Genomic DNA, 112,498 nt, shown 5'->3' with positions numbered 1-112,498 from the left:
ATTCACGATACCAGCTCGGTGGTGGGCGCCGCCAGCCACTACGGCAGCGAGGCCCTGCAGATTGCCACCACCGTGAAGCTGGCCCGCGCCCTCTGGATTATCCCGGTGAGCCTGGGCACGGCCTACCTGTTCAAGACGCCCGGCGCAAAGGTCAAGCTGCCCTACTTCATCCTGGGCTTTATCGGAGCCATGCTGCTCAACAGCTACGTGGCGGCCGTGCAGCCGCTGGCGCCGGTAGCCGTGTATCTGGCTAAAATCGGGCTGACCGTGACGCTGTTTCTCATTGGAGCGGGCTTGTCGGCCCCGGTGCTGCGCTCGGTGGGCGTGCGGCCGTTTGTGCAGGGCGTGCTGCTGTGGGCCGTTATCTGCACCGCCTCACTCTGGCTGATTCTGCACTCGGTGGCTTAGGAGCTGCCGTTCCGCACCAGCAAAGCGGGTCGGCTCCACCAGCTGGAGCCGACCCGCTTCACGTTGTTAGAAGTCAGTAAGCTTTATGTGTCGTCGGCTTTCCGGCGGTTTGGTTGACCGCGGCCCCGGCGCGCTTTTCGGCCTTGTCTTCCGACACGCCGCGCTGCTGGTAGCTTTCCTCCATGGGCCCGGCTTGCCGCTTTTGCTTGTCAGTATAAGCCGGTTTATTTCCCTGGAGCATCGTGCCAGAGTGGTTTGGGCGGCACAATAAGGCGTGAGCAGGGTGGTCTGCGAGGCCACGACTTTGGTGTAATGGCGAGCGGCACAAGGGGCAGTTGCGGCGCCCTGCCTATCTTCGCCCACTCAACGCCGTTCCTGCCCGCCGCCATGCGCCAACTCGCCGATATTCCCCATCCGGATGCCAAAATCACGCTCTTCTCGTGGAATGGCAAGTACCTCATCAAGCTGGAAAAGGGGCAGCTGGAGCAAACCTACAAGGTGAGCGAGATGGACGTGACCAGCGAGGCCGACGTGCGCGAGCTGCTCGATGCCGAGTTTGTGGCCGCTGCCGTGCTGCGCTTTACCCAGATGCGGCAGGACCTGCAGGCCGCTTTCGACCGGCATGATCTGTGAGTTGGGGCCGGTGCAGCCCGTGCAAGGGTGATTTTTCTGTTTTTCGTCAATTCTGATCTTATGAAGCTGTTCGTTGCTTTTGCCATTATCCTCAGTGCTTTTCTCGGCTCCGCTACCGTCGCGCAGGCCCAGCTCTACGACGTGCGTACCACCAGCGTCAACTTTGAGCGCAAGGAGCGCGCCGCGGTGAAGGTGCAGGTGGAAGGCACCGCCGCCTGGACCCGCGACTTCTGGCAGTCGTGGCTGAAGGACACCTACAACATCCGCCTGAAGGGTGGGGGCGTGCTGGGCGTGGGCAAAAGCGACATGCTGGTGGCCAAGCAAACCCCGGCTTCGAGCGTATCGGGCAAGCTCATCGACCTGTACTCCACCGTCACCTCGCCCACCGATACCACCTCGGAGCTGTCGGTGTGGGCCGCTTTCGGCGCCGATGCCTTCCTGACGCCCGACAAGAACGCCACCGAGTTTGCCGCCCTGCGCAACATCACCCAGAGCTTTGCCAGCGCCGCCCGCCTGCAAGCGTACCGGGAGCAGATTGCCGACGCCGAAAAGCAGCTCAAGGAGGCGGAAAAGGAAAAAGACAAGCTCGACAAGGAGCGCACCAGCCTGCAGTCGAGTACGACCAGCAACCTGGCCCGCATCGAGGCCCTGAAGCAGCAGAACATCAGCAACACGCTCAAGGCCCGCGAAGACTCGGTGAAGCTCGTCGGCAATGCCCAGCAGCTGGACCTGCGCAAGCTTCAGCTCCAGCGCAAGCGTGACCGGATGACGGCCCTGGAACGTAAATAAGGCCCCGGCTTACGCAAAAAGCTTCCGCAGCTCCCATGGAAAAAGATCCTTCGCCGCTCGATACCCTGCGCCAGCTCAAAGAGTGGCTGGACGCGGGCACCATTACGCCCGCCGAGTTTGAGACCCTCAAGCGCAAGCTGCTGTTCAGTGAGCCCACCGCCGCCGGCCCGGCGGCCCCGGTAAACAGGCCAGAGCCGACGGCAACCAGTGGCCCGGTGGAAGAGCCGATGCTGCCGCCCATCGTGCCCCATACCACCCCGCCGCTGCCGCCCGTGGCGCCCCCCAGCGCGCCCGCGCCGCCAGCCGAAACCTTCAGCCGCCCCTTCGAGTCGGGCCGGCCCGGGGCCTCGCCCAGCGCGGAGGACGGGTACGATACCGAGACGCGGGAGCCGGAGGAAGACGAGGTCGACATGCCCTACGTGGCCCCGGCCCGCAATCCGCTGTCGACCATTCTTATTGTGGGCGGGATTCTGGCTCTGCTGGCGTTGGTGGCCTATCTGATGCTGGGCAACCGTGAGTCGGAGCACCTGAGCAGCATCAGCCAGACCGAAGCCGACAGCCAGCGCCCCGCCCCGGAAACCGGCCCTCAGGCCGAGCAGATTGACCTGCCGCCCGCCGCGGCCCCCGAAACGGTGCGCGTAGCGCCGGCCGTAGCCCCGGTAGCTGCCCCCGCCGCCGATTCAGTCCGCGTTCCGGCGCCGGCCGCAACGCCCCCGGCCCCCGAAGCTCCCACCGACTACAGTGCCGTGCGCGCCCGCGTTGAGGGGGGGCTGGCGGCTTACTACGAAGATCTGAAAGCGGCCCCGTTCAGTGCCGCCTCGTATTTTGCGCCCAGCGTCGAGCGGTTTTATACCCTGCAGAACACCACCCCGGCCGCAATTGAGGCGGAGCTGGCCCGCAGCCATTTTCCGGAGTTCCTGGAGGCTGAAACCGTGATTGAGCCCGGCAGCCTGAAGATCAGTGAGCCGGTAGACGACGGCTCCCGGGTGGTGACCTTCCTGGAGCGGAGCCGGGCCCTGCGCCAGTCGTTGCAGAAGCGCCAGCAAACCCGCGCCCAGGTTCGCATCCGGCTCGACCGGAACTTCAAAATCAAGTACCTGCGCCAGGAGCGCCTGCTGGAAAATACCTTCACCGATTGACCCCGCCCCGCGACGGACCAGTGGCTATGTCTTATTCCTACGCCGTGCGGTATAGGCTGCTGCTAACGGCGCTGCTGGCGCTGGGAGCCGCTTCCTGCACCAAGGCTCTGAAGCCGGGCCGGCAGTTTGCCACGTATCAGGCCGCCTCGGCCCCCGACTATGCGCGGCCGGCCAACTGGGCCGCGCTGCCCGGCCGCGCGGATGCCGCCGACGAGGTGCCGCGCCACACCGGCCTGCGCGACCAGCAGCAAACGGCGGCCGCCGATGTATTCTACGTGCATCCTACCACCATGCTCAAGCGCAGCGCCTGGAACGCCGACCTCGCCGACCAGGCCCTGAACCGCTTCACCGACGTCAGCACCATCAGCCAGCAGGCCAGCGTGTTCAACTCGGCCGGCCGCATCTACGCCCCGCGCTACCGGCAGGCCACGCTGTACGCCTTTTTCGACGAGCAGGAAGCTGACGGCCGCGAGGCGCTGGAGCTGGCTTACCGCGACGTGAAAGCCGCATTTGAGTACTATCTGGCGCACTACAACCAGGGCCGGCCCATCATTCTGGCCGGGCACAGCCAGGGCACCTATCAGGCCACACGCCTGCTCCACGAGTTTTTCGAAAACGACCCGAAGCTGCGCCGGCAGCTGGTGGTGGCCTACCTCATCGGGTTTAAAGTCAAGCCCAACGAGTACCAGACCATCCGCCCCTGCGCCGACTCTACCCAGACCGGCTGCTTCGTAGTCTGGAACTCCGTGGCCTGGGGCAATGATTACGCCCCATTCGACGGCGGCGTGGCTACCAACCCGCTGACCTGGACGCTCGATACCGTCGCGGCACCCAGCTCCCTGAACCGCGGCGGCGTGCCCTACCTGGCCTTCAACCGGATCGACACGGCCGTGGTAGACGCTAAAGTGCACCAAGGCCTGCTCTGGGTGCACCCGCCCAAGCTCGTCGGCTACCCGCGCTTTCTGCTGCCCGGTCAGCCGCACCTGCGCCATTCCTTCCACATTGCCGACTACAGCCTGTTCTATATGAACCTGCGCCAGAATGCCGAGGCGCGTGTGCGGACCTACATCAGCAAACAAGGCAAACGCCCGTAATCTGCATCCATGAAAAATCTTCCCTGGCCTCGTATTCTTATCGGGCTGCTGTTTTTACTGTTGCTGGCCGCGCTGGCCAAAAACCTGGTGCAGGGTTTGGATAGGCGAAAGACCAGAGAGGCTCCCACCCATAAAGTGCGTGTAGAGGGAAAGGAATCCTGAGCCGGGAGGGGCTGAGGCAGTCGTCAGCCAATAACGAAAAAGCCCCGCCGGCAGAACGCCAGCGGGGCTTTTCATTATTCTAAACCAAAAGCTTAGGCACCGATAGCAACGCGCTTGAAGTCGGTTACCGTCATGCCTTTCGACGTCTTGTCGAGCAGCTGGGCGATGGTCAGCGAGTTGTCCTTCACGAACTCCTGGTTGAGCAGGGTATTCTCCTTGTAGAACTTGTTGAGCTTGCCCTGGGCAATTTTCTCCAGCATGGCCTCGGGCTTGCCTTCAGCCCGCGCCTGCTCTTTGCCGATTTCGATTTCGCGCTCGGCCACGGCCGAATCCACGCCGTCTTTGTCCACGGCAACGGGCTTCATGGCTACGATCTGCATGGCTACGTCGCGGCCAACAACGGCCGTGTCAGCGCCACCCACGTTCTTCAGGCCCACGAGTACGCCCTTCTTGTTGTCGGAGTGGATGTAGGAAGCAACTTTCTCGGCCGTCAGCGTGGCGTAAGTTACGTCCAGCTTCTCGCCGATTTTGCCCATCAGGTCGGTGATGTGCTCCTGTACGGTCAGGCCGTCGTCTTCTTTGGCAGCCAGCACTTCTTCCTTGGTGGTAGCGTTGGTCCGCACGGCGGCGTCCAGAATGCGCTGCACCAGCTCACGGAAGTTAGCCACTTTGGCTACCGACTCGGTTTCGCAGGCCAGGGCAATCAGTTTGCCATTGGTGCCGTCCTCGCTCACGTTCACGGCTACAAAGCCTTCCGACGTTTCGTTTTCAGCACGCTTGTCGGCAATCTTCTGACCCTGCTTACGCAACAGGTCCCGGGCCACTTCGAAGTCGCCTTCGGCTTCGGTCAGCGCTTTTTTGCAATCCATCATGCCCGCGCCAGTCATGGTGCGGAGCTTGTTCACGTCTGCGGCAGTAATTGCGGCCATTTTCTGAAAAGTTAGTAGCTAGAAGCTAGGAGTTAGAATCAATTGAGGGGAGGGTAGAAAGAAGTTAGGAGCCAGGAACCAGAATCGAATGGGCATTTTGCCATCATCACAACTCCTAGCTCCTGACTCCTAGCTTCTAGCTCCTTAAAGACTATTCGTCAGCAGCTTGTTTTTCCTTGATGCCTTCTTCTTCCGACTGCTTCTTGTCGGCTTCGTCCTTGTCAACTTTGCGCTCGGACAAGCCTTCTTCGATAGCCTTGCTGATGACACCCACAATCAGCTGAATCGACTTCGAGGCGTCGTCGTTCGCCGGGATCGGGAAATCAACCAGCTCGGGGTTGGAGTTGGTGTCGCACATAGCGAATACCGGAATGCCCAGTTTCTGAGCTTCTTTTACGGCAATGTGCTCACGCTTCACGTCGATTACGAACAGGGCAGCGGGCAGGCGGCTCAGGTCGGCAATGCCGCCCAGTACGCGCTCCAGCTTCTCCCGCTCGCGCGACAGCATCAGACGCTCACGCTTGGCAAGTGCTGCGTACGCCGTGTTTTCCTTCACCATCTTGTCGATGGTGCTCATTTTCTTCAGCGACTTGCGAACCGTGGCGAAGTTGGTGAGCATGCCACCCAGCCACCGGTCGGTGACGAAGGGCATTTTCAACCGCTTGGCTTCTTCCGTCACAATCTCCTGTGCCTGCTTCTTGGTGGCAACGAACAGCACTTTCCGACCGCTCTTGGCGATGTTGCGGATAGCCTGCGAAGCCTGCTCGAGCGAAACGAGGGTTTTGTTCAGGTCAATGATGTGGATGCCGTTCTTCTCCATGAAGATGTACGGCGCCATTTTCGGATCCCACTTGCGCGTAAGGTGACCAAAATGGGACCCTGCGTCGAGCAGATCTTTATAGGTGGTGGACTGAGCCATGATGTATTTCCTCTGGGATTAGCGTTTCGAGAACTGGAACGAGCGACGTGCCTTGCGCTTGCCGAACTTCTTGCGTTCAACCATGCGGGGGTCACGCGTCATAAAGCCTTCTTTCTTCAGGGCGGGGCGCGTTTCGGCGTCCTGCTCGACCAAAGCTTTCGAAATTGCCAGCCGGATGGCTTCGGCCTGCGCCGAGATGCCACCACCGTGCACGTTCACTTTGATGTCGTACTGCCCGAGTTTCTCGAGGGTAGCGAAAGGTTGGTTCACGATGTTCTCCAGGAGTTCATTGCCGAAATAGGCTTTCATTTCCCGGTTGTTGATAGTGATATTCCCTTGCCCGGCCTGCATGTAAATGCGGGCCACCGAGGTTTTTCTTCTACCAGAGGTGTTGAGGATGTCCATTAATGAAAAAATTGAGGAAAAAAAGGAAGCCGATTAGGCTTACAGGTTCGTCAAATCAACAGCTTTCGGCTGCTGGGCGGCGTGGGGGTGCTCGGCACCTTCGTACACGAACAGGCTGCGGAACTGCTCCCGACCAAGACGGTTGTGGGGCAGCATACCACGTACGGCGTGCTCGATAACGCGGGTCGAGGATTTCTCCATCACTTCGCGCATCGATTTACGCTTCTGGCCACCGGGGTAGCCGGAGTGCGATACGTAGATTTTCTCGGTCATCTTTTTACCCGTGACGCGCAGTTTGTCGGCGTTGATAATGATAACCGAATCGCCGCAATCCGAGTTGGGCGTGAACGAGGGCTTGTGCTTGCCGCGGAGGATATTGGCAACCTGGCTGGACACGCGGCCCAGAGTATTGTCACCAGCATCAATCACGACCCAGCCCTTGTTGGCGTTGGCTTTGTTGACGGATACCGTCTTGAAGCTCAGATGATCCATTGGGGAGTTGAGTAAGCGTTTGAAAATGAGATAGAACCCGGCGAGGGTTCGGGAAAAACGGACACAAAGTTACCCTTTTGACGGGTAAAAGCAAACCCGGATTCAATAATTGTTTCTAAAAGAGTGCCTTACTGACTCGCAACGACATAGAGCGCCACGGCGCCAAGGCCAGCCGGAACGTCGTTCCGAGCGAAGCCGAGGAATCTTGCGGGCCGCCGTTTGAGTAGTAAGCCAACGACACCGCGCCGGACTCCCCGGCAAGCTCGGAATGACGTGCTATCAGGAACAAGTTTGCCTAGCTGTACTGCCGCAGCGTATCGACCAGCACCCGGAAGTCCTTGGGATAGGGGGCTTCCACGGTGATTTCCTCGCCGTTGAGGCCGGCAAAAATCAGCTTGGCGGCGTGCAGGGCAAAGCGCTTGATGAAGGGCTGCTCTTCCTCGCCTTCCTTCACGTTGAACTTCTTCTTCAGCGTCGACAGAAAGAAGTCCTCCCCGCCGTACACCACGTCGCCCACGATGGGGGCCTGCAGGTACATCAGGTGCAGGCGGATCTGGTGCATGCGGCCGGTGATGGGCACGCACTGCACCAGCGTGTGGCGGGCAAACTGCTCGAGGGTGGTAAAGTAGGTTTCGGCCGCCTTGCCCTTATAGGCCAGGCGGGCCTTGCCTTTGGTGGTGGTTTCGATGCTGCGGTCGACCAGGTGGTTGTCGAGACGGTGGGTGCCCCAGGCCACGGCGTGGTAGAGCTTTTTCACCTCGCGGTTTTCAAACTGCATCGAGAGGTGGCGGTAGGCTTCGGGGTTTTTGGCCAGCGCCAGCGCGCCGGAGGTTTCCTTGTCGAGGCGGTGGCAGGCCTGGGCGTCGTCGGCGTACTGCCGGGCCATGCGCAGAATGTTGGGCGCGTTGCCGAACCGCTCGTCGAGCGTAGCCAGAAACGGGGGCTTGTTGATGACGATGAAATCGTCGTCTTCAAACAGAATAAGGTCTTGGAAATCGGGGAGCTTCATAGAGGCCGCAAAGGTACGGCGAAGACTTAAGAAGCGTCGGCCTCCAGCTGCGCGTCGGTAGCCAGCGGCGGGCGGGGCGGGCGGGGCTTGGGCAGCTTAAACTCCAGCGTGGTGCCCAGACCGGCCTCGCTGTGTACCCGGATGGTCGATTTGTGCGCCTCCACAATGTGCTTGCTGATGGCCAGCCCGAGGCCCGAGCCGCCGGAGTCGCGGGAACGGCTTCGGTCTACGCGGTAAAATCGCTCGAAAATGCGGCTCTGGTGCTGCTTCGGAATACCGGCGCCGTCGTCGCGCACCGATATCTTCACGCCTTTGCTGCTTTCCAGCAGGCTGACGATGACGTGCCCGCCTTCCTTGCCATACTTTACCGCGTTGTCGATCAGGTTGATCAGGACCTGCCGGATGCGGTTACGGTCGGCCAGCACGCGCAGTCCTTCCGGGGCCAGGGAAGGCGGAAACAGCTCCAGCGTGACGTGACGCTGCCCGGCCTTCTGCTCCAGCTGCTCAAATATCTCGTGCACCAGCTGCGCCACATCAAACGCCTGGCGCCGCATGCGCACCACTCCCTTCTCCAGCTGCGAGATGGTAACCAGATCCTGCACCAGCGCGTCCAGCGCATCGAGGCTGGTGGCGGCTTTGGTGAGAAACTTGTGGCGCAGCAGCTCGTCGTCCACGTCGCCATCGAGCACGGTATGCAGGAAGCCCTGGGCGGCAAAAATCGGGGTTTTCAGCTCGTGCGACACGTCGGCCAGGAACTCGCGGCGCAGGACCTGCAGGCGCTTGAGCTCGTCGATTTCCTGCTGCTTGCGCTCGGCCATCTGCACGATTTCGTCGCGCATGCGCTTGAGCGGCTCGGGGCGGAACAGGAACTTGTTTGAGAGCCTGCGGAACTCCTTGCGCTTCACGTTTTCCAGGCCGGCGTAGATATTGTTGATTTCCCGAAAAATCAGGGCCTCAAAAGCCAGATAAACCAGCAGAAAGCACGCCGCCACCGTAATGCCCGCCGCCAGCGCCCCCTGCTCGAAGGCCATGGTCGGGACCAGCCAGGCCAGGGTGGTCAGCACGCCCGCGACCAGCAAGGCAATCAAGATGGCAATGGTGCGGGAGGATAGGTCCATGAGGGAATGAACTGGTTGCGGGAGGAGCGCACCGGAGGAAAGGAATGGCCGGCTGCCCGGGCCAAATTTACCGCTTCAAAAGAAAGCCGGCCCTAACCTGGGGCCGGCTTTTCAGCTGGTCAACAGCAGCGCGTGGCCGGGCTTTCAGTCGCTATTAAACTTGTAGCCGACGCCCTTGATGGTCTGGATGTGGTGGTCGCCAACTTTCTCGCGCACTTTGCGCACGTGCACATCCACGGTGCGGGCCAGCACGAAGACATCATTGCCCCAGATGTTCTGCAGCAGCTCGTCGCGGCCGAAAACCTTGTGCGGCGCAGAAGCCAGAAAGGCCAGCAGCTCAAACTCCTTTTTGGGCAGGGAAATCTTACGGCCATCCTGGTACACGGCGAAGCCGGTGCGGTCGATGGTCAGGCCATTGATTTCGATGGTTTCGGACACGGCCTGCGGGTCTTTGTCGCGGCGCACAAAGGCGGCCAGGCGGCTGAGCAGCGCGCGGGGCTTGATGGGCTTGGCAATGAAGTCGTCGGCCCCGGCCTCGAAAGCGGCCACTTCCGAGAACTCCTCGGCCCGGGCCGTCAAAAAGATGATGTAGGTGTCCTTGAACTTGGGCAGCTCACGCAGCTGCCGGCAGGTGTCGATGCCGTCGAGGTGGGGCATCATCACGTCGAGCAGCACAATGTCGGGGGCGAAGCCGGGCGCTACTTCCAGAGCCTTGCGGCCATCGGGGGCGCTGGCTACCTCGTAGCCTTCCTTGCGCAGGTTATATTCCAGCAGCTCCACGATGTCCGGATCATCATCCACGACCAGAATCTTGTAAGGGTGTGAGGAGGCGTTTGGGTGCACGGGACGTGGGGTTTGGGGGTAGAAGAAGATGCGGGATGACAAAAATACCGCTTGTCGGACGGCCGGGCGTGTTACCTTTTTGTGAACTGCCGGGGCAGCGGGCAAGCGGGCTACTGCTGAGCTGGGTGGCCGCGCTGGCAGCGGGCGGGCTTTGGCCAGTGGCGGAGCAGGAAGGAGTTCGGGCATTGGAAAGGGCATAAAAAAAGCGACCCGGAAGGAGTCGCTTTTCAAGGAAAATCAGTTTTGAGCCACCAGATTCAACCGGTTTTTAAGTCCCTGGTATTTGTACATATCCACTTTCACGGCCCCCACAAACAGTTCGGCCTGGATAAGGACCGGCACCTTGTTCCGGTCGTCGGAGAGGTACACGGATATGGCATTCTCACCGCGGAAGAGCTTGTTGGCCGGCATCTTCGGAACCAGCTTGATGGCGCGGATGTCGCCGGCCTTGGTCTCCACGGTTTCCCGGCCTTTGTAGATTACATCCATCGTGAAAACCTGGTTGTCGAAGAAGCCCTGGACCCGGATGACGTCGCCGATACGGCGGTTGTCGTAGTTCAGGGTACGCAGGAAATAGAAGCCGCTGACCATGTCCTGCACGTTATCCGGCACTTTGAAGGTTTCGTGGCGCACATTGTCCTTGTCCTTCTTGCGGGTTTCCACCTGCGCCACGTCCTTCACGTGGTCGAAGTCGATGGTTTCCTTTTTGCGGTAGTTGTTCTCCTCGATGTTGCGAAAGAACTTCTGCGGCAGAATGCTGGTAGTGTCGATGTAGGTGCGCCAGGTGTCGCGCACCCGCATAAAGAAGTCGAACGAGCCGGTGGTCCGACCCGTGACGGTGGCCTTGTAGCAGGGCCGGTCATTGACGCGCTGCAGGTCTTTGGAAACCTCGATGGTAGCATCAGCGGCGTTGATCAGGCCGTAGTGCACCCGGTAGTAGAGTACCTCGCCCCGCTCGAAGCTGGAGTTGGGCACGTTGCGGACGGCGTCGCCCGGCCCGAAGGCAAACAAAGCGGCCAGGGGCAGCAGCAAAATCGAAGACAGGAGCCAGCGGCGCTTCATAAAAACTAGCAAAAAAAGATCCGGCCGTTGCCTATTCAAACGAGGTGCCAGCAAAGATATCGGTAACCCCGCACACTAGCAGCGTACCAGCTCAAAAGGAACGAAAAAGCTGGGGCCGGGTTCCGGGGCGGGTTTTGAGTGCGGGGCATAAAGGACAAAAAAAGCCTCCCCGGTTTCCCGGGGAGGCTTTTCAATGAGCGGAACGCAGCCCCGTCTATTCGTCGTCGTCCTCGTCGGTCGACTCATCCGTCGGAATGGCAGCTAGGGCCACTGCGGGCTCACCTTTCACCATGTCGCGGATCTGCTTCTCGATTTTGTCGGCCAGCTCGTGGTTGTCGAGCAGGATGGTTTTTACGCCCTCGCGGCCCTGGCCCAGGCGGTTGCCGTCGTAGGAGAACCAGGAGCCCGATTTGGCAATAATGCCCATGTCAACGCCCAGGTCCAGGATTTCGCCCACTTTGCTGATGCCCTCGCCGTAGATGATGTCAAACTCGACCACCTTGAAGGGCGGCGCCAGCTTGTTCTTCACCACTTTCACCTTGGTGCGGTTGCCGGTCACGTTGTCCTTATCTTCCTTGATCTGGCCGATGCGACGGATGTCGAGGCGAACCGAAGCATAGAACTTCAGGGCGTTGCCACCGGTCGTGGTTTCGGGATTGCCGAACATCACGCCGATTTTCTCGCGCAACTGGTTGATAAAGATGCAGCAGCAGCCGGTCTTGTTGATAGTGCCGGTGAGCTTGCGCAGGGCCTGGCTCATCAGACGCGCCTGCAGGCCCATCTTCGAGTCGCCCATGTCGCCTTCCAGCTCGCCTTTCGGCACCAGGGCGGCTACGGAGTCAATGACGATGATGTCGATGGCCCCCGACGAAATCAGGTGGTCGGCTATTTCCAGGGCCTGCTCGCCGTTGTCGGGCTGGGCAATGAGCAGGTTGGTGGTGTCGATACCCAGCTTTTCGGCGTAGGCGCGGTCGAAGGCGTGCTCGGCGTCGATGAAGGCCGCGATGCCGCCTTTTTTCTGGGCTTCGGCAATGCAGTGTAGGGTCAGCGTGGTTTTACCGCTCGATTCCGGCCCGTAAATCTCGACCACCCGGCCGCGGGGCAGCCCGCCAATGCCGAGGGCAATATCCAGGCCCAGCGAGCCGGTGCTGATGGCCGGAATGTCGACCACCTTGTTGTCGCTGAGCTTCATGACGGTGCCTTTGCCATAAGCCTTGTCGAGCTTATCCATCGTGAGCTGAAGCGCTTTCAGCTTTTCGGCCTGCGGGTTTGCAGAAGTTTTCTCGGCTTTGTCTGTGGTAGCAGCCATTCGAAGAGGGTTGGGGATAAATGCTTAGGTTTGGTGAATGTAGGCGTTTTTGGCCGCCTAACCAACCAGAAAAAGCCCTTTTACGCCAGCGGCGGCAGGTGGTTTCTGGTCGGCAATGGGTAACGCAGGCGGGCTATATTTTGTGCCCGCAATGCTAAAAAAATTTGCTGAATTTCGGAGTATAGAATAATGCTAAAATTTTTGTCAAAACCGCCGCTGCGGTTCTTCCTGATTCTGGCCGGGTTAGCGTGGCAAACCGGCATCGGGACGGCCTGGGCGCAGCTGGATAACTCGGCTTTTCTGCGCCCCCTGCCCGTCGGACCCCAGTACGAGCGGCAGCTCCGGCTCGATGTGCAGGTGTTTCAGTTCAACAAGGACAACGAGTACTTCAACAAGATTGAGGAGGGCCGCACCTACTTCGGAGCCCACCTGCTGCCCCGGCTGGTGTACTTCCCCACCGCCAACCTGCGGGTGGAGGCGGGCGTATTTCTGTGGAAAAACTACGGCACGCTCCGGCTGCGGGAAGTGCAGCCCCTGCTCACCATCAAGTACCAGAACGGCCCGCACAGCATCCTGTTTGGCAACATTGAGGGCAACCTGCACCACGGCTACATCGAGCCCCTGTTCGACTTCGAGCGGGTGATGACCAACCGGCTGGAGGAGGGCGCGCAGTATAAGCTGCAGAAAAAGCGGCTGAGTCTCGATGCCTGGGTGGACTGGCAGCGGCAGCAGTACCCGTTCAGCAGCTTTCAGGAGGAAGTGGCCGGTGGCCTCACGACCGAGGCCACGGTGGCCGGCGACTCGGCCGGCTGGTGGCTGCGGGTGCCCTTTCAGTTTACGGGCACGCACCGGGGCGGGCAGATTGACACGGTAGACGCGCCCCTGCAAACCCTGTTCAACGTAGCCAGCGGCCTGCGGCTGCGCAAGCCGCTGACGTCGCGGTTTTTTCACGCTGTGCATTTCGACGGCTACGTTACTTATTTCGACGACTACTCCTTCACCGACGTGCTGGCGTTCCGCCGGGGCACGGGGCTGTATCTGAATGCGGGCGTCGATACCCGTCTTTCGAACGTGCAGGTGGCGTACTGGCGCGGCAACGGCTACATTTCGCCGCTGGGCGGGCCGCTCTACCGCTCCATTTCCAACACCGTCAATAACCCCCAGTACCTCGACAAAGACCGGCAGCTGCTCATTGCGCGGTTTTTGAAAGACTACCGCCTGCCGGGCAACCTGATCATGACCACGCGCTTCGAGCCGCTCTACGACCTCAACAACGGGCTCTTCGACTTCTCGTTTGCCTTGTACTTCAACTTCAGCCAGAGCTTTCTGCTGACCACCATCCGGCAGGGCGTGGAATAAGCCGGCCGGCTGGCTCAGGTGGTAGGCGCGGGGCGGTACAGGGCGTAATGCAGGATTTCGGCCGAACCAGTCCCGCGCAGCGGCCACAGCCGGGGCCGTACGGGCAGCGGCTGGAATCCGGCGTGCCCGGCCACGGCGCAGCTGCGGGGGTTGTCGGCGCGGCAGCGGATGTCGAGGCGGTGGGCCTGCACGCTGGAGTAGAAGCCGAAGCCGGTGGCCGCGGTCAGGGCCTCGCGCGCGAAGCCCTGACCCTCGGCCTCGGGCGCCAGGTAATAGCCGATTTCGGCGGTGACGGTGGCCGCCCAGGTGGGCTTCAGGCTGATGTCGCCCAGGTAGGCGCCGGTTTCGCGGTGCCAGATGCCCAGCACGTAGAGGCGGTTGATGCGCCAGTCGTGGCCAAAGACGCTCAGTACGCGGCGGGCATCAGCGGGGGTCTGCACGGCGGCCACGCGGGCGGGAAAGGCCGTGGCCAGGCGCGGCCGGTTGGCGTCAATGAGGGCAAAGAAAGCCGGCTCGTCGGCGGGCTCGTAGGGGCGCAGCAGCAGGCGCGCCGTATGAATCGGGGTCGGAGAGGGCGAGGAAGCAGTAGTCGTCATACAGGCAGAGCCGGAGCAGAGGTACCTACGCGCAAATCAGGCGGCCGGACAACCACGCCGGGCCGCCACAAAAAAGCGCCACCCGTTCTCGGATGGCGCAGCCCGGTACCGGGAGTAGTCGGCTACTTGTTCAGCACCAGGCCCTTGATGTGCGGATGCTGGTACTGCATGGGGCTGCCCAGCGCCTGCTGGGTGCGCATCACGTTCACCAGCCGGGCGGTTTCGTTGAAAAACTCCAGGCGGCGAATCAGCATCTCCTTGGTCAGCACGCGGCCTTCGGGGGTGCGCATCGAAGCACGCTTGTCTTCCAGAATGCGGCGCATGATGGCTTCGGTTTCCGCGCCGTGCTGCTGGTACTGCTGCTCGAACTCGGCCAGCCGGTCCAGCCCTTCCGTGGTGAGCCGGTACTGGCCGCCGGCCTGGTTGAGGACCTCGCAGAGAACGTATAGTTCCAGCGGCAGCGTGGTTTGCAGGGGCGTGGTTCGCAGGTCCAGACCCACACGCACGGCGTCGAGAATCATCTCCACGTTGCGCTCAAATTGCTGATAGTACGACTGGGCTTCCATGTGGCTAGGGGCTTGGGGTCTTGGGGACTTAGGGTCTTGGATTTTTAGCGGTAACCTTTATGGCTAACTCTGCAGTTACGGCCATTGGAGCTAAAGTCTGGCGGAACGAACACCAAGACCCTAAGCCCCCAAGACCCTACAACAACTCTTTGATGATTTGCTCAACGCTGATGCCTTCGGCTTCGGCCTTGAAGTTGCGCACCAGCCGGTGGCGCAGAATGGGTACCGCTACGGCCTTCACGTCTTCGATATCGGGCGAGTACTTGCCGTTGAGCAGGGCATTGCACTTAGCGCCCACAATCAGGTGCTGGGAAGCCCGCGGGCCGGCGCCCCACTCCAGCAGCTGGGTGGCACGGCCGGCGGCCCGGTCGGTATTGGGGCGGGTTTTGTGCACCAGGCTCACGGCGTACTCCACCACGTTGTCGGCTACGGGCACGCGGCGCACCAAGTGCTGGTAGGCCTGAATGTCGTCGGCGTGCAGAATCTTGCTGACGGTAGCTTTGGTATCGGAGGTGGTGTTTTTCACGATCTGCAGCTCGGCCTCGTAGCTGGGGTAGCCCAGCTCGATGTTGAACATGAAGCGGTCCAGCTGGGCCTCGGGCAGCGGGTAGGTGCCTTCCTGCTCAATCGGGTTCTGGGTGGCCAGCACGAAGAACGGCCGCTCCAGCGGGTAGCGCTTGCCGGCTACCGTCACGGAGTATTCCTGCATGCTTTCGAGCAGGGCCGCCTGGGTTTTGGGCGGCGTGCGGTTGATCTCGTCGGCCAGCACGATGTTGGCAAACACGGGGCCTTTCACAAACTGGAAGTCGCGCTGCTGGGTCAGGGTTTCGGAGCCCACAATGTCGGAGGGCATCAAATCCGGGGTGAACTGGATGCGGTTGAACGACAGGTCGAGCGAGTCGGCAATGGTCTGGATGAGCAGGGTTTTGGCCAGCCCGGGCACGCCGACCAGCAGGCAGTGACCCTGCGAAAATACCGCCGTCAGCACCAGGCGCACCACGTCATCCTGCCCGATAATTACTTTGCCGATTTCCTTGCGCAGGGTTTGGTAAGAGGCGGCCAGCGCGTCGGCGGCTTCTTTATCAGAAGAGAATGTGCGCATCTAGGAGGGTAAGGGAGGAAGTAAGGAATCTGGGACTAAGGACAGGCAGACCGGCGAAAAGGTTGTCTTCCCGGGCCCGTTCAGCAGCCGGGCCGGCCAGATTAGTTTACTGCATCCAGCAGCTTGCAGTCGGCGTAGCGCGGGTCGACTTCGATATACACGCTGCCGCGGTTTTTGAGAAACCACTCGTCCAGCGCCTTATTTTTCTTTTCGTTCAGGGCGGCTTGGGCTATCTTCTGGTAGTCGTCCTTCAGGTTGGCCTGGTGGGGCGGCGTGTTCGACTTCAGCCAGATGATGCGCATGGCGTCCTTGCCGTCGTCGGTGCGGTAGGGCAGGGGCGGGGTGATGTGGCCCACCTTCATGGTGTCGATGGTGAAGAAGATGGCCGGGTCAATCTTGTCGAGGGGCAGGTAGGAGCTGCCGTCCTGGCGGTTAGGAATCAGGCCGCCGTTGCTGCCGGTGTTTTTGTCGTCCGACTGGTCCTTGGCGGCTTTGGCGAAGGTGGTGCTGTCGGCCAGGATGCGGGTGCGCAGCTTGGCCAGCTGCAGGGCGGCCTCGTTCACGTCGCTGTTGCCGGTGGCGGCCTTGAGCAGGATGTGGCGGGTGCTGTAGGAGTCGCCTTTGCGCTCAATGAGCTGGATCAGGTGAAAGCCGAACTGCGACTCCACCACCGGCGACATCTGCCCGGGCTCCAGCTTGAGGGCCGCCGCCTCGTACTGGGGCACCAGCTCCTTGCGCTTGAAAAAGCCCAGGTAGCCGCCTTCCACGGCCGAGCCGGGGTCTTCGGAAAACTGCTTGGCCAGGGTGGCAAAATCTTCGCCGGCCTGGATGCGGCCCCGAATATCGTTGAGCTTGGTAATGGCGTCCTGCTTGGCTTTGGGATTGATCTGGGCCAGCTTCACGATCTGGCCCACTTCCACCTCGGTCGAGTAGTAGGGCAGGCTGTCTTTGGGGGCGCGGTTGAAGTACTGGCGCACCTCGCGAGGCGTCACGGTGACTTTGCCGGCAATGCTTTCCTGCATCTTCTGCTGCACGAGCTGCTCCTTGATCTGGGGGCGCAAGTCGTCCTTGAGCTGCTTGATGGGCTTGTTGTAGTATTCCTCCAGCTTCTTCTCCGAGCCGATCTGCTGCACGAAGTAGGCCATGCGCCGGTCCAGCTCATTGCGTACCTGGGAGTCCTCTACCACCACTGAGTCGGTTTCGGCTTTGGCCAGCATCAGCTTGTTGAGCACTATGCTCTGCAGGATTTTGCAGCGCAGGTCGGGCGGCAGGGGCTTGCCTTCGGCCTGGGCCAGCTGCTGGGCATACACGGCTTCCAGATCGGAGCTGAGCACAATCTGGTTGTCGATTTTAACGATGATGGCGTCGACCATGGTGCGGCCGGTGGGCCGGCCAATGCCCAGCTGGGCGAAGCTGGAACTAACGGTGCCAGCCAGCAGCACCACGGCCAGCAGCGCTACGCGGGCCGACAAACGAACGAATGGAGTCATGGAATCAAAAAGAGTAACGCCCGGGCTCGTCAGGAGGATGCCCGGGCCGGTCGGCTGAAGAAACGCAGAAAGCCGCCCGTAAATTTCAGCATAAATCCTTTCTCCGGCAAAAACCACCGGTTATTGCCCGGCCCGGGCGGCCAACAGCAGGAGGCGTGCCAGCCGCGCGGCGTTGCATGGCGCCCCGGATAAAAGAAAAGCCCCGGTGCTGACCGGGGCTTTTCACGTTGTCAGGAGCCGGAAAAGGTCCGTTACTTGGTCACCAGCTTGTCGACTTCCGGCTGGTTTATTTTCACGGGGTATTGGTCGCGCAGCTGGGCAATCCACTGCTTTTCCAGGTAGTTCTGGTAGTCAGAGGTAGCCTGGCCGCGGGCTTCGGCCAGCGTTTTGGGGCCGGCGGGCAGCACCTTGTCGATGGTCACGTTGTAGTAGCGGCCGTCCTTGGGTACGTCGTACGAGCCGGGGCCGCGGGTCAGCAGCTCATCCACCACTTTGTTGTCGCCCTTCTGGAAGCTGCGCTGGGTGATTTGCACCGCCAGCGGATTCTGCTCGTTCAGCATCTCTTCCAGCGCCACCGTGTTGGTGCCCGTCACGCTCAGCAGGGCCGAGTAGTCGGAAGCGGTGGTCAGGGTTTTGGCGGCGGTGCTCAGGCGGCGGGCCGGCACGCCCTTGGTGGTGAGGTAGAGCACCACGTTGCTGGCGCGCTTGCGGGCCAGCGTGGCGCTTTCGCCTTTCTTGGCGCGGCCGGTTACCACCAACTGCAAGGTCGAGTCGGCCTGCAGCTGGCTGGCCAGCCGGTCGAGGCCGCTCCAGGCGCCTTTCAGAATGTCGGCGGTGCCGGGGCGGAAGGCCACAGTGGCGGGCACGCCGTTTTTGACTACGTAGCGGCCGCCTTTCAGCTGCTGCTGGGCCTTGGTCAGAAGCTGGGGCGTGGCGGCGCTAATCACGGTGCCCTGCACCCGCGAGTCCCACTGGTACTTGGCCTGGTTGTCGGCGAAGAACTTCTGCAGGCCGGTGGTGTCCTCAATGGCTTTCGACCACACCTTCTCGTCCATCAGCTGGAACAGCAGAATACCGTCGCGGTACTCTTTCACCAGCATGCGGTAGTCCTCGTACTTGTTTTCGAGGTTGGCTTTTTCGTAGTCGGTCAGCTGCTGGTCGGCGTACTGGTCGTAGAGCTGCTGCATGCTGTAGCGGGCTTCCGAGCCGGGCCGGGCCCGCTGGTTCTGCTGCACGTAGGCCAGGAAATCCTTGGTCAGGTAGGGCTTGCCTTTAATGGTGAACAGCGGCGCGGTGGCCAGCTTGTCCTTCTCGGCGGGCACGTACTTGAAGCGGCCGCTCACCAGCGACGTATCGGCTTTGGCAAACACGTAGTCCTTGCCGGCCTTGTTCTCGGTGAAGCTGTTTTCGACGCGGATACGCTTGAGGAAAGCGGTGCGGTTGAGCTCGGAGCGGGAGTCCTTGGAAACCTTGCTTTTCAGCGACGGCTCCATGTCCTCGAACTTAGCTACCGGCTGCTTCTCTATGAGCTTGATGATGTGCCAGCCGTAAGGCGTCTGGACCGGGGCGGCGAGGTCGCCGGAGTTCTGCAGCTTGAAGGCCGACTCCTCGAAGGAAGGAATCATGCGGCCCGTGCCGAAGGGCGGCAGCTCGCCGCCATTGGCGGCGGAGCCGGCATCCTCCGAAAACTGCGCCACCAGCTTGTCCCAGTTTTCCTGGCGCTTGAGGCGGGCGTACAGCTCATCAATCTTCTTTTTGGCCGTCACCGAGTCGGCTTTGGGCATGCCGGGCGTGGCCCGGATCATGAGGTGGGCCACTTTGATCTCGCCCTGGGCCTGGCGCCGGTCGTTCACCTTGATGACGTGGTAGCCGAAGCGGGTGCGCACGGGCGCTGACACCTCGCCCACCTTGGTTTTATAAGCCGCCGACTCGAACGGATACACCATCTGCATGGCGGTGAAGTAGCCCAGCTTGCCGCCGTTTTCGCGGGCCGAGGGGTCTTCCGACGTTTCGCGGGCTACTTTGTCAAAGTCCTCGCCGCCGGTTACGCGCTGGCGCAGGGCCATGATCTTCTGGTAGGCCGCCAGTGTGTCCTTAGGCTCAGCCTCGGGGGTGATGCGAACCAGGATGTGGGAGGCATTCACCTCCTGGCTCAGCCGGTCGTAGGCCTCGCGCACCAGCTGGTCGGTGACGCTCTTCTCCGTCAGGTAGGGTTGGGCCAGCTGGCCCTGGTAGCCTTCCAGCTCGCGCTTAAAGGCCTGGGTGGTGTCCAGCCCGCGCTGCTCGGCCTCGAGCACCTTGAGCTTGAAGTTGGTGTACAGGTCGAGGTACTCGTTTACGCTGGCCTTGGTCCCGTATTCGGGGGCGGTGCTGTTGTTTTTGCGGTACACATAGGCGAACTCCGAGGCCGGGACTTCGCGGGTGCCGAGCGTTTCCACAACGGGCTGTTTGGCGGCGGTGACGGGTTTGGTAGTCTGGCACCCGGCCAGCAATGCAACGGCAACCGGGCCGGCGTACAGAATGCGTTTGTGCATACAGGGAATAAGAAACTACTAAAGCGAAGTGGCAGAAGGCGGGGCGAACGAACCGGAACGCTGCCTGACGCAATTTTACGGATTTTTTTTGGGCCGTCGGCGTCTTTGCCGGTGCCGGCCCGATACAAAAAAAGCACTTCGGGACCGAAGTGCTTTCCCCGCCTGAGCCTCAACGTGCTCAGGCTATCTTTTTGTACAAGCGGCACACATTATGGGTTCCCGTGGTAGAAAACTCCACCCGGTCCATGATGCGGTTGACCAGCGTCATGCCTACGCCGCCCTTCTTGCCGACGCGGATATGCTCCTGCAGATCGGGCTCCTTGTAGGACGAGGGCACGTAGGACGAGTTGCTGTCGTCTTCGATTTCGATGCCAAACACCTGGTTGTTGACGTTCAGCCGCAGATCCAGGTGCTGGGACTCGTCTTCGCCGTTGGCATGAATGATCAGGTTGGCCACTACTTCATCCACGGCCAGCACAATCTGATTGAGGTGCAAATCGGATAAGCTGTACGCTGCCAGGTAGGCGCTGACGAAGTCGCGCACTACCTTCAGATTGCTGCGGTTACAACTAATGCGGATTGCGTTTTTCATCCCTCGCGTTATCCTTCGGTAGCCTAAAAAGCAGTTGCCTCGGCCTGCGACGGCACAATGGTCATCAGCGCATCCAGTCCCAGAATCTCGAACACGTTATGCACTTTTTCCTGCATGTTGAAGAATACCAGCTTCACGTCGGCGTCCTGAAACTGCTGCAGGTGGGAGATGAAAACGCCCAGGCCCGCGGAGGAAATATAGTTGAGCTTCTGGCAGTCGATGAGGACTTTTTTGTAGTGCAGCACCTCCGGCTTGGTGAGCTCCGTGTCGAGCAGAACGGATGAGCTGGCGTCCAGTTCACCGTCCAGGCTGAGGGTAAGGATATTATCGGCGGACTCTTGAGTTATTTTCATGCCTCCTCTGTACGTTAACTTAGGGTGTCGGGTTGGGCCGCTTTGAACTTGATGACTAACAGGGTCTGGTCGTCGTGCATGGGCTGCCCGGCGCTGAACTCGTCAAGGTCATTAAGAATCTGCTGCTTGATTTCCTCGGCTTCGAGGTAATAGTTGCGCTCCAGCATCTGCTTGAGGCGCTCTTCGCCGTATTCTTCCTGGTCGTTGCCCCGAGCTTCCACAATGCCGTCGGTGTAGATGACCATCACGTCGCCGGGGTTGTAGTCGTAGAACTGGTTCTTGATGTGCTTCTCGTAGGAGTCGTTGCGGATGATGCCCAGGCCCAGGCCCGCCGTGTGGAAGTACGACACTTCCTCCTTGATGGAGTGATAGTACAGCGTGTGGCAGTGGCCGGCGCGGGCAAAGATGAAGCCGCCGTGCTCGTAGTCGATGATGTAGAGGGCCGCGGTAATAAACGAGGAGCGTTCCAGGCAGTGGGTCAGGGCGCGGTTGGCCATGGCCATAAACTTGCTGGGCACCGGAAACTTCTCCCGGTCGTCCTTGGCCAGCGGGTTTTCCTGCATCAGCGCGTGGAAAATTCCCTTCATCTGGGCCATGTGGAAGGCGGCCGTGATACCCTTGCCCGACACGTCGCCGATGAGGATGGCCAGGCGCTTGCCGGGCAGGTGCAGGAAGTCGTAGAAGTCGCCGCCCACTTCTTTGGCCGCCCGGGCGTGGGAGCCTATTTCAAACCAGTTGTCGATGGGCAGGTTTTTCGGAATCAGGCTGTCCTGCACCGAGGAGGCAATCTTGAGCTCTTCCTGCACCCGCTCGTTCTGCAGCGAGTTGGCCAGCAGCTGCAGGTTCTCGATGCTGAGCACCGTCTGGGTAGTGAAGGTTTGCAGGATGCCCAGGTTTTCACGGTCGAAGCCCTGGCGATGCTCCTTGAGCATATACAACGAGCCATACTGCCGCTTGGCCGAGCGCAGCGGCATCACAATCAGGGAGCCTAGCTGCAGGTCGAGGCCGCGGAAGCCGCTGGTGTTGGGCAGGTCGTTGTTGAGGTACTCGATGTGGCCCAGGTTGTAGTCGGCGAGCAGGGTGCGGATGTCGTCGATGCGCTCTTCCTCGATGCTGAAGCGTTTGCCCTGCAGCGGGCTCCGGCTTTCGTTGTCCACGTCGAGCCAGGCGGCATCGGCTTCCACGGTCTGCACGGCGGCGTCAAAGAGCATGTCGTACACTTCCTGCTCGGTCTGGCCTTTCTGAATCAGCTGGGTCAGACGCTGCAAACTCAGGATTTCCTCGCGCTTCTGCTCGAAAATACCCGCCGTGGGCAGGTTGAACAAGGTCACCAATAACCCCATCAGGGCAAAGAAGGCGGCGAAGAAGGCGGTGAGCAGTAGGAAGTTGTGCTGGGGCGCGGGAGCCACGAGCTTGGGGTAGTCGGCAACACGCAGAAAATACGCCACGAAGATGGTCATGCACAGCAGCAGGGCAAATTGCAGCAGCACCGCTTCCCACTTCTGCCGCCGGTTGAGGTAGGCAATCCACTTCTGGTAGCTGGTCAGATACACGCCAAACAAAGCCAGGCCGCCGATAACCGGGTACGCCAGGACACCGGGCGGCGTCCAGCCCAGCAGGCTGAACAGCAGGGTGACGCCCAGCAGCAGTTCAAACCACCGCCAGCTGCGGCGGATGCCTGGCGCCGAGCGGAACAGCACCAAAGCGCGCCAGGCATACGTCGTATAGGCCAGAAAGACGATGAACAGGCCCACGTTAATGGTGTAGATAACCGAGAAGAGCGTGCGGTCGGCAGTGGGAGTACCCGACTGCAGAAGCAGCTCGAACAGGTACAGGGCCACGCAGGCCGTGGCCAGCAGACCGGGCCCCAGCATCACCCGGCGCAGCAGGGCCACAAAATCGGTGCCGCGCAGCGGGTCGGGCTGCCCACGCTGGTAGAGAAACACGCTGGCCACAAAAACAGCCTGCGCTACCAGCGTAACCCAGGTGGGCGGAACCCCGAAACGGGCTGCCAACGCGGCATTGGCATGCAGCAGCGTACTGATCAGCAGTACCAACCAGCTCAGCGCGGCGAGAGGCAGGATAGCGGGCTTCAGTTTGGGGAGAAAGGGCATGAACGAAATATCAGGCAAGGGGCAGCGCGCCGTCGGGGCGGAATCAGTCGGCTAAGATAGGCGGTGAAGGCCAAAGAAGCGCGGTGGGAGTAGCAATTCCTCGGCTGGCTGGGGTAGGGCGCTAAGAATGAAGCAGAAGCGGTAAAACCAGGCGCCGCTAAAATAAGACACTGGTGGGTCGGAGGCGGCGCCTGCGCGCACAAAGCCTCCAACCCACCAGTGTCCTGCGGCCCGGCTTGGCGGCTAGCGGCTGCTGTAGTTCGGCGACTCGCTGGTAATCTGTACGTCGTGGGGGTGGCTTTCGCGCAGGCCGGCATTGGTGATGCGCACCATACGGGCCTGTTGCAGCACCTCGATGGTAGCCGCGCCCACGTAGCCCATGCCCGCCCGCAGGCCGCCGGCCAGCTGGTAGAGCACTTCGCCGGCCCCGCCCTTGAACGGCACGCGGCCCACGATGCCCTCGGGCACCAGCTTCTTCACGTCGTCCTCGGCATCCTGGAAGTAGCGGTCCTTGGAGCCTTCCTCCATGGCTTCCACCGAGCCCATGCCGCGGTACGACTTGAACTTGCGGCCCTCGTAGATGATAATGTCGCCGGGGGCTTCCTCGGTGCCGGCCAGCAGCGAGCCAATCATGATGCTGGAGGCGCCGGCTGCCAGGGCCTTCACCGCGTCGCCGCTGAACTTCACGCCGCCGTCGGCAATAAGGGGCACGCCGGTGCCGGCTAAGCCGCGGGCTGCTTCCAGCACGGCCGAGAGCTGGGGCACGCCGATGCCGGCAATGATGCGGGTGGTGCAGATGGAGCCGGGGCCCACGCCCACTTTCACGGCATCAGCCCCGGCATCGGCCAGGGCGCGGGCCCCTTCAGCGGTAGCCACGTTGCCGGCAATAACTTCGAGGGTCGGAAACTGCTGCTTGATGCTGCGTACCGCGTCGAGCACGCCCTTGGAGTGGCCGTGGGCGGTGTCCACGCTCACCACATCCACGCCGGCTTCCACGAGGGCCGCCACGCGCTCCAGCAAATCGGCCGTCACGCCCACGGCAGCCCCCACGCGCAGGCGGCCAAATTCGTCCTTCGACGCGTTGGGCGTGCGGCGCCGCTTGCGAATATCCTTGTAGGTGATCAGGCCGGTGAGGCGGCCGTCCTGGTCGATGACGGGCAGCTTCTCGACTTTAAATTCCTGCAGAATGTCTTCGGCCCGGGCCAGGTCGGTGCCGGTTTCGGTGGTCACCAGCTTGCCCTTGGTCATCACCTCGGCTACGGACCGGGTCATGTCCTTTTCGAAGCGCAGGTCGCGGTTGGTCAGAATGCCCTTGAGCACGCGCCGAGCGTCGATAATGGGAATGCCGCCGATTTTGTGCTTGCGCATCAGCTGCTTGGCGTCGCCGAGGGTGGCGTGCTCTTCCAGGGTAAACGGGTCGAGGATCATGCCGCTCTCCGAGCGTTTCACCCGGCGCACCTGTTCGGCCTGAGCCTTGATGCTCATGTTTTTATGGATGATGCCGAGGCCGCCTTCCTGGGCCATGGTAATGGCCAGCTCCGACTCGGTCACGGTATCCATGGCCGCCGACACGAAGGGCAGGTTCAGGCGGATGTTGCGGGTAAGCTGGGCGCTGGTGTCCGCGTCGCGGGGCAAGACCTCGGAATAGGCTGGCAGCAGCAGCACATCGTCGTAGGTGAGGGCCTCGAAGGCAATTTTGGGGAGGGCGTCGGCAGCCATGGCAACAAGATGATTACGTTTCACTTATTGCCGGGCAAAGCTACGACGAAAACCCGGGCCCGCGCTCAGCGCCGTATTATCATTTGGTATAATCAGCTCTGGAGCCCGAAAAAGAACCGCCCGCCCGCAGTAGAGGCAGTGCAGGCTGCACCGGGGGCGGCCAGGATGGGAACTATGCCGCCCCGGCTTTTGGCGGCTGGCCGCCGCGTGGGCTGGTGGGTTGCGGCGGTTTGAGCAGCAAGTTTTAAACCCGCCCGGCGTTTCTGCAGTTGAATAGCCCGGACCTTGCCTGGCCTTACCCGGGCCCGGCGGGTCCGTACTGCTTTTTCCAACCCCGCGGCGAACCCGGGTCCGCCGCTCCGTTTCTGCTTATGACCACTACTTCCAAAAACTGGTTTATTACCGGCGTCAGCACCGGTTTCGGCGCTGCGCTGGCCGATTTGCTGCTCGCCAAAGGCGACAAGGTCGCCGCCACCTTCCGCCAGCCCGAGCAGGCTGCGGAATTCACCAAAAAAGCTGGCGCCAACGGCCGCGGCCTCCTGTGTGAGGTTACGGACGAGGGGCAGGTGAAAAAAGCCATTGCCGACGCCATTCAGGCCCTGGGCCACATCGACGTGGTGGTGAATAACGCGGGCTACGGCTCCCTGGGCAGCATCGAGGAAATCGACGCCGCCGAGGTGCAGCGCCAGTTCGACGTGAACGTGTTCGGGCCGCTGCACGTGCTGCGGGCCGTGCTGCCCCACCTGCGCGAGCGGAAAAGTGGCCATGTGCTCAACATCAGCAGCATCGGCGGCCTGAAAACCTTTCCCGGCGTGGGCGTCTACAATGCCTCGAAGTTCGCGCTGGAAGCCATTGGCGAAAGCCTGGCCCAGCAGGTGGCGCCGCTCGGCATCAAAGTCACCAACATCGAGCCCAGCGGCTTCCGCACCGAGTGGGCCGGCAGCTCGGCTACCTTCGCCGACACCAAGATTGAGGATTACCGCAGCACCGTGGGCGAAAATCTGAAGGGCATCCAGAGCTACAGCGGCCGCCAGCCCGGCGACCCGGCCCGGGCCGCCCAGATCATGTTCGACCTCGTACGGCAGGAAAACCCGCCCCTGCATCTGCCGCTGGGCAAAGCCGCCGTGAAAGGCGCCCGCGACAAGTTTGCCGGCCTGATGCAAGAGCTGGAAGCCGTGGCCGCAACCGGCGACGCTGCCGACTTCCCGGCCGGGGAGTAGCCCTGCTGCCTCTCATCAAAACGCCGGGGGCGGATACCACACGGTATCCGCCCCCGGCGTTTTGATGAGAGGCCCGTCGGGTAGGCCTGCGCGCTGGGTGCAGGCTGCGTCCTGGGAGTAGCTACCGGCCCGCGGCCTCGGGGAGTGGCCGCAGATCGGGGTTGAACGTGAGGCTCAGCTGGGCGACGTGGCGCTGGGGTGCCACACCGTCGATGAACAGCTGGTGTAGGTAGCCCGCCTCCAGAGCCGTGGCTTTCGTAAACTGGTAGCCCAGGGCCAGGTAAGCGCGGTTCTGGCTGAACATGCTGCCGGTTGCGTTGCGGCCGAAGTCGAACAGCAATTCATCGGAAGCGGCCACGTATGGCGTGCCGGGCTGAAGGACGGCGCCCCGCAGGGGCAGCACGCCCCGCAGCTGGTACCGCAGGCGGTTCAGATATACTGCGCGGTCTTCCCCCGGCCGCACCAGGCGGCGCTGCTCCAGGCGGTAGCGGTGCTGCATCCGGACCAGGCCTTTGACGTCCTGCAGCACCAGCTGCTCGTAGAGGCGGTGCTCGGGGGCGTGGATGGCCGCCGGGGAGTCGTCGGTGCTGAACTGCGCCACGTAGGAGTAGCCCGCCGTCAGCGTCACCTGGGAAGTAGCGTGGTAGTTGATGCCCACGCGGGCCTGATTGTGCCGCAGCACGGCAACCGTGCGGGAGCGGCGAATCTGGGCATCGGCGTGTACGCCCCACTTCTCGCTCAGGCGGGCGTCGGTAGAATACAGCAGCCACACATTCTCCACCGGCAACTCACGGTTTTTATCCGCCAGCTGCTGCGCCGCGGCGCCATGGCCAGCCAGCAGGCTGCCCACGCAGCTTCCCAACCCTAGCATACAGCGGCAGATACTGGTCATAGCCAATATTACTAAATCATTACCAGGATTACCAAATTGTTAACAAATATTCTGATGGCCCGGAAGTAAAACACGGGTCTGCTCATCAGGCCGTTACGCTGCCTTTGGCGGCGGTATGGGGGCGCTGAAGGAAACTCTGGCTGACCCGGGTGGAAGCAGTAGGCGGAGTTAGGCTTACTTGCGTGGCTTTATGCCGCGGGTGGGTAGGGCTTCGAGTGGGTTGTCGGGCCAGAAGTGCTTGGGGTAGCGGCCGCGCAGATCCTTGCGCACGGCGAAGTAGCCAGTAGTCCAGAAGCTGCGCAAGTCGCGGGTAACCTGCACCGGCCGGCGGGCCGGGGAAAGCAGATGAATAGTCAGCGGCACGCGCCCTCCTCCCACTTGGGGCGTATCAAGCAGGCCGAAAATTTCCTGCAGCCGCACGGCCAGCACGGGGGCTGCCGGGTCGTGGTAAAGGAGCGTAATGCGCGAGCCGCTGGGAACTTCCAGGTAAGCAGGGGCCAGCCGGTCAAGTTCCTGGCGTTGGGGCCAGCCGCCGGGCAGCCAGCTAAGCAGGGCCTCCCCCAGATCCACGCGGTTTACGTCGGCTAGGCTGCGCACTCCCTCCAGATACGGCCCGAGCCAGGCTTCAAGCTGCGCCACCAGCGCTGAATCAGCCACGTCCGGCCAGGCATCGGGGCTCAGCTGGTGCAGAAACGCCAGCCGTTCCCGTAGCTGCTGGGCTTCAGCGCTCCAGGCCAGCCGGCCGATGCCGGTGGCGCGGATGCCTTCCAGCAGCGCCAGGGCCACGGCCGCCGGGGCGGGTTGGGCCAGCGGCGTTTCTGCCAGCATCAGCGCATTCAGCTGCCGCACGCGGCGGGCCACCACCCGCCCGCTGGCCGCATCCCAGCGCACTTCTTCCCGGGTTTCAATCAGGTTGGGGAAGTACTTCTCCAGGTCGGCCTGCTCCACGGGAGCGGCCAGCGCGGCCCGGGGCGTCGCGGGCGGTCCGTCGAGGTGGGCGACGGCAAAGAAAACGTCCTGACGGCTGAAATACTCCGCAGGGAGTGTGGCGCGCTGGCCGGTCACGAGGCGGACCCGCTCCGGGGTTTCGCGCTGGGCCAGCCGGTCGGGGTAAGCCAGGGCCGCCAGCACGCCCGCGGCGTCTACCTCCAGAGCATTGTCGCGCACGCCGGCGCGGGTGCGCAGCACGGCCGCGGCCTCGCGCACCCGGCGCAGGGCCCCGGCATCGGGCAGCAGCCCCGGGAAGGGTGCGCGGCCGGTGGCCAGGGCCTCCAGGCGCAGGCGCAGATCCGGTGGGGCGGGCGTACCGTCGGCGGAGCGCAGAATGTCGCGCTCGGTGAGCAGGGCGGCTAAGGCACAGGCGGTGGCGCCGTGGCCGGCCGCCTTTCCGCGCAGCACCAAATGGCCCAGGCGGGGCACCAGTCCTAGCCCGGCCAGGGCCCGGCCGTGGGGCGTGGGCTGGCCGGCAGGAGTCAGGGCACCCAGCCGCACCAGCAGGTCACGCGCCTGGGCCAGGGCGGCGGCGGGCGGCGCATCGAGCCAGCGCAGGGAGGCCGGGTCGGTAGTGCCCCACAGGGCCAGCTCCAGCGCCAGGCCGCTCAGGTCGGCCGTCAGGATTTCGGGCGGCAGATGGGCCGGCCGCATGCTGTGCTCGGCTTCGGTCCAGAGCCGGTAGCAGGTGCCCGGGCCCAGGCGCCCGGCCCGGCCCCGGCGCTGGTCGGCGGCGGCTTGGCTGACGGGCACCGTGCCCAGGGTAGTAAGGCCGGTGCGGGGCTCAAACTGCGGCACCCGGGCGTAGCCGCCGTCGATGACCACCTGCACGCCTTCGATGGTGAGGCTGGTTTCGGCAATGCTGGTAGCCAGCACCACCTTGCGGCGGCCGGCGGGAGCGGGGCGCAGGGCGGCATCCTGCTGCTCGGCCGGCAGCTCCCCGTGCAGCACATGAATATCAACGGTAGGGGGCAACACGCCGGTGAGCTGGTCGGCGGTGCGGCGCTGGTCGGCCAGTCCCGGCAGGAACACGAGCAGGTCGCCGGCCGGGTGCGTGACCAGGCTTTCGCGGATAACGGCGGGCGTGAGCGTCGCCAGCCGCTCGTGGGGGCGGCGGCCGGCGGCGGCTACCCGGGCCGGAGAAAGGTAGTGGGTGCTCACGGCGTGCCGCAGGCCGGCGCTACGCACCACGGGTGCCCCCAGCCAGGCCCCCAGCCGCTCGGCTTCGAGCGTGGCACTCATAATGAGCAGGCGCAGGTCGGGCCGGAGTACGGCCTGGGCATCGAGGGCCAGCGCCAGCCCCAGGTCGGCCTGCAGGCTGCGCTCATGAAACTCGTCGAACAGTACGGCGGCCACGCCTTCCAGGGCCGGGTCGTCCTGCAGCATGCGGGTCAGAATGACCTCGGTGGCTACTTCGATGCGGGTATGGCTGGAAATCCGGCTTTCCAGCCGCACCCGGTAGCCTACCGTGTGACCCACCGGCTCACCCAGGATACTGGCCATGCGGGCTGCCGCGGCCCGGGCGGCCAGCCGCCGGGGTTCCAGCACAATGATGCGCCCGGCCGGGAGCCGCCACGCCGCTTCCAGCAAAGCCAGGGGCACCACGGTGGTTTTGCCCGCCCCAGGTGGGGCCTGCAGCACGGCGCAGGTCGTAGCGTCGAGCGTGCGCAGCAGCTCGGGCAGGGCGGCGCAGATGGGCAGGTTGGGGAGGTGCATCAGTGAATCAGGAAACGGGCGCAGGCTTGGACTTACCTGCTGCCTGGCGTGGGCAATGGATAGGGCGGGCTTGGAGGAACCAGGCGGCTGCTCCGGCCCTGGTAGCCGACCGTCGCTTCGCCCGGCTGGTGTTTAATACACCGCCACCGTGGGGTCCACGCGCACCGACCAGGCGTGGATGCCGCCGCGCAGGTTGAGCAGGTTGGTCAGGCCGTGGCGATGCTGCAGGTAGGCCAGCGCCTGGGCCGAGCGTACTCCGTGGTGGCAGATGAGCACCACGGGCCGGTCGGTGGCCAGGTCCTCCACGTGGGCCGGCACCTCGCCGAGCGGAATCAGCTGGCTGCCCTCAATGCGGCAATAGGCGTATTCCTCGGGCTCCCGCACGTCAATCAGCTGCAGGATTTCGCCCTGCTGGCGGCGGCGGTGCAGGTCTTCGGGGGTAAGGTCGGGGAGCATAAGCGGCGGAGAACAAAATGACGGGGCGTAAAATTAGCCACTGACTGGTTAGCTTTGGCCCCGCCCGCCGTTTACCGCCGGCGCAGCCCGCCGTTTTCTCCTCTTTCGCTCTTGCTACACTCCCTCTACGAGTTCTGGACTTCGGCCGCGGGCGGTACCCCGCTGGAATGGGTGGCCGTCGTCACCGGCTTTGCCTGCGTGTGGCTGGCGGCCCGCGAGTCGCTCTGGAATTTCCCCACGGCCATCGTGAGCTGCGGCCTGTACATTTTCGTGTATTACGGGCAGCAGCTGTACGCCGACTGCCTGCTGCAGATCTTTTTCATTGCCATGGGCCTCTATGGCTGGTACGGCTGGCAGTACGGCGGAGCGCGCCATTCGGCCCTGGGCGTGACCCGCACCCGGCCCTGGGAGTGGGCGGTAGTAGCGGTGGGCGTGGCGCTGTTTACGGCGGGCTTTGGCTACTACCTCAGGCACTACACCAACGACTCGCTGCCGTACTGGGACAGCTTCACCACCGCCGGCAGCCTGGCCGCGCAGTACCTGCTCACCCGCAAGCGCCTCGAAAACTGGCTGCTCTGGATAGTGGTCGACGTGGTGTACGTGCCCATTCTCTGGCACAAGCACCTGTATCCGAGCAGCGGCCTGTACGCGCTGTACCTCGTGCTGGCCGTGTACGGCTACATCGAGTGGCGCCGGGCGGCCCGGGCCGCCGTTTCCTCCACCGCCTTGCCCGTCGCCTGATGCTGCGCATTGCCCTCACCGGACCCGAATCGACGGGCAAAACCACGCTGAGCCGCCTGCTGGCCGAACACTACGCCACGACCTGGGCGCCAGAGTATGCCCGCGCCTACCTGGAGCCCCGCAGCGGCCACTACACCCTGGCCGACCTCGAGGTTATTGCCCGCGGGCAGCTGGCCGCCGAAGAGGCCGCCGCAGCCCGGGCCCACCGCGTCGTGTTCTTCGATACGGATTTTCTGGTGCTGAAAATATGGTCCGAGCACGCTTTTGGGCACTGCCCGGAATGGATTCTGCGCCAGATCGAGCAGCAGCAGTACGACCTGGTGCTGCTGCTCGATGTGGACCTGGCCTGGGAGCCCGACCCGCTGCGGGAGCACCCGAACCTGCGGCAGCATTTTTACAGCCTCTACCACTCCGAGCTCAGCAGCCACGTATCCAACTTTGCCGAAATCAGCGGTCCGCCCGCCCGCCGCTTCGAGCAGGCCTGCTACCTGATCGACGAGCTGCTGGCCGCCGCTGACCGCCCGACTCTCGTTGGGGCCCGGCCGAATCCGGCGCCGGACAGCCCGCAGCCGTAGTCTCTATCGGCCCAGTTTCCCGGGCCCTGAGTTCTTGTCTATGACCTACCACCTCGAAAATGACCAGTGCCGCGTAGCCGTGCAAAGCCACGGCGCCGAGCTGAGCAGCCTGGTCCGCAAAGATCTGCCCGGCCCGGGCGCGCTGGAATACCTCTGGTCGGCCGACCCCGCGGTGTGGGCCCGCCATGCCCCGGTGCTGTTTCCCATCGTGGGGCGGCTGGCCGATAACGGCTACCGGCACCAGGGCCGGCCCTACCAGCTGCCCCAGCACGGCTTTGCCCGCGACCGGGAATTCAGCCTGGTGCGGCAGACGGCCACGGAACTGGCCTTCGAGCTGCGCGCCGACGCGGCCAGCCGGGCCATGTATCCGTTCGAGTTTATCCTGACCATCACCTATGGTCTGCGCGCGGCCGAGCTGACGGTGCGATGGGACGTGCAGAACCCGGCGGCAGCCGACGAGCTGCTGTTCAGCATTGGCGCCCACCCGGCTTTCCGCTGCCCCCTGCTGCCGGACGAGCAGTTTGCCGACTACTTTTTCCACTTCGACCACCCCGTGACGCTGCCGCGCTACCTGCTGCAGGACGGCCTGCTCACCGGCCTGACCGCCCCCTTGCTTACCGAGCAAACCGAGCTGCCGCTGACCTACGAGTTGTTTGCCCAGGATGCCCTGGTGCTAAAGAACTTCGACTTCACGCGCCTCACCCTGCGCAGCCGCCGCTCGGCCCGCGCCGTGCGCCTGCGCTTCGACGGCTTTCCCTACCTCGGCCTCTGGACCAAGGGCCGCGGCGCCCTGTTCGTGTGCATCGAGCCCTGGCAGGGCATTGCCGGCTCCGTCGGGGGGCCGCAGGAGCTGGCCGACAAGGAAGGCATTCTGACCCTGGCGCCCGGCGGGCAGTACTCAGCTCACTATACCATTGCCGTCGAGTAGGCGCGGCTCCCGCGGCCCCGGGCTGGAAATCCGGGCCATCAATTTTGCCGACACGTATCCGTTGCGGCCCGCCGTGCTCTGAGCCGGTAAGCTGCCGGACCAGGTGAAAACGGTGGTAAAAGCCTAGGACAGCATGGGCTCAGTCGGCCGAATGGGCACCCGCGGGCGGTTGTAGTCCGGCTCCCAGTCGTTGATGGGGCGGGTAATACCGGGCGGCAGGTCGAGGTCGGGCAGGCCGTCGTCGAGGGGCTCGCCGCCTTCGTCGTCACCGTCGGGGAAGGGCGGGCGCTGGTAGCGGCGCCGGGGCATTACCATGAAATAAGCGAGGATGGCGAAGACCACCAGAGCGTAGACAAGGCTGATCATGGCGAGAGCAGTGAAAGGCGACGGAAACGGGACGAGTCGGCGGGCTCGCATCAGATAACGGTACTGTTGCGGGAGTTGTTTAGGGTTTGGCAACTTTTCGGCGACGCTAACTCCCTGCCTAAGATACGTGATTATCAGGCTAAAGTAAACCCCGGCCGCCGGGCTGATTTGGAACTGCGAAAGCTGCGGTCTAGCTTTGGGGCATAGTTTAGGGGTGCCCCACCATCGGCGACGATGCCGTGGGGCTGAGATCATACCCATTGAACCTGATCCGGGTAATGCCGGCGAAGGGAACAAACGATCCGCGAACGTGAAAACCTTTTGCGCCGACCCCTGGCGTAGGGCCCGTTCCACTTTTTCTTTTTTACCCGTTGAAAAATTTCCTGTTTTTGGGGGCGGCGCTGCTGGCGCTGCCCTGCTCGTCGGCGTGGGCGCAAGGTCCCGTGTCCGGCACGGTTACGGATGCCCGCACCGGCCTGGTGCTGCCCGGCGCCACCGTATTGCTCGATGGCGCGGCCAGTGCCGCCACCGATGCCGCGGGCACTTTCTCTATTCCGGCTGTGCCGGCCGGAGCGCACGAGCTGCGGGTTACCTTCCTGGGCTACGAGCCGCTGGTGCAGCCGGTACGGGGCCAGGTGGCTGCGCAGCGGCTGGCCAGTCCGCTCCGGCCCGGTGGTGTGCTCACCGGTGAGGCGCTGGTGACGGCCAGCCGCGCCAACGACCGCACGGCTACGGCCTACACCAACGTCAGCAAGGAGCAACTTCAGGCCCGCAACTTCGGCCAGGACCTGCCCTACCTGCTCGACCAGACGCCCTCGGTGGTGGTGACTTCCGATGCCGGGGCCGGCGTGGGCTACACCGACATCCGCATCCGGGGCACCAGCAACACGGGCATCAACATGACCATCAACGGCGTGCCGCTCAACGACGCGGAGTCGCACGGCTCGTTTCTGATCAACCTGCCCGACCTGGCCTCGTCCATCAACAGCCTGCAGGTGCAGCGCGGGGTGGGCACCAGCCAGAACGGCGGGGCGGCCTTCGGGGCCAGCATCAACATCAGCACCCTGGAAAACCGCCGCGAAGCCTACGGTGAAACCCAGAACTCGGTGGGCTCCTTCGGCACCTGGAAAAACAACGTTTCCTTCGGCACCGGGCTGCTGAACGGGCACTTCACCGTAGATGGCCGTTTGTCGCGCATCAAGTCGGACGGCTACATGAACCGGGCGGCGTCGGACCTGAAGTCGTACTACTTCGCCGCCGGCTACCAGCAGAAAAGCACTCTGCTCAAGTTTATCACCTTCTCGGGGCGGGAGAAAACCTACCAGGCCTGGAACGGCGTGCCCGAGCCCGCCCTGACCGGCGACCGGACCCTGGCGCAGCAGTTTGCCGACAACTACGCCCTCAGCGACGCAGATGCCGAGCGGGTGCTGCGCGAAGGCCGACGCTACAGCTTCTACACCTACGACAACCAGACCGACAACTACCAGCAGAACCACTACCAGCTGCACCTCACCCAGGGCCTGGGCGCCGACTGGAACCTGGGCGCGGCGCTGCATCTGACCCGGGGCTTCGGCTACTACGAAAACTACCAGGCTGCTCAGGCCCTGACCGATTACGGCCTGGCCGACGTCATCATCGGCGTCGATACCATCACGGCTACCAACCTCATCAACCGGAAGTGGCTGGACAACTATTTCTACGGCGGCACTTTTGCCCTGAACTACCAGCCCCGGGCTAACGACGCGTTTCAGGCCACGGTGGGCGGCGCCTGGAACCAGTTTGTCAACGACCACTACGGCGAGGTTATCTGGGCTCAGTACGCTTCCAACGGCCCGATCCGCCAGCGCTACTACTTCAACGACGCCCGCAAAACCGACTACCACGCCTACGCCCGCGCCACCTGGCAGGTAGCACCCCGGCTGGGCGTGTACGCCGACGCGCAGGTGCGCCACATTGCCTACAACCTCGACGGGCTGGAAGAAGGCCTGGTCGACGTGCGCACCCGGGCCCGCTACACCTTCTTCAACCCCAAAGCCGGCGTTACTTTCTCGCCAACGGCGGGGCAGCAGCTCTACGCCAGCTACGCCGTGGGCCAGCGCGAGCCGGTCCGCGCCGACTTTACCGACCGCCCCGCCGGCCAGCCCCTGCCCCGGGCCGAGCGGCTCGACGACATTGAGGTGGGTTACCGCTTCGCCCAGCCCGAGGCGACGGTGCTGGGCCCGCACACGGCCCTGCGCCTGGAAGCCAACTATTTCTACATGCGCTACCGCAACCAGCTGGTGGCCACGGGCCAGCTCGACGCCGTGGGCACGCCGCTGCGCACCAACGTGGGCCGCAGCTACCGCACCGGACTGGAGTTGACGGGCTCGGCGTCGGCCAACGACAAAGTGAGCCTGAGCAGCACGCTGACCCTGAGCCGCAACCGCGTGCTGGACTACCGCCAGATTCTGTTCGACAGCAACTTTGCCCCCGTGGTGTCCGCCGAAACCCGACCGTCCGCTATTTCCTATTCGCCGGCGGTGGTATCGGCGCACACGCTGGAAGGACAGCCATTGAAGGGACTGCGGGTGGCGCTGCTCTACAAAACCGTGAGCCGGCAGTACCTGGATAACTCGGCCAGCGAAGACCGTCGCCTCCGGCCCTACCAGGTGCTGGACCTGCGGTTACGCTACACCATCCGGCCGGCTTGGGTGAAGGAAATCGAGCTGGGGCTGTTGGTTAATAATGTGCTCAACCGCGAGTACGTGGCCAACGGCTATACCTACGGCAACCTCGACGCCGCCGGCCAGCAGCTGAACTACAACTTCTACTACCCCCAGGCCACCCGCAACTTCCTGGCTTCGGTGGGCATGAAGTTTTAATAGCGGCCTGGCGAAGCCGGAGCGGCCGTAATCCGTCCGGAGCAACGAAGAAGCCTGCTAAACCACAAAGCCCCGGCGTATTCCAACGTCGGGGCTTTGTGCGAAAAAGCCGGTCTGTTTCCGGGGCCGGATTGCGGCGGCCCCATGTATCTGGCCACGGCTGCCGTCAGATAATCAGCCGCACGCCGCCCAGCTCCGATATCTGGTAGGGAAACCGGTCGCCGGGGGAGCCAATGAACATGAAGTTTTTCGGGATGCACCACTTGGTCGAGAGCTCCTCAATCAGCGCCGGGCCGAAGTGGCCTTGCATAGTCACAAACTCCACCTCAATCTGCTCGTAGGCCCGGTCCAGCACGTTGATGTCGGTGAGCAGCTCGGCCGACACGGTTTCGCCTTCCTTGAGCAGCGTCACGATCTTGAGGCGGTTGGTAGACTCGTTTTCCACCACGTAGGCCATCACCTTGTTCAGGTTCGAGACGTTGTCGCCCTTGGTGAAGAACACGAATTCCTGCTTGTGCAGCTCCCGCAGCTTGCGCTTGACGAGCCGCCGGCCGAAGCGCGAAAACCGGGTGTGCTCGGTAATCGAATCCACGGCGGCCAGCGTCAGGTTCAGAATGGACGTCCGGTTCAGCATCACGTACACCACCAGCATAGCGGGCAGGAAGTACTGCAGAAACACAATCAGGTAGTCGGGGTGAAGCTTGATGTTGCCGTACAGCGCCAGCAGGATGCTCAGCAGCGCTACCGTCACGGTGATAACCCCGGCGTACACCGGCCGCGGCAGGTTCGGCCGCTTGCTCTTGAGCAGGAAGTTGCCCAGGGCAAAAAATGCCATAACCGCCAGAAACGAAATGGTATACACCCCCGCCAGCGGCCCCAGCTGCCCGCGGGTAATCAGCAGCACCGACACGCAGAGCAGGAAAAAGGTGATGAGGATGACGTAGTTGCTCTTGGCCTTGTTTTCCCGCAGGAAAAACTGGGGCAGGATCCGGTCCAGGGTCATGCGCTTCATCAGCCCGCTTACGCCCACGAAGGAAGTCAGCACGGCCCCGCTGAGCACGGCCACGGCATCTACCGAAATCAGGATGCCCAGCCACCGGCCGCCGGTGGTGGTGCCCAGGTAGGCCAGCAGGGTTTCGGTGTGCGGGCCTACTTCGGTCAGGGGCAGCGCGGCCACCACCAGAAAGGCAATGACGGGGTTGAAAAAGCTCACCACCACCCACATGTTGCGCAGGGTTTTGCCGAATACGCCCGGGGCCTGCTCCTCCACGAAGTTGGCCGAGCTTTCGAAGCCCGAGATGCCCAGCATGGCCGCGCTGAACCCCAGAAACAGGGCCGTCAGCAGGCTGCCGCCCGGCAGGGGCCGCGCAAAGTTTACCGACAGCGTCTCCAGGCCGTGGGTGGCCAGAAACCAGATGGTGACCCCCACCAGCAGGGTGAGCGAAACCAGGTGCACCAGAAAGATGCCCACCGCCACCTTCGCCGACTCCGAGATGCCCAGAATGGTGAGGGCCAGAAACAGCCCCAGCAGCCCCAGCGTGGCCCCGATGATGGGCAGCCCGGCCCAGAGCGTGTGCAGGTAGTGCATGGCCTCGGAAGCCGAAATAACCGCCGTGGCCATGTACGACAGGATGGTGAGGCAGGCGGCCAGCGCGGCGTTGCGCTTGCTGGTGGTGTTGAGCAGCACGTTGTAGGCTCCGCCGTTGAGGGGCAGCGCCCCCACTACTTCTCCGTAAATCGAGCGGAACAAAAACAGCACCGCCCCCACCATCAGCAGGGCCACCCAGGCGTATTGCCCGGCGTAGGCAATGGCCAGGGCCGATACATACAGGCACGATGAGGAAATGTCGTTGCCGCAGATAGCGGTGGCTTCCAGCTCGTTTAGTTTCTTTTCGTGGCTCATGGGTGGGAGGGCGGAGAGTGGCAAAAGTTGCTGCCTGTACGCAAGTAACAAGGGTTTTGAATATCTGAGCGGCTAAAAATTTGTTCTGGGTGGTCACCCGGCCGTTGGAACCCCGGGAGCAGCAGAGCCGGAAAATGCGCTGCCGCCGGTCCGAACCATCGGTGGCGGCTGCCTGTTCCGCAAACGGAAACTCCTATCTTTGAGCCTGATTCCCCACCCAACAACCTCCTTATGTCATCCCAAGCTGACGTCCTCTCGCCGCAAGCCAAAGCGGCCAGTCACCACGGCTCCCTGAACGCGGCCGGCTTTACCGATTACTTCGACCTCGACGGTCTGCTCAGCGAGGAGCACAAGCTCATCCGCCAGAGCATCCGCGACTTCGTCAAGAAGGAAATCAATCCGAACATTGAGAAGTGGGCCCAGGACGCGCATTTCCCGTCCGAGATTGTGCGCAAGTTCGGCGACGTGGGCGCTTTCGGCCCCACCATCCCCACCGAGTACGGCGGCGGCGGGCTCGACTACATCAGCTACGGCCTGATCATGCAGGAAATTGAGCGCGGCGACTCCGGCATGCGCTCCACGGCCTCGGTGCAGGGCTCGTTGGTGATGTTCCCGATCTACGCCTACGGCTCGGAGGAGCAGCGCAACAAGTTCCTGCCCAAGCTGGCCTCCGGCGAGTGGCTGGGCTGCTTCGGCCTCACCGAGCCCGACCACGGCTCGAACCCCGGCGGCATGACCACCAACATCAGGGACATGGGCGACTACTACCTGCTGAACGGGGCCAAGCTCTGGATCAGCAACTCGCCCGAGTGCCAGGTAGCCGTGGTGTGGGCCAAGGATGAGAATGGCCGCATCAAGGGCGTAATTGTGGAGCGCGGCATGGAAGGCTTCACGACCCCCGAAATCCACAACAAGTGGAGCCTGCGCGCCAGCACTACCGGCGAGCTGGTGTTCCAGGACGTGAAAATCCCGAAAGAAAACATCCTGCCCAACATCGACGGCCTGAAAGGTCCGCTCAGCTGCCTCGACTCGGCCCGCTTCGGCATCGCCTGGGGCGCCATCGGCGCGGCCATCGACTGCTACGAGTCGGCGCTGCAGTACTCGCTGGAGCGGGAGCAGTTCGGCAAGCCCATCGGCGGCTTCCAGCTCCAGCAGAAGAAGCTGGCCGAGATGCTCACCGAAATCACCAAGGCCCAGCTAATGGCCTGGCGCCTCGGGGTGCTCAAAAATGAAGGCAAAGCTACCTCGGCCCAGATTTCGATGGCCAAGCGCAACTCGGTGGACATGGCCCTGCACGTAGCCCGCGAAGCCCGCCAGATTCACGGCGGCATGGGCATCACCGGCGAGTACCCCATCATGCGCCACATGATGAACCTCGAATCGGTGATTACCTACGAAGGCACCCACGACATCCACCTGCTGATTACGGGTGCCGATATCACGGGTATCCAGGCGTTCAAGTAAGCCGCATTGCGTATCTTCAAACGGCCGCCCTGCATGCAGGGCGGCCGTTTTGAGTTTTCAGGAAGTACCGCGGCTGGCGGCCCCAGCCCACGCCGCCTGGCTAACACACATGAGCGGCTACTGAATACAAAAAAGGGCTACCCCACGTCGGGGTAGCCCTTTTTGTGTTCAGTAGCCACCTACTTCTCCAGCGTGTAGATGTTCTGGCTGAAGATGGTGTTGCCGGTTTGCGAGATGACCGTGGGGGCACTGCCAACCAGGTGCCAGCCGGCGCGGCTGTACTCGTTGATAACGCCCAGAGCGGCTTTGTGCACGATGGTCGTGTTGGCCGCCATGCGCTTGGCACTGCCCCGGCTGAAGTCGATTTCCTTTTCCTTCTGGGTGCCGTCGGGGGCCACGGTGATGATGGAGGCCTGGGCGTCGAGGCCGAACGACATGTTGCTGATGACCATCATGGTGCCGCTGGGCTCAGCGGGCTTAGGGTAAAACGACCAGGTACCAACGGCGGTCAGCAGTAAGGCAGCGGCGAGGAGCTTTTTTTTCATGGAATCCGGGGTACAAGATAAAAGGTAAGAAGGAGCAATTTAGAGGAAAATAACGGGCCCTCAACTGCCCTGAGCCGGCGAGCTGGTGGCTGCTGGGGCGCCATTACCGCGTTACTTCCAGCAGCCAGTCTTCGCCGGCCCGGGTGAGGAAGTGGTAGCGCCGGCCACCTTGGTACTCGTCGGCGGCCAGGCCCAGCTGCCGCAGCTCGGGAAAGGCATTATACACCGTGAGCCGGGTGGTGAAGGCCGCCGCGGCCAGGTCGCGCGTAATCAGCCGCGGCTGCAGCATCAGGGCGTAGCAGACACGGGCGTGGGTAAGGGCGCGGCGGGCCCGCATAGCCGGGTGGGCCGCCCGCAGCGCCCGGGCAATGTGGGCTTCGAGCGAATCCTGGTCGTAGCCGTGGGGCGGGGGCGGCACCGGCTCGTCGCGGGTTGCCACGCGGTGGGCAAACCGGGCCAGGGCGTCAGTGCCCTCGGTAGCAGGGGTAGTAACTGCGGGCGTATCCATGAGCAGCAACAGAGCAAAGAGAAAGTAGCGGGAGACGTCCTGCCGCACCGCCGCCCGAGTATCGGGAGCGGGCCGGCAGGTATAGGTAAAAGTGTTTCAAGTATAAGCAATGCTCCTCAAAGTACAGGCACTTGCCCTCGGAGTATAACTAGTAGTCCGTTAGGTATATGCTATAGCCTCTTGGGTATAGACAGATGGTTTTAGAGTATAGGAAATGGTCCTCAGAGTATAAGCAGTGGTCCGGGAGGTATAGCTTGTGGGGTTCGGGGTATAGGCGCTGGGCTGCCGGGCCGGGCTAGAGCAGCTCGGCGAGCTGGCGGATTTCGGTCACGGCCTGGTCCAGCAGGGGATGCCCGGGGTCGAAATGGTCTTGTACCAGCTGGCTGTAGGCGCGCAGGTCCGCGGGGGCAGTGGTATTGACCTGGTCGAGCTGGTCCTGGTCGTAAGTAGGCACGAAGGGCTGAGGCGGGTCGGGAGCCAGGATGCGGGACTGGACCCAATCGGCCCAGGTGCCCTCGGGCGTAATATCGACTACCTGCGCCAGCAGGGCGACCTGGGCGGCCTGGTAGAGCGTCAGCAGCTCTGCTTCGGAGAGGCTGATGCCGGCCCCGGCGGGCAGCTCGATGAGGCGCTTATACAGGGGCAGGCGCACGCTGGCCTGCACAAAGCTCAAGCTGGTAAGACCGCGCACCAGGGGGTGGTCGGAGATGTGCGGCAGGTGCTCGATCAGGCTGACAGCCAGCAGCAGGAGCTGGGCCAGGTGCGGCGACACCGTGCTGACCGGTGCGGGGGGCTCCGTATCGGGTTCGGGGCGGGCCGCAATGCCAGGGCGGACGGTGGCCCCGAGCCGGGCAAACAAGCCCTGCAGGGCCAGGTCCTGCAGGCGCAGCTCCTCGGCCAGGTCGTCAGCGGTGCTGGTCAGGCGCCTGGCCAGCTGCACCCCGGCGCCCATGCATTCGTAGTACTGGTGGTACTTCCTCTCCAGGGCGAGCGATTCCGGGGCCAGATCCTCCTCCTCATCGGTGGCTTGCAGGGAGGCGGCCACCACGGTCCAGATGGGGGGGCATTCCAAGGCGTAGCGGGCCACCAGCAGGTAGCAGTGCATGGCCGGCAGGTTGTTTTTTAGCTCATCCAGCAGCTGGGACACCGTGCGCACGGCGCGGCACCGCTGCTGCTCGATGGCGTCAAACCCGAAGCTTTCCACCAGCTCCCGGGGCAGCGGGTCGTGGGGGTTCAGCATGAGCAAGGAAGTCGTGACGAGGGCCAGACTCAGGCCCAGGGGAATGGCGTCGGCCAGGTAGCGGGCCTCGGCGCGTTGTTCGTCGCCGTCGGCGGAAAGGGGAATAGCGGGCATATCGGGTAGGAATAAATGAGGGGAGAAGGATCGGCCATCAGGCCAGGCTCTGGAAGGAATACTGGGCGTCAGTCCAGAAGGCGTCCAGGGCCGTCAGGCGGGGCTTGAAGAAGGAAATCAGGGCCGGCCAGTCGTCGCGGCTGAACAGATTGACCGGCGTGAGCTCCTGAAAAATGCGGCTCAAAGGCTGCCCGTGGGCGTCGGTGGCGGCGGCTTCCCAGCGCCAGGGCTGCCCGGTGGTTTCGTGCAGCAGGGTTTTCAGGGCCTCAAACTGCTCAAAGTAAAGGGCCCGGACGGCCGCGTCCGGGTGGGTCAGCTCGATGCCGATGGTGGCGTGGCGCACATCGGCGTGCAGGCGGAAGGACACGTGCTTGACGCCGGTTTTGTAGTTGATCCAGTTGGTCGGCAGCCCTTCGGCGGAAGGGACGGGGGCCATATACTGGCCAAAGGTGGTCCAGAAGGCCTGCCGCAGCTGCGCAACTTCGGCTTTGCTATACATGAGAAAAGAGGAGGGTAAAGACCCGAAAATACGATGGTCATCGGCATTCCGCGCAAAAACTACGCGGCAGCCGGCGGCGTCGCCGGCGGCTGCCGCGGTAACCTGCCTGCAGTCCTGTACATTGGTGCCATGAAACCTGCTCCCGCTTCGTCTGCCACTGCTCTGGTGCTCCTGGAATGCCTCGTGGCCGGCACCACCCACCGCGAAAATCTCAAACAGCACGAGCCCGGCCTCTACCTCGGTCAGATGTTGCGTCTGGTCCGCGAGGCCGACAGCAAGTACGACGACTGGGCCGTGAAAGTGCTGACCACGGCCGCCGAAGGCGACGTGTGGCTGGGCTACCTGCCCGACGTGCGCAACGAAACCAGTGCCCGCCTGCTCGATGCCGGTTATGGGCTCACGGCCCGCATCACCCACAAAGCCTGGGAAGACGAGTGGCTGCAGCTCGAAATTGAAGTGCTGCTGCCCGACGGCCGCGCCTAAAGCCGCGCAACGCCCGGATGCCTACAGCGCATCGGCCAGCGCCAGTACCTGCTGGCGGGCTGCCGCAATTTCGGGCGCCTCGGGAAAGGTCTGCTGCACCCACTGCGTGAAGCTGCTTACCATTTCGCCCACGGCCTGCCGGCTGCTGGCTGGGGCAGCGGACTCGGCTTCGGCGGTTGGCTGGGGCAAGGCTTCTTCCAGCCCCAGCGTGCCCAGCACCTCCGACACGAATACCATTCCGCAGACCTGCATAGCCTGGTAGAGCTGCACCAGCTCCGGCATCGTCAGGGAAAAAGCCTCGGTGGGCTGCAGCTGGCCCAGCCGCGCAATCATTGGTTCCAGCGCGGCCGGCTGCAAGGGCGCCAGGGCGGCTACGGCCCGCATGAAGGGCTGGGCTCCCGCTTCGGGCAGCGAATGTACGAGCAGCAGCGCCAGCCGCATCATCTGCAGCTGTGGGTCGGTGAAGCGGATAGTGGCGGCCGTAGGTGCGGGTGGCGGATTGGCGGCCACGTACCGGGCAACGACCTCTTCCACCCGCAGCCGGTGCAGGCCCAGGGAGGGCTCGGAAGGCAGCTGCTGCTCCAGGGCCCCCAGAAACGTGCCGCTCAGCTCCAGGCAGTACTGCTTCAGCGTAGCCAGCTGGGTATTGTCGATGTGCATCTGCCGGCGCACGTAGGCCAGCACCGGCACCGCCAGCGACGTATCCAGCACCAGGCCGCCCACCAGCAGCAGGTCGTAGAGCCGGCGCGGATTCGCTTCCAGCGCCTCCACCAGCTGGGTCTGGCTGCCGATGATATTCAGTTGGGCCACCTGGGCCGCGTCGAGGCCGGTGAGGGCCGTTAGCTGCCGGGGCAGCTCATCGTGGGGGCGGCTGAGCAGCTCGGCGCAGGCCATGCCATGCAGCGAAAGCGCGTGGGCCAGCTGGTCGTAAAAAGTATCGGGCAGCGAGTGCAGCCAGGCGGCAAAAGGGGCGGAAGCGGACATACGGCGAAGGCAGTTGGGGCGGCAAATTACGCAGGCGCCAGCCCGCTTGGGCAGCCGCGAAGCTGACGAGAGCCGCCTTATGCTAATAGGGTTAGATAAACGGCGGTTGCAGGTCGGATGCGGAGCTTTTTTTGCTAAAAATGGGAGGAATCGGAAGCTGGTTTTGTTACCTTTCAGCTACCAACCTCACGCTCGTTTCTCATGCGCGAAAATTATCTGACTGGTGACAGCGGCCACATGGACGCCACCGAAAAAGACTTTGACAAAGCCCTGCGGCCCCTGTCCTTCTCCGACTTTGCCGGGCAGGACAAGGTCGTCGACAACCTGCGCGTATTCGTGGCCGCCGCCAGGCAGCGCGGTGAGGCTCTCGACCACGTGCTGCTGCACGGCCCACCCGGCCTGGGCAAAACCACCCTCTCGCACATCATTGCCAACGAGCTGGAATCGGGCATCAAGATGACCAGCGGCCCGGTGCTCGACAAGCCCTCCGACCTGGCGGGCCTGCTCACCAATCTGGAGCCCAACGACGTGCTCTTCATCGACGAGATTCACCGCCTCAACCCGGTGGTGGAGGAGTACCTGTACTCGGCCATGGAGGACTACCGCATCGACATCATGCTCGATTCGGGCCCGAATGCGCGGTCGGTGCAGATTTCGCTGAGCCCGTTCACGCTCATTGGCGCCACCACCCGCTCGGGAATGCTCACCTCGCCGCTGCGGGCCCGCTTTGGCATCTCGGCCCGCCTCGAATACTACGATTCGACCCTGCTGACCAGCATTGTGAAGCGCTCTGCCGAAATCCTGGGTACTCCGATTCACGCGGATGCGGCCTTCGAAATTGCCCGCCGCTCCCGCGGTACGCCCCGCATTGCCAACAACCTGCTGCGCCGCACCCGCGACTTCGCCCAGATCAAAGGCACCGGCACCATCACCGTCGACATTGCCCAGTTTGCCCTGAATGCCCTGGACGTCGACCACAACGGCCTCGACGACATGGACAAGCGCATCCTGAACACCATTATCGACAAGTTCAAGGGTGGCCCGGTGGGCATCAGCACCATTGCCACGGCCTGCGGCGAAGAAGCCGAAACCATCGAGGAAGTGTACGAGCCCTTCCTGATCCAGGAAGGCTACCTCAAGCGCACTTCCCGGGGCCGCGAAGCCACCGAGGCCGCCTACAAGCACCTGGGCAAGCTCATGCCCCAGCACCTGCGCGGCAACACTACCGACCTGTTCGGCGCCGAAGGATAAGCTGGTTATTCGCTTCCGGTTTTTGGACCTTTACAACACGAAGCGTGTCTGAACTTCTCAGGCACGCTTTGTTTTTATCCGGAAATAGAGAGCGAAGGGAGTATTGGCTAAAAACCAAAAACGAATAACCGAAAACCAGATGCTGCCGACTGCTGCCTATACTGCTTTCATCAAACGCCGGGCTCTGGAGCTGGGCTTTATGTACTGTGGTGTTTCCAAGGCCGAATTTCTGGAAGAGGAAGCGCCGCGCCTCGAAAACTGGCTCAACCGCAACATGCACGGGCAAATGGCCTACATGGCCAACCATTTCGACAAGCGCCTCGACCCACGCCTGCTGGTAGATGGGGCTAAGTCGGTCATTTCGCTGCTGCTCAACTACTATCCGGCCGAAGAGGACCAGCAGCCGGCCGACGGCACGCTCAAGGTCAGTAAATACGCCTACGGCCGCGACTACCATTTCGTCATCAAAGACAAGCTCAAAACGCTGCTGCAGGACATTCAGCAGGAAATAGGGGAAGTGGGCGGCCGCTGCTTCGTCGACTCGGCGCCGGTGCTGGATAAGGCCTGGGCCAAGAAGAGCGGGCTGGGCTGGGTAGGCAAAAATGCCAACCTGATTACGCCCGGCACCGGCAGCTTCTATTTCATTGCCGAGCTGATCGTGGATCTGGAGCTGGACTACGATGGCCCTATCAAGGACTACTGCGGCACCTGTACCAAATGCATGGATGCCTGCCCGACCGGGGCCATCACCGAACCTTATGTGGTGGACGGCAGCAAGTGCATCAGCTACTTCACCATCGAGCTGAAAGACCAGATTCCGACGGAAATGGCGGGCAAGTTCGGCAACTGGGTGTTCGGCTGCGACATCTGCCAGGATGTATGCCCCTGGAACCGCTTTGCCAAGCCCCACAGCGAGCCCCAATTTAAGCCCAACCCGCAGCTGCCGCACCTGAGTACCACGGACTGGCGGGAAATAACCCACGAGCTTTTCTCGGAGCTATTTCGGCAGTCGGCGGTAAAGCGGACGGGCTACGCGGGACTAACCCGCAACATCAAGTTCGTAACAGAAGAGTAAAGCCGGATCGACCGGTTCTGGTAAAAAATCAGGCAGCCTGGGCAAAAACGCGGTTTAGAACGCGCTGATACACTTTAGCGAACTGCTGATAACACCACGTCTTCAACTCCAGCAACTCCGCTGGCATCAGCATTCGGAGAGCCTTGCGCAGCTCTTTCTCAAAAAGGATCTTGTCGAAGCTGACTTTGAGCAAAATGGTCTTGACGTATTCCAGCATCGGTCAGGGCGGTTAGAAGGGTTGGGTGGGATAGGTAGTACAGTAGACGCAGAGCTTATACGAAAGCTTTAAAAAAAGCTTACGACGGGAGAGTTGGTTTTAAATCCTTTGTTGAAAGATACAAAAATTAGGTCTTAAAATGCAAGCTGAACCACAGCGTCTGCACCAACAGGGGACAACAAAAAAGGAACGGCGTTAGCCGTTCCTTTAGGGTGGTAAAGCTGTTACCTCTGCGTTAATAAATGAACAGATCGGCCAGCTGGCTGGCTACCGCCGCAGTAATAGGCTCATCGAAGGCCTCGCCCAGACTGATTTTGGCTTTCTCCGGCGTGTCGGTCACGATGGGCGTGGTATCGAAAGGGAAAGAGCGAATCGGTACCCCGGGCAGCGTTTGCAGCTGAATTTCCTCCCCGGCATACACGGCATCCGTGACTCCGGCAGTAGTGATGGTATCATCGTTCTTGCTGACCCAGTTGCGCACGTTGGCGTTCTGAGTGGCGCGCCGCATGCCGCGAATGTGGGCCGCATGCCGGGCCTCCACCGCGTGAATCTGTAGTCCGGCCTCCAGCAGGTCGTTGTTGGCGGCAAGAAAATCCAGCTGGCCTTTGTACGCCCGTACGCCCGTATCCTCCAGCAGCTGGGCTACTTTCAGAAAAGTGTCGAAGCTGGTAAAGACCGTGGCGAAGGCGGCGGCTTTCGTGCCGTTCTTGCTGCCCGTGAAGTCGAAGTTGGGCTTGGCCGGCACGGCGGCGCTGGAGTTTTGCAGCTGCCGCTGCAGAAAGGTAACGTGCGCCTGCTCCTGCTCCTGAATCTGCTGAATGACCGGCATGGTGCCCGCCGGGAAAACCAGCGTGCCGTTGCGGCCAGCCGTCAGGGCCAGCGTGTAGAACTCGTTTTCCAGGTATTCGAGCCGCAACGCCAGCGTAAACGTGTCGAGGATAGTCTGGCTGTTTCGGCCGTAGGCCTGCTGCAGCACGGCACCCAGGCCCAAAGGCACCGCAGTAGCCGCCGCCTTGCGGCCCAACCGGCCGAGGCTGCTGAGCATTCCCCGGCGGGCACTGAGCCGCTGATAAGCTTCGGGGTCAACTTCCGCCAGGTTGGCGAGTACTTTGAGGATATTCATAGGGAAGAGGAAGCCAAAAGCCCGCCTTAAGCCGTGGGCAGCTTGGACGTGTCAATGGTGAAAGGAAAAAACGCGGCGGCGGCCGTCAACACCTGGGCCGGCGTCATCGTGACGTTCAGACCCGCATAGTCGCCGGTCGTGACGATGGTAGTGGCATCCGCAACCCCAAAGGAGTTGGGCTGCAGGGCGTCCCGAACGAAAGCGGCATGCCGGGCCTCTACGGAGGCTATTTTGCCTATCAGCGTCAGGTAGCCTCCATTCAGCAGTAGCTTGCCTATTCCGTTGTAGGCCGCCACGCCCAGGTCTTCCAGCTTTTTGGCCGCCGTGAATACGCCCACGCGGCTGGTGAGGGATAGGGAGGTGAAGTCGAACGTGAACGTGGTAATGGCCTGATCGGCCAAGGCAAATTTGAAGAACTCCCGGTGAATCACTTCGTGGTCCCGCAGCGCCGTCAGGGCCTCCTTTTCGCCGGGTAGCAAATCGGTGGGCAGCGCGCCCAGCACTTTCTGATAGAAGGCCGCTTCCAGCTGCTCCAGCAAGTACGCATAGTTGAGTAACCCTACGTCGCCGGCCGCCAGTACGAGTACGTTGGAAGGGGCGGCAACGGGCTCAGGATCATCGGTGCCGCAGCCGGCTAAGAGCAGGGCCGAAGCCGCCGTGGTGGCTCCGGCGATACGGAAAAAGGAACGGCGCCGCATCGTGCGGTCCAGGAAGGAAGTCAGCATAGGGGAATAGTACGAGGCAATACCGCGCCGGCGCGGCGTTGAGGTCAACAAAGGTAACTCCTTCTGATGGGATGCTCTAACGCCCCAATAGGTTGCAGGAAAAAAGCGCCTCCGGGAAGATGCCTTTTCTGGTAGTACCTCAGACCGTCGGTTGGTAGTCGGACTGCAGGTTACTGATGGGTCGCGACCTGCCGCCCAAACAAAAAAAGGACAGCACGAGTGCTGTCCTTTTTCAAATAACCAAAAGCCTTGGCTTAACCGAACAGCGTGCTGCTGGTAATGGTAAAGGTCTTGGCAATAGCCGAAACGGTTGGTACGTCCAGCGGCTCGTCGAAGGCTTCCGAGAAAGCGGCAGCCGGGAAGTTCAGGCTGGCCAGAGCCGTCTGCAGATTCAGGGCCGGCGCAGTGCCGTTGGCACCCTGGTTCACGTTGGCTTCGCTAGGGAAGGTAATACCGGCTGGCGTATACGAAGGCGCAACCCCGGCGCCGTAAATCGGGGCCGTCTGGGCGGGAGAAGCGCCGCCGTTGTCGTCGCCGGAAATCCAGCTCTTGGGCTTACCGGTTGGGCCTTCCAGCGTACCCGATGCAGTCTGCGAGGCAGCATTGTTGTTGAAACCACCCCGGCGCATGGTGCGCAGACGAGCAGCGTGGCGAGCCTCCACCGAGTGGATGTTGAGGGCGGCCGTCAGAACGTCTTTGTTGGAAGCCAGGTAAGGAGCGCCGCCTTTGTAGGCCCGCACGCCGGTGTCTTCCAGAGACTGAGCAACTGCCAGGAACAGGACGGGGTTAGTGAACAAGCCCGCGAAAGGACCCGCACCCGAGCCTTTGCCGCCGGTGAAGTCGAACTCCGACACGGCAGGAGCAGCAATAGCCGCCGCGCCGAGCGCAGAACGCAGGAAGTTCACGTGGTTGTTTTCGTCAGTCCGGATTTTGGTCAGCGACGAGAGGTTGGTGGCGCTGAACATTCCGCGGAAAGTAGTTTGGGCCGGCGTAACGGCCGTAGCGCCGCTACCGTTGTCTGTCACAATGCTTCCGTTGCCCTGCAGGCCGAGGTTGTAGAAGTAGGCTTCCAGATATTCCAGCTTCAGCGCGAAGTTCAGAACGTCGTTCACGGATGGAGCGCCCGTGGCCTGACCGTAAGCTTTGTTGAAGATGGCACCCATGGCCAGGGGCAGCGCCGCCGCGGTCATTTTTTTGCCAAAGCCGGTCAGGTGTTTGAACACGCGACGGCGGGAATCGAAACGCTCGAAAACTTCGGGGTCAGTTTTCTCGATTTCAGAAAGGATATGGAAGAAGTTCATATGGAAGGCGAAGTTTAGATGGGAGGAAGAGCCGCAGACGACCTAGACAAGGCCCGAAACATTCAGCTTAGAGCCTTCCTTGAGGAAGGTATTGGCTACCGCCACAACCTGAGCCGGGGTTTTAGAAATCTCCAGGCCGTTGGTAGCAATGTTCACTATGTCGGAATCAATGAAAGAGCCTTCCGACACCAGGTCCCGGATCAGCGCCGCGTGACGGGCTTCTACCGAGACGATCTTGCCAGCAGCTACCAGGTAATTGAGACCAGCTACGTCGGTGCCGATGAAGCGGCCCGCGCCGTTGTAAGCCGATACGCCCAGGTCTTCGAAAGCCTTGGCGGCATTCAGCACGCCCAGCTTGGTCGAGCCAGCGGCCGTGGTGCGGGCGTTGAAGTCGATACCATCGAAGTTTGGCTCCAGGCTCTTGATGATCGAAGAGCTGGCATCCCGCATCAGGGCAGCCTTGAAGAACTCGCGGTGAATTACCTCGTGGTAGTACAAGTCGTCCAGAATCTGCTTTTCGGCGCTGCCCGCGGCCAGCCCGGTGTAGTAGGTGCCGGTGCGCAGCGTCGTATAGAAACCAGCTTCCAGCTGCTCCAGCGCGTAGGCGTAGTTGAGGACACCAACGCTGCCGGCGCCCACATTGACCATGTTCGGGTTGGATACCGGGTTGTTGTCGTCGTCGTCGTCACCGCAGCCCGAGAGGATCAGTGCGGTAGCACCGGCCGTAGCACCGGCATACATGAAGAACGAGCGACGCTTGATTGGCACGTAAAGCGGTTTCGAGAAATCCGCTTCATCCCCGCCAGAGTTGAGGAGTTTAGACATGGGGAGTAAGTATTAGGGTGAGAAGAAAAGCCATTAGCCTCTGAATATGTCCTGGAAAGGTCATTTGACAGACGACCAATCAGAAGCAGGAGGGTATTTGGAGACCATTTACGGCCGGGTCATAAAAATGGATTGACAAGTCGTCGTTTATTTTGTATAGAAAACAGGGGATATAGGCGTTCTGCTTGCTCTAAAGTGGTATGGCACGGCCCCAGTGGGGTTTTTGCGTAGCTTTGGGGAATGCACAAAATGCCCTTCCTGACCGGCCCAGCGCGTGTTGTTGGCGTGCTGCTCTGCTGCCTGCTCCTGCTGGCGGGCCGCCTGCGGGCCCAATCGGCCAAAGCAGAGGCCGATATTCTGCTCGGCCCCCCGGCCGTTGCCATCACCGACTACTACACCATCAGCTTCCGGTTGCGCGGGGCGGTGCTGGAGAAATACTCGGCCTTCCCGGACGTGGAAGGGTTTAAGAAAAGCGGTAAGGCAAGCACCACGACCACGCGCATCGTGGGAGGGCAGACGTCCACGGAGCTCACCATCACCCAGCGCTACGCTGCCTACGCCGAAGGCGACTACCTGATCAAGCCCTTTGGCATGACCATCAACGGCCTGGCGGTGCGCTCAGCGGGGGGTAAGGTGAAAGTAGGTCCCCAGGTGGCCGCTCCGCCGGTAGCGGGGCCGCTGCAGGGCGTGGGGCTGCTGGATCAGCTTTTTGGTAAGCCCCAGCCCCAGGAATACGTGGAGCAGCGCGACAATGCCTTCCTGGCGCTGGTCCCCGACAAAACCAGCGTCTTCGTAGGCGAGGGCGTCCACGTCGGGCTGTACTTCTACCTCACGCCGGCCGACCAGGGGCTGCTGAACTTCTACGACCTGACCCGGCAGCTACCGCCGCTGCTCAAACAGCTACGGCAGCCCACGGCATGGGAAGAGCCCTTCAACGAGCAGGAGATAGTGCCCGAAACCGTAACGGCCGGCGGCAAGCAGTACCTGCGCTACCGGCTGTACGAGGCCGAACTGTACCCGCTCAACACCCAGGCGCTGACCTTTCCGGCGGTAGCGCTGCAGATGATAAAGTACCGGGTAGCCAAAAAGCCCACCGAGGGCCTCGACAACCGCCTGGAAGGCTACAAAACCTACCTCACCCAGCCCCGCACCATCCGCGTGAAGCCGCTGCCGCCCCACCCGCGGCGCGACCAGGTGCCGGTGGGCGAATACCGGCTGCGCGAAACCATCGACCGCACCACTTTCCGTACGGGGGAGGCGTTCCGCTACGGCTTTGTGGTGGAGGGCGAAGGCAACCTGGCAGCCCTGCCCGCCCCGGCCGTGGCTTCGTCGCCCACGCTGGAGGTGTATGGCCCCGAGGTGGAGCAGAGCCTGACCCGGCAGGGCGGCCGGGTGGGCGGCAGCAAGGCGTTTCGCTACCGGCTGGTGGCCCGGCAGCCCGGCCGGCTGCCGCTCGATACGCTGTTGGCGCTGCTTGTATTCAACCCCGCCACCGCCCGCTACGATACGCTGCGCGCCGAGCTGCACCCGCGCATCGGGGGGCGCACCCAGCTGGTGTCTACCTTCGACTCGCTGCCCGGCGACGCGTTTTATCAGCAAATGCTGAATACGGCCGATAACACGCTGCACCCGCTGGATGAGTACGGGCAGGTACGCCGCTATGCCAACTATATCCTGGTCGCGCTGCTGGGTGTGGCCGCCTTCGGCTGGTGGCGGGGGCGGCCGTGAGAAAGCGAAGTGAGGATTTAGTGAGTTCTTTGCAGCAAATGAGCCACCCAATAGCTTATTTGCTGAGTTTCTAAATTTCTAAAGTACATGAGCAATTCCTTTGGCTCCCTGTTTCGGATTACCACCTTTGGCGAGTCGCACGGCGTGGGTATCGGCGTCATCATCGACGGCTGCCCGGCCGGTATTGCCATGGAGCCGGCCGAGATTCAGCAGGCCCTGGACCGGCGCCGGCCGGGGCAGAGCGACCTGACCACACCGCGCAAGGAGGCCGACCAGGTAGAGGTGCTGTCGGGGCTGTTTGGCGGCTTTACCACCGGCACGCCGATTGGCCTGCTGATTCGCAACCAGGACCAGGCCAGCCACGACTACTCCCACATCGAGCACGCCTACCGCCCCTCGCACGCTGATTATACCTACGACCAGAAGTACGGCCGGCGCGACTACCGCGGCGGCGGCCGCAGCTCGGCCCGCGAAACGGCCGCCCGCGTGGCCGCCGGCGCCGTAGCCGCCGCGCTGCTGCGCACCTACGGCATCAGCACGCTGAGCTACGTGTCGCAGGTGGGCGCCGTGGCCGTGCCCGTGGGCTACCAGGACCTGGACCTGACTCTGATTGACACCAACCCCGTACGCTGCCCGCACCCCGAAACGGCCGAGCGGATGGCCGCTCTGATCCGCCAGACCCGCGACCGGCACGACACGGTAGGCGGCATTGTGACGGGCGTGGCGCTGGGCGTGCCCGCCGGCCTGGGCGAGCCGGTGTTCGATAAGCTCCACGCCGAGCTGGGCAAGGCCATGCTGAGCATCAACGCCGTGAAGGCCTTCGAGTACGGTTCCGGCTTTGCCGGCACGCTGCTGTTTGGCTCCGAGCACAACGATGCCTTCTACACCAACGAAGCCGGCGCCGTGCGCACGCGCACCAACCACTCGGGCGGCATTCAGGGCGGCATTTCCAACGGGCAGGATATCTATTTCCGGGTGGCCTTCAAGCCCGTGGCTACCATCCTGCAGCCCCAGGCCACCATCAACGACCAGGGCGAGGAAATAACCCTGGCCGGCAAGGGCCGCCACGACCCCTGCGTACTGCCCCGGGCCGTGCCCATCGTGGATGCCATGACCAGCCTGGTGCTGGCCGATATGCTGCTGCGGGCCCGGGCCAACAAAGTGTAGAGGCCCCGGCGGGGCTTTCTGCCCGACCGCGGCGGGCCGGGCGAAAACCGCCGGTACTTGTCTACCTTTGCAACATATAGTGCGCGGCACGGTTTTACCGCCACGCGTGTTACCTTCCCGTCGGCGCCCCGCGTCGTTTCTTCTTCGTCTCCAAGTCCTTCAAACATGGCTGATACCCTCACTGCTCCCGTTGGTCCGGTTTCCATTTACGCCGAAGCCAGCCCCAACCCCGAATCCATGAAGTTCGTGCTCAACTCGACGCTGCTCAGCGACGGGGTAAGCGTGGACTATCCGAACGTTGAAGCCGCCGTCAACTCGCCGCTGGCTCAGGAGCTGTTCAACTTCGACTACGTGGGCCGCGTGTTTATTGCCGCCAACTTCGTTACCGTCACCAAAAGCTCCGACCTCACCTGGACCAGCCTCATTCCCGAGCTGCGCACCTTTCTGAAGTCGTACGTGGAAGCCGGTGGCCCCATCTTCACCGTCGACCCCGCTGCGGAGCAGAAAGCTGCCCAGCAGGCCGCCGCCACCGGCGACGCTTCGGAGCAGGACCAGCAGATCAGCCAGAAGGTTATCGACCTGCTCGAAAACTACGTGCGCCCGGCCGTGGAGCAGGACGGCGGCAACATCACCTTCCGCTCGTACAAGGCCGGCGTGGTGACCGTAAACCTGCAGGGCTCGTGCTCCGGCTGCCCTTCGGCTACCGTCACGCTCAAGTCGGGCATCGAAAACCTGCTCAAGCGCATGGTGCCGGAAGTAACCGAAGTGGTTGCCGAAGGCATCACGGTATAGTCCGCTGCTTTCCAGCCCAACGAAAAGCCCGGTTCGCAAGAGCCGGGCTTTTTTGTGGGGTACAATTTGGGGACAGTTTTACCGACGGTCTTTCACGGTGAAGGCGCGACTCACGTTGAAGCCGAAATAGATGTCGCCGTCGAAAAAGTTGCCGGTGGTCTGGGGCACGAAGAACTTCTCAATTATGCCCTGGGCGTTGGTGAAGTGCAGCTGAAACACGTGGCCGCCGGTTTCGATGTCAACCCCCAGGCCCAGCGCGTTGCGGAAATTGTCGGCAGTGGCGCCGGGCAGCATGTAGAAATAGTCGCCGGTCAGGGCCAGGCGCTTAGTGATTTTCTGGCGGAAGGCCGCGCCCAGGGCGTACACGTCGTTCTGGTCCTGGCGGCCGTCCACAAAGTTGCGGTGGATAACGGTGGGCATCAGCTGTACCGATAGGTCGGGGCTGAACTTACGGGCAATCAGGGCCTGGTAAGTGTAGGTGAGCCGGCTGGCCAGGTCGCGCTCCGGGCCTTCGAAGCGGAGCGTGGTCAGGGCCGAGCTGGCCAGCAGCGTGACGGATACCGGCATGGCTCGGGCGCCGTCGCTCTGGCGCAGGGCCCGGTACTTCAGGAAGCCATCGAACGTCTTTTCCGAAGAGCTGCGGCCCAGGCCCACAGCCAGCCGGTCGTTGAGGCCGTACTCGAAGCTGAGCCGCAGCACGGCCTGGTCGAGCCCGAAAAAGTTGTAGGCGCCGCTGTTGAGCGTGCCGAAGCGGTGCTGAATCAAAAACAGCAGCGTGCCCTTGCCCGGCGTTTCCACCGATTGGGAGTTGATAATATGAGTGCCCTTGAAGGTAGCCAGCGTGATGTCGCGGGCCGGGCTGAGGCTGTCGGGGCGCTGGGCCTCGAGCTCCTTGAGCAGCTCGTCCTGGGCGTGGGCCCGGGAAGCCAGCCCAAGCAGAGTCGTCAGCAGCAGCAAAAAGCGGAGTAGCGTTGATTTCATGGGAGTTATTTTGTGGTCCGCGCCTGGGCCACCGGGTCGCAGGCTAAAGCCACGCTGACGGCCATGGTTTTGGCAATATTGTCGCGGACCAGGGCCGGGATTTCGATGTTATAGTCGGCGGGGGCTACCGAGAATTTTGCTTTGACCAGCAGCTGGTTGTTTTTCAGCTCCAGGGTGCCGGGCACTTTCACCCGGCGCTTCACGCCGTGGATGGTCAGGTCGCCTTCCACCTGCACCGCCTGGGGGCCGGCCGCCACCAGCAGGGCCGGTTGGAAGCCCAGTACCTGGCCCGCAAACGTAGCCCGCGGGTACTTATCCGACTCCACGTAGTTTTCGTTGAAGTGCTCCTGCATGAGGGTGCGCCTGAACTGAAACGCCTTCATGGGCGCCGTAAAGGCTACCTGCCCGGTGCCCATGTCCAGCACGGCGCCCACCTGCGCGTTGCGGGCCTCAATGTCTTCGAGAGGCGTGGCGGAGAAAAAGACAATCGTACCCGTCCGGGTTGAGTATTTGCCCTGGGCGTAGCCGCCCGGCAGCAGCAGCAGGCTCAAGACCAGAAGCAGCGCGTATTTCATGGCGTAGAGGCGACGACGGTTAATTATTGGGGGCTCCGCTGGCCACCCACTTTTTGATGCGGTTCACGTCGCAGTCCGAAAGCTTGGGCGTATTCTGGGGCATGGCCACGAAGCCGGGGGTATGGGTGATAGAGCCCACCAGCCGGCCATTGTCGGCAATGCGCTTCACCTGGGCGTAGTCGTTCAGGTTGATGCCGGACGAGGGCGACTGTTGGCTGTGGCAGGTGCGGCAGTTGCGGTCCATGATGGCGGAAATGGTGACGCCGTAGGTTACCGCCGTCGAATCGCAGCTTACTACCGGCCGGCTGGCCAGGAAATCCTCCCCATTGTCGTAGGTGCAGCTGCTCAACCCGGCAGCCGAAAGAAACAGAAGAAAAAGGGCGCGGCAGATCATAGGCGGGGAAGCGTAAGGCGAGTAGCAGGGGAAAGCAGCAGGAGGCGGCAAATGTTATCGGGCAACGGCAACGGCGGGCCACAAGGCATATTTGAGCGACAGGAATGCGCCGGCGCTGCTCAGCTTTACCTTGCCAAAGCCCACGCCGCCCAGCGGAATTTTTACGAAGGGCTCCGCCTGCACGGCCCAGCGCCCACCCAGGGTCCGCTCGTAGCCGGCCGACAGATTGAGGATGCTCAGCAGATGGTTGGAGCCCCTGCGCAGGCCCCAGCTGCGCGCTACGGGGTTGCCTTTGTAAAGGTAGTAGTAGCGGTAGTCTTCCTGGCGCATCAGCAGCGACGAAACGCCCACGGAAGCAAACACCGCCGCCCGAGCCCGCTGCAGCACGTCGTAGCGCAGGTTCAGGGGAATGTCGGTAATGCGGCAGGTGGCTTCCACTTCGTCGATAGTGTAGTAGTTGGTCCAGTACTGGGTAGGCGGGTGGTAGTCGGTGCCGCGGGCCGCATAGCGCTTCACCGAGCGCAGCACGCCGGCACTGAGCCGCCACTTCGGCGCAAAACGGTACTCCAGCTGCACGCCCACATTGCTGCCCGGGGCGGTGTAGCTGGCCCAGCGCACGGTGCTCAGCTCGGGCGCATACTGCAGCGCCACGGTAAGCCGGGCCAGCGGCCGCGCCGTGGGTACCCGCGGCGCAGCGGCCGCCGAGTCGGCTACCGCTATGGCCGGAGCGGGCGGGCCGGTTGGCAACAGGGCCAATGAATCGGTAACCGGAGTTTGCGGAAGCAGTGCGGCTGAGGAAGCTGAATCAGCCGCACTGCTCCCCGACGGCGAAACAAGTGCAGCGCTACCGACTACGACCGGCTCAGAAGTTGATTTGGGAGCCTGGTCAGCAACCCCCGCCGGGACCAGCGGAATGCCAGCGGGCGGCGAAGCTGCCGTTTCGACGTGGCGATTCGCTTGAGCCTGCGGATCGGGCTGAGCCACTCCTGAAAGCTCCGGAGCAGGCCGCACTGCTGCTGCTGCCAACTCCCGGGGGCGTCGCGGGCGGGCCTTAGGCGGGGGTATCAGGGTAAAGGCAACAGGCGCGGCCGTAGGCCGGGCCCCCTGCTGCCGGAAATTTTCAGTCCGTCGGCGCGCGGCCGGCCTACTGCTGACTGCCGTCCGCGGCGTCCGGGCAAGACTCGGGCGCGGTCGTGCTGCAATGTGCGCTAGTGGCCCCAGGGCCACGGCTGAGGCCTCAGTAGCGGCCACGGCGGGTTCGCCGGTTAGTACTTTAGCACCAGCCTGTGGCAGCTGTGCCGGCACCGGCGGGCCGGCGGGCGGGGTGTTTGGCTGTGCCGCCGAACCAGAGGCTGCTTCCGCCGCCGGCCTGGCTATGGCAGCGGCCGTAGTGGCCAACGGAGCGCCGGCCGGGGCGGTGGTGACGAGGGCCGCGGCAGACGCAGCAAGTGACGCGGCCTGGCGGCGCGAAAAGTCAACCCAGCCGAGCAGGGCCAGCAGCACGATAACCGCTTCCAGGGCAAAAATCCGGAGCACCTTGCCACGCACCTGCTGCTGCACGGCGGCGGCCTCGAGCTTGCGCTCCAGGGCCAGCCATGCGCTGAGGTTGTGTGCGTCGGGGTAGTGCTCGGCGCTCCGCTGAAACAGCGCGTCGAGTTCTTCATCCGACATATCGGGCGTATGCATGGTGCTGGGTCTTTTTGAGGAGTTCTTTCAGGTGAGCCCGCGCCTTGGAAAGGTTGGACTTCGACGCGCCCACCGAAATACCCAGCCGCTGGCTGATTTCCTCGTGGGTGAAGCCGTCGATAACGTACAGGTTGAAGGCCGTGCGGTAGGCCGGGGAAAGCTGGCCGACCAACGCCAGCAGCTCCTCGTAGGCCAGCGTGTCCAGGGCCGTCAGGCCGCCGTCAAGCCGGGCGTAGGCCACATCGTTGAGCTCTTCCTGGTGCTGGTGCTTCTGCTGGCTGCGGTAGTGGTCGATGGCAGTGTGAATCATTATTCTCTTGAGCCAGCCCCGGAACGAGCTGCTCAGCTCATGCCGCGCCGGATCGAACCGGCCCACGTCGCGGAAAACCTTCAGGAAGCCGTCGTTGGTGGCTTCCATGGCCTCGTCGCGGGTGCGGGTGTAGCGCAGGCAGATGCTCATGGCGAAGCTGTAGTACAACCCGTACAGCCGGCGCTGACTCTCGCGCTCCGCCTGCCGGCAACCGGCCAGCAGCGCTGTCAGCATCTCGGGGTCGTGGTCAGATCGGGGCACGGCAGCGGGGGTTACAAAAGCCAACTCGGCAGGCAGCGTCAGAAAGGTTGCCTCAAGACCGGTAAAAGATACTGAAAGCGCTTGTAATCAGGTTTTTTGCGCCACAAAAAAAGCCCGACCACAGGGGTCGGGCTTTTTCCAGCTTGGTTGAAACGAAACCTTAGTGAACCGTCGTCGACAGGGTAGGCGCGTCGGTGGCGGCAATTTCGGTGGTCATCGTGGTGCCCCGCTCCCGGGCCTCTTTGCGGCCGTAGGTGTCGAGGATAATCGGGGTGGCGATGAACAGCGACGAGTACGTGCCGAAGATAACCCCCACAATCATGGCGAAGGAGAACGAGCGCAGCGTCTCGCCGCCGAAGATGTAGAGCACCAGCACCACCAGGAACACGGTGGTGAACGTAATCATCGTCCGCGAGAAGGTGCTGTTCAGGGCCGGATTCACCACCTGCGCAAACGTCAGGTTCGGATTCTCCCGCAGGTATTCCCGAATCCGGTCGTAGATAACCACGGTGTCGTTCATCGAGAAGCCGATAACTGTGAGCACGGCGGCCACGAATACCTGGTCCATCTCGTAGTTCAGCCCAAACAGGCGGGCAATCGGGAAGGCGGCAATTACCAGCAGCGCATCGTGGAACAGGGCCACTACGGCAGCCATCGAGTACTGCCACTTCTCGAAGCGGAACAGCACGTACACGAAGATGCCCAGCAGCGTCAGGCCCAGGCTCAGCACCGAGGTCCGCTTGATGTCGTCGGCGACCGTGGCGCCGACTTTCGAGGTGCTCTGAATGGTGGGGTTGTCGGCACCGTACTTTTTCAGGCCGTTGAGCAGCGCGTTCTGCACTTTCGTGTCGGCGATGGTGCTTTCGTCGTCGGCCAGGTAGCTGGTGGTGATGCGCAGGCGATTTTCGGCACCGAAGGTTTTTACCTCCGTACCGGCGCCCTGGAAGTCGGCCGCCAGGGCTTCCTTCACATCCGAAGCCACTTCCGGCTTGCTGAAGTCAACCACGTAGCTGCGGCCGCCGCGGAAGTCCACGCCCAGGTTCGGGCCGCCCTGCACCGCCATCAGCACGAAGCCAACCACGATAAAGAAGGTCGAAGCGGCGTAAGCAATTTTGCGCTTGCCCACGATGTCGAAGTTCACGTTCGTGAACAGGTTGCGCGACACGGGCGTGCTGAACGAGATGGTTGTGGTTTCCTTGCCTTTCGTGAGCCACTCGATGATGATACGCGACACATATACGGCCGACAGGAACGAGGTCAGCACGCCGATGCCGAGGGTGATGGCGAAGTTCTGCACCGGGCCGGTACCGAAGAAGCCCAGAATCACGGCAATCAGCATCGTCGTCACGTTGGAGTCGAAGATGGCCGAGAAAGCGCGGGCATAGCCTTTGTTAATGGCGTCCTTTACGCTCAGGCCGTGGTTGAGCTCCTCCCGGATCCGCTCGAAGATCAGCACGTTGGCATCGACCGCCATACCGAAGGTGAGCACCAGACCGGCAATGCCGGGCAGCGTAAGGGCCGTGCCGAACTGCGCCAGAACGCCCAGAATCAGGAAGCCGTTGAACAGCAGGGCCAGATCGGCTACCAGACCGGCTTTGCCGTAGTAAACGGCCATGAACACCATAATGATCAGCAAGCCAGCCAGCGACGAGTACAGCCCCTGGTTGATGGCTTCCTGACCCAGCGACGGACCAACGACGGCCTCTTCCACGATGCGGGTCGGGGCGGGGAGCTTACCGGCTTTGAGCACGTTGCTCAAATCCTGCGCTTCTTCAATGGTGAAGTTGCCCGAGATGCTGGAGTTGCCACCGGCAATTTCGGCCTGCACTACCGGGGCCGAATACACGTAGTCGTCAAGCACGATGGCTACCTGCCGGCCGATGTTGGCGGCGGTCAGCTTCTGCCACTTACTGCCCCCGGAAGGGTTCATCTGCATGCTTACCTCGGGCCGGCCGCCCTGGTCGTAGTCCTGGCGGGCATCGGCTACCACTTCTCCCCCCAGCGGCGCTACGGCCTCGCGCGATTTGCGGATGGCGTAGAGCTGCAGGTATTCCTGGCCTTCGATCAGGTCGGGCTTCACGCCCCACAGGAACGTCAGGTTTGGCGGCAGCACGGCGCGTACTTCGGGGCTTTTCATCAGGCGGTTCACGCGGGCGGTGTCGCGCACGTTCGAGCCCAGGGCACCGGGCATGGTGAAGAGCTTGGCCAGCACGCTGCTCTGCTGGGCGGGATTAGCCGAGTCCGTTTTGGCCGTGGCGTTGTTTTTCTTGGCCAGCTGGCTGGCCAAAGAGGTTGAGTCGCCGGCCGTAGCGGCCGCGGCGGTAGCGGTGGTGTCGGTGGCCGCAGCCGGCGTAGCGGCGGCGGTGCCGTTCAGCTTCTCGGCGGCTTCCTTGGCCGTCAGCACTTCGTTGAGCTGGTTGAAATAGGGGCCGAACTCGTCGGAGCGCCACACTTCCCAAAACTCCAGCTTGGCCTGGCCCTGGAGCAGCTTGCGGATCCGCTCGGGGTTGTCGACGCCGGGCAGCTCAATCTGAATGCGGCCCGTGCCTTTCACGCGCTGGATGTTGGGCTGGTTCACGCCGAACTTATCGACGCGGGTGCGCAGGATGTTGAACGAGCGGTCAATGGCTTCTTCCTCTTCCTTGTCGATGGCGGCAATTACCTTCTCGTTGGTCGAGTTGATGTCGATGCCGCGGCTCTTGTTGGTGGTATTGGCGAAGATGCGGGCCAGCTTATCGTTGGGAGCCAGTTCGCGGTAGGCCTGGGCAAACAGGGCCGTGAACGGCGTCGACGCGTTGGTCTTCTGCGCTTCCTGCGCCTGCGCCAGCGCCTTGTTGAAGTTTGCGTCCTTGGAGTTGCCGGACATGGCCCGTACAATTTCCACCGGCGAAACCTCCAGCGTCACGTGCATGCCGCCTTTCAGGTCGAGGCCGAGGCCCAGCTCACTCTGGCGTACATCCTTGTAGGTATAGTCGACGCCCAGCACGCTCACCACCGGCGCCCGCCATACCGAATCCAGGTAGTGCTGCCGCTTAGGCTGGTCGGTCTGGCCATTGCGGGTGGCATAGTCCACCGCCTGCTGCTGCACCCGCCGCGACACCATAGTGAACGACAGGAAGTAAATGCACAACACCGACACCACAACGGCGAGGGCGATAATAAGTCCTTTATTACGCATTGAAAAAAAGAAAAGTGTACTCGGAGAAATTACAAACCACTACCCGCCACCCGGCCGCCAGATGTGCGCGTTCTGCTGCCGCGCACTGCGGACTTACAAGGCGGCACCGCCAACAAAACGCTTAGGGAGCCTGCGGCGAGAGGGCCGCGAGCAGCAAGCGGGCCCGAAACAAATCGGGAACTGCGCTGGGCCGGGGGCGCAGCACGGGAGTTTGGAGGGGCTGACCAAGCCAGGTCGGTAGCTCCGGGGTTGGCAGCCAGGCTTCCAGCGCCGGCGCCAGCCAGGCCCCGAGCGTGGCCGTCGCCTCGAAAGTTACTTTCTGCTTCACCACGGCCATTTTGGGGCCGCTGCCCACGTGTGTGGCCTTGCCCACCGGAACCCGGTAGGTGGCAACGGCCTGGTGGTTCAACGACAGCACAAACAGCAGCGTGGCTGTGAGCAGCGTGAAGCGCAGACGGGGCAGAAAGGAGGTGATAAAAGCTAGCATGGGGCAGGCAATGGTGACAAATATAACCAAATGCCCCGGCCGCCGCAACGCCCTAAAGCATTCCGCCCCGGGTGCCATCGTAAAACTGCCGGCCGGCCGCACCGGAGAAAGTCTTTACCGAACCACGAACTATTGGCTTAGGCCGGCCCCGCGCGGTAGGTAAAAGGGGCGGGCGGGTGCTGAATTTGAGCGGGCCATTCCTGGGGTAAAGGCCCGCCGGACAGGGCAACCCAGGGTAGTAGCCAAACAAAGTAGAACCCAGGAAAGACAGTAGAATTCAGCCGGCAAGCCCTGGGCTACGTACAGAAGCATCTGTTCACCCAAGACGTGCTAGCTTATGAGTCCGACGCCAGGTGTGCCCGAACCGGAACCGGAAGTACCGAAGGAGCCTGCGGGGCTACTTCCAGCAGCAGAGCTGAGTACGGAGGAAATTTGTCTTACAGAAATAGACAAAAGTATTGCCGATATTATCGCCCTGACCGATACTGCGCAGGAAGTCGGCCTGGAGCCGGATCTGGCGGTAGTCCGCAAGCGGGGCCGGCCGGCGCGCTCGACGGTGTCGCCCAGCACCTGGTCTATCCGCGGCGTCACCCGCGACACGCGCAACCTGCTGGAACAGGCGGCCCGGCAGGTGGGCAAGACCCTGGGGCAGTATCTGAACGAGGACATCCGCTTTTGCGTGGAGCAGCACCGCCTCATTCCCCCACCCAATACCATGGCGACCCTGCAGAAGCAGGTGCAGTATCTGCGCCAGATGGTTGAAAGCCTGACGGTCATGGTTCGGGCATCTCACGGCCAGCCTCCTCTGCCGGACCAGTAGGCCGGAACTCCGAACTTAGCGGGCGTCGGCCTGCTGCTGCAGTTCGGCGATGCGCCGCTGCTGGGAGCGGACCTGCTCCTCCAGCGCCAGCGTGCGGAACGTTACCTTGGCTTCCAGGTCCTGGTAGGCTTGCTCCAGCTCTTTTTCCCGGCTGCGGAGCATGGCTTCGGTTTGCTTCTGTTCGTGAATGTCAGTACAGGTGCCAAACCACTTCAGAATGCTGCCGGCTTCGTCCCGAAGCGGCAGCGCCCGGCCTATAAACCAGCGGTACGTCCCGTCGGAGCATCGAAAACGGTATTCCACCTCGTATTTGTTACCGCTTTGCAGGGCAATAGTCCAGCGCTCCAGGCAGCGGGCCAGGTCCTGCGGATGAATAACGGCTTCCCAGCCCCACGCCAAGGACTGCGGCAGCGTTAGTCCCGTGTACTGCATCCAGCGCTGGTTGAAGTACGTGACGGCCCCATCTGCCTGGGCAATCCACAGGATTTCAGAAACTGACTCGGCCAGAAACTCGAATTCCGCCGACTGCTGCTGGCTGGCGTGCTGCCGGGTGTAGGTTTCCGAAATATCCTTGGTAATGCCCTGAAACCGGAGCACCCGCGTCCGTTGCTCGTCGAAAATAGCCAGGCCCGTAGACAAAACCCAGCGCAGCGGGCCATTGGGCAGCACCACGCGGTGCTCGAGCGCAAAGCGGCCGTTGCCGTGCGGGTCCAGCGCATTTTCCACCTCCTGCTGCAGGCGCTGCCGATCCTGCGGGTGCGTGGCCGCCAGCAGGCTCTCAAACACCACGTCCGCATCGGGCAGCAGGTTGAACAGACTTTTGCAGCGGGTAGAGCAGGTAAAGCTCCGGCTGGGCAGCTCCATTTCCCACACGCCTACTCCCGCGGCATCGAGGGCCGCTTCAATACGTTCCGGAGTTAGAAAGGCAGAGGCTGAGGGAGGAGTCATGAACGGGGAGCGGGCAAAAAGGAAAAAGCGGGAATCAGGGGTGATTAAGCTCTATTTCCAGACCGGAGCGGAAGTAAAGTCTGAGTTGGCGGCGCTTGCCGTCCGGGGAGCGGCGAAACCGGGTAATCAGGGCTTGGGTCTGGCTGCTGGGCAGTTCCAGGGCCAGGTAGGGCTGGCTCAGCAACGAACTGCGCTCAATCGTCCACGAGCCGGTTAATGACGGAAAAGTTTTACCTTGTAAGTGGAGGGCGTGGCTGCTCAACTCCAGATCGGTCGCGTCGGACCAGCCGGTTTCGGGCGTAGCCCCGGACCGCTGCTGCTCCACTCGCCACCGGGCCTGCAGGTATTCAGCCGGCATTTGCTGCAGATTTACGTCGTAGAGCAGATCGGAATCGGACATAGAAGTTAACCGAGCCAGCTGGAAGGAGACACCGGGATTAAATTGGGCGAGAAATCCTAAAATGGCCCGCGAAGACGTTTATTTGCGCGAATATTATGAGCCATTCACCTCTTGACGATTCGGCGAAAAGCCTGACAGCGGTAGCCGCTGACCTGGAACGAGAAGTGCTGGGCACGCCCGCCGACTTGTTCCCTGCCGAGTCATCCGAGCCGGAAATTCGTCTTACAAAAATAGAAAAAAGTATTACAAATAACTTGGACGGTATCGAAGAACTCATCATTCCTCTGCAAATCAGCCGCAAGCCGGGCCGGCCGCCGCGCCAGACGGTAGCTCCCGTTACCTGGTCGGTACGCGGGGTGAGCCGCGACACCCGTGGCGTGCTGGAACGGGCGGCCAGCCGGGCCGGTAAAACCCTGGGACAGTTTCTGAATGAGGACGTCCGCGACCTGCTGGAGGCCCAGGCGCCGCCCCTGGCTCCCGCCGCCCAGCTGACTGATTTGCAGGGCCAGATTGAGTATTTGCAGCAGCTGGTAGAAAACCTGGCGGCGATGCTCGGGTCGGCCGAGCCGCTTTCCAAGCCGGGTCAGCATTCCTAGCGCCGGGCCGCCGTTGCCCTAAAAAAAAAGGCCCTGGGGCGCTCCGGCAAAGGAGAACCCCAGGGCTCTTTTTATTATGGTTTCGGTAGTCTTAGCGCTTGGCGGCGGCAATCTTACCCTGCAGGTAGCCCACTAGCACGTCCAGGCCTTTGTCGAAATGGCGGTTGTTGGGAATCACGATATCCGCGTCCTGCTTAAAGGGCTGGATGTATTTTTCGTAGGTGGGCGCCACGTGGTTGGTGTAGCGGTACAGCACATCCTCCAAGTCGTAGCCCCGCTCGTCCCGGTCGCGCACGATGCGGCGCTGCAGCTTCACGTGCTCCTGGGCATCGATGTACACTTTCAGGTTGAGCAGCTTGGCCACCTCCTCGAAATAGAACACGAAGATGCCTTCCACCACCACAAGCGGGGCCGGCCGAAACACCAGCTCCTTGGGCACCACGTTGGGGTTATTGAACGTGTACTCGGGCCGGCGCACTTCCCGGCCCTGGCTGATCTGCAGTACGTCGGCGGCATAGGCTACCGAGTCGATGGACGAGGGCAGGTCGAAATTGGTGACGCCATTGACGTCAATATATTGGTTTTCGCGCGGGTGGTAATAGTTGTCCTGCGAAATCAGGCAGATGTCTTCTTCGGGAAACGAGGCCAGCAGGCGGCGCAAAAAGGTGGTTTTGCCCGAAGCGCTGCCGCCCGTAATACCGACGATGAAAGGGTGTTGCATGGGGTGGGAAAGTGGCCCGTACCGGCAGGGCCAACCGTGCAAAAGTAAGCAAATGCCGGGTGCGTCCAGCGTCGGGAGGAGCTATTGACGCAATATTCCCCATAAAACAGCGTCAGGACGCTGTTTGCTGCAAAAACGCTATCAGCTGCTCTACCGCCCGCGCCCGGTGGCTCATGGTGTTTTTCTGGCCCAAAGGCATCTGAGCGAATGTCTCGGCGTGGCCCTGGGGCTGAAAAACCGGGTCGTAGCCAAAGCCATCGGCGCCGCGCTGCTCAGTTGTGATGCTGCCCTCTACCACGCCGTGGAACTCGTGCCACTCGCCGTTGGGCAGCACCAGCGCCACTACGGTCCGGAACTGGGCGCTCCGGTCGGAGGCCCCAGCCAGCTCGTGCAGTAGCTTGGCAATGTTGTCGGCGGCGCTGCGCTGCGGGCCGGCATAGCGGGCCGAGTACACGCCGGGCTCCCCGCGCAGGGCCGTTACTTCCAGGCCGGTGTCATCAGCAAAGCAGGACGTACGATAGTGCTGCCACACGTACTGGGCCTTTTGCCGGGCGTTGCCGGCCAGGGTGTCCTGGGTTTCGGGCAGCTCTTCGTGGCAGCCGATATCGTGCAGACTCACCAGCTCGATAGTGGCCGGCAGCAGGGCCCGCACTTCCGTCAGCTTGTGCTCATTATTGGTCGCAAAACAAAGGCGCATACGGCTAAAAGAAGAAGGGTGAGCGGGTGCGGGGCAAATATACGGGCATAAAAAAAGCCGGCTTAGCACTGGCTCCGCAAAGTTTCTCCTCAACCACGCAGCAGGTAAACGCTACCGGAACATCGATTTGATGCTGCCCCAGGAGCGCTGCACGGCGCTGGGAGTAGCATTGAGCACGGTGGTGTAGTTTTGCTCGCCGGCGGAAGTGTGCACGCTGAGGCGGTAGGTGAACGGGCCGCCGCTGGTGGTGCCTGCCGCGCCGCGGTACACGTTGGTATCCAGGAACTGGTAGCGGTGCTGGCCCGTGGGCGGCTGCGTGTTCAGACGGGTGAAAGAAGGCTCGTTGTTGGCCTTGCGCCAGATTTCGTAGCGGTCCACGCCCGCTTCGTTGGTGACTTCCCATTCCAAACGCACGTTGCTGCTGTCGAAGGTGGCCTGAAAGAGCGTAATGGTGGCCCCCAGTGCCAGCGAAGCGCCTAGCAAAACCAGCAGCAGAACGGCAAGCGTAGTCTTCCGGGTCATGGTTGGGGAACTAAAAAGCGGATACCTAAATAGTAACAGGCGAGCACCAAAAATAAACAATTTTCGGTAGCCTGTGCCAGTTATGAGCAGAAATCTAGAAAAGACCACCGCATGTTTTTGAAATCCGCAGCTAACGTGTACTTTTGCAGTCCCTTCCGCAAAATCGGCGGGGCCCGCAGGTTTTAACTCACGATCATGAAAAAAGACATCCACCCCGAGTACCGCGAAGTTGTATTCCAGGACTCGTCCAGCGACTTTAAATTCGTCACCCGCTCGACGATGAACTCCAGCGAAACCATTACGATGGAGGACGGCAAAACGTACCCCGTAATCAAGGTGGAAGTTAGCAGCGCCTCGCACCCCTTCTACACCGGCAAAAACGTGTTTATCGACACCGCCGGCCGCGTGGAGAAGTTCCGCACCCGCTACCAGAAAAAATAGGCTCAGGCCGCTGGCTTACAGCTGCCGCTTTCGGCAAAGCTCCTTTTCTTAACGGAAAGGAGCTTTTGCTTTTTAGCCCCGGCCGCAGTTTTATTGGCCTGCCAACGCGCGGCTGGGTAACTTCGCCGCCACAAGTCCTGCCACTTCCGGGCGGGCGGGCGGCCCGGCCAAGTCGGCGGCTGCCCGCCCGGCGCAATGCTTTTCTCCATGACCGTTCTGCTCTTCGACGACCCCGCCATCCGGCTCAATCTGCTGCCCTTCACCTTTACCCGCCCCGTGGCGGCGCTGCGCTGCGGTATCCTGACCATTGCCGAAAAGTGGCAGCATCGCCTCAAGTCGGAAGTACATTACCTCACGGAGCAGTATCTGCAGCCTAAGTACCCGGCGGGCAACGTCGCCGGGCCGGCGCTGGTAATTAATGGAGCCGTTTGTCCGGACGAGGTGCTGACCCGGCAGGTGCAGGCCCTGCAGCCCGGGCAGGCGCTGCTCGACGGCGAGCTGCTGGTAGCCGCCTACCTGGCCGACGCCTCGAAAGTGGCGGAGCTGATTCAGGACGGCCTGTCGGACAGCCGGCAGGTGGCGGAGCCCGTCACGGTTATCAGCGAGCTGTGGCATCTGTTTTTGCGCAACGGCACCGAAATCCGCCGCGACTTCGACCTGCTGACCCAGGGCCGGGAGTCGGCGCCGCTAAACGATCCGCATACTATTGTGTACGCCCCGGAGAATATCTTCCTTGAGCCCGGCGTCAGGATCCGGGCCGCTATTCTCAACGCCGAGGACGGCCCCATTTACCTGGGCAAAAACAGCCAGGTGTACGAAGGCGCCATCATCAAAGGGCCGCTGGCGCTGTGCGAGGGTTCCCACATCAACTCGGGCGCCAAGATGCGCGGCGACAACACCGTGGGGCCGCACTGCAAAGTGGGCGGTGAAGTCGGCAACAGCATTTTCCTGGGCTACTCCAACAAGGGCCACGACGGCTACCTGGGCAACTCCGTCATTGGGGAGTGGTGCAACCTGGGCGCCGACACCAACACCTCGAACCTGAAGAACAACTACGCCCCGGTGAAAATCTGGAGCCACGCCAAGGGCCGCTTCGTGAACACCGGGCAGCAGTTCTGCGGGCTGATGATGGGCGACCATAGCAAGTGCGGCATCAACACGATGTTCAACACGGGCACGGTGGTGGGCGTGGGGGCCAATATTTTCGGGGCGGGCTTTCCGCGCACGTTTATTCCATCGTTCAGCTGGGGCGGGGCCGCGGGCTTCGAAACCTTCAAAATGCTCAAAGTGGCCGAGGTAGCCGAGCGCGTCATGGCCCGCCGCCACCTCGCCTACGACGCCACCGAGCAGGGCATCATGCAGCACGTATTCGACCAGACGGCCAAAGACCGGGTGTGGGAGCGGGCCGCCGCCGCCCCGGCTGCCGACACTGAATAACCTTTCGTTCATTTAGCCGAGCAGCCGTTCATGCGTTTCTCCGAAATTCCGGGTCAGCACGCCGTCAAGCAACTGCTCCGGCAGTCGGTGGCGCGGCAGCACGTGGCCCACGCCCAGCTGTTTCGCGGGGCCGAAGGCTCGGCAGCCCTGCCGCTGGCCCTGGCCTACGCCACCTTCCTGAACTGCGAAGGCCGCACCCCCGACGCCGAGGATTCCTGCGGACAGTGCCCGAGCTGTCAGAAAACTGACAAGCTGATTCACCCCGACCTGAACTTTGTGCTGCCCACCACGACGACCAAAGCCGTGGCCAAGGACGCGGTGAGCAGCAAATTTATGGCCGACTGGCGCAGCTTTGTGCTCGAAAATCCCTACCAGGGTCTCAACGACTGGATGCAGCACATCGGCGCCGAGAACAAGCAGGGCAGCATTTCGAAGGAGGAAAGCCTGCTGCTGCTGAAGCTCGTGTCGTTGAAGGCCTTCGAAGCCCGATTCAAAATCGTGGTTATCTGGCTGCCTGAGCTCATGCACCCGGCCGCCGCCAACGCCGTGCTCAAGCTGCTGGAAGAGCCGCCCGCGGCCACCATTTTCCTGCTGGTCAGCGCGGCGGCCGAGCAGCTGCTGCCCACCATCATCAGCCGGGTGCAGCCGGTGGTGGTGCGGCCGTTTTCCGAGAATGACGTAACTGATTACCTGCGCGACGCCTATCAGGTGCCCGAAGTAAAAGCCCGGCAGCTGGCCCAGCTGGCCGAAGGCAACCTGGGCTTTGCCCTGGCCGCCCGCACGGCTGCTTCTGCCGAAAATGACTACTTCACCCTCTTCACCCACTGGATGCGGCACTGCTACGGCTACAAAGTAGACAAGCTGCTGGGGCAGAGTGACGAATTTCAGAAGCTGGGCCGCGAAAACCAGAAGGAGTTTCTGCAGTATGCGCTGGTCTTGCTGCGCAAAGTGCTACTATTCGGTATCGACGCGCGCCTGGTGCCGCACCTGCCCGCCACCGAGCAGCAGTTTATCACTGGCTTCAGCCGCTTCGTGCACCTGCGCAACGCTGATCTGCTCGCCACCGAAATCAACGATGCCCACTACCACGTCGAGCGCAATGCCAATCCGCGCATGGTGTTCGTGGATACCTCCCTGCGTATCGCCGAGCTGCTAAAAATAGCCGCCTAGAGGCTGTAAAGGCAGAAAATATAGTTTGCTAAACAGCTATAGCCAATGCTAAAAGCATTATAGCCACGCCAGCCGACGGCGGGCGTTGTATCTTTATGGTCCGCAAAAAGCGAATCGCGGGCAAAGCGCAAGCAGGTTACTTGGCTAGTAGGGCCAGTCCGTTCATCCTAAACCCCACCCTTCCTTGAAAACCATCCGCATCGGTACCCGTGGTAGCAAACTGGCGCTGTGGCAGGCCAATCACGTGGCAGCTTGTCTGGAACAGGCCGGCCTACCTACTGAAATCGTCATCATCACGACGACCGGCGACCTGGTGCTCGACCGTTCCCTGGACAAAATCGGTTCCAAGGGCGTATTCACGGAAGAACTGGAGCAGAGCCTGCGTACGGGCCATATCGATATTGCCGTCCACAGCGCCAAAGACGTGCAGAGCAGCATTCCCGACGATCTGGAACTGCTGGCATTTATGAAGCGGGAGCGGGTCAACGACGTTATCGTGAGCTATGCCGACACGCTCGACCTGCACCGCCCCGACCTGGTGCTGGGTACCAGCAGTACCCGCCGCAAGGCTATGCTGAAGCGCTTTTATCCGAATGCCACCACGGCCGAAGCCCGTGGCAACCTGCAAACCCGGCTGCGCAAGCTGGAGGAAGGGCAGTACCACGGCCTGGTGCTGGCCTACGCCGGCGTACACCGCATGCAGTACGACTCCCTGATCCGCTACATTCTGCCCGAGGTGCAGTTTGTACCCGCGGCGGGCCAGGGCAGCGTGGCCATTGAGTGTGCCCGCAGCCTGGAGCCGGAGCTGAAATTCGACCTGCGACGCATCCTCGACCACACGCCCACGCATTTGTGCCTGCTGGCCGAGCGCGCCTTTTTGCGTACGATGGAAGGTGGGTGCAGCATTCCCTCGTTTGCCTTGGCAAAGCTGCACACCGATGGCCTGCTGCAGTTGCACGCCGGCCTGATCAGCCTCGACGGCCAACAGTATATTGAGGAAAAGATGATGGCGTCGGATGCGCAGCAGGCCGAGGCAATGGGCACGAAGCTGGCGGAAAGCGTGCTGAGCCGCGGCGGCCGGCAGATTCTGGACGACATCCGCAGCCACCGCACGGAGTCGTAGCCGCCTTCTTTTTCAGCCACAAAACCTGTAGCGCCGCCCCTCCTGTTCCGACAGGGGGGGCAGCGCTACGGGTTTTGGCGGTTTTCGGCAGGGGAAGCATGTAACCGGCGGCGTAGCCAGTAGAGCCCCAGCGCCAGCACGGCCCCGCTGGTATCGGCCAGCATATCCTTTTGGGCATCCCAGATATCCCCCTGGCTGCCCAGAAACGCGGCCCCGGCCGCTGGGTCGTTCAGGTCGGCGTAAAGCCATTCGAGCACTTCGTAGCTCATGGCCACGGTGCCGATGACGCAGAGCGGAAACAGGTAGGAAACGGCCCGGCTGCGGATAGTGGCCCGCCGGTCGGTGTGCTCGATGATGGCAAAGGCGTAGAAGCCAACCGTGACGTGGGCCACCCGGTCGAACATGTTGCGCTCGAACCCAAACAGGCTGTTGAACCAGGTAAACGGCACCTTCTCAAAGGTGTAGTGCCCCCCGATGGTGTGCAGGAAAACAAGTACGCTCATCAGCGCATACGCCAGGTTGGAAAACCGCACGCCGCGCAGGCACAAGACCACCAGCGTCCCCACAATCAGGAAAATCGGGCCGTTTTCGGCAAGCCACGTAGTGCGCTCGGCGGGCCGGATGCCCAGCACGACAAACTCAACCAGGTACAGGGCCAGCAGGAGCTTGGGAAACCAATGGGCAACCGGAGTAGCTGAGCGTTCGGGAAGCATAGATATGGAGCCGGGGAGAAACAGAAAGTTGGCGGCGCTTACGGCCGCGGGAAAATTTGGGCGCATCCCGGGGCAAAATAACCGGGGTCAGCCAAAGGCTACCCAGTGGCTGTTGCAGGCTGGGCCAACCGCCACGGCGGGACGGCGAAGGGCGCTGTACCCGGGATTTTGCCGGAGCATTGGGGCCGCCCCGGCCTGCGGCCCGCTGATTTTGTGGCGTCGACCAAAGAATCCGCTTAATTTCGCCCGGTCCCATTTTACCTGACGCTTCCTTATGAAAACTGTATTTCGCATTTCTACCCTGCTTGGCGTGTTTTTGCTGCTGCTAGGGGCCAATCTGCAGGCCGCTAAAGCACCTAAGAAGAGTAAAAAAGATGAAGTGGTAACTATCAGCACTTCCCAGGGCGACATCAAGCTGATTCTTTTCGACCAGACGCCGCTGCACAAGGCCAACTTCCTGAAACTGGCAAAAAGTGGTTTCTACACCGGTACTACGTTTCACCGCATCATTCCAAACTTTATGGTGCAGGGTGGCGACGCCAACTCCAAAGTCGATACCGACCCTACCAACGACGGTATGGGACAGGCCAGTGAAGTCACCATTCCCGCCGAAATCCGCCCGGCTCTCCAGCACAAGTTTGGGGCCGTGGCCGCCGCCCGTCAGGGCGACTTCGTCAACCCGACCCGCGCCAGCAGTAGCTCGCAGTTCTACATCGTGCAAAACCACAACGGCACGCCCCACCTCAACGGGCAGTACACGGTATTCGGGCAGGTGCTGAGCGGGCTGGATGTGGTGGATAAAATCGCCGCGCAGGCCAAGGACGAGCGGGACCGGCCCACCACGGACGTCAAGATGACGGTAACGGTGGAGAAGGTGAAGAAGAAAAAAATCACCGAGCTCTACGGCTACAAATACGAATAGACATGGCCCAGCGCATCCTGATTACCGGCTCCAACGGCCTGCTGGGCCAGAAGCTGGTAGCCCTGCTCCACCAGCACCCCGACGTGGAGCTGATAGCCACGTCGCGGGGGGGCAACAAGCTCGCCGCACTGTATCCGCAGGTGCGCTTTGTGCCCCTGGATGTGACCAGCCGGGCGCAGGTGGAGCAGGTGCTGCAGGTGGAGCAGCCGACGCACCTGATTCATACCGCCGCCATGACGAATGTGGACGAGTGCGAGCTGAACCAGGCGGCTTGCTGGGAGCAAAACGTGACGGCCGTGGAAAACCTGGTAGCCGGGTGCGCTGCGCTCAAAATTCACCTGATCCACGTCAGTACCGATTTTATCTTCAGCGGCGAGGAAGGACCACTAAGTGAGGAGGCCACGCCGGCACCAGTCAATTATTATGGCCAAAGCAAGCTGGCGGCCGAGCAAGTGGTGCAGCGTAGCGCCGGGAAGTGGGCCATCGTGCGCACCATCCTCGTGTATGGCACCGCCCACGACTACGGCCGCACCAACATTGTGCTCTGGGTGCGCGACTCGCTGCGGGCCGGCAAGGAAATCAAGGTCGTCGACGACCAGTTTCGTACGCCTACACTGGCTGAAGATCTGGCCCAGGGCTGTTGGCTGGTTGCCCGGCACGAGGCCATCGGCATCTATCACATCAGCAGCAGCGAGTTGCTGACACCCTACCAGATGGCGCTGCAGGTTGCGGAGTATTTTGCGTTGGATTCGGCGCTGATCATTCGGGCGGATGCGGGCACCTTTACGCAGCCGGCCCGGCGGCCCGCGCGAACAGGTTTTCTTATCGGTAAGGCGCAGCGGGAACTAGGCTACGCGCCGCACACTTTCACTGAGGGCATTGCGCTGCTGGCCCGGCAGACGGAAGACAGCCAAGAAGGCCGTACAAACTGAGGGGACGCAAAAAAACCGCCAGCAGAACCAGCGGTTTTTCACACACCTATTGCAACAACCTTAAATGATTTGTCGCTGCGAGCAACTGCAGCGGCACAAACCCAATTCTCTTTATTTACTGTCTTCTGGGGAAGTAACCACTCCGACGAGTAAGCCACCCACCAGTACCGCGGTTCCTTCGTGCAGGGCCGCTTGCCCCGCTTCGTAGCATACCCACTCTCCGTCAATCATGTGAAACCCCATGCTGCGGATCAACACTGCGTGGCGAGCTGCTATTTCGAGCAGAAAGCACTGTAGAGCGTAACCCTGACGGCGTTTGATTAAAAGAGAGTGCATATTTTGTCGCCGCAAAGCGACCTGGGAAACCGTCTTACCCCCTTTGGCCAGCCGTTTCTCATGACAATATTAGGTACGGCCGAGCCTACAGGAAAGGAACGTCATGCAGTAATTGTGACATGCACCGTTCTGGCTTCATGCTACCAAATTGTTCGAATATTGATAAGTGCTAACGCCTGATACAATAGGAGCCGTTTTAAAAAGCCGGACCAGAGGCCAAGAAAATCGTTTTAAGCGGGGGACTTTATATATAGTGGTTGACAGTGAAGGAAGGATGTTGCCTGTTTCTGTACTTTTTGTGACAACGATTCATGGCTACTTGCTTCCATAAAGCGCCGTTAATTGCCGTAAGGAGAGAGTGGTAAGGGCAATAGCCACGGCTGGTCCGAGAATAAGCCACCACGCAGTAGGAGCCAACCGGGCCGAAGCCAGAATGCGACCCCAGCTCGCCGTTTCGGGGGGCAACCCAACTCCCAGAAAAGAAAGAGTAGTTTCCAGCCCAATGAGCGTGGCGACACTGATGGGGAAAGAAGCCCGGATGGTATGCCAGCAGTTTGGCAGCGCATGACGCCATAAAAGGCGCGCCGCGGGCAACCCCAGCGCCCGGCCAGCTTCGACATAGGGCAGCGCCCGGATACGTAGAATTTCGGCCCGTATCAGTCGCGCTGGCCCGGGCCAGTAGGTGAGTACCAGCACCACCAACAGGCTGGGCAAGGAGGGGGGATACAAAGCGGCCAGTGCTATAGCCAGAATCAAGATCGGGATGGAGGCCAACAGGGCAATGCTACCCAGCACCATGCTGTCAATAGGAATGGTAACGGAGCGGCGGTATCCTAACCGCTGTAGGGCAGCAGTTCCCCCCCACAACCCAACGGCTGCCACCGCTGCGGCCAGAAGGGTCGTACTCGTCGTAGTAGCCCGGAACAATAGGGCGAAAACTGCCATTCCGATGCCTGCAACAACGGCGGGCATCGGGGCGCGCAGGCTGTCGTTACCCCACAATCCGGCAACACTACCCAGCATACTACCCAGTAGCGTAGCCAGCGCCGCCGCCGGCAGGCTCACTAGCAGCGCCGTACGGGCGCCGAAAATCAGATTGGCCAGCAAGTCGCGGCCCTGCAAATCGGTGCCCAGATAGTGGGAGCCAACAAACGGAGCTGTCGTAGTGGCAAACAGATCGGGGGCATCGGGAGGGTAGGGCAGCGGTAGCAATGGCGCCAGCAGCGCAACGGTCAGCATCAGAGCCACCCAGCATTGGGCCAGCCGCCACCGCACCAGGGTGGAATAGGAGGGCTGCTTCATACCGGCAGCCGAATGCGCGGGTCGGCCTGAAAGTATAGCCAGTCGGCTAGCAATTGGGCCAGTATGCGTACCAGCGCAATAAGCAATACCCCCCCCAAAAGCACCGGGTAGTCGTGGGCGGCGGCGGCTTCAGCCAGCAGCCGCCCCATACCGGGCAGAGAAAAAACCATTTCGACTACTACTGAGCCAGCCACCAAGCTGGGCAGTAATTCGGTGAGAAGCGTCAGGACCGGCAGCAGAGCGTTGCGGAAGGCATGACGACGAATGACGAGAGCTTCCGGCAGACCTTTGGCGCGGGCCGTCAACACATAGTCGGCACTTAGCTCATGGTTCAGGGCAGCCGTCAGCTGAACCAGCAGCGCTGGCAGGCTAGCCAACGTGAGAGCCAGTACCGGCAGCGCCAGATGAGCCGCCAGCAGCTGCAGTCGTTGCGCCCAGGGCGCGCGCACATCTTCGTGACCAAGCCCGTAAGAAGGGAAAATGGCAAGGGCATCGGGGTTAGCGAGCAGCAGCAGCAGCAGCAGGGCCACCACGAATAGCGGCAGCGCATCGACTACGTACAGCAGGGTCAGCAAGCCGGTGCGCAGCCTGCTAGGCCGGGCCAGCCGCGGGGCAAGAAGCCAGGCAATACCAAGGGTGAGCAGCGCCGCGCCAGTGGTGAGCGGCAGGGTGTACCGAAGTGACTGACCCAGCAGCTCCAGCACGGGCCGTCCGTCGCGGAAGGAGTTGCCTAACTGCGCCTGCCCCATTTGCCCCAGCCAGTGGTGATACTGATTGCGGGCGCCATTCCACTGCCACCGGAATCCCAAACCCTGCTCGGGGAGACGAGCCCGGGAAAAGTAGAAAAGCGGTATGTCGAGGCCCAGGCGCTGCCGGAGCTCGGCTTCGGCGGCCTGCCGTTGGGCCGGCGTGGTGGTGTGTACGGCCAAACTGCCATCGGCTAGGTTGCCGGGAAGCGGCGGCGGCGCAAAGGTCCGGCTCAACAGAAAAATAACGGATACAATAACCCAGAGAGCCAGCAGCACGCGCAGCAGCCGATGCACCAGAAAACGTACCATCCTCTAAGGTCGGTTAGCGGTCGGCTTACTCTCGATGGCAGCGGCTTCGTAGCCCGGCCGGAGTCCCGTCACGTGCAGGTTGGAAAGGCGGCTGGCCGCAGCCAGGCGATGCTTCAGGAAGTAAAGCACGACCAGCGGGCTTTCCTGGCGCAGAAGCCGCTGAAATCTGCGTAGCAGCTGGGCCTGCCGGGCCGGCTGGGCTTCAATGGCAATGGCGTCGATTAGCTGGTCGCTGGCAGGCGAGCCAAAGCGGGTCGAATTGCCCCAGCCAATGCTTTGCGAATGCAGAATGGGGACAAAATTGTAGATAAAAGGGTTGCCTCCCAGCATTTGCAGATACATCTGTAAGTCACCGGCTCGCATCTGCTTGGTAAGCAAGGAAGCTTCCGTCGGCCGGGGTTGCACCGGTATTCCCAGCTCAGCCGCCGCCGTCCGGAACTGGAGTACCACCGCCTCGTAGGCCGGGTCGCCGGCGCGGTAGCTGAAGGTAAGCTCAAGGCGTTGCAGGGCGCGGCCGCCTAGCTGCCGGGTCCAGCCCTGAGGGCCTTGCCGCCAGCCAGCCTGCCGCAGCGACGCCTTGGCCTGCCGCGGAGAAAATACCGGTAGCGGCAGACTATCATTGTAAAGCGGCCCGGCAGCAGGACTGATGAGGCTCGCGCTGGGATAGGCCATGCCCTTCTGACTGGCCTGGATCAGGCCCGCAACGTTGAATAAATACCCCAGCGCCTGCCGGGTGCGGGCATCCTGCAGCATCGGGTGGCGGGTATTGAAGCCCGCCGTCAGCATATCATAAGAATCGGCAACGTAAAGCCGGAGCCCGGAAGTAGCGGTATCCTGCCGCAGGCGCAAAAAATCATCGGCCGGCACCATCGGATACACGTCGACGTCTCCCCGCCGCAAGGCCAGCAGTGCCGTGGCGTCGTCGGTAATTATTTCGTAGTTGAGGACTGCGGGGCGCGCTTGCAGCTGTGCCGGGGCCGCGGCGACCTTTTTACCCCACCAGTTGGCTTTTCGCCGAAACATTACGTAGCGTCCGGTCTGCCAATCGGTCAATTGGTAAGGGCCACAACCTACCGACCGCCGCGACAACCGGGCCTGCGCATAGCGCTGCGCAAAACGGGCCGCAACCTGTTGAAACTTGCTGGCCACGCCAGCGGACCTTTGTAGCTCAGCCAGCGGGATAAAGCGCAGCTGCCGCTGTGGATCGAGTACGTGCTCAGGAAATATGGAATAATCGCCGGAGCCCTGCACTAACTCCGGCGAATGCCCCCGGAAAGTAAGGCTGAAGCGCCGCGCGTCGGTTGGGTCCAGCTGGATAGCACGGATGAAGCCGTACTGCGCGCGGAAAGACTCATTCGGCAGCCCCGGGCAGAACATCATCTTCAGCGTGAAGGCAACGTCGTGGGCCAGCACGGGCTGCCCGTTGTCCCAGGTGGCTTCGGGTCGGATGCGGTAGGTAACCACTGTGAGCGAGTCTTTGCGCTGCACCTGCGGCAGCGCTTCGGCCAGCCAGGGAACAAACTTCTTCTCCTGGTAATCTACAGTCAGCAGGCTGCAATACAGTAGATTGATAGCCTCCAGGGAGTTAGGATTCGGCGCTAAAAGGGGGTCAAGGTTTTCCGGGTCACGTGCCCAGCGAATCCTGACGGTGTCCTCTTGGGCCTTGGCAGACTGCGACGAGCAGGCTTGCATTCCGAAGGCCAGAATAACGGCTAGTCCTAGTAAGAAGTGCTTCATGGAAAAGTAACCGCTCAACAAGAGTGTTGGGCAAGTTAGCCAAGATTACCCAGGAATAAGGGAGGCAATAGGTCCCTCTACCGCTACGCTGACGCCGTTTTAGACAACGCCGCCGCCCCAGCCGCCGTGGCCCTGGTCATTTGGGTTAGGTTCTGGAGGCGTAGTTTCGGTGGAAGCATCGCTGGAAGCAGGAGCGGGAGCGGGAGCTGAGAAGCTGGCGATTTGCAGCAGGGCGATGGCGATAAGTTCTAGCATGACACTCAGGGCTTTGGTGGTTCCGGTGATTGAATGACACAAAGGTGGGCACCAATACTACCCATGGAAAGGAAAGAGCTTTGCTAAACGTGACTTGGATATTTCAAATAATTAAGGGTAACACAGGCTAAATATTGCCGCAACTAACCCGCTAGATCACGGCTTAGGAAGAGTTGTTCTGATCCGTTGCGAGGCAATCCAATCATATTTGTGACAAAACACGAGCAAAAATTGTATAATTCACCGAGTACAAAGGTGAAGATAAAGTGAGGCAACAATAAAGGCCAAACGCTGATTTTTTGTGACAAGGATTTATTCCCTTTATTTGACCTCGTACTGGCTGGAACTCTTGGCTAGAGTGCTTTTTCTATGGAAAAACTTAGTAACCTGGCAAAGATTGTGACGGATAGACGCCTCAAGGAGGCCCCGTTATTTGACTTTTCTGCCCGCGCTGCGAAAAATAAGGATTACCGGCTGATTCAACTGCTGGAGGCGGAGCCCGATATCACCCAACTGCAGCTTACGAAAGGCTTATATGGTAAGCCTAGCCCGAAGAACCAGATTTCCTTCCGCAAACTCAAATCCCGGGTTCAGCAGAAGCTGCTCAATCACCTCTACTTTCTGGATCAAACCGATCCGCGCCACTTGATTTCGCGCCGCTACGAACTGCAGTGCATCAGCCTATACCACCAAGTGAGTGTACTGTACGGCGAAGGCGAATATTCCCTGGCGGAACAGCTGTTGCGAAAATGCCTGCGGCAGGCGCTGGATGGCGAATTTACGCAGTATGCCGTGCTGGCCGCACGGCTGCTGTGTACCTTATACGCCGATCTGCGGCAACCCGCCCGCTACAAGACCATGAGCAAACAACTGCTCAAATACCAGCAGCTGCTGGCCCTGGAAGACGAAGCCGGTCAGATCTACGGCAGTAGCAAGCTGGCCCTGGCGCACACCGTGCGGACACGGCGGACGCTGTTGAACGAGATTCCGGCCTATCAGGAGAAGCTGCAGCAGCTGCACCAGAAGGCGCAGAGCTTTACCACTTTCAACTACGTGTACCTCATCAGGCTCACCCAGCAGGAGCTGACGGGTAATTACGAGGAGATTGTGCGGCTGACCACGGCCACGGCCAAGCAGGCAATGCAGGGCAAGCTGAACCGGAAGCGGTTTGATAAGCGGTTTAACAACTACATGAACGCTTATGCGCATCTGCGCAGCAAGCAGCCCATCAAGGGCTTGGCCCTCTCCGAAGAATACCTCAAGGATTTTCACCCTTCATCCGGCAACTGGTTTTTCTTCCTGGAAAACTACGTGCTGCTGGCGTTGCACGCCGGCCAGTACGGGCAGGCCCACCAGCTGCTGGAAATGGCCCTGAAAAATCCGTACTTCCGCAAGCAGCGGGTGGCGGCCCGGCAGCGCTGGGATTTGTTTCGGGCCTACATCCACTTTGTGCAGCCCGAAGTGTCGCCGCTGCGGCTGCGGCACTTCAACCAGTTTGTGCAGACGGTGCCCGACTACAGCCGCGACAAGCAGGGCTACAACGTGGCCATCCTGATTCTGCAGTTTATGCACTACCTGCGCCAGCAGGACGTGGAAGGCCTGTTGTCGCGCCTGGAGGGGCTGCGCAAGTATGAGCGCCGCCACCTGCGCGACGCGGCCACCGTCCGCAGCCAGCTGTTCTTTCGCCTGCTGGTGCTGACCGTCAAGGAAAACTTCAACCCGCAGACCTGCGAGAAAAAAGCTCAGCCCCTGCTCAGCCGCCTGCGTGAAGCGCCCCAGCCTGGGGAAGCCTACGCCGAAATAGAAATCATTCCGTACGAAGCCCTCTGGCAGCTGGCCCTCGATATCCTGCGCACGAATGCCGACCAGGAAATTGCCAACGAAAAAGCGGCGCGCAATCGGGTCAGCTAAGGCCCGGACTCAGGGGCGCGAAGCCGCCGGGGCAGACGCCGTACCACTGCCGCCAGCCGCAGTCAGGGTGGTGTAGCGCTGAAACTGCAGCTCAGACAGAATGCCCTTGAGCTGCAGGGCGTACTCGTCGCCGACAACCCGGAGCTTGTTCTGCCGCATGGTGGCGTCGTCGGCGTACGTGCGGGCTACCTCATTTTCCTGCACCAGCCGCTCGTAGGTTAGGCGGCGCACCTTCACGCTGCGGGCGTCATCGAGCGAAATCTGCTGGGCCAGCCTGCGGGTGGCTTCCGCGGCCTGAGCGCGAAGATCGGGGGCCTGCTGCGCCATAGACTGGACGGAAAAGCCTAGGCTGCCCGCAAGGAGGAGCAGGGAGTATATTTTTTTCATAACGAGGGAGTACATGGAAGGCAACTGAGGAGCTTGGGTGCAAATAAAGCAAGTTTTTATCTTATAAGTACTGTGTCAGGTTATTATTTTAGTAATATAGTAAGCTGGAACCAGCCTAATACCAAGTTTAGCTGTTTGGCCTGCGCGGCCAAGGCCTGGAAAGGAAACCACGCGGCCGCCCCCAGCACCCGGCGGCTGAACCGGCCAGGGAGCCGTACAGCTGCACAATCAGCAGGCGGCTTACAAAGCAGTGGCCGTAGGGACAAATGGGGGGGCGCTAGCACGCAGGCGCAGGCGGATGGCGTACCGGTCGGGCCGACGAAAGGCGTGCTACATACGGCGGCCGTTGGCTACGTACCCGTCGCGGAAGTCCCAGAGCCCTACCATGTTTTCGCACGGGGGCAGCTGGGCGGCAGCGGCGGCGGCCGATGCGGCGGATGTCGGGCGTGGTGAAGTGGACCCCCGTTTCCCGGGCAAAAGCAACGGGAATATTCTTTTGCCCGAGCCATACCTATCTGGTGTTGTCCTCTGCCACGGCCAGGCGGACGAGGTAGCGCTGCCGGATGGTGTAGCAGTGGGTCAGGATGAGGCCAGTGAGTGTAGGGCCGTGCCCATGTCTCAGCGGTAGGTGAGCGGGGCCAGGGCGCCGGAAGGCGCACACCGAGGAAAGATTGATTTTGAAAAGCAGGATCTAGAACTTGTTCAGTCGCTGCAGCATGTCGCGCAGGTAGGTCTGGCCGATGGGAATCTGCTTGGCGTCGATGGTGATGGTGTTATCCTCAATGGCCTGCACCCGCTTGATGTTGACGATGAACGAGCGGTGAACCCGGGCAAACAGGGCCGGGGGAAACTTTTCTTCCACCGCCTTCATGGTGCTGTACACGATAAGCTTGCTCTGGCCCGTGACGATGTGGACGTAGTCGCCGAGGGCTTCCACGTAGCGCACCTCGTCAAACAACACCTTGACCAGCTTGGTATCTACTTTCACAAAGGTGAAGTCGGCGCCGTCGGGCGCAGCAGGAGTGGTACGGGTGGCAGTCAGGTCCAGGGCTTTCTGGGCCGCTTTCAGAAACCGGCCGTAGCTAAGGGGCTTCACCAGGTAATCGATGACGGCCTGCTCGAAGGCCTCGACGGCGTAGCTCTGGCTGCTGGTAGTGAGCACCACCAGCGGCGGATGCTGCAGGGTGCGCAGCAGGTCGATACCCGACATGACGGGCATCTCCACATCCAGAAACAGCAGATCGACGGAGGTGGTGCGCAGCACCTGGGCGGCGGCCACGGCACTATCACAGGTGCCCACCAAGGCCAGGAAAGGCGTGTTGGCGATGCAGGCTTCTACCATCTGGATGGCCAGCGGGTCGTCGTCGACTACCAGGCAGCGTAGCGGCACAATCGGATTGGGCATAGTGGCAAAGGTAGAAGAAGGCTAGGCAAAATGCCGGCTGCCAGGGCGTTCGGCTGAGCCTAGCGCTTAGATTAAAAACAGCGAGGCTCGGGGCGGATAAGTAAAGCCTCGTAAAGTTGGTGGGGAAAAACGTTGGACTGCTGCTTTGTCATGTACGTATAAAACGCTTCAGCGGCTTTCCGGTGCTTACTTGCCCGTCACCTTAAACTCGGTGCGGCGGTTGAGCTGGCGGCTGGCTTTGGTGGTGTTAGGCGCTACGGGCTGGGTGTCGCCGTAGCCGGCGAAGGTCAGACGTGCCTTGTCGGTGCCCTTGGCCACGAGGTAGTCAACCACGGCTTTGGCACGGCGCAGGCTGAGGTCCTTGTTGTAGGCGGCGTTGCCCACGTTGTCGGTGTGGCCCGATATTTCCAGGCGCAGGGCCGGAGTTTCGACCAGCAGCTTCTGCAGGCGCTCCAGCTCGGCGGTGCTTTCCTTGCGCAGGGTCGCCTTGTCGAAGTCGAAGAAGATGTTGTTGAGCACCACCTTCACGCCCACGTCGAGCTTCTTGAGGGCAATGTCCTTGACCACCTCCGAGTAGGCCGCGCCGGCCGGCAAATCGAAGTTCTCGGAATGGAACAGGTAGCCTTCCTGCCGCACCACGATGCCGTAGTTCACCCCCGAAGGCAACGACACCAGGTAGCGCCCCGACTGGGCATTGGAGCGAAAGGAGGCAATCAGCTCGTTGCGGGAGTTGTCGACCACGTCAATGGTGGCTTCCAGGGGCTGCTTGCTGGCTTCGTCGGTCACCACGCCCTTCAGGATGGTCACCTGGGCGGTGGCAATCGGGACGGGCGGGGCCAGCATGGTTTCCTTCACGGGCTGAATCCGGGAGGCCAGCAGCTGGTCTTCCTGGCTGAGCATGGGCTGCTTCTCGGCGCCCAGAAACGTAATCTGGTAGATGTCCTTGGAGCCCAGCCCGTCGTCGCGGAAGGACGAGTAGTAGCCGTGGCGGCCCGAGGCCGATATCACGAAGAACACGTCGTCGTCGGGGGTGTTGATGGGCCAGCCCAGGTTTTCGGGCGCACTCCACTTGCCGTTCTCAAACACTGACCGGAAGATGTCGTAGCCGCCCATCGTGTTGTGGCCCTCCGAGGAAAAGTACATGGTCTTGCCGTCGGGGTGCAGAAACACGCCTTCCTCGCCGTAGGGCGTGTTGATGGTCGGGCCCAGGTTTGCGGCCGGCCCGCGGCCCTCGATTTCGACCTTGTAGATGTCGCGGTTGCCGACGCCGCCGGTTTTGTCGCTCACGAAGTACAGGCTGCGCCCGTCCGGCGTGTAGGCCGCCGACGACTCGTGGCCCTTGCCGGTATTGATGCGGCCGCCCATCTTCTGGGGCTTGCGCCAGGCAGCCCCGCGCAGGTCGGCCTCCTCCAGGTCGCCGCCGTTGTCCTCTGAGTACACCAGCATGCGCTGCCCGTCGGGCGCCAGGCCCACGGTGGCGTCGTGGCCGTCGGTGTTGACCGGGTTGCCCAGGTTGCGGGCTGCGCTCCACTGCCCGTCACTGCCGCGGGTGCTCTGGTACACGTCTTCGAAGAAGCCACCGGTTTCGGGGTCGCGCTGCTTGCCGGTGGAGTTGTCGCGGCGGGAGGTAAAGAGAATCACCGACTCATCGGCCGAAATGACCGGGCCGTATTCGGGGTAGGGCGAGTTGATGGCCGGGCCGGCGTTGTCGATAAAGGCGCGCACGGGCCGGGCCATGAGCTTGCGGCCGTTTTCGCACTCCGCAATTTTGCGCTGGATGGCGGCAATCTGGGCCGGGGCCGTCTTGCCGGTGGCGGCCGGAATGGCGGCTTTGTACTCAGCAATGGCCTCGGCCCACTTGGCGTTCAGCTGCAGGCCGCGGCCCAGGTAGTAGTGAATGTTGGGGTCGACGTCGGCGTTGAGCTGGGCGGCCTTCTGCAGGTAGGCCAGGGCCCGGGGCTTGAAGCCCGAGTGCAGGTAGGCGTTGCCGATGCGCAGGTTCAGGCGGGCATTGGCGGGGTTGAACTTCTGGGCGGCCAGGTAGTGGGGCAGGGCCTGCTCGTAGCGGGGCGGGTCGGAGTCGTACCACGCGTCGCCCTCCTTGATTTCGCGCAGGGCCTCCTTGAGCCCGTCCTTGTCGGAGCCGAACCGGTCCTTGCTGAACTCCACGCTCTGCGCGTTGGACAGGATGGCCCACAGTAGCGCGCCCGCCAGGAAAAGGATGCGTAAGAGAGTTTGCATCGAATAGAGCAGTTTAGAGCTTAGGGAGGAGAGCTTGGACTCTGGCGGGGAAAAGGCAGATTCAAATCGGGCATCCGGCCCGCCGGCTCAGCAGGACGTTTCTTTTTGGCGTTACCCTCGTTACTCACTGCCGCAGCCCGAGGCCGCGGCGTAGCTGGTCCCGACTTCCAGGCCCAGCTCGGCGGCTTTGCGCCAGTCCTGGCAGGCCTGGTCGTCGCGGAGCATTTCGCGGGCGTGGCCGCGGTTGAGGTAGGCTTCGGCGTACTGCGGGTTCAGGGCAATAGCGCGGGTGGCGTCGGCGGCGGCGTTTTTGTAGTCTTCGAGCTTGAGGTGGGCGGCGGCGCGGTTGTTCCAGGCAAAGGCGTACTGGTCGTTCAGGGCCACCGCTTTGCTGAAGTCGTCCACGGCGCCCTGGTAGTCGGCGGCCTCGAAGCGGGCACTGCCGCGGTTGGTGTAGGCGGTGGGGTTGTCGGTCTTTCTGGCCATATAGTCGTTATAGTCGGCCAGGGCGCCCTTCAGGTCGTTGGCGCGGCGGCGGGCGGCGGCGCGGTTGAGCAGGGCCGGGAGCAGGTCGGGCTGCAGACTCAAGGCCTTGGTATAGTCCTGCACGGCGGCCGGAAACTGGCTGAGCTGCCGTTCGGCGCTGGCCCGGTCGTGGTAGGCGTAGGCGTAGGTGGGGTCGGCTTTAATGGCCGCGTCGAAGTCGGCTTTGGCGGCCTGGTAATCGGCTTTTTCGAAGCTCAGGGCCCCGCGGTAGTACCAGGCCGGGGCGTAGTCGGGCTTCACCTCGGTGACTTTACTATAGTCCAGCGCTGCTTCCTCTTTCTGCCCCAGCGCCTCGCGGGCCTGGCCCCGGCCAAAATAAGACGTGTAGCCCGCGGGGTCGAGCCTGATGGCCTGGTCGTAGTCGGCTACGGCGGGCTGGTAGTCCTTGAGCTCGTAGCGGGTGGTGGCGCGGTTGTAGTAAGCCTTGGCGAAGTCGGGCCGCAGCGTCAGGGCCTTGTCGAAGTCCAGCAGGGCGGCGCGGTAGTTTTTGCCCGTGTACTTGGCCACGCCGCTGTTGTAGAGCTTTTCGGCCTGCTGGGCGGGCGGCAGGGTGCTGGCCCGCACGGTATCTACCTGGGCCTGGGCCGCGGCAGCCAGCATGCAAAGCGTGGCCGACAGGGTAAGGGTCTTGAGCATAGCGGTAATTCAATTAGACTCGACGGGATAAATGTAATTTTATTTACGGAAACACCGCCTATGTACCGGATATTTATACACTCATGGTATTTTATCAATGCGTTGCTGCGCGGCGACCAGCAAACTCCCGGCCGGGAGCAAGGACGGCCGCTGCTGCCACGACAAAGCCGGCCCGCGGCAAACCTGAATCCGGCATTTGGGGTTGTGCAGGGGCAAGCGCCGGAGTTTGCGTATTTTTGCTGCGCCTCCGGGCTCTACTTGCTTTTTCTCCTTCCGTCACCTAAGCCACTTACGCTAATGGCCACTTACCCCGAATACATGGTTGCTCCCATCCGGCAAGACCTCACGGACGCCGGTTTTGAGCAGCTTATGACTCCCGAAGCCGTTGATTCGGCCCTGAATGCCCAGAGCGGCACAGTGCTGCTGGCCGTCAACTCGGTGTGCGGCTGCGCGGCGGCCAAGGCCCGTCCGGCCCTGAAGCTGGCCGTGTCGAGCTCCGACAAGAAGCCCGCCAAGCTGGTAACCGTCTTTGCCGGCATGGAAACCGACGCCGTAGCCCAGGCCCGTCAGCACATGCTGCCGTATCCGCCCTCCAGCCCCAGCATTGCCCTGTTCAAGGACGGCGAGCTGGTGCACGTCATCGAGCGGCACCACATCGAAGGCAACGACCTGATGCGCATCGTCGACAACCTGCAGGGCGCCTTCGAGGAGTACTGCTAGGTTAGGGTCCTGGGGTCTTAGGATCTTGGTTTTAACAACAGAAAGGGCCGGTAGCAGTAGCTACCGGCCCTTTCTGTTTGAATGGGAGCGGGGCTGACAATCCAAGCCCCTAAGCCCCTAAAGCCCTAGCGACTTGAAGAACGCCTCCTGATTCGGCTCCCGGCCCAGGAAGTTCTTCACCAGCTGGTACTCGTCGTCGGTGCCGCCCTTGGCCAGAATCATGTCGCGGTAGCGCAGCCCGGTTTTCTGGTCCATCACGCCGTTCTTCTCAAACACCGAGAACATGTCCTCGGCGTACACCTTCGACCACATGTAGCCGTAGTAGCCCGCCCCGTAGCCGGTCAGGTGGCCGAAGGCGGCCTGCATGTTGGTACCTTCCAGGTAGGCGAAGGGCGTAATCTGGTTTTGCAGCTTCTTGAGCACTTCCGTAGTCGTCTCGGCGCCGTTCGGGTCGAACTTGTCGTGCAAAGTCATGTCGAGCGTGCCGTAGAGGATCTGCTGGGACGCGCCCAGGCCGGAGCCCACGTTGCGGGCGGCCCACATCTTGTCGTAGAGCAGCTTGGGCAGCACCTCGCTGGTCTGGTAGTGCTTGGCGAAGGTTTTCAGCGCGTCGTAGTTCCAGGCCCAGTTCTCCAGAATCTGGGAGGGCGCCTCCACGAAGTCGCGCTTCACGCTGGTGCCCGCCTGCCCCGACAGCTCGGCCGTCGTCACCAGGTTGTGCATCACGTGGCCAAACTCGTGGAAGAAGGTCACGACCTGGCTGTGGCTCATCAGCGCCGGCTTGCCGGGCGTGGGGGCGTTGAAGTTGCACAGCAGCACGGCCGTGGGCAGCTGGTAGCCCTTGGCCGTGGCCTTGCCCGACTCCACGCCGAAGCAGGCCGCGTGGCTGTACTTATTGTCGCGCGGGAACAGGTCGAGGTAGAAGCGGCCGATGAGCTTGTTGTCGCGCTGCACCTCAAACAGGCGGGCGTCCTGGTGCCACACCGATGCGTCCTTGACCTCGTTGAACTTGAGCCCGAATAGCTGTTGGGTGGTGTTGAAGAGGCCCTCCACCACGTGGTTGACCTCGAAGTACTCCTTTACCTTCTCCGCGTCGAGCTGGTACTTGTCCTTCATCAGGATGTTGGAGTAGAAGCTCGTTTCCCAGGGCGACATCGTTTTCACCGCCGGGTCCTTGAGGTAAGCGCGCTTCACTACCAGGAGCTCCTCCAGGTCCTGCTGGCTTTTGAGCTTCACGCGGTCTGCCAGCTTGGTTTCGAAGGCCCACACGGCTTCCGGGCTCTTGGCCATGCGCGAGCTGGTCTGGTAGGCGGCGTAGGTTTTGTAGCCCAGCAGCCGGGCCTTTTTCTGCCGCTCGATGAGCAGCTGCCTGAGCACGTCGAGGTTGGTGTCGGCGGCGCGGTTGTTATAGAGCACGTAGAGCTGCTTGCGCATGGCCTCCGACTCGGCGTACTTCATAAAAGAGCTGTAGGCCGGGCCATCGACGGTGATGCGGTAGGCGTCGCCCACCTTGGTACGGCTCTTTTTGTAGTCGTCGGGCAGGCCCTTCATGTCGCCTTCGCTCACCAGCAGAAAGCTCTGGTCCTTGGCAATATTGGCCCCGAAGGCAATGCTCAAATCCCCGATTTTGTCGTTCAGCTGCTGCAGCTCCCTGCGCTTGTCGGGGGTGAGGGCAAAGCCGTTGCGCTCAAAGTCCTCCACGGTTTCGGTCAGGAACTTGCGGCGGGCGCCGGTCAGGGCCTGGGCCTCCTTGGTTTTGGAGTAGTCCTTCACGGCCCGGTAGAGCTTCTCGTCGAGGGCCAGCTCGTTGCCGTACTTGCTGATCTGGGCCAGGCTTTTCTGGGCCTGGTTGCGGATGGTGGAGTCGGGGCTGGCGTTGAACAGGATGCTGATGGGCCCGGCCACCCGGTCGATAGCGTCGGTCAGGTTGTCGAGGGCCACCATCGTGTTGGCGAAGGTGCGCTTGCCGGCTGGCACGGTGTAGATGGCGCCCAGCGCGGCCTTGGTGCCGCCGATAACGGTGGCCGTGGCCTGCTGCACGTCGGCCCGGGTAGCTTTGCCGAAGGCAATGGGCTGGTTGAAGGCCGGCGTGAGCGGGTTGTCGGCCGCGGCCGCGCTCAGCAGTGCCGACAGGCTGACGAGCAGCGTCAGGCCCGCCCGGGCGGGGATAAAGGTGGTACGAATGGACATAGGGGAGAGGAAAAGTAGGCTTCGAAGATACGGGATGGCGTGGAAAAGTCTAAGTACCCCGCCCGGCGGCCGGCGGCGGCTTCCGGCGGCCGGGTAGTGTAAGAAAACTGCCTCCACAGGCTGGATTCGGCCCATAGCGGGCCTGGCGAAAAACAGCAGCAGGAGTTGCCCGACTCGTCCCGATGTTTTGCCCCCATTCCCGGCCAGCCTGCTTAAATACAATTTCTCCCAAAACGCCCGAAGCCACTCCCCGCGTAGGAAGTGGCTTCGTTCAATGAGCAGAAATCCCAAGTCCCCAAGCCCCTAGTTGGCGTACTCGCTCAGGAACTTGATGCGCATCAGGCGCAGGTCTTCCTCGGTGTACTCGTCGGGGCCGAGCTCCTTGAGGGCCACGGCAATGTTGTCGGTGCTGGCCTGCAGGAAGTAGTCGGTGATTTCGCCCTGGCGGTCCTCGTCGAGCACGCCGTTGATGTAGTAGTCGAGGTTGAGCTTGGTGCCGGAGTAGCAGATGTGCTCAATCTCCTCCATCAGCTCGCGCATGTCGATGCTCTTGGACGAGGCAATTTCCTCCAGGTCCATCTTTTTGTCGATCTGCTGGATGATGTAAATCTTGATCTTGGACTTGTTGACGGCCGACTTCACCACCACGTCGGCGGCCGTGACGATGTCGTTGTCCTCTACGTACTTCTGAATCAGGGCCAGAAACGGCGGCCCGAACTTCTGCGCCTTGCCCGAGCCGACGCCGCCCACGTGGGCCAGGTCGTCCATCTTGGTGGGGAAGGTGGTGGCCATTTCCTTCAGGCTGGGGTCCTGAAACAGCACGTAGGGGGGCAGGCTCTTGTCCTTGGCAATTTTCTTGCGCAGACCCTTGAGCATCTCAAACAGCGCTTCGTCGTGGCCGGCGGCTTGCTGCACTTCCTCCTGTTCCTGTTCCTCTTTCACCTCTTCCTCGTAGTCGTGGTCTTTGGTGAGCTTAATAGAGTGAGGATTCTCGATAAAGTCAAGTCCTTTCTGCGTGATTTTCACCACTCCGAAGTTTTCGATGTCTTTTTCGAGCATGCCGCTGAGCAGCACCTGCCGCAGCACTGAGTGCCAGTACTGCGCGTCGTGGGCCTTGCCCTGCCCGTACACCGGCAGCGCGTTGTGGCCGTAGCTGTCGATGTGGGCGTTGCGCATGCCCATCAGCACCGTGCCGATGTGGTCGAGGCCGAAGCGTTCCTCGGTCTGCACCACAGCCTTGAGCGACATCACCACCTCGTCTTTGCCCTCGAAGCGCTCCTTGGGATGCTTGCAGTTGTCGCAGAAGCCGCAGTCCTTCTCGAAATGCTCGCCGAAATAATGCAGCAGCTGCTTGCGCCGGCACACGGCCGAGTCGGCGTAGTTGGCCATTTCCTGCAGCAGCAGCTTGCCGTTGTCGCGCTCGGTGACGGGCTTGTCCTTGTTGAACTTCTCGAGCTTGACGATGTCGTCGTAGCTGTAGAACATCAGGCAGTTGCCTTCCAGGCCGTCGCGGCCGCCGCGGCCGGTTTCCTGGTAGTAGCCCTCGATGGATTTCGGCGTGTCGTAGTGAATCACGAAGCGCACGTCGGGCTTGTCGATGCCCATACCGAAGGCGATGGTGGCCACAATCACGTCGCAGTCCTCGTTGAGGAACGCGTCCTGGTTGGCCATGCGCACCTGCGGGTCGAGGCCGGCGTGGTAGGGCAGGGCCTTCACGTCGTTCACGCGCAGCAGCTCGGCAATTTCCTCCACCTTCTTGCGGCTCAGGCAATACACGATGCCGGCCTTGTTCTTGTGCTGCTTCACGTACTGAATCAGCTGCTTCTTGGTGTTGTGCTTGGGCCGGACCTCGTAGTACAGGTTGGTACGGTTGAACGACGTCTTGAATACGCTGGCATCGTCCATCTGCAGATTTTTCTGGATGTCGAGCTGCACCTTGGGCGTGGCCGTGGCGGTAAGGGCAATGACGGGCAGCTGCCCGATGTTGTCAATGATGCCGCGGATGCGGCGGTACTCGGGGCGGAAGTCGTGGCCCCACTCCGAGATGCAGTGGGCCTCGTCGATGGCGACGAAGGAAATGGTGGCCTTCTGCAGAAAGTCGATGGTCTCGTCCTTGGTCAGGCTCTCGGGCGCCACGTAGAGCAGCTTCACCTCGCCACTGATGACGTCCTTCTTCACCCGGTTGATTTCCGACTTCGACAGCGTCGAGTTCAGAAACTGGGCATTTACGCCGAAAGCGTTGAGCTGATCCACCTGATTTTTCATCAGCGCAATCAGGGGCGAAATAACGATGGCCGTGCCGGGCAGAATCAGCGCGGGCAGCTGGTAGCACAGGGACTTACCGGCGCCGGTGGGCATAATCACGAAGGTGTTGTGGCCCTGGATGACGTTCTGAATGATGGCCTCCTGGGTGCCCCGGAACTGTCCGTACCCAAAAACTTCCTTTAACTTGCCCTTCAGATCAGCCTCTTGCAGGACGGCTTGGTTTACGGCTGGCATCGACATTCTCACTTGCTCTATTGGTTGCAGAATTGAGCACCGGCCCTTCGGAGTCGGTTACTCAATCTAGACAAATTTAGATTGAAACCGCAGAACGACACCATCTCAATTGCAAAAAAAGTGCTTCTCGAAGAAGCAGAAGCCATTCGTGGCGTGGCCGAGGCCATTGCCCGGACGCCGGATTTTGCACAATGCGTTGCCGCCATACTCTCATTACGGGGTCGGGTTGTGGTGACGGGCATCGGCAAGAGCGCCCACATTGCGGGCAAAATGGTGGCCACGCTCAATTCAACCGGCACGCCGGCCCTGTTTATGCACGCCGCCGATGCCATTCACGGCGACCTGGGCATGATTCAGCCCGAAGATTTTGTCATTGCCATCAGCAAGAGCGGCGACACGCCCGAAATAAAGGTGCTGGTGCCCCTGCTCAAGCGCAAGGGCGTGCCGCTGGCCGCGCTGGTCAGCAATGCCGATTCCTACCTAGGGCTGCAGGCCGACTACGTGCTGCACGCGCCGGTGACGCGCGAGGCCTGCCCCCACAACCTGGCGCCCACCACCAGCACCACCGCGGCCCTGGCCCTGGGCGACGCGCTGGCCGTGTGCCTGCTCGAGTCGCGCAGCTTTACCACCGCCGACTTTGCCCGCCTGCACCCCGGCGGCACGCTGGGCAAGAAGCTCTACCTGAAGGTCGGCGACCTGAGCCGGCAGAACCAGGCCCCGCAGGTCCGGGAAGACGCGCCGCTCACCGACATCATCCTCGAAATATCGGGCAAGCGCCTCGGGGCCACCGCCGTGCTCAGCCTCAAAGGCGGCCGGCTGCTGGGCATCATCACCGACGGCGACCTGCGCCGCATGCTCACCAACTTTACCAGCCTGGAAGCCGTCCGGGCCCGCGACATTCTCACCCCCGGCCCCGTCACCATCGACGTGGACGATTTTGCCGCCGAGGCCCTGGTCCGGATGCAGGACCGCAACATCACCCAGCTTATCGTCACGGAAAACGGCCGGTTCAGCGGCTTCATCCACCTGCACGACCTGCTGCGCGAGGGACTGGTATAAGCCGGCCCCCGCTTAAACTATAGCTTTCGTTCGGCGGCAAAAGCAGATATTAGCCGACTCTAAGGCCGGATTCGTTTCTCATCCTACCCCGGCGCCAGAAATTATGGAACAAAGTACTTACCTCGTGGTGATGGCGGGCGGCATCGGCAGCCGCTTCTGGCCCTTCAGCCGCACCTACCTGCCCAAGCAGTTTCACGACGTGATGGGCGTGGGCCGTTCCATGCTCCAGCTTACCGTGGAGCGTTTTAAAGGCATCTGCCCGCCCGAAAACGTGTTCGTCGTGACCAACCGCGACTATTCCGAGCTGGTCCACCAGCACCTGCCCGAGCTGCCCGCCGACCAGATTCTGGGCGAGCCCATCGGCCGGAACACCGCCCCCTGCATTGCCTACGCCAGCTACCGTATCGCCCAGCGCGACCCGCAGGCCGTCATCATCGTGACGCCCGCCGACCACGCCGTGCTGCGGGAGGTGGAGTTCCAGCGCATCATCAACCAGGCCGTGGATGCGGCCCGCCACCACGAAGTGCTGATTACGCTCGGCATCCAGCCCTCGCGGCCCGATACCGGCTACGGCTACATCCAGTTTCTCGACGAGGACCCCAACAGCCGCCTGCCGATGGGGCTGAAAAAGGTGAAGACCTTCACCGAAAAGCCGAATCTGGAGCTGGCTAAGATGTTTCTCGACAGCGGCGACTTCCTCTGGAACTCGGGCCTGTTTGTGTGGCGGGCCGACGCTATCCTGCACGCCTTCCATCAGTACCTGGGCGACATTGCCGAGGTATTTGACGAAGGCACTCACCTGCTCGGCACGCCCGAGGAGGCCGACTTCATCACCCAGGCCTACACCCGCTGCCGCAACATCAGCATCGACTACGGGGTGATGGAAAAGGCCGACAACGTGTACGTGCTGCCCGCCGACTTCGGCTGGAGCGACCTGGGCACCTGGGACTCGCTGCACCGCATGGGCCACCACGACGCCGACAACAACGTGGTGGACGGCGACGCGCTGCTCTACGACACCCGGGAGTGCGTCATCAAAACGCCCGCCGACCGGCTGGTGGTGGTGCAGGGCCTGGAGGGCTACATCATTGCCGAGTACGACAACGTGCTGCTCATCTGCAAGCGCACCGAAGAGCAGCGCGTGAAGGACTTCGTGGCCGACGTAAAATCAAAGAAAGGCAACGGCTACAACTAGCCGCCGCCCCGCAAGAGATTCAAAGGCCCGCTGCGCAACGCGTAGCGGGCCTTTGGTATGTATGCAAAGTCGAAAGCGGAGCGCTAAAAGGCGTAGATGGCGTTCAGGCGCAGGGCGGGGCCCTGCCCGTTGGTGCGGCTGGTGAACTGCGTGGCGTGGTCCGTATTGCGGTCCGTGGTCGTCTGGGTGTTCCAGGCCCGCAGCACTTCGTAGGACGCTTCCGGATTGAGGTAGAAGTGCCGGAAGGTTTTGATCTTAATGCCGAGGCCGGTATTGTTGCCCCCGCCGTTGGACTTTATGTCGACATCGGAGTTGATGCAGCCGCAGAGGCCGCCGCTGAAGTTGGCCTCCGAGGTGAAGCGGCGGTAGTAGAAATCAGAGAATACGTACAGCCACTGGGCCTTTTTGAGGGGCGCGTACTGGCCGCCGAGCGTAAGCCGCAGTTCTTTCCGCTCGGTTTGGCCGATCAGGCAGTCGGCGCAGTTGGTATTGTCGGTATTGTCCGTCTCGGCGTTGTAGCCCACGCCGGAGCGCAGCCCAAACCGGCCGAAATTGGAGCGGAAGATGGCCCCGGAAACCCACTGGGCTTTGGCGAAGGTCCGGGTATCCTGGTAGCTGTAGAAAGTCGGGACGTAGGGTGAGAAGTTCAGCACTTCCAGGCCCACCTCGAACTTGTGGGGCTGATCCTGAGCCTGGGCAGTAAAGGCCAGCCCGGCCAGCAGAAGGGTGGGAAGGGTAGTTTTTTTCATGAGGTAGTGGGATAAGAAAGTGAATAAAGCCGGCCGGGCCGGTTGGTAGCATGAGTGCCCGCGGCGGCTGAAAGTTGCACCCCGGCTCCATAATTCGGCGCAAGTGCTGCCAGGGCGCGGCGAGTAGATTGGCTTTGCCCCTAAACTCTGCAAAACAGCAAGGCCCGCCGGAAGAATTTCCAGCGGGCCTTTTGCTATAAAAACGGGGTGGGCTACGCGCCGGCCAGCAGACGCTGGCGCAGCACCTCAAAGAGCATGATGCCGCTGGCCACCGACACGTTCAGGGAGCCAATCTGGCCGGCCATCGGAATGCGGAGCTTGTGGTCGGCGAGCTTGAGGTATTCGGGCGAGATGCCGTCTTCCTCGCTGCCCATGAGCACGGCCACGGGGCCGGTCAGGTCCACGGTGCCGGCTTCGAGGCTGGCGTCGGCCTTTTCGGTACAGGCTACCACCGTCACGCCCGACTGCTGCAGAAAACTGATAGTTTCCTTCAGGTTGGGCTCCCGGCACACCGGGATAATGTTCAGGGCGCCGGCCGAGGTTTTCAGCGCGTCACCGTTGATCTGAGCCGCACCGCGGCTGGGCACCACAATGGCGTGCACGCCCATGCACTCGGCATTGCGGGCAATGGCGCCGAAGTTGCGCACGTCGGTTACCCGGTCGAGCAGCAGCAGCAGCGGCACTTTGCCTTCCTCATACAGCCCGGCCAGAATGTTGTCCAGCGGCTGGTAGTCAATCGGCGACACGAAGGCCACCGCGCCCTGGTGGTTTTTGCGGGTCAGGTCGTTGAGCTTCTCAATGGGCACCAGGGACACCGGAATGTTGGCCGCCTTGGCCAGGTCCGTTATTTCCTGGGTCATGCTGTTCTTGGTGCCGCGCAGCAGGTAGATCTTTTCCAGCGTGCGGGCCGCGTTCAGCGCCTCCTGAATCGGGCGCAGGCCAAACAGCATGTCGATGCTGCGGTCGGCGGCGGGGCGGTGGGGGTAGCGGGGCTTGGCGCTGGCATCACCCCCGGCCGGGCGGCCTTCCCGGCCTTCGCCCCGGGGTGCGGCGGGCCGTTCGTCCCGGTCCCTTTCGCGGGGTACGGGGCGGTTTTCGGAATCGAAATACGTGCGGCGCTCCTTTAGCGGCCGGTCGGGGCGGTCAGTGCTTTTCTCCATTGCTCCACGGCGGCATACCAAAGCAGTTCATACTCCGGCCGGCGCACCAATTCATAGTGTTCGGGAGCAAAGGTACTCGGTTTGGGGCGGAACGTATACGTGGCATTGCCGGTGCCCGTACTGCGGTACACCCAGCGCTCCTCCGTAGCGGTGCGGTACACCGCTTCCGGCGGCCCCAGCACAACGTAGAGCAGGCCCCGGTCCGTCATCCAGCCGGCCTTGTGGGCCGAAAACAGCCGGTTGGCATCCGCCACGCGGCCGTAGTAAGTCCGGATCAGCTGCCGGGCCAGGTTCTGGTTGTCGCGGGCCACATCGAGCCAGAAGTTATCCACGGCCTGCTTGGGGTTGGGCGCATCGTAGAGCTTTTTGCGCTCGGCGGAGGTCGTCAGGAAAATCAGCGGCCGGATCAGCTCATCGGCGGTTTTCAGGGTCGGAAACTCATTTTCCTCCACCAGCAGCGCCAGGGGGCGCCCACTACCGCCCACGCGCAGCGCGTACAGGCCGGCCTGCTGCAGGTGCAGCTCCTGGCCGGCGCGGAAAAACAGCGAATCCAGCAGCCCCAGGGTGCGGGGCGGGGCGGGCTGGGCGGCCAGGTCGGTCATGGGCGGCAGGGCGGCGGCAAAGTTGGCCGTGGAGTAGAGCCGGGCCGTGGCGGGCTGCTCGGGGCCGTAGCTGTCGATGCGCACGGGCTGCCCGCGGTGCACGGCCCGGCTCAGCAGCGGGTCGCCCACCGAGTCGGTAAGGATGAAGGTGCGGCCCAGGCGCTCGGCCGTGAGCAGTAGCCAGGCGCCTTCGCCGGCGCCAGCCTCGTCGGCGGGGCCGCAGTGCAGGCTCAGCACCTGCCCGGGCTGTAAGGCGGCCACGGGCAGGGCAAACTCGACCCAGGCCGCGGAACCCGCCCACCGGATGCGGCGGCTTACGTGGCGCACCGAGTCCTGCCAGAGTGGCCGCTTCGCGTCGTAGCTCAGCCAGGCCGCCAAGCGCAGCGGGTGGCGCTGCTGCAGGTCGCTGCCGTTGGGAAAGCGCAGGTAGAAGCGCAGGCTGTCGGCCTCCCGGCGGGTGTCGAGCCGGAGGCGACGCTCGGCGTTGTAGAGCCCGGCAAAATCGCGGCGCTGAGCCGGGGCCGCCCCGGCCAGCAGCAGGAAAGCCAGCACCAAGAAGGACCGGATGGAATGAAGCATAACGAGTTTCACGGCGCAGAGCAGGTTTGGACCAGCTTCTTGAACGTAGCCCGGCTCACTTTCGGGTAAAGCTGCCGGCCCCGGCCCAAAACAAAACCGCCGCTCCGGGTGGGAGCGGCGGTTTGGCAGAGGGGAAATGCCGGCCCGGCCTTACTGCTGGGGATAGTACTGCTTGAGCAGCTCCACGGCTTTCTGGGCCCGGGTCTGGTCGCCGACCTCCTGGGCCGCGCGGTACACGCTCTGCAGCGCCATCAGGCTGGTCTGCACTTCCAGGTCGAACAGGGCGCTGCTGTGGGTGCTGTAGTAGGCCAACGACTGCTGGGCGCGGTTGGTCATGGTGTCCATGATCTGGTTGGCGCGGGCCTTGTCGCCGACGGCCACCAGCGGCACCACAAACTGCGGGATGTAGTAGTCGTAGGGAATAGCCTTGTCGGGCATCACGCTAAAGGCCTTTTCCATCACCTGCTTGGCTTTGGCCTTGTTGCCCTCGGCCAGGTAAGTGTCGGTGAGGCGGGAAAACTGCCGGCGGTAGTTGCCGGGGAAGCGCAGGTTGTTTTCGTCGTAAAAAATGTCGGCCCGGTCCAGGTTGCGGTAGGCGAACTTGTTCATCAGGTTGTCATACATGATGTCCTTGGCCACGTAGCCGTCGTCCTGGCTGCGCGGGTCGTAGTTCGGGTCGCGGGCGGGCAGGATCCGGTAGGCCATGCCTTCGAGCTGGAAGTAGGGCTGCAGGTTCATGTAGTCGTCGGAGTTGACGGTGCTGGAGAAGTAGATCGGGCGCTTCCAGTTGTTGGTAGCCAGCATATCCAGAATCACCAGGTTTTTCTTCTCAATGGCGCCCTTGCCCATGTCCCACTCCATGCGGGTCACGACCTGCTTGCGGCGGTCCTTCGGGATGATGTTCAGGGCCAGCACCGCGGCCGTATCCACGGGCAGGTAAAACTTGTTGGTGGGAAAGGACAGCATGGAGCGGCCGCTCTGGGTCTGCACCTGCAGCAGCTCACTGTTCTGATCCACGAGCTGAATAAACTCCTTCAGGTTGACTTCCTGCACCGCCGGATTGGCCACGTAGGGCAGGTAGTCGTTGGTGCCCTGGGCGTAGTCGTCGGAGCTCATCGAAATCGGCAGCGGCGCCGATTTGTAGGAGTCGCGCTTCATCTGGTTGATGTACCAGTCGGTGTTCAGGTAGCTGAGCACGGCCACGCGCACGTCGGTGCGGATGCCCTCCACCTCCTGGGCGTACCAGAGCGGGAAGGTGTCGTTGTCGCCGTTGGTAAACAGGATGGCGTTCGGGGCGCAGGAGTTGAGCAGGTTCTTGGCCGAGTCCACCGAGTTGTAGCGGTCGGAGCGGTCGTGGTCGTCCCAGCCCTGGGCTACCATCAGCGCGGGAGCCAGCAGGCCCAGGGCGGTGGCGGCCACGGCGCGGGCGGTGTCGGCTTTCAGAATAGTGCGCAGCAGATCGGCCAGGCCCAGTACGCCCAGGCCAATCCAGATGGCAAAGGCGTAGGTGCCGCCGGTGAAGGTGTAGTCCCGCTCCCGGGGCTCGATGGGCGGCTGATTGAGGTAGATGACGATGGCCAGACCCGTAAACAGGAACAGCAGGCCGACCACCAAGGCATTGCGGCCGTCGCGGCGGGCCTGATAAAACAGGCCCAGCAGGCCCATCAGCAGCGGAATGGCGAAGAAGTTGTTGCGGGCGGGGCTGTCGGCAATGCGCTCGGGCAGCCCGGCGCTGCCGCCGCTCCAGGGCCACACCACGCCGGCCTGCTGGATGTCACTTTCGCGGCCCACGTAGTTCCACAGGAAGTAGCGCCAGTACATGTGGCCGATCTGGTATTTGAGCAGGAAGCCCAGGTTCTGGCCCATCGTCGGCTTTACGCCTTCCTGGACGTCCACCCACTTCTTGTAGTTGTAGACGTGGTTCGGGTCGGGGCTGTAGATGCGGGGCAGCAGCATCTTGTCGGCGGCGTCATAGATGGTTTCGAGGCGGTACTCGGCTACCACGTACTTGTCGCCCTTACGCACGTAGCGGGGCGCGCCGTCCTTCTGGTCGACGGGCTGGGCGTTGAACTGCGGGCCGTAGAGCAGGGGCCGGTCGCCGTACTGCTCCCGCTTCAGGTAGCTCACAAACGACAGCACATCCTCGGGGTTGTTTTCGTTGATGGTGGGGTGGTAGGAGCTGCGAATCGGGACAATCAGGTAGGAGGAGTAGCCGATCAGAATAAACACGAAGCACAGCATGGCCGTGTTCACCAGGCGGTTCTGGGTGCGGAAGGAGTAGCGGAAGCCAAACCAGATCAGGGCCACGAACAGCAGCAGGAAAATCACCAGGCCGAAGTTGAAGGGCAGGCCCACCGCATTGACGAAGAACACCTCGAAGCCGCCGGCCAGCGTGGGCAGGCCGGGAATGATGCCGGCCAGGATTAGGCCCACAATCACGCTGCTGATAACCAGCGTCAGGATACCGCCCCCCATGGTGGGGTTGGCGTGGCGGCGGTAGTAGTAAATGAAGCCCAGGGCCGGAATAGCCAGCAGGTTGAGCAAGTGGACGCCGATGCTGAGGCCCACAACGAGGGCAATCAGAATCAGCCATTTGTCGGAGTCGGGCTCGTCGGCGCGGTTTTCCCACTTCATCATAATCCAGACCACGGCCGCCGTGCCCAGGGCCGACATGGCGTACACCTCGGCCTCCACGGCGTTAAACCAGAACGAGTCGGAGAAGGCGAAGGCCAGCGCCCCGACGGCGCCGGCGCCCAGAATCAGCAGCGTTTCGCCGGAAGTGGGCTCCGCCAGCCGGTCGTTCTGCATACCGGGGCGCTGCAGCACCAGCTTTTTGGCCAGCATGGTGATGGTCCAGAACAGAAACAGTACCGTAAACGAACTGCTCAGGGCCGACAGCGTATTCACCAGTACCGACACCTTGGTCGGGTCGCCGAAGGAAAAAAGCGAAAACAGGCGGCCGAGCAGCAAAAACGTCGGGGCGCCGGGAGGGTGGGGCACCAGCAGCTTGTAGGAGCAGGCAATGAACTCGCCACAGTCCCAGAAGGAGGCCGTGGGTTCCAGCGTAAGCAGATAGGTGATGGTGGCAACGGCAAAAACCAGCCAGCCGACCAGATTATTCAGGCTTTTGTAACTACGCATACGTTGCTTGGAGTAGGGGCGGGAAACAGTCCCACCCACCGATACCCGACGGGGTTAGTCAGAAAATGAGAATCAGAGAAGAGCCAAAAGTAGGCAATAAATCCGGCCGTGCCGCACCCGTTCCAACGGAGAAATCCGGCATCCTTGTGCACAGGACACGAAAAAAGCAGCCGGGATGCGCGGCTGCTTTTTTGGGGCTAAACCTGAAGAAGGCGACGGGTCAGTTCTGCAGTACCAGCCGTTTGGTGGTCACTACCTTGTCGCCAGCCAGCAGGCTGTAGAAGTAAATGCCGGCGGGCAGATCCGACAGGTCGATGGGCAGACCGGCGCTGAGCAGCTCGGGCTGCAGAGCCACGGTGCGCACCTCCCGGCCGATAATGTTGCTCAGACGCAGCTTGTAGTCGGAGCCGACTTTCTGGGCCTGGGGCAGCGAAACCGTAACCATACCCCGGCTGGGGTTAGGAAACACGCTCAGCGTAGGCGTGGCGGGCCGGGCTTCGGTGGCCGGCGTCACGTTGCTGACGGTGATAATGCCATACTGGCCGAAGCCGGGGCCGCCGTGGGCCGTGCAGTGGTAAGGGTAAGTGCCCAGCGGCAGGTTGGCAATGATTTTGGTCCGGTTGGCCGAGTTCATCGGAAAGGTCACCCAAGCCCCGTTATCCGAAGCGGTAGGGTGGCTGGTCTGCCCCACGTACTGGAATATGACCCGGTCGGTGGGTCTGATGGTCAAAAACTGCTGTTCATAGAAATTGTCACCCACCTGCACAGTGTAGTCAGTGGCAAAGGCGGTGAACTGGATGAGCACCAGCGCCCACACTATCAGAAAACGAGTAGAGATTTTCATGGCATTCAGTCATTGTAAAAGCCGCCGGATCGGCAGCCTGGGTTAGCGGAACGGATTTTCTGGCGGGCCAGCAACCAAATGGGCTGTTTTAGGCAGTTATGGGTAAGCTAGACAAGCACCGTGCCTGAAACGGGCACCCGAAATCACCCTACAGATGGCCAATCAGACCAGCAGGTTGCGTGGAAGTTTAACCAGCAACCCGGGCCGCCGGGTTATGTTATCCTACTCGACCCGGGCGGCCCAAAGGTTGCTGCCGTCAAGGAAAATATTCCTCTCAGTGAATATAGCGGATTTCTTGGAGTCCGAAGGAGCGAAGCTGCCCGTTGATTTCCACGGCCAGCCGGCCGGTTTCGTCGATGCCCACAATCTGCCCTGTCACCTGCTGCCCTCCTACCTCGTACGGGTGGCGCTCCTGGTAGCGGTACAGTGCCTGCAGATAGTCGTAGCGGAGTTGGGACACGCGGCCGGCCCGCAGCTGCAGGTAGCGCCGCTCCAGGCACTCAAGCAGGCGGGCTGCCTGTGGGGGCAGCGCGTAGGAGCGGCCGGTCAGCCCGGCCAGGGAAGTAGCGGTGGGCGCGCCAAATTCCCGCTGATTGACGTTTAGCCCGATACCAACAATAGTATATTGAATCTTCGCGCCGCTGAGCGTGTTTTCGATCAGGATTCCTCCCAGCTTCTGGCTGCCGTAGAAAATGTCGTTGGGCCACTTCACCCGCAGGGCTGCGTCGGGCCCCAGCAGGGTCTGTACCCAGTCGAGCACGCCCAGGGCCACGGCCTGGCTGAGCTGAAACTGCTCGGTGGCGGCCAGAAAGGAAGGCTTCCAGATAACCGACAGCGTCAGGTTCTCGCCGGGCGCCGCTTCCCAACCGTTGCCGCGTTGCCCCCGGCCAGCCGTCTGTTTGTCGGTTATGACGGTGCAGCCGTCGGTGGCGCTGTTTTTGAGAATAAGGGCCTGGGCCTCGGCATTTGTCGAGGCACATTCGGGTAACCAGATGATTTGCTGGCCCGTGAAGAGCGTTTGGGGGGATAGTGCCTCCACGTGTTTTTCTTACTTTGTGACTTCAAACCTAACAATACCCTATGAAAAGTACCCTGGTACGGCAGGATTCAGACAGATTGGCAGACATCGTAGTGCGGGGCATGCAGGAAAAAAAGGCTGCCGATATCGTAGTACTCAATCTGAAGGATCTCAAAAACGCGGTGGCTGATTATTTTGTCATCTGCTCCGCGTCTTCCGATACGCAAATCGACGCCATTGCGCGCTCAGTGGAAGAAGAAGTAGAAAAGCTCACCGGCCAAAGCCCGTGGCAAACCGAAGGCCGTATGCACCGCGAATGGGTGCTGCTCGACTACGTGGACGTAGTGGTACACGTTTTCCTGCGCGACCGGCGCCAGTTCTACGCTCTCGAAGAGCTGTGGGGCGACGCGGAAATCAGCTACATCACGGAGGAAACGGCAGCCGTTTAAAGTAAAACGGGCCGGAGTTCGTTTTAACAATTACGTGGGCGGCGTGTTCCGCCTTTGTTCTTCGTTTAGTAACTCTTTTACATGCCAGATATAACGCCCAAAAAGAAGAAGCCCATGCTGCCCTCGCCCGCTCCGCGGCCGAGCATGCAGATGTGGGTGCTGTTCGGGCTGGTAGTGTTCATCTTCGGGATGCTCTTCCTCAACCGCAGCAATTCTAACATTGACATCAACCAGCAGCGCTTCAAGCAGATGCTGGTGGCCGGGGACGTGCGCGACGTGACGCTCGTCAATGACCGGCTGGTAGAAGTAACGCTCAAGCCCGAAGCCGCCAAAACGCAGAAGTATAGCCCCGAGCTGGGCCGTCGGGGCCCGCTGGCTATCGACGCCGGCCCGCAGTACAGCTTCCGCGTCGTCGACGGCAAGGTGTTCAAGGAGGATCTGGACAAGATGCAGGCTACGCTGCCCGAAGCGCAGCAGGTCGGCCTCAACATCGACTCCCGCCAGGGCTACGGGGACCTGATCGGCACCTGGGGCTTCATGATCCTGGTGATGGTGGGCTTCTGGTTCCTGCTGCGCCGCATGAGTGGCGGCGCCGGTGGCCCCGGCGGCCAGATTTTCAACATCGGCAAAAGCCGCGCGGCCCTCTTCGAAGGGGGCGACAAAGTGAAAATCACCTTCAAGGACGTTGCCGGCCTGGAAGAAGCCAAAGAGGAAGTGGAGGAAATCGTGGAGTTCCTGAAGAACCCCTCGAAGTTCACCGTCCTGGGTGGCAAGATTCCGAAAGGCGCTTTGCTGGTTGGTCCTCCCGGTACGGGCAAGACCCTGATGGCTAAAGCCGTAGCCGGCGAGGCCGACGTGCCGTTCTTCTCCCTGTCGGGCTCCGACTTCGTGGAAATGTTCGTGGGCGTGGGGGCCGCCCGGGTACGGGACTTGTTTAAGCAAGCCAAAGCCAAGGCGCCCTGCATCATCTTCATCGACGAAATTGACGCCATTGGCCGTAGCCGTAGCCGCGGCAACGTACCCGGCGGCAATGATGAGCGCGAAAACACGCTCAACTCTCTGCTGGTGGAAATGGATGGCTTCGGTACCGACTCCGGGGTAATTATCCTGGCCGCTACCAACCGCCCCGACACCCTGGACTCGGCGCTGCTGCGTCCCGGCCGCTTCGACCGGCAGATCAGCATCGACAAGCCCGACATCAACGGCCGCACCCAGATTTTCGAGGTGCACCTGAAGCCGCTAACCCTGGGCCCCGACGTGGATGCCCGCAAGCTGGCTGCCCAGACGCCCGGTTTTGCCGGCGCCGAAATTGCCAACGTCTGCAATGAAGCCGCCCTGATTGCCGCCCGCCGCGACAAGAAGATGGTGACGATGCAGGACTTTACCGACGCCGTAGACCGCGTCATCGGCGGCTTGGAGAAGAAGAACAAAATCATTTCCCCCGGCGAAAAGCGTATTGTGGCCTACCACGAAGCCGGCCACGCCATTGCCGGCTGGTTCCTGGAGCACGCCGACCCGCTGGTGAAGGTGAGCATTGTACCCCGTGGGGTAGCGGCCTTGGGCTACGCTCAGTACCTGCCCCGGGAACAGTTCCTGTACAACACCGAGCAGCTGACCGACGAGATGTGCATGGCCCTCGGGGGCCGGGCCGCCGAGGAGCTGGTGTTCGGTAAGATTTCGACCGGCGCCCTGTCCGACCTGGAGCGCATCACCAAGATGGCCTACTCCATCGTGACGATGTACGGCATGAACGACAAGCTGGGCAACATCTCGTTTTACGACTCGAAAGGGCAGAATGAGTACGGCTTCTCCAAGCCGTATTCGGAAGCTACCTCGCAGATGATTGACGAGGAAGTGCGCACCATCGTGGCCAACGCCTACACCCGGACCAAGGAGCTGCTGACCGAGCGCCGCCACGAGCTGGAGGTAATTGCCAAGGAGCTGCTGGAAAAAGAAGTGCTGCTGCAGGAAGACCTCACCCGCCTCGTGGGTAAGCGTCCGTATGACACCCAGACTTCCTATCAGGCCCACATGGCCGGCACCGACCGCAGTGAGACACTCAGCGAGCTGAAGCAGGAGCACCCCGTGCCCCTGAGCAACGACCTGCCCGAAAACAACCTGCCCGGAATGGGTGATGGTAATGCTGGTTCGGACCGCTCGGATGTGCCTTACGGCAACGCCGCCGCGCCGATCAGCTAAGCGGAAACATAGTAAGTAATGAAAAGCCAGCCCCTGCGGCTGGCTTTTTTGCGTTCGGGCCATCCGGTCACCCAAAGCCAGGGGCCACCATTTTTGGCGGCAATGAACCCGGCTTGGCAGCGTTGAGTAGCTAGTGCGGCCCATTACCTTATCTTTGCCCGTATGGCCGAATCCTCCCGCGACCTTATTCTGCGCCGCATCCGCGAAGCCCTGCAGCAGCCGGCTCCGCAGCCGGCGGCCCCCGATTTTACGGCGCCCGTATTTCCGGCGGCCATCGGGGATCTGGCCGTCACGTTTGCCGAGAGCTTCGTGCGCAGTGGCGGATTGTTTTACTACTGTGCCTCCCGCGAACACCTCTACGAGCAGCTTTTTACCTACAAAAAGGAGAAGAGCCTCGACAACCTGTTCGTGTGGGAGCCGGAGCTCAAAAAGCTGCTGCACGCCGGCGGCATTGGCTTCATCGGCGACGAAACCGACTGGATTGCCAAAGCCGACGCTGGTCTGACCACCTGCGAGGCGCTGGTGGCCCGTACCGGCAGCGTGCTGGTCAGTGCCGGCAGCTCCAGCGGGCGGCGCCTGAGTATCTACCCCGACCAGCACCTGGTACTGGCCCGCACCTCCCAGATTGTGCCTGACATCGGCGACGCCCTGCGCGGGGTGCAGCAGTACTACGGCGACAAGCTGCCCTCCATGATTTCTTTGACCACCGGCCCGAGCCGGACGGCGGATATTGAGAAAACGCTGGTGCTCGGCGCCCACGGCCCGCGCAGCATCGTGTTGTTTTTACTGGATGACGAAGACGCTCCCCAAGCAACTGCCTGACCTCGCCCTGCCACCCGGCCGCCAGGTATATTTTGCGTCTGACTTTCACCTCGGCGCCCCCGACGTGGCCCGCTCGGCTGAGCGGGAGCGGAAAATCGTGCGCTGGCTCGACCAGATTGCCCCCGATGCTGCCGCCGTATACCTGGTCGGCGACATCTTCGACTTCTGGTTTGAGTACAAGCACGCCATTCCCCGCGGCTTCGTGCGCCTGCAGGGCAAGCTGGCCGAGCTGACCGACGCGGGCATTCCGGTCAGCTTTTTCACCGGCAACCACGACATGTGGATGTTCGACTACTTCACCAAAGAGCTGGGCATTCCGATTCTGCGCGAGCCGGTCAGTCAGCGCATCGGCGAGCAGCTATTTCACCTCGGGCACGGCGACGGGCTGGGGCCGAAAGACTACACGTACAAGGTGCTCAAGCAGATTTTTGCCTCCCCGGTGGCCCAGTGGCTGTTTGCCCGCCTGCACCCCAACTTCGGCATCGGGCTGGCCAACGCCTGGAGTCGCCGCAGCCGTATTCAGAACTCGGCCTCGGATGAGCAGTATTTCGGCGACGACGAATGGCTGCTGGTCTACTGCCGGGAGCTGGAGCTACGCCAGCACCACGATTTCTACGTGTTCGGGCACCGCCACCTGCCGCTCGATGTGGAAGTGGCGCCGGGCAGCCGCTACCTGAACCTGGGCGAGTGGGTCAATTATTGTTCCTACGCCGTATACAATGGACATGATCTGGCCTTGCGGCACTTTGAGCAGCAGTAGAGTTGAGAGCGTAGAGCTCAGAACTCAGAACGTAAAGCGCGGACTGCCGGGCCGGGGGCTGCGGCTTCTGTTATTCTCAGTGCTGCTATCTAACTTTTCAGTTCTGAAGTCTCACGCCCAGACCACTGTGCCCGCCGCGGCCTCGGTGGCGCCGGCCTCCAAAGCCGCCCCGGTTTCGACCACGCCCGTGGCGGCCACCGAGCCCAAGACGGCCACGGTGCCCGATGCCAACGGCTGGACGCTGGTGCGCACCATTGCCCTGAACAAGCCCGGCGCCGCCTCCGTGGACCGCCGCGGCAACCTCTACGTAGCCGATGCCCAGGACAACATTCACCAGTACGGCGCCGACGGGCAGGCGCTGAACGTGTACTCGCCGCCTCAGCCGGGCCACACGGCCCAGATTGAAGCCTGGAACACCTCCAAGATCCTGGTTTTCTACGATGACCGCCAGCAGGTGCTGCTGCTCGACCGGTTTATGGCGCCCATTACCCAGGTGCGCCTCACCGACTTCCTCGACGGCCAGATCCGCACTGCCACGCTGGCTCCCGACGACCGGCTCTGGCTCTTCAACGAAAGTGACCTGACCTTGCGCCAGTTCGACCCCTCGCCCCAGCGCCTGACCCTGAGCACCCCCCTCGACCTGATTATTGGCCGCTCCAAGCCCGATTTTCGATTCCTGCGCCAGTACCAGAATAACCTCTACCTGCTCGACCGCACCAGCGGCGTGTTCGTATTCGATAATCTGGGTAACTACCGCAAAAAGCTTCCCTTCCTCGGCTTGAGCACCCTGGGCTTCCGTGATGATGAGCTGTACTACCTAACGGAAAACACGGTCCACTTTTTCCACCTCTACAACTTCACCGAGCGCACCCTGCTCGTCTACGTCCCCCAGGTGCAGCAGGTCCTGTTCGGCGAGCAGTACGCCTACGTCCTGACGCCGGCCAGCATCCTCGTCTACAAGCTGTAGCGGTCCAACGTCAGCATGATGAGTCCCCTGCCTTGCGTGCTTCCGGGTGGAAGCGGCTCTTTTTAGGGGAACTGCCGCCAGCCGGGTGCTGGAAGCACATCGGCAAGCTGCTAGAGCGTTTCTCAGGTTAGTGTACGTGGTAGCCACAGTGTNAGGCGACGTGCTGGTGCTCGACAACCTGCCCGTGCATCACCTCACGGGGCTGCGCGAGTGGCTGGCCAAGCGGGGCGTGGAGCTCGTGTTCCTGCCGCCCTACTCGGCCTTCTTATAGCAGCGGGGGAGTAAAATTACTGTAAGCGGTTACGAGGCAGGTTCAGAAATCCACAACTTGTTGACCTGCTGCAAAATGTAACTTCCATAACGTAGACAGGCCAAAATCACGGTTCAGAAAGACGGTTCAAAAACAAATCGTCATTCAGGTTATTGAACCCAACTTTTTGAACCTAATTCAACTTATTTTCTGGGATATATTTTATTTCTGGCTCAGAATAGTTCTATTATCAACTGGTAAAACCCTTACAGTAATTTTATTCCCCCGCTGCTATAAGACGCCCTACTCGCCCGACTTCACCCCCATCGAACAGGCCTGGAGCAAGCTTAAAACCAAGCTGCGCGCCAGCGCGGCCCGCTCCTACGACGCGCTGAAAGAGGGACTGCAAGAGGCCATCGACTGGATTACCAGCCAGAATGCCAGCAATTGGTTCGATCACTGCGGCTACCATACACAGACCACTTAACCACTGGCCACACCGTTCACGAATCCGCTATAACACCCAAAAATGGGATTACGGGGGATAAGTTGCTACAATAAAAAAACAGCATTAATTAGTATAAAAAATAACTACGGTTATCGTTTTTATACTAATTAATGCTGTTTAGAGCAGGACGTCTGTTTCCTTTATTATCCTTTATGTATTACTTTTTGCACAGGCCAGAAAGTGGCACGGGACCAGCCGGCTGATCTATCTAAAAACCGCCTCTGAGACATGCTAGGGAATATTAGCATGCCTGTTTGACTTTTAGATGGCCTTAACGGCTGCCTCATGCAGGAGGCACAAAAAGCCCCTGAATAATTGCTTGCTCATTTGGCCCGGATCCCGAAAAAAGGCAATTCAGCCGCTACTTGGTAGCTACTCCCCTACCCCTTTCCTGGAGTCCAGCCAACAAGACTACTTAAGCACCGGATACAGGCCGGGGAACTCGGTTTTGAGCAGGTTTGTAGCCACCCCTCCTAAGTTATCGAATACCTTATTGCCCGCCTCAAAATCGCGCAACAGCGGGTGACTTACTTTCATGAGCCGGGCAATCTTAGCTTCGTCATCCTCCATAAAATCGAGCACGTGCTGGATCTGAGCCGCGGTCATCTTCAGCTTCTGCAGGCGAGTAACAATGCGCTGGTGCAGGGTCGGCAGCTCGGCCATCAGCGGCAAGCTCATCTGCTTCTCGGCGGATCGGGTTTTACTGGTAATCCTCCCAGGCGCCGGCAAAAGCTGATTCTCGCCGTCCAGGCGGGCTAGGGGCTTGGGAATGGAGAAGCGTACTGCCCGCACCTTTTTACCCTCCTTCAACGCGTCGTAGGTGACCATCCAGCCCAGGGAGTGCAACTCGCGCAGGGCTGGCTCCAGCACGTAGCGCTTAAAATCGTAGAACAGGGTATACGTAACATCATTGTCGTCGCCCAGCACCTGCTTGCGCAGCGTATCAAAGTCGACTTCCCAGAGCCCCACGTCATCCCACGACTTGAGCAGCCAGTACAGGCGATGAGCATGAGCGGACTTAAGCGTGAGCAGGGTCTCAATCTCGACGTGCGTATACTGCTCAGCCAGCTGCAGCAGGAAGGGCTTGATCTCAGGAGCGAAATTGCCGGTCAGGAAGCCCGTGCCCTCGTTCAGGTCGATATAGCTGATGATGGAGTAGGCCGTAAAGCGCTTCTTGTTACCGGTCTGCGACTCAATGCTCACTACTTTTGACATCAGGCTCTTGCAGGCATCACGGATGGTTTCGTAGACGCTACCTCCCTTCTTCTGAGTCATCACCCGATTTAACGGAATCGAAATTCCCGGCAGCTCAGTCTGGTCCTGGTGGATGCAGCCCAGGGCCAGGGCAAATATGCGGGCCTCCACGTGAGTGAGCTTCAGCGGAGCCCGCACCAGCGCATTAGCCTGGTAGGCACGGGGGTAAAGCGGGGGGGCGGCAGCAGGCACCATGGGCAGCAGAGACAGAAAAGGTAGGAGTTCACGAAGATATACGGATCAGCGTGAAAACCTATATTTCTTCACGTAAAAGAATCCAGGGTGCCATTTTTCACGCAAAAGGGTCAGGTTACGGGAGTGCCGTTTTTCACGCAGGAGGGGCAGTAGCCTTTCTACTGGGAGTGCCACTTTTCACGTAGATTCCCACCCAGGGCAGAGTGCCATTTTTCACGTAGTTGGTGCCATTCTTCACGCAGTGGTGCCATTTTTCACGCAGATGAGTGCCCTTCTTCACGTAGTTGGTGCCATTTTTCACGCTGCAGAGTGCCATTCTTCACGCTGCAGAGTGCCATTCTTCACGTAGATATCGCTTGCTATCAACTTATAATCAACAAGTTATGGACCCCTGAATATAGAATAGTAAAGAATAGCTTAAGAAGACAGAAGAGTTTCGGCTTTTTTTTTAAAAAATCTGGAGTGGGAAAAAGCGAGTGGCTGGCCTGTTGACCAGAGCAATAGCTTTTAAAGGGTTGAAAAGACAGTAGTTGCGGCGCGAACGAAGCGGGAAAATATGCGGTGCGGACGATATAATCTCGCCGGGCATCTGCGTGAAAAATGGCACTCCCCCTTTCCCTACCGGTCTCCCGTTTCCTGACCGATCCGCATCTACGTGAAAAATGGCACCGCTGAACAGTTCTGCTCTGCGCGGGGAAGTCCCGTTCTCATCACCAACGGCCGGGCATGACGTCTTCAACGCCACTGCCACCAATAACCACCAGCTTCTGGCGCGGATTTGCTGCTCACTGCAGTTGATCCTTCCCTGGGCCCCCGGTAAACCACTTAGCTGGATTTCCCGGCACCTTCGGGATTGTTCCCTTCTACTCCTCCCCTCCCCTACTGCCTCAATGTCCGTAGCAGCAGCCCCTCTCGGGGCTGCTGCTACGGACATTGCACAAAACCTTCCCTTTATTTAGCTGGCGGCAGCTTACCTGCCTTCCGCAGGTGGGCATCGTAGTGCCGGTGGGCCGCTTCCAGGTAATTCTTGATGGTGGTAGGCGTATCCGGACCAGGAGTAGCCAGCAGCAGGCTCATCTTAATCTCCTGCACCACAGATTTAGCGATTTGGACCGTGTGCAGCGGCACTTCGGCTTCCGGAGCCGCTACCGCTGCCGTGACGGTCTTACGGCCCCGGATAGAGGCCCGTACGGGAGCGGCAGCTGGTACAGCCAGCTCGGAGGTCGCGGGCAGCGGCGCAGCAGCAATGGGGGCGGCCGCAGGAACTGAAGCGGCCGGAGCAGCTACTGAGGCTGGTGCCGCTACGGGCTCGACCGGCGCTGATGGCATGGGCGCCGTGCGGGTGGCCTCCCCTCCCATCCCGGCACGGGCCTCACGGCGAGCTTCTTCGGGGACTTCAATGCGGCGGCGCGGGGTGATTTGTGGTTTCTCGAAGCCCATTACTTAGCGGAGGTTGAGGTGGTGGATGCAGATGCGGCGGCCGAGCTGCGGCGGTCAGGCAGGCCCAGGCGCTCAATGAGCTCTTCGCAGACGCGGCGAATTTCGTCGCTGGTGTCCTTGGTGCCGCCGGCGTAGCGCGACCAAGCCGGATTAAGCAGGCTGTAGAGTGTCGAGGCCCGGGTATAAGCCTTGCGGTGGCCCAGGTAGGAGTTGAAGCGCGAGAGGCCCAGCCCGCCGATGTAGTCGTCCATCTCTTTCTCCTCCCGCTGCCCCGCCACGCGCTTGGTGGGCAGACCGTAGTACTGAAAGTCAATCTGAGCGTCGTCGGCCGCTTTCTTGATAGCCTCCAGGATGGTCATAAACTCGGCTGTGGAGGCCCGGTCCAGGTAATCCGACACCAGCGGCACGATGACCGCGTCGCAGGCTGTCAGAGCATTGAAAACGTCGTCGCCATCCGCCCGCCCGGGCATGTCGATGATGATCAGGTCGTAGTTATGCTCGGGGTTGTCGATGAAGTCGAAGATGCGGCTCAGCTGCCAGGGGTAGATAGCGTAGGGATACTCCGCGTCAGGATTGGTTTCGCGCAGCCGGGCAAAGTTGGTCGCGTCGACCTGTTCGCGGGTCTTCACGATGCTCTGCTGGTAGTCACAGTCCAGGACCGCGATGCGCAGTCCGTACTCAGTCGCCAGCGGGGCGGCGAGCACGAGAGCCAGCGTGGATTTTCCGGAGCCCCCCTTCTGGGTGGCAAAGCTTATAACCTTGGACATAGTCAGTGCGGGTTGAAGGCGTGAGCAGCTGCCAGTCACGAGGACCAGCAGGATACCAAGTCAAAAGTAACAAAAAACAGAAAAGCAGAAAAACATTTTTGTTGAAAATCATAAGTGTTTTTACTCAGAAATACGAAAAAGCTGATCTGTTATTAAGTACTTAAATAGAAAAATATTAAAACACTAAAACAGAAGTGGGTTCTTGTAGAACTGTGTGATTGCAGAATACCAATTCTGCAATCAGTACCAAGCCCTCTGCTCTTGTTACGAAAACAGAAATACAGAAAAACAGAAATGTATAAAAGCAGACTTAGCGCCTGGCGAAGCTAGTTTAGTAATTACAGAAATGCAGAACAACAGAAATGCATAACTGTGATTATGTCATCTGTGGCTAAGGAATATTCGATAGGGCACTTTAGGCAACAGAAAAGCAGAATTGCAGCAAGTGCTCTCCATTATAAACCCCCACCAATGAGCGGTATGCAGCTATCGGGGTAATGAAGATACATCAACGTAATGCTGTGCAGAAAACCAAGATGGCAGACTAATGCATGGTTAGCGGGTCAATCTGGAAGCTGCTAAACCAGGGAGAGATTGTGGGCAGCGGCTTCTGACACTGATGCAAAAAGCGGCGTACTAGCTTTGGACTAACTGCTTGCTAAGTGCAGAATAGTCTCAGCAAGAAGAACACCTGGCACAATTGATAACTTTAAGATATTTAGTCGATTACATATGATAAGAGCTGATTTATGGGCTATTTAAGCCTAAGTACCTGACTTAAAGTAACAAATATGGCCCGCAAGGCTGCTAAGCCTGGAGAAACCCTGATGCGCACTGAGCTACGCAAACGGGTAACCCTGGACAACAACGCTCACTGGAAAGCCGCTGCGGAAAGCCTCGGAAGCCGCTCGCAAAGATAGACCGGGTAAGTGGAGCAAAACATTTGAAAGCCGGGTAGGGCAGGCGCAGTAGGGGAGAAAACAGTAACCAATACGACGCCAGAATACCAGTGCCTGACCCCGATGTACGTCAAGCGTATCAACCTTAAGACTCGCGGAAAAGCCTCCTATACCACCACCGGCACCTGCGCGCAAATGCTCAACTACCTGCAGCACGAGGCGGTAGGGGAGGGGTAGGAAGCGGCCTTTTTCAGCGCTGCCCCCGATGAGTTGGACGCCGGGCAGCTAGTGCAATGCATTGCTGCCAATGTGGAGGACCCCCGGGCCACGGAGGCTAAGTCCTGCTTTTTGGTGCTAAGCCCAAGCGAGCAGGAGCTGGCTCACATCGGCAGCGGCCCCCGACAAGATCAGGGCCTACACCCGGGAAGTAATACGCCCCTACGCGCAGAACTTCTCCCAGCCTGGCGGCCGGCAGCTAGGCAGCCAGGATATCAAGTGGGGCGCCACCCTGCACTAGGATCGCACCCCCCGGGGCACCGGCCCTGAGGTAGTGGCCGGCCCGGCTAGGGCCGGGCAGAAGCGTGCGGGACTGCAGGCCCACGTATACACCACCGTGAGTGCCCGCGACGCGCAGCAGCAGATTACCCTCAACCCCGGCGGGCGCCGGCAGCGGTTTGACCTGATGCACTGGTAGGCAGCCGACGGGCGTTAGTTTGAGCAGCAGTTTAGCTACGTGCCCAGACCCACGAAAAGCTGCTGCCAAAGCAAGGGAAAGAGACACTACCCAAGACGCCGGTCGGCTGGCCAAGATTGCTGAGCGAGTCGCCCGCATAAACCTGCTGGTATCCCGGGTGCGGCGGCTGGCGGCAGAGCGGGTGGAGGGTATTCCCATGGCCCGGCAGTTTGACAAGGCCTTTTGCCGCATGCTAAGCCGGGTAAAGAAGCGGGCCCGCGGCAGCCGTCCCATCGACAACGCCGTGCAGTTGCTGACTACCGGCCGGGAACAGGCTTCCACTCTCCAACGCCAGGCGGCTACTGCGCTGCACGCGGTGCAGCACTCAATGCGCAGCACCCAGTTGGCGCAGAGCAAGCGCTTCGAGCATGTTGCGGAGAAACTATAGCGCCGTAGCGCCAAGCTGGACATTGAGATGTAGACCAGCCACCACGCTGCGGCCCGTTACTTAGAGCGTTTCTCAGGTTAGTGTACGTGGTAGCCACAGTGGCCAAACCAGTTTTTGGCATCCTGCTCGCTTATCCAGTCGGTAGCGGCTTGGATGACGCATTCCAGCGCCTCTCGGGTGCGGGCCTGGGCCGTGCGCAGCCAGGTTTTGAGCTTGCTGAAGGCCAACTCGATGGGGTTAAAATCGGGCGAGTAGGGCGGCAGGTACAGCAGGCGGGCTCCGCGGGCTGCGACGAGTTCGGCCAACCCGGCGACCTTGTGGGCCGGCAGCTTGTCGAGCACGACCACGTCGCCCGGCTCCAGCGTGGGCCCGAGCACCTGGCTCAGGTAGGCGGCAAAGACCTCGCCATTGACCGCCCCGCTTACGGTCATGGCCGCTTGCAGCCCGGTCGGGGTCAGGGCCGCCACCAGCGTCACGTTCGGCCCGCCGTGCAGCGGCGTGGCCTGATGAGCCCGCTGCCCGCCTTCGGCGCGGGCGTAGCGGCGGCAGTAGGTGAGA

Annotated in this window: 105 protein-coding genes, 2 pseudogenes and 1 riboswitch (1 of these 108 cut by a window edge); of the genes and pseudogenes, 41 read left to right on the top strand and 66 right to left on the bottom strand. The window is 61.6% G+C overall.

Annotation, left to right across the window (positions count from 1 at the left end):
* The 6 genes from ABD842_RS02835 to ABD842_RS02810 form a co-directional block, all read left to right on the top strand.
* On the top strand, positions 1-408 hold the final stretch of the coding sequence (locus tag ABD842_RS02835; protein ID WP_345109768.1) for a YeiH family protein. 621 nt of this gene lie to the left of the window's left edge; only the last 408 of its 1,029 coding nucleotides appear in the window; the start codon falls outside the window, past its left edge; it ends in the stop codon at positions 406-408.
* A 387-nt stretch (positions 409-795) separates the two neighbouring features.
* Positions 796-1,041: a hypothetical protein gene (locus ABD842_RS02830; RefSeq protein ID WP_345109765.1), complete on the top strand. Its 246-nt coding sequence runs from the start codon at positions 796-798 to the stop codon at positions 1,039-1,041.
* Positions 1,042-1,101: 60 nt separating this feature from the next.
* A complete protein-coding gene (locus tag ABD842_RS02825; RefSeq protein WP_345109763.1) occupies positions 1,102-1,830 on the top strand; it encodes a hypothetical protein in 729 nt (242 codons plus the stop codon).
* Between the two features lie 35 nt (positions 1,831-1,865).
* Positions 1,866-2,969, top strand: a complete 1,104-nt coding sequence (locus tag ABD842_RS02820; protein ID WP_345109760.1) for an SHOCT domain-containing protein — start codon at positions 1,866-1,868, stop codon at positions 2,967-2,969.
* Between the two features lie 26 nt (positions 2,970-2,995).
* Complete coding sequence (locus tag ABD842_RS02815) at positions 2,996-4,063, top strand: DUF3089 domain-containing protein (RefSeq protein ID WP_345109758.1); 1,068 nt, start codon at positions 2,996-2,998, stop codon at positions 4,061-4,063.
* 9 nt (positions 4,064-4,072) lie between these two features.
* Positions 4,073-4,225, top strand: a complete 153-nt coding sequence (locus ABD842_RS02810) for a hypothetical protein (RefSeq protein WP_345109756.1) — start codon at positions 4,073-4,075, stop codon at positions 4,223-4,225.
* 92 nt (positions 4,226-4,317) lie between these two features.
* On the opposite strand, the gene tsf is transcribed toward ABD842_RS02810, so the two are convergent.
* The 9 genes from tsf to recA all read right to left on the bottom strand — a co-directional run bounded on the left by tsf (position 4,318) and on the right by recA (position 12,311).
* Positions 4,318-5,154 (bottom strand): translation elongation factor Ts, encoded by an 837-nt coding sequence (gene tsf / locus ABD842_RS02805; RefSeq protein ID WP_345109753.1) that lies wholly within the window; start codon positions 5,152-5,154, stop codon positions 4,318-4,320.
* Between the two features lie 151 nt (positions 5,155-5,305).
* Positions 5,306-6,073, bottom strand: coding sequence for a 30S ribosomal protein S2 (gene rpsB / locus ABD842_RS02800; protein WP_345109750.1), 768 nt, complete (start codon positions 6,071-6,073; stop codon positions 5,306-5,308).
* An 18-nt stretch (positions 6,074-6,091) separates the two neighbouring features.
* Positions 6,092-6,478: a 30S ribosomal protein S9 gene (rpsI, locus tag ABD842_RS02795; protein WP_345073607.1), complete on the bottom strand. Its 387-nt coding sequence runs from the start codon at positions 6,476-6,478 to the stop codon at positions 6,092-6,094.
* Between the two features lie 39 nt (positions 6,479-6,517).
* A complete protein-coding gene (gene rplM / locus ABD842_RS02790) occupies positions 6,518-6,970 on the bottom strand; it encodes a 50S ribosomal protein L13 (RefSeq protein ID WP_073106880.1) in 453 nt (150 codons plus the stop codon).
* 295 nt (positions 6,971-7,265) lie between these two features.
* Positions 7,266-7,979, bottom strand: coding sequence for an RluA family pseudouridine synthase (locus ABD842_RS02785; protein ID WP_345109741.1), 714 nt, complete (start codon positions 7,977-7,979; stop codon positions 7,266-7,268).
* A gap of 26 nt (positions 7,980-8,005) precedes the next feature.
* A complete protein-coding gene (locus ABD842_RS02780; RefSeq protein WP_345109738.1) occupies positions 8,006-9,097 on the bottom strand; it encodes a sensor histidine kinase in 1,092 nt (363 codons plus the stop codon).
* A gap of 144 nt (positions 9,098-9,241) precedes the next feature.
* A complete protein-coding gene (locus ABD842_RS02775; protein WP_345109735.1) occupies positions 9,242-9,940 on the bottom strand; it encodes a response regulator transcription factor in 699 nt (232 codons plus the stop codon).
* Between the two features lie 237 nt (positions 9,941-10,177).
* Complete coding sequence (locus ABD842_RS02770; protein ID WP_345109733.1) at positions 10,178-11,002, bottom strand: DUF3108 domain-containing protein; 825 nt, start codon at positions 11,000-11,002, stop codon at positions 10,178-10,180.
* 214 nt (positions 11,003-11,216) lie between these two features.
* Positions 11,217-12,311 (bottom strand): recombinase RecA, encoded by a 1,095-nt coding sequence (recA, locus tag ABD842_RS02765; RefSeq protein WP_345109731.1) that lies wholly within the window; start codon positions 12,309-12,311, stop codon positions 11,217-11,219.
* Between the two features lie 201 nt (positions 12,312-12,512).
* Between recA and ABD842_RS02760 the strand changes: the two genes are divergently transcribed.
* Positions 12,513-13,670: a hypothetical protein gene (locus ABD842_RS02760; RefSeq protein ID WP_345109728.1), complete on the top strand. Its 1,158-nt coding sequence runs from the start codon at positions 12,513-12,515 to the stop codon at positions 13,668-13,670.
* Positions 13,671-13,684: 14 nt separating this feature from the next.
* Here ABD842_RS02760 and ABD842_RS02755 read toward each other — a convergent pair whose 3' ends face one another.
* The 9 genes from ABD842_RS02755 to guaB all read right to left on the bottom strand — a co-directional run bounded on the left by ABD842_RS02755 (position 13,685) and on the right by guaB (position 24,736).
* Entirely contained in the window at positions 13,685-14,266 is a 582-nt protein-coding gene (locus ABD842_RS02755) for a GNAT family N-acetyltransferase (RefSeq protein ID WP_345109725.1), read from the bottom strand.
* Between the two features lie 122 nt (positions 14,267-14,388).
* Positions 14,389-14,832: a hypothetical protein gene (locus tag ABD842_RS02750; protein WP_345109723.1), complete on the bottom strand. Its 444-nt coding sequence runs from the start codon at positions 14,830-14,832 to the stop codon at positions 14,389-14,391.
* Between the two features lie 136 nt (positions 14,833-14,968).
* On the bottom strand, positions 14,969-15,934 hold the full coding sequence (locus tag ABD842_RS02745) for an AAA family ATPase (protein ID WP_345109720.1): 966 nt from the start codon (positions 15,932-15,934) through the stop codon (positions 14,969-14,971).
* A gap of 101 nt (positions 15,935-16,035) precedes the next feature.
* Positions 16,036-17,424, bottom strand: a complete 1,389-nt coding sequence (locus ABD842_RS02740; RefSeq protein ID WP_345109717.1) for a peptidylprolyl isomerase — start codon at positions 17,422-17,424, stop codon at positions 16,036-16,038.
* Between the two features lie 251 nt (positions 17,425-17,675).
* Positions 17,676-19,958, bottom strand: coding sequence for a peptidylprolyl isomerase (locus ABD842_RS02735; protein ID WP_345109714.1), 2,283 nt, complete (start codon positions 19,956-19,958; stop codon positions 17,676-17,678).
* Positions 19,959-20,136: 178 nt separating this feature from the next.
* Positions 20,137-20,550 carry an ATP-binding protein gene (locus ABD842_RS02730; protein WP_345109711.1) on the bottom strand — a complete coding sequence of 138 codons (414 nt, stop codon included), beginning with the start codon at positions 20,548-20,550 and terminating at the stop codon, positions 20,137-20,139.
* Positions 20,551-20,573: 23 nt separating this feature from the next.
* Positions 20,574-20,903: an STAS domain-containing protein gene (locus tag ABD842_RS02725; protein ID WP_345109708.1), complete on the bottom strand. Its 330-nt coding sequence runs from the start codon at positions 20,901-20,903 to the stop codon at positions 20,574-20,576.
* 14 nt (positions 20,904-20,917) lie between these two features.
* Positions 20,918-23,017, bottom strand: coding sequence for a PP2C family protein-serine/threonine phosphatase (locus tag ABD842_RS02720; RefSeq protein WP_345109705.1), 2,100 nt, complete (start codon positions 23,015-23,017; stop codon positions 20,918-20,920).
* A gap of 243 nt (positions 23,018-23,260) precedes the next feature.
* The gene (gene guaB, locus ABD842_RS02715) at positions 23,261-24,736 is read right to left on the bottom strand and encodes an IMP dehydrogenase (protein WP_345109702.1); all 1,476 of its coding nucleotides are present in this window, start codon (positions 24,734-24,736) and stop codon (positions 23,261-23,263) included.
* A gap of 371 nt (positions 24,737-25,107) precedes the next feature.
* Here guaB and ABD842_RS02710 point away from each other — a divergent pair, with 371 nt between their 5' ends.
* Positions 25,108-25,956: an oxidoreductase gene (locus tag ABD842_RS02710; RefSeq protein ID WP_345109699.1), complete on the top strand. Its 849-nt coding sequence runs from the start codon at positions 25,108-25,110 to the stop codon at positions 25,954-25,956.
* A 121-nt stretch (positions 25,957-26,077) separates the two neighbouring features.
* Here the strand turns inward: ABD842_RS02710 and ABD842_RS02705 are convergent, their stop codons facing one another.
* The 3 genes from ABD842_RS02705 to ABD842_RS02695 all read right to left on the bottom strand — a co-directional run bounded on the left by ABD842_RS02705 (position 26,078) and on the right by ABD842_RS02695 (position 30,010).
* Positions 26,078-26,827: a DUF2490 domain-containing protein gene (locus ABD842_RS02705; RefSeq protein ID WP_345109697.1), complete on the bottom strand. Its 750-nt coding sequence runs from the start codon at positions 26,825-26,827 to the stop codon at positions 26,078-26,080.
* A 195-nt stretch (positions 26,828-27,022) separates the two neighbouring features.
* Positions 27,023-29,554: an ATP-dependent helicase HrpB gene (hrpB, locus tag ABD842_RS02700; protein ID WP_345109695.1), complete on the bottom strand. Its 2,532-nt coding sequence runs from the start codon at positions 29,552-29,554 to the stop codon at positions 27,023-27,025.
* Positions 29,555-29,686: 132 nt separating this feature from the next.
* Positions 29,687-30,010, bottom strand: coding sequence for a rhodanese-like domain-containing protein (locus ABD842_RS02695; RefSeq protein WP_345109693.1), 324 nt, complete (start codon positions 30,008-30,010; stop codon positions 29,687-29,689).
* 111 nt (positions 30,011-30,121) lie between these two features.
* Between ABD842_RS02695 and pnuC the strand changes: the two genes are divergently transcribed.
* Genes pnuC through ABD842_RS02680 form a run of 3 tightly spaced genes read left to right on the top strand, consistent with a single transcriptional unit; the run spans position 30,122 to position 32,254 of the window.
* Positions 30,122-30,751: a nicotinamide riboside transporter PnuC gene (gene pnuC / locus ABD842_RS02690; protein ID WP_345109690.1), complete on the top strand. Its 630-nt coding sequence runs from the start codon at positions 30,122-30,124 to the stop codon at positions 30,749-30,751.
* Entirely contained in the window at positions 30,751-31,326 is a 576-nt protein-coding gene (locus tag ABD842_RS02685; protein WP_345109688.1) for an AAA family ATPase, read from the top strand. Before pnuC ends, ABD842_RS02685 begins: the two co-directional genes overlap by 1 nt.
* Positions 31,327-31,366: 40 nt before the next feature.
* Positions 31,367-32,254, top strand: a complete 888-nt coding sequence (locus ABD842_RS02680) for an aldose 1-epimerase family protein (protein WP_345109686.1) — start codon at positions 31,367-31,369, stop codon at positions 32,252-32,254.
* 123 nt (positions 32,255-32,377) lie between these two features.
* On the opposite strand, the gene ABD842_RS02675 is transcribed toward ABD842_RS02680, so the two are convergent.
* Positions 32,378-32,620, bottom strand: a complete 243-nt coding sequence (locus tag ABD842_RS02675; protein ID WP_345109684.1) for a hypothetical protein — start codon at positions 32,618-32,620, stop codon at positions 32,378-32,380.
* Between the two features lie 200 nt (positions 32,621-32,820).
* Positions 32,821-32,932, top strand: a riboswitch (TPP riboswitch).
* A 59-nt stretch (positions 32,933-32,991) separates the two neighbouring features.
* Between ABD842_RS02675 and ABD842_RS02670 the strand changes: the two genes are divergently transcribed.
* A complete protein-coding gene (locus ABD842_RS02670; RefSeq protein ID WP_345109678.1) occupies positions 32,992-35,481 on the top strand; it encodes a TonB-dependent receptor in 2,490 nt (829 codons plus the stop codon).
* Between the two features lie 166 nt (positions 35,482-35,647).
* Here the strand turns inward: ABD842_RS02670 and ABD842_RS02665 are convergent, their stop codons facing one another.
* Positions 35,648-37,384, bottom strand: coding sequence for an APC family permease (locus ABD842_RS02665; RefSeq protein WP_345109675.1), 1,737 nt, complete (start codon positions 37,382-37,384; stop codon positions 35,648-35,650).
* A 231-nt stretch (positions 37,385-37,615) separates the two neighbouring features.
* Here ABD842_RS02665 and ABD842_RS02660 point away from each other — a divergent pair, with 231 nt between their 5' ends.
* Positions 37,616-38,848 carry an acyl-CoA dehydrogenase family protein gene (locus ABD842_RS02660; RefSeq protein ID WP_345109672.1) on the top strand — a complete coding sequence of 411 codons (1,233 nt, stop codon included), beginning with the start codon at positions 37,616-37,618 and terminating at the stop codon, positions 38,846-38,848.
* 179 nt (positions 38,849-39,027) lie between these two features.
* On the opposite strand, the gene ABD842_RS02655 is transcribed toward ABD842_RS02660, so the two are convergent.
* From ABD842_RS02655 to ABD842_RS02640, 4 genes are all read right to left on the bottom strand, one after another.
* A complete protein-coding gene (locus tag ABD842_RS02655) occupies positions 39,028-39,393 on the bottom strand; it encodes a hypothetical protein (RefSeq protein ID WP_345109670.1) in 366 nt (121 codons plus the stop codon).
* A gap of 103 nt (positions 39,394-39,496) precedes the next feature.
* A complete protein-coding gene (locus tag ABD842_RS02650) occupies positions 39,497-39,901 on the bottom strand; it encodes a hypothetical protein (protein ID WP_345109667.1) in 405 nt (134 codons plus the stop codon).
* A gap of 295 nt (positions 39,902-40,196) precedes the next feature.
* A complete protein-coding gene (locus tag ABD842_RS02645; protein WP_345109664.1) occupies positions 40,197-41,255 on the bottom strand; it encodes a hypothetical protein in 1,059 nt (352 codons plus the stop codon).
* A 37-nt stretch (positions 41,256-41,292) separates the two neighbouring features.
* Positions 41,293-41,754: a DUF4268 domain-containing protein gene (locus ABD842_RS02640; RefSeq protein WP_345109662.1), complete on the bottom strand. Its 462-nt coding sequence runs from the start codon at positions 41,752-41,754 to the stop codon at positions 41,293-41,295.
* A 129-nt stretch (positions 41,755-41,883) separates the two neighbouring features.
* On the opposite strand from ABD842_RS02640, the gene ABD842_RS02635 reads away from it, so the two are divergent.
* On the top strand, positions 41,884-42,237 hold the full coding sequence (locus tag ABD842_RS02635) for an HIRAN domain-containing protein (protein ID WP_345109659.1): 354 nt from the start codon (positions 41,884-41,886) through the stop codon (positions 42,235-42,237).
* Positions 42,238-42,258: 21 nt separating this feature from the next.
* On the opposite strand, the gene ABD842_RS02630 is transcribed toward ABD842_RS02635, so the two are convergent.
* The gene (locus tag ABD842_RS02630) at positions 42,259-43,221 is read right to left on the bottom strand and encodes a hypothetical protein (protein ID WP_345109656.1); all 963 of its coding nucleotides are present in this window, start codon (positions 43,219-43,221) and stop codon (positions 42,259-42,261) included.
* A 201-nt stretch (positions 43,222-43,422) separates the two neighbouring features.
* Between ABD842_RS02630 and ruvB the strand changes: the two genes are divergently transcribed.
* Positions 43,423-44,472 carry a Holliday junction branch migration DNA helicase RuvB gene (ruvB, locus tag ABD842_RS02625; RefSeq protein ID WP_345109654.1) on the top strand — a complete coding sequence of 350 codons (1,050 nt, stop codon included), beginning with the start codon at positions 43,423-43,425 and terminating at the stop codon, positions 44,470-44,472.
* 139 nt (positions 44,473-44,611) lie between these two features.
* A complete protein-coding gene (gene queG / locus ABD842_RS02620; protein WP_345109652.1) occupies positions 44,612-45,547 on the top strand; it encodes a tRNA epoxyqueuosine(34) reductase QueG in 936 nt (311 codons plus the stop codon).
* A gap of 28 nt (positions 45,548-45,575) precedes the next feature.
* On the opposite strand, the gene ABD842_RS02615 is transcribed toward queG, so the two are convergent.
* The 5 genes from ABD842_RS02615 to ABD842_RS02595 form a co-directional block, all read right to left on the bottom strand.
* Entirely contained in the window at positions 45,576-45,764 is a 189-nt protein-coding gene (locus ABD842_RS02615) for a hypothetical protein (RefSeq protein ID WP_345109650.1), read from the bottom strand.
* Positions 45,765-45,999: 235 nt separating this feature from the next.
* Positions 46,000-46,887 carry a ferritin-like domain-containing protein gene (locus ABD842_RS02610; RefSeq protein ID WP_345109648.1) on the bottom strand — a complete coding sequence of 296 codons (888 nt, stop codon included), beginning with the start codon at positions 46,885-46,887 and terminating at the stop codon, positions 46,000-46,002.
* A 26-nt stretch (positions 46,888-46,913) separates the two neighbouring features.
* On the bottom strand, positions 46,914-47,612 hold the full coding sequence (locus tag ABD842_RS02605; protein ID WP_345109647.1) for a ferritin-like domain-containing protein: 699 nt from the start codon (positions 47,610-47,612) through the stop codon (positions 46,914-46,916).
* 254 nt (positions 47,613-47,866) lie between these two features.
* On the bottom strand, positions 47,867-48,913 hold the full coding sequence (locus ABD842_RS02600; protein ID WP_345109646.1) for a ferritin-like domain-containing protein: 1,047 nt from the start codon (positions 48,911-48,913) through the stop codon (positions 47,867-47,869).
* 42 nt (positions 48,914-48,955) lie between these two features.
* Complete coding sequence (locus ABD842_RS02595; protein ID WP_345109643.1) at positions 48,956-49,738, bottom strand: ferritin-like domain-containing protein; 783 nt, start codon at positions 49,736-49,738, stop codon at positions 48,956-48,958.
* A 240-nt stretch (positions 49,739-49,978) separates the two neighbouring features.
* Between ABD842_RS02595 and ABD842_RS02590 the strand changes: the two genes are divergently transcribed.
* The 3 genes from ABD842_RS02590 (at position 49,979) to ABD842_RS02580 (ending at position 53,425) form a co-directional block, all read left to right on the top strand.
* Positions 49,979-51,466: a BatD family protein gene (locus ABD842_RS02590; protein ID WP_345109640.1), complete on the top strand. Its 1,488-nt coding sequence runs from the start codon at positions 49,979-49,981 to the stop codon at positions 51,464-51,466.
* Positions 51,467-51,553: 87 nt separating this feature from the next.
* Positions 51,554-52,633, top strand: coding sequence for a chorismate synthase (aroC, locus tag ABD842_RS02585; protein WP_345109638.1), 1,080 nt, complete (start codon positions 51,554-51,556; stop codon positions 52,631-52,633).
* Positions 52,634-52,798: 165 nt separating this feature from the next.
* Entirely contained in the window at positions 52,799-53,425 is a 627-nt protein-coding gene (locus ABD842_RS02580; RefSeq protein ID WP_345109635.1) for a NifU family protein, read from the top strand.
* A 78-nt stretch (positions 53,426-53,503) separates the two neighbouring features.
* Here ABD842_RS02580 and ABD842_RS02575 read toward each other — a convergent pair whose 3' ends face one another.
* The 7 genes from ABD842_RS02575 to ABD842_RS02545 all read right to left on the bottom strand — a co-directional run bounded on the left by ABD842_RS02575 (position 53,504) and on the right by ABD842_RS02545 (position 61,297).
* Positions 53,504-54,406 (bottom strand): DUF5777 family beta-barrel protein, encoded by a 903-nt coding sequence (locus tag ABD842_RS02575; protein WP_345109632.1) that lies wholly within the window; start codon positions 54,404-54,406, stop codon positions 53,504-53,506.
* Positions 54,407-54,411: 5 nt separating this feature from the next.
* Complete coding sequence (locus ABD842_RS02570) at positions 54,412-54,981, bottom strand: YceI family protein (protein WP_345109630.1); 570 nt, start codon at positions 54,979-54,981, stop codon at positions 54,412-54,414.
* Positions 54,982-55,000: 19 nt separating this feature from the next.
* On the bottom strand, positions 55,001-55,330 hold the full coding sequence (locus tag ABD842_RS02565) for a c-type cytochrome (protein WP_345109628.1): 330 nt from the start codon (positions 55,328-55,330) through the stop codon (positions 55,001-55,003).
* A 99-nt stretch (positions 55,331-55,429) separates the two neighbouring features.
* Complete coding sequence (locus ABD842_RS02560) at positions 55,430-56,131, bottom strand: porin family protein (RefSeq protein ID WP_345109626.1); 702 nt, start codon at positions 56,129-56,131, stop codon at positions 55,430-55,432.
* Positions 56,132-57,035: 904 nt separating this feature from the next.
* Positions 57,036-57,632, bottom strand: coding sequence for an RNA polymerase sigma factor (locus tag ABD842_RS02555; RefSeq protein ID WP_345109624.1), 597 nt, complete (start codon positions 57,630-57,632; stop codon positions 57,036-57,038).
* A 160-nt stretch (positions 57,633-57,792) separates the two neighbouring features.
* On the bottom strand, positions 57,793-60,810 hold the full coding sequence (gene secDF, locus ABD842_RS02550; RefSeq protein ID WP_345109622.1) for a protein translocase subunit SecDF: 3,018 nt from the start codon (positions 60,808-60,810) through the stop codon (positions 57,793-57,795).
* Between the two features lie 121 nt (positions 60,811-60,931).
* Positions 60,932-61,297, bottom strand: a complete 366-nt coding sequence (locus ABD842_RS02545; protein ID WP_345109619.1) for a hypothetical protein — start codon at positions 61,295-61,297, stop codon at positions 60,932-60,934.
* A gap of 337 nt (positions 61,298-61,634) precedes the next feature.
* On the opposite strand from ABD842_RS02545, the gene ABD842_RS02540 reads away from it, so the two are divergent.
* The gene (locus ABD842_RS02540) at positions 61,635-62,117 is read left to right on the top strand and encodes a hypothetical protein (protein ID WP_345109616.1); all 483 of its coding nucleotides are present in this window, start codon (positions 61,635-61,637) and stop codon (positions 62,115-62,117) included.
* A gap of 15 nt (positions 62,118-62,132) precedes the next feature.
* On the opposite strand, the gene ABD842_RS02535 is transcribed toward ABD842_RS02540, so the two are convergent.
* A complete protein-coding gene (locus ABD842_RS02535) occupies positions 62,133-63,065 on the bottom strand; it encodes a PAS domain-containing protein (protein WP_345109613.1) in 933 nt (310 codons plus the stop codon).
* Between the two features lie 34 nt (positions 63,066-63,099).
* Positions 63,100-63,465: a hypothetical protein gene (locus tag ABD842_RS02530; RefSeq protein ID WP_345109610.1), complete on the bottom strand. Its 366-nt coding sequence runs from the start codon at positions 63,463-63,465 to the stop codon at positions 63,100-63,102.
* A gap of 254 nt (positions 63,466-63,719) precedes the next feature.
* Between ABD842_RS02530 and ABD842_RS02525 the strand changes: the two genes are divergently transcribed.
* Positions 63,720-64,061, top strand: coding sequence for a hypothetical protein (locus ABD842_RS02525; protein WP_345109607.1), 342 nt, complete (start codon positions 63,720-63,722; stop codon positions 64,059-64,061).
* Between the two features lie 91 nt (positions 64,062-64,152).
* Here ABD842_RS02525 and ABD842_RS02520 read toward each other — a convergent pair whose 3' ends face one another.
* The 3 genes from ABD842_RS02520 to ABD842_RS02510 all read right to left on the bottom strand — a co-directional run bounded on the left by ABD842_RS02520 (position 64,153) and on the right by ABD842_RS02510 (position 66,001).
* Entirely contained in the window at positions 64,153-64,782 is a 630-nt protein-coding gene (locus ABD842_RS02520; RefSeq protein WP_345109605.1) for a uridine kinase family protein, read from the bottom strand.
* A 112-nt stretch (positions 64,783-64,894) separates the two neighbouring features.
* Positions 64,895-65,479, bottom strand: coding sequence for a non-canonical purine NTP diphosphatase (locus tag ABD842_RS02515; protein ID WP_345109603.1), 585 nt, complete (start codon positions 65,477-65,479; stop codon positions 64,895-64,897).
* A 111-nt stretch (positions 65,480-65,590) separates the two neighbouring features.
* Positions 65,591-66,001, bottom strand: coding sequence for a hypothetical protein (locus ABD842_RS02510; RefSeq protein ID WP_345109600.1), 411 nt, complete (start codon positions 65,999-66,001; stop codon positions 65,591-65,593).
* Positions 66,002-66,196: 195 nt separating this feature from the next.
* Between ABD842_RS02510 and ABD842_RS02505 the strand changes: the two genes are divergently transcribed.
* The 4 genes from ABD842_RS02505 (at position 66,197) to hemC (ending at position 70,172) form a co-directional block, all read left to right on the top strand.
* On the top strand, positions 66,197-66,442 hold the full coding sequence (locus ABD842_RS02505; RefSeq protein WP_345109597.1) for a type B 50S ribosomal protein L31: 246 nt from the start codon (positions 66,197-66,199) through the stop codon (positions 66,440-66,442).
* Positions 66,443-66,649: 207 nt separating this feature from the next.
* On the top strand, positions 66,650-67,879 hold the full coding sequence (locus ABD842_RS02500) for a GlmU family protein (protein ID WP_345109594.1): 1,230 nt from the start codon (positions 66,650-66,652) through the stop codon (positions 67,877-67,879).
* Between the two features lie 30 nt (positions 67,880-67,909).
* Positions 67,910-69,049, top strand: coding sequence for a DNA polymerase III subunit (locus tag ABD842_RS02495; RefSeq protein WP_345109591.1), 1,140 nt, complete (start codon positions 67,910-67,912; stop codon positions 69,047-69,049).
* A 184-nt stretch (positions 69,050-69,233) separates the two neighbouring features.
* A complete protein-coding gene (gene hemC, locus ABD842_RS02490; protein ID WP_345109588.1) occupies positions 69,234-70,172 on the top strand; it encodes a hydroxymethylbilane synthase in 939 nt (312 codons plus the stop codon).
* A gap of 65 nt (positions 70,173-70,237) precedes the next feature.
* Here hemC and ABD842_RS02485 read toward each other — a convergent pair whose 3' ends face one another.
* Positions 70,238-70,885, bottom strand: coding sequence for a DUF2238 domain-containing protein (locus ABD842_RS02485; protein WP_345109586.1), 648 nt, complete (start codon positions 70,883-70,885; stop codon positions 70,238-70,240).
* A gap of 274 nt (positions 70,886-71,159) precedes the next feature.
* Here ABD842_RS02485 and ABD842_RS02480 point away from each other — a divergent pair, with 274 nt between their 5' ends.
* A complete protein-coding gene (locus ABD842_RS02480) occupies positions 71,160-71,807 on the top strand; it encodes a peptidylprolyl isomerase (protein WP_345109583.1) in 648 nt (215 codons plus the stop codon).
* A 2-nt stretch (positions 71,808-71,809) separates the two neighbouring features.
* Positions 71,810-72,739 (top strand): SDR family oxidoreductase, encoded by a 930-nt coding sequence (locus ABD842_RS02475; RefSeq protein ID WP_345109580.1) that lies wholly within the window; start codon positions 71,810-71,812, stop codon positions 72,737-72,739.
* Between the two features lie 651 nt (positions 72,740-73,390).
* Here ABD842_RS02475 and ABD842_RS02470 read toward each other — a convergent pair.
* The 3 genes from ABD842_RS02470 to ABD842_RS02460 are packed head-to-tail and all read right to left on the bottom strand — an operon-like array spanning position 73,391 to position 77,127.
* Positions 73,391-74,377 (bottom strand): ABC transporter permease, encoded by a 987-nt coding sequence (locus ABD842_RS02470; protein WP_345109577.1) that lies wholly within the window; start codon positions 74,375-74,377, stop codon positions 73,391-73,393.
* On the bottom strand, positions 74,374-75,435 hold the full coding sequence (locus ABD842_RS02465) for an ABC transporter permease (RefSeq protein WP_345109574.1): 1,062 nt from the start codon (positions 75,433-75,435) through the stop codon (positions 74,374-74,376). The genes ABD842_RS02470 and ABD842_RS02465 overlap by 4 nt, the downstream gene beginning before the upstream one ends.
* A gap of 3 nt (positions 75,436-75,438) precedes the next feature.
* Complete coding sequence (locus ABD842_RS02460; RefSeq protein ID WP_345109896.1) at positions 75,439-77,127, bottom strand: ABC transporter substrate-binding protein; 1,689 nt, start codon at positions 77,125-77,127, stop codon at positions 75,439-75,441.
* Between the two features lie 669 nt (positions 77,128-77,796).
* Here ABD842_RS02460 and ABD842_RS02455 point away from each other — a divergent pair.
* On the top strand, positions 77,797-79,338 hold the full coding sequence (locus ABD842_RS02455) for a hypothetical protein (protein WP_345109571.1): 1,542 nt from the start codon (positions 77,797-77,799) through the stop codon (positions 79,336-79,338).
* 9 nt (positions 79,339-79,347) lie between these two features.
* On the opposite strand, the gene ABD842_RS02450 is transcribed toward ABD842_RS02455, so the two are convergent.
* From ABD842_RS02450 to ABD842_RS02435, 4 genes are all read right to left on the bottom strand, one after another.
* Positions 79,348-79,725, bottom strand: a complete 378-nt coding sequence (locus ABD842_RS02450) for a hypothetical protein (protein WP_345109568.1) — start codon at positions 79,723-79,725, stop codon at positions 79,348-79,350.
* A 691-nt stretch (positions 79,726-80,416) separates the two neighbouring features.
* On the bottom strand, positions 80,417-81,130 hold the full coding sequence (locus ABD842_RS02445) for a LytR/AlgR family response regulator transcription factor (protein WP_345109565.1): 714 nt from the start codon (positions 81,128-81,130) through the stop codon (positions 80,417-80,419).
* Between the two features lie 186 nt (positions 81,131-81,316).
* On the bottom strand, positions 81,317-83,371 hold the full coding sequence (locus ABD842_RS02440; RefSeq protein WP_345109562.1) for an OmpA family protein: 2,055 nt from the start codon (positions 83,369-83,371) through the stop codon (positions 81,317-81,319).
* Positions 83,372-83,491: 120 nt separating this feature from the next.
* Positions 83,492-84,553 (bottom strand): tetratricopeptide repeat protein, encoded by a 1,062-nt coding sequence (locus ABD842_RS02435; protein ID WP_345109559.1) that lies wholly within the window; start codon positions 84,551-84,553, stop codon positions 83,492-83,494.
* 318 nt (positions 84,554-84,871) lie between these two features.
* Between ABD842_RS02435 and ABD842_RS02430 the strand changes: the two genes are divergently transcribed.
* The gene (locus tag ABD842_RS02430) at positions 84,872-85,273 is read left to right on the top strand and encodes a BrxA/BrxB family bacilliredoxin (RefSeq protein ID WP_345109556.1); all 402 of its coding nucleotides are present in this window, start codon (positions 84,872-84,874) and stop codon (positions 85,271-85,273) included.
* Positions 85,274-85,390: 117 nt separating this feature from the next.
* On the opposite strand, the gene ABD842_RS02425 is transcribed toward ABD842_RS02430, so the two are convergent.
* Both ABD842_RS02425 and recQ read right to left on the bottom strand, forming a co-directional pair.
* Positions 85,391-87,463, bottom strand: coding sequence for a M3 family metallopeptidase (locus ABD842_RS02425; RefSeq protein ID WP_345109553.1), 2,073 nt, complete (start codon positions 87,461-87,463; stop codon positions 85,391-85,393).
* 303 nt (positions 87,464-87,766) lie between these two features.
* Positions 87,767-89,962, bottom strand: a complete 2,196-nt coding sequence (gene recQ, locus ABD842_RS02420) for a DNA helicase RecQ (protein ID WP_345109550.1) — start codon at positions 89,960-89,962, stop codon at positions 87,767-87,769.
* 81 nt (positions 89,963-90,043) lie between these two features.
* Between recQ and ABD842_RS02415 the strand changes: the two genes are divergently transcribed.
* Together ABD842_RS02415 and ABD842_RS02410 are read left to right on the top strand one after the other, a co-directional pair.
* Positions 90,044-91,021 (top strand): KpsF/GutQ family sugar-phosphate isomerase, encoded by a 978-nt coding sequence (locus ABD842_RS02415; protein WP_425553140.1) that lies wholly within the window; start codon positions 90,044-90,046, stop codon positions 91,019-91,021.
* Positions 91,022-91,124: 103 nt separating this feature from the next.
* Positions 91,125-92,216, top strand: a complete 1,092-nt coding sequence (locus tag ABD842_RS02410; protein ID WP_345109544.1) for a mannose-1-phosphate guanylyltransferase — start codon at positions 91,125-91,127, stop codon at positions 92,214-92,216.
* Between the two features lie 83 nt (positions 92,217-92,299).
* Here ABD842_RS02410 and ABD842_RS02405 read toward each other — a convergent pair whose 3' ends face one another.
* The 6 genes from ABD842_RS02405 to ABD842_RS02380 all read right to left on the bottom strand — a co-directional run bounded on the left by ABD842_RS02405 (position 92,300) and on the right by ABD842_RS02380 (position 100,330).
* Positions 92,300-92,965: a hypothetical protein gene (locus tag ABD842_RS02405; RefSeq protein ID WP_345109542.1), complete on the bottom strand. Its 666-nt coding sequence runs from the start codon at positions 92,963-92,965 to the stop codon at positions 92,300-92,302.
* A 212-nt stretch (positions 92,966-93,177) separates the two neighbouring features.
* Positions 93,178-94,125: a 23S rRNA (guanosine(2251)-2'-O)-methyltransferase RlmB gene (gene rlmB, locus ABD842_RS02400; protein WP_345109540.1), complete on the bottom strand. Its 948-nt coding sequence runs from the start codon at positions 94,123-94,125 to the stop codon at positions 93,178-93,180.
* Positions 94,089-95,306, bottom strand: coding sequence for a GWxTD domain-containing protein (locus tag ABD842_RS02395; RefSeq protein WP_345109537.1), 1,218 nt, complete (start codon positions 95,304-95,306; stop codon positions 94,089-94,091). The genes rlmB and ABD842_RS02395 overlap by 37 nt, the downstream gene beginning before the upstream one ends.
* Before the next feature lie 150 nt (positions 95,307-95,456).
* The gene (locus ABD842_RS02390; protein ID WP_345109534.1) at positions 95,457-98,447 is read right to left on the bottom strand and encodes a glycosyltransferase family 117 protein; all 2,991 of its coding nucleotides are present in this window, start codon (positions 98,445-98,447) and stop codon (positions 95,457-95,459) included.
* Positions 98,448-98,667: 220 nt separating this feature from the next.
* On the bottom strand, positions 98,668-99,291 hold the full coding sequence (locus tag ABD842_RS02385; protein ID WP_345109531.1) for a T9SS type A sorting domain-containing protein: 624 nt from the start codon (positions 99,289-99,291) through the stop codon (positions 98,668-98,670).
* A 274-nt stretch (positions 99,292-99,565) separates the two neighbouring features.
* Positions 99,566-100,330 carry a biotin--[acetyl-CoA-carboxylase] ligase gene (locus ABD842_RS02380; RefSeq protein ID WP_345109528.1) on the bottom strand — a complete coding sequence of 255 codons (765 nt, stop codon included), beginning with the start codon at positions 100,328-100,330 and terminating at the stop codon, positions 99,566-99,568.
* A 41-nt stretch (positions 100,331-100,371) separates the two neighbouring features.
* On the opposite strand from ABD842_RS02380, the gene rsfS reads away from it, so the two are divergent.
* The 7 genes from rsfS to ABD842_RS02345 all read left to right on the top strand — a co-directional run bounded on the left by rsfS (position 100,372) and on the right by ABD842_RS02345 (position 106,243).
* Positions 100,372-100,758, top strand: a complete 387-nt coding sequence (rsfS, locus tag ABD842_RS02375; protein ID WP_345109525.1) for a ribosome silencing factor — start codon at positions 100,372-100,374, stop codon at positions 100,756-100,758.
* A gap of 81 nt (positions 100,759-100,839) precedes the next feature.
* Positions 100,840-102,957: an ATP-dependent zinc metalloprotease FtsH gene (gene ftsH, locus ABD842_RS02370; protein ID WP_345109522.1), complete on the top strand. Its 2,118-nt coding sequence runs from the start codon at positions 100,840-100,842 to the stop codon at positions 102,955-102,957.
* A 162-nt stretch (positions 102,958-103,119) separates the two neighbouring features.
* Positions 103,120-103,779 carry a LutC/YkgG family protein gene (locus ABD842_RS02365; protein ID WP_345109519.1) on the top strand — a complete coding sequence of 220 codons (660 nt, stop codon included), beginning with the start codon at positions 103,120-103,122 and terminating at the stop codon, positions 103,777-103,779.
* Entirely contained in the window at positions 103,748-104,539 is a 792-nt protein-coding gene (locus ABD842_RS02360) for a UDP-2,3-diacylglucosamine diphosphatase (protein ID WP_345109516.1), read from the top strand. The genes ABD842_RS02365 and ABD842_RS02360 overlap by 32 nt, the downstream gene beginning before the upstream one ends.
* A 79-nt stretch (positions 104,540-104,618) precedes the next feature.
* A complete protein-coding gene (locus ABD842_RS02355; RefSeq protein ID WP_345109513.1) occupies positions 104,619-105,506 on the top strand; it encodes a hypothetical protein in 888 nt (295 codons plus the stop codon).
* Between the two features lie 46 nt (positions 105,507-105,552).
* Positions 105,553-105,777: a transposase gene (locus tag ABD842_RS02350; RefSeq protein ID WP_345109510.1), complete on the top strand. Its 225-nt coding sequence runs from the start codon at positions 105,553-105,555 to the stop codon at positions 105,775-105,777.
* A gap of 166 nt (positions 105,778-105,943) precedes the next feature.
* The gene (locus ABD842_RS02345; protein WP_345109903.1) at positions 105,944-106,243 is read left to right on the top strand and encodes a hypothetical protein; all 300 of its coding nucleotides are present in this window, start codon (positions 105,944-105,946) and stop codon (positions 106,241-106,243) included.
* Positions 106,244-106,675: 432 nt separating this feature from the next.
* On the opposite strand, the gene ABD842_RS02340 is transcribed toward ABD842_RS02345, so the two are convergent.
* The 4 genes from ABD842_RS02340 to ABD842_RS02325 all read right to left on the bottom strand — a co-directional run bounded on the left by ABD842_RS02340 (position 106,676) and on the right by ABD842_RS02325 (position 109,920).
* Positions 106,676-107,713 carry a replication initiation protein gene (locus ABD842_RS02340; RefSeq protein ID WP_345109507.1) on the bottom strand — a complete coding sequence of 346 codons (1,038 nt, stop codon included), beginning with the start codon at positions 107,711-107,713 and terminating at the stop codon, positions 106,676-106,678.
* 133 nt (positions 107,714-107,846) lie between these two features.
* Complete coding sequence (locus tag ABD842_RS02335) at positions 107,847-108,029, bottom strand: hypothetical protein (RefSeq protein WP_345109504.1); 183 nt, start codon at positions 108,027-108,029, stop codon at positions 107,847-107,849.
* A 635-nt stretch (positions 108,030-108,664) separates the two neighbouring features.
* A complete protein-coding gene (locus ABD842_RS02330) occupies positions 108,665-109,153 on the bottom strand; it encodes a hypothetical protein (RefSeq protein ID WP_345109501.1) in 489 nt (162 codons plus the stop codon).
* Positions 109,153-109,920, bottom strand: a complete 768-nt coding sequence (locus tag ABD842_RS02325; RefSeq protein ID WP_345109498.1) for a ParA family protein — start codon at positions 109,918-109,920, stop codon at positions 109,153-109,155. The genes ABD842_RS02330 and ABD842_RS02325 overlap by 1 nt, the downstream gene beginning before the upstream one ends.
* 1,151 nt (positions 109,921-111,071) lie before the next feature.
* On the opposite strand from ABD842_RS02325, the pseudogene ABD842_RS21160 reads away from it, so the two are divergent.
* From ABD842_RS21160 to ABD842_RS02315, 3 genes and pseudogenes are all read left to right on the top strand, one after another.
* Positions 111,072-111,206: pseudogene (locus ABD842_RS21160) on the top strand (hypothetical protein); the annotation flags it as partial.
* 19 nt (positions 111,207-111,225) lie between these two features.
* Positions 111,226-111,513: pseudogene (locus ABD842_RS21155) on the top strand (DUF5712 family protein).
* 196 nt (positions 111,514-111,709) lie between these two features.
* The gene (locus ABD842_RS02315; RefSeq protein WP_345109495.1) at positions 111,710-111,940 is read left to right on the top strand and encodes a hypothetical protein; all 231 of its coding nucleotides are present in this window, start codon (positions 111,710-111,712) and stop codon (positions 111,938-111,940) included.
* 77 nt (positions 111,941-112,017) lie between these two features.
* Here the strand turns inward: ABD842_RS02315 and ABD842_RS02310 are convergent.
* Positions 112,018-112,498 (bottom strand): IS630 family transposase (locus tag ABD842_RS02310; protein WP_425553138.1); only part of this gene is annotated, 481 nt, incomplete at its 5' end.

Source organism: Hymenobacter algoricola (assembly GCF_039539525.1).
In the GTDB taxonomy this organism is placed as follows: Bacteria; Bacteroidota; Bacteroidia; order Cytophagales; family Hymenobacteraceae; genus Hymenobacter; species Hymenobacter algoricola.
This window is presented reverse-complemented; position numbering and strand designations above follow the sequence as displayed.

Excerpts from the sequence above, each read along its gene's own strand:
- ABD842_RS02830 (WP_345109765.1), top strand. The coding sequence starts at position 796 with ATGCGCCAACTCGCCGATATTCCCCATCCGGATGCCAAAATCACGCTC.
- ABD842_RS02825 (WP_345109763.1), top strand. The coding sequence starts at position 1,102 with ATGAAGCTGTTCGTTGCTTTTGCCATTATCCTCAGTGCTTTTCTCGGC.
- ABD842_RS02820 (WP_345109760.1), top strand. The coding sequence starts at position 1,866 with ATGGAAAAAGATCCTTCGCCGCTCGATACCCTGCGCCAGCTCAAAGAG.
- ABD842_RS02815 (WP_345109758.1), top strand. The coding sequence starts at position 2,996 with ATGTCTTATTCCTACGCCGTGCGGTATAGGCTGCTGCTAACGGCGCTG.
- ABD842_RS02810 (WP_345109756.1), top strand. The coding sequence starts at position 4,073 with ATGAAAAATCTTCCCTGGCCTCGTATTCTTATCGGGCTGCTGTTTTTA.
- tsf (WP_345109753.1), bottom strand. The coding sequence starts at position 5,154 with ATGGCCGCAATTACTGCCGCAGACGTGAACAAGCTCCGCACCATGACT.
- rpsB (WP_345109750.1), bottom strand. The coding sequence starts at position 6,073 with ATGGCTCAGTCCACCACCTATAAAGATCTGCTCGACGCAGGGTCCCAT.
- rpsI (WP_345073607.1), bottom strand. The coding sequence starts at position 6,478 with ATGGACATCCTCAACACCTCTGGTAGAAGAAAAACCTCGGTGGCCCGC.
- rplM (WP_073106880.1), bottom strand. The coding sequence starts at position 6,970 with ATGGATCATCTGAGCTTCAAGACGGTATCCGTCAACAAAGCCAACGCC.
- ABD842_RS02785 (WP_345109741.1), bottom strand. The coding sequence starts at position 7,979 with ATGAAGCTCCCCGATTTCCAAGACCTTATTCTGTTTGAAGACGACGAT.
- ABD842_RS02780 (WP_345109738.1), bottom strand. The coding sequence starts at position 9,097 with ATGGACCTATCCTCCCGCACCATTGCCATCTTGATTGCCTTGCTGGTC.
- ABD842_RS02770 (WP_345109733.1), bottom strand. The coding sequence starts at position 11,002 with ATGAAGCGCCGCTGGCTCCTGTCTTCGATTTTGCTGCTGCCCCTGGCC.
- recA (WP_345109731.1), bottom strand. The coding sequence starts at position 12,311 with ATGGCTGCTACCACAGACAAAGCCGAGAAAACTTCTGCAAACCCGCAG.
- ABD842_RS02755 (WP_345109725.1), bottom strand. The coding sequence starts at position 14,266 with ATGACGACTACTGCTTCCTCGCCCTCTCCGACCCCGATTCATACGGCG.
- ABD842_RS02750 (WP_345109723.1), bottom strand. The coding sequence starts at position 14,832 with ATGGAAGCCCAGTCGTACTATCAGCAATTTGAGCGCAACGTGGAGATG.
- ABD842_RS02745 (WP_345109720.1), bottom strand. The coding sequence starts at position 15,934 with ATGCGCACATTCTCTTCTGATAAAGAAGCCGCCGACGCGCTGGCCGCC.
- ABD842_RS02740 (WP_345109717.1), bottom strand. The coding sequence starts at position 17,424 with ATGACTCCATTCGTTCGTTTGTCGGCCCGCGTAGCGCTGCTGGCCGTG.
- ABD842_RS02735 (WP_345109714.1), bottom strand. The coding sequence starts at position 19,958 with ATGCACAAACGCATTCTGTACGCCGGCCCGGTTGCCGTTGCATTGCTG.
- ABD842_RS02730 (WP_345109711.1), bottom strand. The coding sequence starts at position 20,550 with ATGAAAAACGCAATCCGCATTAGTTGTAACCGCAGCAATCTGAAGGTA.
- ABD842_RS02725 (WP_345109708.1), bottom strand. The coding sequence starts at position 20,903 with ATGAAAATAACTCAAGAGTCCGCCGATAATATCCTTACCCTCAGCCTG.
- ABD842_RS02720 (WP_345109705.1), bottom strand. The coding sequence starts at position 23,017 with ATGCCCTTTCTCCCCAAACTGAAGCCCGCTATCCTGCCTCTCGCCGCG.
- guaB (WP_345109702.1), bottom strand. The coding sequence starts at position 24,736 with ATGGCTGCCGACGCCCTCCCCAAAATTGCCTTCGAGGCCCTCACCTAC.
- ABD842_RS02710 (WP_345109699.1), top strand. The coding sequence starts at position 25,108 with ATGACCACTACTTCCAAAAACTGGTTTATTACCGGCGTCAGCACCGGT.
- ABD842_RS02705 (WP_345109697.1), bottom strand. The coding sequence starts at position 26,827 with ATGCTAGGGTTGGGAAGCTGCGTGGGCAGCCTGCTGGCTGGCCATGGC.
- hrpB (WP_345109695.1), bottom strand. The coding sequence starts at position 29,554 with ATGCACCTCCCCAACCTGCCCATCTGCGCCGCCCTGCCCGAGCTGCTG.
- ABD842_RS02695 (WP_345109693.1), bottom strand. The coding sequence starts at position 30,010 with ATGCTCCCCGACCTTACCCCCGAAGACCTGCACCGCCGCCGCCAGCAG.
- ABD842_RS02685 (WP_345109688.1), top strand. The coding sequence starts at position 30,751 with ATGCTGCGCATTGCCCTCACCGGACCCGAATCGACGGGCAAAACCACG.
- ABD842_RS02680 (WP_345109686.1), top strand. The coding sequence starts at position 31,367 with ATGACCTACCACCTCGAAAATGACCAGTGCCGCGTAGCCGTGCAAAGC.
- ABD842_RS02675 (WP_345109684.1), bottom strand. The coding sequence starts at position 32,620 with ATGATCAGCCTTGTCTACGCTCTGGTGGTCTTCGCCATCCTCGCTTAT.
- ABD842_RS02665 (WP_345109675.1), bottom strand. The coding sequence starts at position 37,384 with ATGAGCCACGAAAAGAAACTAAACGAGCTGGAAGCCACCGCTATCTGC.
- ABD842_RS02660 (WP_345109672.1), top strand. The coding sequence starts at position 37,616 with ATGTCATCCCAAGCTGACGTCCTCTCGCCGCAAGCCAAAGCGGCCAGT.
- ABD842_RS02655 (WP_345109670.1), bottom strand. The coding sequence starts at position 39,393 with ATGAAAAAAAAGCTCCTCGCCGCTGCCTTACTGCTGACCGCCGTTGGT.
- ABD842_RS02650 (WP_345109667.1), bottom strand. The coding sequence starts at position 39,901 with ATGGATACGCCCGCAGTTACTACCCCTGCTACCGAGGGCACTGACGCC.
- ABD842_RS02645 (WP_345109664.1), bottom strand. The coding sequence starts at position 41,255 with ATGCCCGCTATTCCCCTTTCCGCCGACGGCGACGAACAACGCGCCGAG.
- ABD842_RS02640 (WP_345109662.1), bottom strand. The coding sequence starts at position 41,754 with ATGTATAGCAAAGCCGAAGTTGCGCAGCTGCGGCAGGCCTTCTGGACC.
- ABD842_RS02635 (WP_345109659.1), top strand. The coding sequence starts at position 41,884 with ATGAAACCTGCTCCCGCTTCGTCTGCCACTGCTCTGGTGCTCCTGGAA.
- ABD842_RS02630 (WP_345109656.1), bottom strand. The coding sequence starts at position 43,221 with ATGTCCGCTTCCGCCCCTTTTGCCGCCTGGCTGCACTCGCTGCCCGAT.
- ruvB (WP_345109654.1), top strand. The coding sequence starts at position 43,423 with ATGCGCGAAAATTATCTGACTGGTGACAGCGGCCACATGGACGCCACC.
- queG (WP_345109652.1), top strand. The coding sequence starts at position 44,612 with ATGCTGCCGACTGCTGCCTATACTGCTTTCATCAAACGCCGGGCTCTG.
- ABD842_RS02615 (WP_345109650.1), bottom strand. The coding sequence starts at position 45,764 with ATGCTGGAATACGTCAAGACCATTTTGCTCAAAGTCAGCTTCGACAAG.
- ABD842_RS02610 (WP_345109648.1), bottom strand. The coding sequence starts at position 46,887 with ATGAATATCCTCAAAGTACTCGCCAACCTGGCGGAAGTTGACCCCGAA.
- ABD842_RS02605 (WP_345109647.1), bottom strand. The coding sequence starts at position 47,612 with ATGCTGACTTCCTTCCTGGACCGCACGATGCGGCGCCGTTCCTTTTTC.
- ABD842_RS02600 (WP_345109646.1), bottom strand. The coding sequence starts at position 48,913 with ATGAACTTCTTCCATATCCTTTCTGAAATCGAGAAAACTGACCCCGAA.
- ABD842_RS02595 (WP_345109643.1), bottom strand. The coding sequence starts at position 49,738 with ATGTCTAAACTCCTCAACTCTGGCGGGGATGAAGCGGATTTCTCGAAA.
- ABD842_RS02590 (WP_345109640.1), top strand. The coding sequence starts at position 49,979 with ATGCACAAAATGCCCTTCCTGACCGGCCCAGCGCGTGTTGTTGGCGTG.
- aroC (WP_345109638.1), top strand. The coding sequence starts at position 51,554 with ATGAGCAATTCCTTTGGCTCCCTGTTTCGGATTACCACCTTTGGCGAG.
- ABD842_RS02580 (WP_345109635.1), top strand. The coding sequence starts at position 52,799 with ATGGCTGATACCCTCACTGCTCCCGTTGGTCCGGTTTCCATTTACGCC.
- ABD842_RS02575 (WP_345109632.1), bottom strand. The coding sequence starts at position 54,406 with ATGAAATCAACGCTACTCCGCTTTTTGCTGCTGCTGACGACTCTGCTT.
- ABD842_RS02570 (WP_345109630.1), bottom strand. The coding sequence starts at position 54,981 with ATGAAATACGCGCTGCTTCTGGTCTTGAGCCTGCTGCTGCTGCCGGGC.
- secDF (WP_345109622.1), bottom strand. The coding sequence starts at position 60,810 with ATGCGTAATAAAGGACTTATTATCGCCCTCGCCGTTGTGGTGTCGGTG.
- ABD842_RS02545 (WP_345109619.1), bottom strand. The coding sequence starts at position 61,297 with ATGCTAGCTTTTATCACCTCCTTTCTGCCCCGTCTGCGCTTCACGCTG.
- ABD842_RS02540 (WP_345109616.1), top strand. The coding sequence starts at position 61,635 with ATGAGTCCGACGCCAGGTGTGCCCGAACCGGAACCGGAAGTACCGAAG.
- ABD842_RS02535 (WP_345109613.1), bottom strand. The coding sequence starts at position 63,065 with ATGACTCCTCCCTCAGCCTCTGCCTTTCTAACTCCGGAACGTATTGAA.
- ABD842_RS02530 (WP_345109610.1), bottom strand. The coding sequence starts at position 63,465 with ATGTCCGATTCCGATCTGCTCTACGACGTAAATCTGCAGCAAATGCCG.
- ABD842_RS02520 (WP_345109605.1), bottom strand. The coding sequence starts at position 64,782 with ATGCAACACCCTTTCATCGTCGGTATTACGGGCGGCAGCGCTTCGGGC.
- ABD842_RS02515 (WP_345109603.1), bottom strand. The coding sequence starts at position 65,479 with ATGCGCCTTTGTTTTGCGACCAATAATGAGCACAAGCTGACGGAAGTG.
- ABD842_RS02510 (WP_345109600.1), bottom strand. The coding sequence starts at position 66,001 with ATGACCCGGAAGACTACGCTTGCCGTTCTGCTGCTGGTTTTGCTAGGC.
- ABD842_RS02505 (WP_345109597.1), top strand. The coding sequence starts at position 66,197 with ATGAAAAAAGACATCCACCCCGAGTACCGCGAAGTTGTATTCCAGGAC.
- ABD842_RS02500 (WP_345109594.1), top strand. The coding sequence starts at position 66,650 with ATGACCGTTCTGCTCTTCGACGACCCCGCCATCCGGCTCAATCTGCTG.
- ABD842_RS02495 (WP_345109591.1), top strand. The coding sequence starts at position 67,910 with ATGCGTTTCTCCGAAATTCCGGGTCAGCACGCCGTCAAGCAACTGCTC.
- ABD842_RS02485 (WP_345109586.1), bottom strand. The coding sequence starts at position 70,885 with ATGCTTCCCGAACGCTCAGCTACTCCGGTTGCCCATTGGTTTCCCAAG.
- ABD842_RS02480 (WP_345109583.1), top strand. The coding sequence starts at position 71,160 with ATGAAAACTGTATTTCGCATTTCTACCCTGCTTGGCGTGTTTTTGCTG.
- ABD842_RS02475 (WP_345109580.1), top strand. The coding sequence starts at position 71,810 with ATGGCCCAGCGCATCCTGATTACCGGCTCCAACGGCCTGCTGGGCCAG.
- ABD842_RS02470 (WP_345109577.1), bottom strand. The coding sequence starts at position 74,377 with ATGAAGCAGCCCTCCTATTCCACCCTGGTGCGGTGGCGGCTGGCCCAA.
- ABD842_RS02465 (WP_345109574.1), bottom strand. The coding sequence starts at position 75,435 with ATGGTACGTTTTCTGGTGCATCGGCTGCTGCGCGTGCTGCTGGCTCTC.
- ABD842_RS02460 (WP_345109896.1), bottom strand. The coding sequence starts at position 77,127 with ATGCAAGCCTGCTCGTCGCAGTCTGCCAAGGCCCAAGAGGACACCGTC.
- ABD842_RS02455 (WP_345109571.1), top strand. The coding sequence starts at position 77,797 with ATGGAAAAACTTAGTAACCTGGCAAAGATTGTGACGGATAGACGCCTC.
- ABD842_RS02450 (WP_345109568.1), bottom strand. The coding sequence starts at position 79,725 with ATGAAAAAAATATACTCCCTGCTCCTCCTTGCGGGCAGCCTAGGCTTT.
- ABD842_RS02445 (WP_345109565.1), bottom strand. The coding sequence starts at position 81,130 with ATGCCCAATCCGATTGTGCCGCTACGCTGCCTGGTAGTCGACGACGAC.
- ABD842_RS02440 (WP_345109562.1), bottom strand. The coding sequence starts at position 83,371 with ATGCAAACTCTCTTACGCATCCTTTTCCTGGCGGGCGCGCTACTGTGG.
- ABD842_RS02435 (WP_345109559.1), bottom strand. The coding sequence starts at position 84,553 with ATGCTCAAGACCCTTACCCTGTCGGCCACGCTTTGCATGCTGGCTGCC.
- ABD842_RS02430 (WP_345109556.1), top strand. The coding sequence starts at position 84,872 with ATGGTTGCTCCCATCCGGCAAGACCTCACGGACGCCGGTTTTGAGCAG.
- ABD842_RS02425 (WP_345109553.1), bottom strand. The coding sequence starts at position 87,463 with ATGTCCATTCGTACCACCTTTATCCCCGCCCGGGCGGGCCTGACGCTG.
- recQ (WP_345109550.1), bottom strand. The coding sequence starts at position 89,962 with ATGCCAGCCGTAAACCAAGCCGTCCTGCAAGAGGCTGATCTGAAGGGC.
- ABD842_RS02410 (WP_345109544.1), top strand. The coding sequence starts at position 91,125 with ATGGAACAAAGTACTTACCTCGTGGTGATGGCGGGCGGCATCGGCAGC.
- ABD842_RS02405 (WP_345109542.1), bottom strand. The coding sequence starts at position 92,965 with ATGAAAAAAACTACCCTTCCCACCCTTCTGCTGGCCGGGCTGGCCTTT.
- rlmB (WP_345109540.1), bottom strand. The coding sequence starts at position 94,125 with ATGGAGAAAAGCACTGACCGCCCCGACCGGCCGCTAAAGGAGCGCCGC.
- ABD842_RS02395 (WP_345109537.1), bottom strand. The coding sequence starts at position 95,306 with ATGCTTCATTCCATCCGGTCCTTCTTGGTGCTGGCTTTCCTGCTGCTG.
- ABD842_RS02390 (WP_345109534.1), bottom strand. The coding sequence starts at position 98,447 with ATGCGTAGTTACAAAAGCCTGAATAATCTGGTCGGCTGGCTGGTTTTT.
- ABD842_RS02385 (WP_345109531.1), bottom strand. The coding sequence starts at position 99,291 with ATGAAAATCTCTACTCGTTTTCTGATAGTGTGGGCGCTGGTGCTCATC.
- rsfS (WP_345109525.1), top strand. The coding sequence starts at position 100,372 with ATGAAAAGTACCCTGGTACGGCAGGATTCAGACAGATTGGCAGACATC.
- ftsH (WP_345109522.1), top strand. The coding sequence starts at position 100,840 with ATGCCAGATATAACGCCCAAAAAGAAGAAGCCCATGCTGCCCTCGCCC.
- ABD842_RS02365 (WP_345109519.1), top strand. The coding sequence starts at position 103,120 with ATGGCCGAATCCTCCCGCGACCTTATTCTGCGCCGCATCCGCGAAGCC.
- ABD842_RS02360 (WP_345109516.1), top strand. The coding sequence starts at position 103,748 with ATGACGAAGACGCTCCCCAAGCAACTGCCTGACCTCGCCCTGCCACCC.
- ABD842_RS02340 (WP_345109507.1), bottom strand. The coding sequence starts at position 107,713 with ATGGTGCCTGCTGCCGCCCCCCCGCTTTACCCCCGTGCCTACCAGGCT.
- ABD842_RS02335 (WP_345109504.1), bottom strand. The coding sequence starts at position 108,029 with ATGGCACTCTGCAGCGTGAAAAATGGCACCAACTACGTGAAGAAGGGC.
- ABD842_RS02330 (WP_345109501.1), bottom strand. The coding sequence starts at position 109,153 with ATGGGCTTCGAGAAACCACAAATCACCCCGCGCCGCCGCATTGAAGTC.
- ABD842_RS02325 (WP_345109498.1), bottom strand. The coding sequence starts at position 109,920 with ATGTCCAAGGTTATAAGCTTTGCCACCCAGAAGGGGGGCTCCGGAAAA.
- ABD842_RS02315 (WP_345109495.1), top strand. The coding sequence starts at position 111,710 with ATGGCCCGGCAGTTTGACAAGGCCTTTTGCCGCATGCTAAGCCGGGTA.